At 71.6% G+C, this 113,391-nt stretch carries 107 protein-coding genes, 1 tRNA gene and 1 pseudogene (2 of these 109 cut by a window edge); 68 read left to right on the top strand and 41 right to left on the bottom strand.

Translation table 11 applies throughout. From position 1 onward, the window contains the following. A protein-coding gene (locus OHA89_RS28760; RefSeq protein WP_266610590.1) for a TetR/AcrR family transcriptional regulator crosses the window boundary here: on the bottom strand, window positions 1-630 show its 5' portion. It extends 15 nt beyond the left edge of the window; 630 of the gene's 645 nt are visible here — the first part of the coding sequence; its start codon is at window positions 628-630; its stop codon lies beyond the left edge, outside the window. A gap of 77 nt (window positions 631-707) precedes the next feature. On the opposite strand from OHA89_RS28760, the gene OHA89_RS28765 reads away from it, so the two are divergent. The 3 genes from OHA89_RS28765 to OHA89_RS28775 all read left to right on the top strand — a co-directional run bounded on the left by OHA89_RS28765 (window position 708) and on the right by OHA89_RS28775 (window position 2,924). Then, the gene (locus OHA89_RS28765; protein ID WP_266610592.1) at window positions 708-1,859 is read left to right on the top strand and encodes an acyl-CoA dehydrogenase family protein; all 1,152 of its coding nucleotides are present in this window, start codon (window positions 708-710) and stop codon (window positions 1,857-1,859) included. 59 nt (window positions 1,860-1,918) lie between these two features. After that, a complete protein-coding gene (locus tag OHA89_RS28770; protein ID WP_266610594.1) occupies window positions 1,919-2,206 on the top strand; it encodes a YiaA/YiaB family inner membrane protein in 288 nt (95 codons plus the stop codon). Between the two features lie 88 nt (window positions 2,207-2,294). Continuing rightward, window positions 2,295-2,924: a TetR/AcrR family transcriptional regulator gene (locus OHA89_RS28775; RefSeq protein ID WP_257556992.1), complete on the top strand. Its 630-nt coding sequence runs from the start codon at window positions 2,295-2,297 to the stop codon at window positions 2,922-2,924. A gap of 52 nt (window positions 2,925-2,976) precedes the next feature. On the opposite strand, the gene OHA89_RS28780 is transcribed toward OHA89_RS28775, so the two are convergent. Further along, window positions 2,977-3,438, bottom strand: coding sequence for a MaoC family dehydratase (locus OHA89_RS28780; RefSeq protein ID WP_266610597.1), 462 nt, complete (start codon window positions 3,436-3,438; stop codon window positions 2,977-2,979). 109 nt (window positions 3,439-3,547) lie between these two features. On the opposite strand from OHA89_RS28780, the gene soxR reads away from it, so the two are divergent. After that, window positions 3,548-3,991, top strand: coding sequence for a redox-sensitive transcriptional activator SoxR (gene soxR, locus OHA89_RS28785; protein WP_215141432.1), 444 nt, complete (start codon window positions 3,548-3,550; stop codon window positions 3,989-3,991). On the opposite strand, the gene OHA89_RS28790 is transcribed toward soxR, so the two are convergent. The 4 genes from OHA89_RS28790 to OHA89_RS28805 all read right to left on the bottom strand — a co-directional run bounded on the left by OHA89_RS28790 (window position 3,972) and on the right by OHA89_RS28805 (window position 8,118). Further along, the gene (locus OHA89_RS28790; RefSeq protein WP_406367425.1) at window positions 3,972-4,745 is read right to left on the bottom strand and encodes a 3-keto-5-aminohexanoate cleavage protein; all 774 of its coding nucleotides are present in this window, start codon (window positions 4,743-4,745) and stop codon (window positions 3,972-3,974) included. The genes soxR and OHA89_RS28790 overlap by 20 nt on opposite strands. Then, window positions 4,742-5,323 (bottom strand): hypothetical protein, encoded by a 582-nt coding sequence (locus OHA89_RS28795; protein ID WP_266610599.1) that lies wholly within the window; start codon window positions 5,321-5,323, stop codon window positions 4,742-4,744. Before OHA89_RS28795 ends, OHA89_RS28790 begins: the two co-directional genes overlap by 4 nt. A 95-nt stretch (window positions 5,324-5,418) precedes the next feature. Beyond that, window positions 5,419-6,759, bottom strand: a complete 1,341-nt coding sequence (locus OHA89_RS28800) for a serine-threonine protein kinase (RefSeq protein ID WP_406367426.1) — start codon at window positions 6,757-6,759, stop codon at window positions 5,419-5,421. A gap of 93 nt (window positions 6,760-6,852) precedes the next feature. After that, entirely contained in the window at window positions 6,853-8,118 is a 1,266-nt protein-coding gene (locus tag OHA89_RS28805) for an exo-beta-N-acetylmuramidase NamZ domain-containing protein (RefSeq protein ID WP_406367427.1), read from the bottom strand. Window positions 8,119-8,205: 87 nt separating this feature from the next. Between OHA89_RS28805 and OHA89_RS28810 the strand changes: the two genes are divergently transcribed. From OHA89_RS28810 to OHA89_RS28820, 3 genes are read left to right on the top strand one after another with little or no spacing between them, the layout of a single operon-like run. Beyond that, window positions 8,206-8,979, top strand: a complete 774-nt coding sequence (locus OHA89_RS28810) for an SDR family oxidoreductase (protein WP_266610603.1) — start codon at window positions 8,206-8,208, stop codon at window positions 8,977-8,979. Then, window positions 8,964-10,712, top strand: a complete 1,749-nt coding sequence (locus tag OHA89_RS28815; protein WP_266610604.1) for a class I adenylate-forming enzyme family protein — start codon at window positions 8,964-8,966, stop codon at window positions 10,710-10,712. Before OHA89_RS28810 ends, OHA89_RS28815 begins: the two co-directional genes overlap by 16 nt. Before the next feature lie 49 nt (window positions 10,713-10,761). Next, window positions 10,762-11,367 carry a TetR/AcrR family transcriptional regulator gene (locus OHA89_RS28820; RefSeq protein WP_257556999.1) on the top strand — a complete coding sequence of 202 codons (606 nt, stop codon included), beginning with the start codon at window positions 10,762-10,764 and terminating at the stop codon, window positions 11,365-11,367. Between the two features lie 92 nt (window positions 11,368-11,459). On the opposite strand, the gene OHA89_RS28825 is transcribed toward OHA89_RS28820, so the two are convergent. The 7 genes from OHA89_RS28825 to OHA89_RS28855 form a co-directional block, all read right to left on the bottom strand. Further along, complete coding sequence (locus tag OHA89_RS28825) at window positions 11,460-12,674, bottom strand: acyl-CoA dehydrogenase family protein (protein ID WP_266610605.1); 1,215 nt, start codon at window positions 12,672-12,674, stop codon at window positions 11,460-11,462. A gap of 12 nt (window positions 12,675-12,686) precedes the next feature. Continuing rightward, window positions 12,687-13,745, bottom strand: a complete 1,059-nt coding sequence (locus tag OHA89_RS28830; protein WP_257557003.1) for a phosphotransferase family protein — start codon at window positions 13,743-13,745, stop codon at window positions 12,687-12,689. A gap of 152 nt (window positions 13,746-13,897) precedes the next feature. After that, on the bottom strand, window positions 13,898-14,809 hold the full coding sequence (locus OHA89_RS28835) for an MBL fold metallo-hydrolase (RefSeq protein ID WP_406367428.1): 912 nt from the start codon (window positions 14,807-14,809) through the stop codon (window positions 13,898-13,900). Window positions 14,810-14,914: 105 nt separating this feature from the next. Beyond that, entirely contained in the window at window positions 14,915-15,211 is a 297-nt protein-coding gene (locus OHA89_RS28840; RefSeq protein ID WP_266610609.1) for a hypothetical protein, read from the bottom strand. Window positions 15,212-15,313: 102 nt separating this feature from the next. Then, window positions 15,314-15,637 (bottom strand): DUF202 domain-containing protein, encoded by a 324-nt coding sequence (locus OHA89_RS28845; protein WP_406367429.1) that lies wholly within the window; start codon window positions 15,635-15,637, stop codon window positions 15,314-15,316. Beyond that, window positions 15,634-16,032, bottom strand: coding sequence for a YidH family protein (locus OHA89_RS28850; RefSeq protein ID WP_215141408.1), 399 nt, complete (start codon window positions 16,030-16,032; stop codon window positions 15,634-15,636). Before OHA89_RS28850 ends, OHA89_RS28845 begins: the two co-directional genes overlap by 4 nt. Beyond that, complete coding sequence (locus tag OHA89_RS28855; protein WP_406367430.1) at window positions 16,029-16,562, bottom strand: NUDIX hydrolase; 534 nt, start codon at window positions 16,560-16,562, stop codon at window positions 16,029-16,031. Before OHA89_RS28855 ends, OHA89_RS28850 begins: the two co-directional genes overlap by 4 nt. Window positions 16,563-16,638: 76 nt before the next feature. Here OHA89_RS28855 and OHA89_RS28860 point away from each other — a divergent pair, with 76 nt between their 5' ends. Then, entirely contained in the window at window positions 16,639-18,294 is a 1,656-nt protein-coding gene (locus OHA89_RS28860) for an FAD-binding dehydrogenase (protein WP_406367431.1), read from the top strand. Window positions 18,295-18,375: 81 nt separating this feature from the next. Here OHA89_RS28860 and OHA89_RS28865 read toward each other — a convergent pair whose 3' ends face one another. Next, window positions 18,376-18,801 carry an ASCH domain-containing protein gene (locus OHA89_RS28865; RefSeq protein ID WP_266610614.1) on the bottom strand — a complete coding sequence of 142 codons (426 nt, stop codon included), beginning with the start codon at window positions 18,799-18,801 and terminating at the stop codon, window positions 18,376-18,378. Between the two features lie 305 nt (window positions 18,802-19,106). Here OHA89_RS28865 and OHA89_RS28870 point away from each other — a divergent pair, with 305 nt between their 5' ends. From OHA89_RS28870 to OHA89_RS28880, 3 genes are all read left to right on the top strand, one after another. Then, window positions 19,107-20,054: a hypothetical protein gene (locus OHA89_RS28870; protein WP_257557008.1), complete on the top strand. Its 948-nt coding sequence runs from the start codon at window positions 19,107-19,109 to the stop codon at window positions 20,052-20,054. Between the two features lie 63 nt (window positions 20,055-20,117). Continuing rightward, on the top strand, window positions 20,118-21,662 hold the full coding sequence (locus tag OHA89_RS28875; protein WP_266610615.1) for an APC family permease: 1,545 nt from the start codon (window positions 20,118-20,120) through the stop codon (window positions 21,660-21,662). Between the two features lie 212 nt (window positions 21,663-21,874). Then, window positions 21,875-23,314 (top strand): amino acid permease, encoded by a 1,440-nt coding sequence (locus tag OHA89_RS28880; RefSeq protein ID WP_266945592.1) that lies wholly within the window; start codon window positions 21,875-21,877, stop codon window positions 23,312-23,314. Between the two features lie 111 nt (window positions 23,315-23,425). On the opposite strand, the gene OHA89_RS28885 is transcribed toward OHA89_RS28880, so the two are convergent. Beyond that, window positions 23,426-23,510: transfer RNA gene (locus tag OHA89_RS28885), tRNA-Leu, on the bottom strand. A 168-nt stretch (window positions 23,511-23,678) separates the two neighbouring features. Here OHA89_RS28885 and OHA89_RS28890 point away from each other — a divergent pair. From OHA89_RS28890 to OHA89_RS28900, 3 genes are all read left to right on the top strand, one after another. Next, the gene (locus OHA89_RS28890) at window positions 23,679-25,004 is read left to right on the top strand and encodes a M20/M25/M40 family metallo-hydrolase (RefSeq protein WP_215141395.1); all 1,326 of its coding nucleotides are present in this window, start codon (window positions 23,679-23,681) and stop codon (window positions 25,002-25,004) included. 130 nt (window positions 25,005-25,134) lie between these two features. Continuing rightward, complete coding sequence (locus tag OHA89_RS28895) at window positions 25,135-25,368, top strand: chaplin (protein ID WP_215141393.1); 234 nt, start codon at window positions 25,135-25,137, stop codon at window positions 25,366-25,368. Window positions 25,369-25,502: 134 nt separating this feature from the next. After that, entirely contained in the window at window positions 25,503-26,234 is a 732-nt protein-coding gene (locus OHA89_RS28900) for a chaplin family protein (protein WP_406367433.1), read from the top strand. A gap of 39 nt (window positions 26,235-26,273) precedes the next feature. On the opposite strand, the gene OHA89_RS28905 is transcribed toward OHA89_RS28900, so the two are convergent. Continuing rightward, window positions 26,274-26,462: a DUF5703 family protein gene (locus OHA89_RS28905; RefSeq protein ID WP_073774709.1), complete on the bottom strand. Its 189-nt coding sequence runs from the start codon at window positions 26,460-26,462 to the stop codon at window positions 26,274-26,276. Window positions 26,463-26,509: 47 nt separating this feature from the next. Here OHA89_RS28905 and OHA89_RS28910 point away from each other — a divergent pair, with 47 nt between their 5' ends. Further along, a complete protein-coding gene (locus tag OHA89_RS28910) occupies window positions 26,510-27,190 on the top strand; it encodes a hypothetical protein (protein ID WP_406367434.1) in 681 nt (226 codons plus the stop codon). Window positions 27,191-27,260: 70 nt separating this feature from the next. Here the strand turns inward: OHA89_RS28910 and OHA89_RS28915 are convergent, their stop codons facing one another. Both OHA89_RS28915 and OHA89_RS28920 read right to left on the bottom strand, forming a co-directional pair. Then, entirely contained in the window at window positions 27,261-29,393 is a 2,133-nt protein-coding gene (locus OHA89_RS28915; RefSeq protein ID WP_406368625.1) for an ATP-binding domain-containing protein, read from the bottom strand. Beyond that, on the bottom strand, window positions 29,378-30,361 hold the full coding sequence (locus OHA89_RS28920; protein WP_257557014.1) for an aldo/keto reductase: 984 nt from the start codon (window positions 30,359-30,361) through the stop codon (window positions 29,378-29,380). Before OHA89_RS28920 ends, OHA89_RS28915 begins: the two co-directional genes overlap by 16 nt. A 101-nt stretch (window positions 30,362-30,462) precedes the next feature. Here OHA89_RS28920 and OHA89_RS28925 point away from each other — a divergent pair, with 101 nt between their 5' ends. Both OHA89_RS28925 and OHA89_RS28930 read left to right on the top strand, forming a co-directional pair. Next, window positions 30,463-31,512 (top strand): LLM class F420-dependent oxidoreductase, encoded by a 1,050-nt coding sequence (locus OHA89_RS28925; RefSeq protein WP_215141379.1) that lies wholly within the window; start codon window positions 30,463-30,465, stop codon window positions 31,510-31,512. A 237-nt stretch (window positions 31,513-31,749) separates the two neighbouring features. Next, a complete protein-coding gene (locus OHA89_RS28930) occupies window positions 31,750-32,538 on the top strand; it encodes a ferritin-like domain-containing protein (RefSeq protein WP_266610625.1) in 789 nt (262 codons plus the stop codon). Window positions 32,539-32,569: 31 nt separating this feature from the next. Here the strand turns inward: OHA89_RS28930 and OHA89_RS28935 are convergent, their stop codons facing one another. Continuing rightward, on the bottom strand, window positions 32,570-33,562 hold the full coding sequence (locus tag OHA89_RS28935) for a magnesium and cobalt transport protein CorA (protein ID WP_266610627.1): 993 nt from the start codon (window positions 33,560-33,562) through the stop codon (window positions 32,570-32,572). Between the two features lie 216 nt (window positions 33,563-33,778). Here OHA89_RS28935 and OHA89_RS28940 point away from each other — a divergent pair, with 216 nt between their 5' ends. The 4 genes from OHA89_RS28940 to mshC all read left to right on the top strand — a co-directional run bounded on the left by OHA89_RS28940 (window position 33,779) and on the right by mshC (window position 37,296). Then, entirely contained in the window at window positions 33,779-34,483 is a 705-nt protein-coding gene (locus tag OHA89_RS28940) for a histidine phosphatase family protein (RefSeq protein WP_215141374.1), read from the top strand. Between the two features lie 67 nt (window positions 34,484-34,550). After that, window positions 34,551-35,141, top strand: coding sequence for a DUF3090 domain-containing protein (locus OHA89_RS28945; RefSeq protein ID WP_150256714.1), 591 nt, complete (start codon window positions 34,551-34,553; stop codon window positions 35,139-35,141). Beyond that, on the top strand, window positions 35,105-35,956 hold the full coding sequence (locus OHA89_RS28950; protein ID WP_406368627.1) for an SCO1664 family protein: 852 nt from the start codon (window positions 35,105-35,107) through the stop codon (window positions 35,954-35,956). Before OHA89_RS28945 ends, OHA89_RS28950 begins: the two co-directional genes overlap by 37 nt. Before the next feature lie 110 nt (window positions 35,957-36,066). Continuing rightward, on the top strand, window positions 36,067-37,296 hold the full coding sequence (gene mshC / locus OHA89_RS28955; protein WP_406367435.1) for a cysteine--1-D-myo-inosityl 2-amino-2-deoxy-alpha-D-glucopyranoside ligase: 1,230 nt from the start codon (window positions 36,067-36,069) through the stop codon (window positions 37,294-37,296). A 103-nt stretch (window positions 37,297-37,399) separates the two neighbouring features. Here the strand turns inward: mshC and OHA89_RS28960 are convergent, their stop codons facing one another. The 5 genes from OHA89_RS28960 to OHA89_RS28980 form a co-directional block, all read right to left on the bottom strand. Then, the gene (locus OHA89_RS28960) at window positions 37,400-38,386 is read right to left on the bottom strand and encodes a PAC2 family protein (RefSeq protein ID WP_266610632.1); all 987 of its coding nucleotides are present in this window, start codon (window positions 38,384-38,386) and stop codon (window positions 37,400-37,402) included. A 127-nt stretch (window positions 38,387-38,513) separates the two neighbouring features. Continuing rightward, window positions 38,514-40,121: a glycerol-3-phosphate dehydrogenase/oxidase gene (locus OHA89_RS28965; protein ID WP_215141358.1), complete on the bottom strand. Its 1,608-nt coding sequence runs from the start codon at window positions 40,119-40,121 to the stop codon at window positions 38,514-38,516. Window positions 40,122-40,162: 41 nt separating this feature from the next. Next, window positions 40,163-41,689, bottom strand: a complete 1,527-nt coding sequence (gene glpK / locus OHA89_RS28970; RefSeq protein ID WP_215141356.1) for a glycerol kinase GlpK — start codon at window positions 41,687-41,689, stop codon at window positions 40,163-40,165. Between the two features lie 77 nt (window positions 41,690-41,766). Then, window positions 41,767-42,549 (bottom strand): MIP/aquaporin family protein, encoded by a 783-nt coding sequence (locus OHA89_RS28975; protein WP_266610634.1) that lies wholly within the window; start codon window positions 42,547-42,549, stop codon window positions 41,767-41,769. Between the two features lie 323 nt (window positions 42,550-42,872). After that, a complete protein-coding gene (locus OHA89_RS28980) occupies window positions 42,873-43,640 on the bottom strand; it encodes an IclR family transcriptional regulator (RefSeq protein WP_215141353.1) in 768 nt (255 codons plus the stop codon). Between the two features lie 278 nt (window positions 43,641-43,918). Here OHA89_RS28980 and metH point away from each other — a divergent pair, with 278 nt between their 5' ends. From metH to OHA89_RS29000, 4 genes are all read left to right on the top strand, one after another. Further along, window positions 43,919-47,431: a methionine synthase gene (gene metH, locus OHA89_RS28985; protein WP_406367437.1), complete on the top strand. Its 3,513-nt coding sequence runs from the start codon at window positions 43,919-43,921 to the stop codon at window positions 47,429-47,431. 112 nt (window positions 47,432-47,543) lie between these two features. After that, on the top strand, window positions 47,544-48,245 hold the full coding sequence (locus OHA89_RS28990) for an HAD family phosphatase (protein WP_266610638.1): 702 nt from the start codon (window positions 47,544-47,546) through the stop codon (window positions 48,243-48,245). A gap of 507 nt (window positions 48,246-48,752) precedes the next feature. Beyond that, window positions 48,753-50,357 (top strand): ABC transporter substrate-binding protein, encoded by a 1,605-nt coding sequence (locus OHA89_RS28995; RefSeq protein ID WP_266610640.1) that lies wholly within the window; start codon window positions 48,753-48,755, stop codon window positions 50,355-50,357. A 71-nt stretch (window positions 50,358-50,428) separates the two neighbouring features. Next, on the top strand, window positions 50,429-52,012 hold the full coding sequence (locus OHA89_RS29000; RefSeq protein WP_266610642.1) for an ABC transporter substrate-binding protein: 1,584 nt from the start codon (window positions 50,429-50,431) through the stop codon (window positions 52,010-52,012). A 73-nt stretch (window positions 52,013-52,085) separates the two neighbouring features. Here the strand turns inward: OHA89_RS29000 and OHA89_RS29005 are convergent, their stop codons facing one another. Together OHA89_RS29005 and OHA89_RS29010 are read right to left on the bottom strand one after the other, a co-directional pair. Continuing rightward, window positions 52,086-52,757 (bottom strand): response regulator transcription factor, encoded by a 672-nt coding sequence (locus OHA89_RS29005; protein ID WP_215140774.1) that lies wholly within the window; start codon window positions 52,755-52,757, stop codon window positions 52,086-52,088. A gap of 64 nt (window positions 52,758-52,821) precedes the next feature. Further along, window positions 52,822-53,709 carry a RecB family exonuclease gene (locus OHA89_RS29010; protein WP_215140811.1) on the bottom strand — a complete coding sequence of 296 codons (888 nt, stop codon included), beginning with the start codon at window positions 53,707-53,709 and terminating at the stop codon, window positions 52,822-52,824. Window positions 53,710-53,939: 230 nt separating this feature from the next. On the opposite strand from OHA89_RS29010, the gene OHA89_RS29015 reads away from it, so the two are divergent. The 3 genes from OHA89_RS29015 (at window position 53,940) to OHA89_RS29025 (ending at window position 56,783) form a co-directional block, all read left to right on the top strand. Next, window positions 53,940-55,073 carry a site-2 protease family protein gene (locus OHA89_RS29015; RefSeq protein ID WP_215140812.1) on the top strand — a complete coding sequence of 378 codons (1,134 nt, stop codon included), beginning with the start codon at window positions 53,940-53,942 and terminating at the stop codon, window positions 55,071-55,073. 18 nt (window positions 55,074-55,091) lie between these two features. Then, the gene (locus OHA89_RS29020) at window positions 55,092-55,988 is read left to right on the top strand and encodes a tRNA (adenine-N1)-methyltransferase (protein WP_215140775.1); all 897 of its coding nucleotides are present in this window, start codon (window positions 55,092-55,094) and stop codon (window positions 55,986-55,988) included. 183 nt (window positions 55,989-56,171) lie between these two features. After that, window positions 56,172-56,783 (top strand): hypothetical protein, encoded by a 612-nt coding sequence (locus tag OHA89_RS29025; RefSeq protein WP_406367438.1) that lies wholly within the window; start codon window positions 56,172-56,174, stop codon window positions 56,781-56,783. Window positions 56,784-56,787: 4 nt separating this feature from the next. Here OHA89_RS29025 and OHA89_RS29030 read toward each other — a convergent pair whose 3' ends face one another. Beyond that, window positions 56,788-57,108 carry a ferredoxin gene (locus tag OHA89_RS29030; protein ID WP_215140776.1) on the bottom strand — a complete coding sequence of 107 codons (321 nt, stop codon included), beginning with the start codon at window positions 57,106-57,108 and terminating at the stop codon, window positions 56,788-56,790. A gap of 264 nt (window positions 57,109-57,372) precedes the next feature. Here OHA89_RS29030 and arc point away from each other — a divergent pair, with 264 nt between their 5' ends. The 6 genes from arc to prcA all read left to right on the top strand — a co-directional run bounded on the left by arc (window position 57,373) and on the right by prcA (window position 63,523). Next, window positions 57,373-59,139 (top strand): proteasome ATPase, encoded by a 1,767-nt coding sequence (gene arc, locus OHA89_RS29035; protein WP_215140777.1) that lies wholly within the window; start codon window positions 57,373-57,375, stop codon window positions 59,137-59,139. A gap of 252 nt (window positions 59,140-59,391) precedes the next feature. After that, the gene (gene dop / locus OHA89_RS29040) at window positions 59,392-60,903 is read left to right on the top strand and encodes a depupylase/deamidase Dop (RefSeq protein WP_215140778.1); all 1,512 of its coding nucleotides are present in this window, start codon (window positions 59,392-59,394) and stop codon (window positions 60,901-60,903) included. 175 nt (window positions 60,904-61,078) lie between these two features. Continuing rightward, a complete protein-coding gene (locus tag OHA89_RS29045) occupies window positions 61,079-61,291 on the top strand; it encodes a ubiquitin-like protein Pup (RefSeq protein WP_030233608.1) in 213 nt (70 codons plus the stop codon). Between the two features lie 396 nt (window positions 61,292-61,687). After that, window positions 61,688-61,921, top strand: coding sequence for an endonuclease VII domain-containing protein (locus OHA89_RS29050; RefSeq protein ID WP_385065877.1), 234 nt, complete (start codon window positions 61,688-61,690; stop codon window positions 61,919-61,921). Next, a complete protein-coding gene (gene prcB, locus OHA89_RS29055) occupies window positions 61,873-62,712 on the top strand; it encodes a proteasome subunit beta (RefSeq protein ID WP_257557042.1) in 840 nt (279 codons plus the stop codon). The genes OHA89_RS29050 and prcB overlap by 49 nt, the downstream gene beginning before the upstream one ends. A 46-nt stretch (window positions 62,713-62,758) precedes the next feature. Further along, window positions 62,759-63,523 (top strand): proteasome subunit alpha, encoded by a 765-nt coding sequence (gene prcA, locus OHA89_RS29060; RefSeq protein ID WP_215140780.1) that lies wholly within the window; start codon window positions 62,759-62,761, stop codon window positions 63,521-63,523. 59 nt (window positions 63,524-63,582) lie between these two features. On the opposite strand, the gene OHA89_RS29065 is transcribed toward prcA, so the two are convergent. Then, on the bottom strand, window positions 63,583-64,581 hold the full coding sequence (locus OHA89_RS29065) for a LacI family DNA-binding transcriptional regulator (protein ID WP_406367442.1): 999 nt from the start codon (window positions 64,579-64,581) through the stop codon (window positions 63,583-63,585). Between the two features lie 145 nt (window positions 64,582-64,726). On the opposite strand from OHA89_RS29065, the gene OHA89_RS29070 reads away from it, so the two are divergent. The 12 genes from OHA89_RS29070 to OHA89_RS29125 all read left to right on the top strand — a co-directional run bounded on the left by OHA89_RS29070 (window position 64,727) and on the right by OHA89_RS29125 (window position 76,743). Further along, window positions 64,727-65,983, top strand: a complete 1,257-nt coding sequence (locus OHA89_RS29070) for an MFS transporter (RefSeq protein ID WP_266610651.1) — start codon at window positions 64,727-64,729, stop codon at window positions 65,981-65,983. Between the two features lie 116 nt (window positions 65,984-66,099). Further along, window positions 66,100-67,461 (top strand): Pup--protein ligase, encoded by a 1,362-nt coding sequence (gene pafA, locus OHA89_RS29075; RefSeq protein WP_073920416.1) that lies wholly within the window; start codon window positions 66,100-66,102, stop codon window positions 67,459-67,461. A gap of 118 nt (window positions 67,462-67,579) precedes the next feature. After that, window positions 67,580-68,521, top strand: coding sequence for an FKBP-type peptidyl-prolyl cis-trans isomerase (locus tag OHA89_RS29080; RefSeq protein ID WP_266610654.1), 942 nt, complete (start codon window positions 67,580-67,582; stop codon window positions 68,519-68,521). A 28-nt stretch (window positions 68,522-68,549) separates the two neighbouring features. Beyond that, window positions 68,550-68,945, top strand: a complete 396-nt coding sequence (locus OHA89_RS29085) for an FKBP-type peptidyl-prolyl cis-trans isomerase (RefSeq protein WP_266610656.1) — start codon at window positions 68,550-68,552, stop codon at window positions 68,943-68,945. Between the two features lie 121 nt (window positions 68,946-69,066). Further along, window positions 69,067-70,029: a YafY family protein gene (locus tag OHA89_RS29090; protein ID WP_215140785.1), complete on the top strand. Its 963-nt coding sequence runs from the start codon at window positions 69,067-69,069 to the stop codon at window positions 70,027-70,029. A gap of 44 nt (window positions 70,030-70,073) precedes the next feature. Further along, the gene (locus OHA89_RS29095; RefSeq protein ID WP_215140786.1) at window positions 70,074-71,042 is read left to right on the top strand and encodes a YafY family protein; all 969 of its coding nucleotides are present in this window, start codon (window positions 70,074-70,076) and stop codon (window positions 71,040-71,042) included. A gap of 15 nt (window positions 71,043-71,057) precedes the next feature. Further along, a complete protein-coding gene (locus tag OHA89_RS29100; protein WP_215140787.1) occupies window positions 71,058-71,330 on the top strand; it encodes a CpXC domain-containing protein in 273 nt (90 codons plus the stop codon). A gap of 26 nt (window positions 71,331-71,356) precedes the next feature. Beyond that, on the top strand, window positions 71,357-71,557 hold the full coding sequence (locus OHA89_RS29105) for a hypothetical protein (RefSeq protein WP_215140788.1): 201 nt from the start codon (window positions 71,357-71,359) through the stop codon (window positions 71,555-71,557). Between the two features lie 183 nt (window positions 71,558-71,740). Further along, window positions 71,741-72,034 (top strand): Sec-independent protein translocase subunit TatA, encoded by a 294-nt coding sequence (gene tatA / locus OHA89_RS29110; RefSeq protein ID WP_257557060.1) that lies wholly within the window; start codon window positions 71,741-71,743, stop codon window positions 72,032-72,034. A gap of 47 nt (window positions 72,035-72,081) precedes the next feature. Further along, window positions 72,082-73,047, top strand: coding sequence for a twin-arginine translocase subunit TatC (gene tatC / locus OHA89_RS29115; RefSeq protein WP_257557061.1), 966 nt, complete (start codon window positions 72,082-72,084; stop codon window positions 73,045-73,047). 111 nt (window positions 73,048-73,158) lie between these two features. Continuing rightward, window positions 73,159-75,999, top strand: coding sequence for an RNA helicase (locus OHA89_RS29120; RefSeq protein ID WP_266610660.1), 2,841 nt, complete (start codon window positions 73,159-73,161; stop codon window positions 75,997-75,999). A gap of 90 nt (window positions 76,000-76,089) precedes the next feature. After that, on the top strand, window positions 76,090-76,743 hold the full coding sequence (locus tag OHA89_RS29125; RefSeq protein WP_266610662.1) for a TetR/AcrR family transcriptional regulator: 654 nt from the start codon (window positions 76,090-76,092) through the stop codon (window positions 76,741-76,743). 3 nt (window positions 76,744-76,746) lie between these two features. On the opposite strand, the gene OHA89_RS29130 is transcribed toward OHA89_RS29125, so the two are convergent. From OHA89_RS29130 to OHA89_RS29145, 4 genes are all read right to left on the bottom strand, one after another. Further along, window positions 76,747-77,712: an RluA family pseudouridine synthase gene (locus OHA89_RS29130; RefSeq protein ID WP_266610663.1), complete on the bottom strand. Its 966-nt coding sequence runs from the start codon at window positions 77,710-77,712 to the stop codon at window positions 76,747-76,749. A gap of 24 nt (window positions 77,713-77,736) precedes the next feature. Continuing rightward, on the bottom strand, window positions 77,737-79,272 hold the full coding sequence (locus tag OHA89_RS29135) for a serine hydrolase (protein WP_406367445.1): 1,536 nt from the start codon (window positions 79,270-79,272) through the stop codon (window positions 77,737-77,739). 119 nt (window positions 79,273-79,391) lie between these two features. Beyond that, entirely contained in the window at window positions 79,392-80,231 is an 840-nt protein-coding gene (locus OHA89_RS29140) for a siderophore-interacting protein (protein ID WP_406367446.1), read from the bottom strand. 52 nt (window positions 80,232-80,283) lie between these two features. Further along, window positions 80,284-81,189, bottom strand: a complete 906-nt coding sequence (locus OHA89_RS29145; protein ID WP_266612489.1) for a 5'-3' exonuclease — start codon at window positions 81,187-81,189, stop codon at window positions 80,284-80,286. 238 nt (window positions 81,190-81,427) lie between these two features. On the opposite strand from OHA89_RS29145, the gene OHA89_RS29150 reads away from it, so the two are divergent. Then, on the top strand, window positions 81,428-82,024 hold the full coding sequence (locus OHA89_RS29150; protein WP_257559505.1) for a helix-turn-helix domain-containing protein: 597 nt from the start codon (window positions 81,428-81,430) through the stop codon (window positions 82,022-82,024). A gap of 5 nt (window positions 82,025-82,029) precedes the next feature. Then, a complete protein-coding gene (locus OHA89_RS29155) occupies window positions 82,030-82,749 on the top strand; it encodes a helical backbone metal receptor (protein WP_406367447.1) in 720 nt (239 codons plus the stop codon). Here the strand turns inward: OHA89_RS29155 and OHA89_RS29160 are convergent. Next, complete coding sequence (locus OHA89_RS29160) at window positions 82,746-83,873, bottom strand: TDT family transporter (RefSeq protein ID WP_266610668.1); 1,128 nt, start codon at window positions 83,871-83,873, stop codon at window positions 82,746-82,748. The two genes, OHA89_RS29155 and OHA89_RS29160, sit on opposite strands and share 4 nt — an antisense overlap. A 70-nt stretch (window positions 83,874-83,943) precedes the next feature. Between OHA89_RS29160 and OHA89_RS29165 the strand changes: the two genes are divergently transcribed. Next, a complete protein-coding gene (locus tag OHA89_RS29165) occupies window positions 83,944-84,867 on the top strand; it encodes a LysR family transcriptional regulator (protein ID WP_266610670.1) in 924 nt (307 codons plus the stop codon). Window positions 84,868-84,982: 115 nt separating this feature from the next. On the opposite strand, the gene OHA89_RS29170 is transcribed toward OHA89_RS29165, so the two are convergent. From OHA89_RS29170 to OHA89_RS29180, 3 genes are all read right to left on the bottom strand, one after another. Then, on the bottom strand, window positions 84,983-85,690 hold the full coding sequence (locus OHA89_RS29170) for a gamma-glutamyl-gamma-aminobutyrate hydrolase family protein (RefSeq protein ID WP_215140799.1): 708 nt from the start codon (window positions 85,688-85,690) through the stop codon (window positions 84,983-84,985). 89 nt (window positions 85,691-85,779) lie between these two features. Beyond that, window positions 85,780-87,258, bottom strand: a complete 1,479-nt coding sequence (gene eat / locus OHA89_RS29175) for an ethanolamine permease (RefSeq protein ID WP_257557073.1) — start codon at window positions 87,256-87,258, stop codon at window positions 85,780-85,782. 118 nt (window positions 87,259-87,376) lie between these two features. After that, a complete protein-coding gene (locus tag OHA89_RS29180; RefSeq protein WP_215140800.1) occupies window positions 87,377-88,123 on the bottom strand; it encodes a FadR/GntR family transcriptional regulator in 747 nt (248 codons plus the stop codon). Window positions 88,124-88,200: 77 nt separating this feature from the next. Here OHA89_RS29180 and OHA89_RS29185 point away from each other — a divergent pair, with 77 nt between their 5' ends. The 4 genes from OHA89_RS29185 to OHA89_RS29200 all read left to right on the top strand — a co-directional run bounded on the left by OHA89_RS29185 (window position 88,201) and on the right by OHA89_RS29200 (window position 93,238). Then, window positions 88,201-89,577, top strand: coding sequence for a glutamine synthetase family protein (locus OHA89_RS29185; protein ID WP_215140801.1), 1,377 nt, complete (start codon window positions 88,201-88,203; stop codon window positions 89,575-89,577). A 105-nt stretch (window positions 89,578-89,682) separates the two neighbouring features. Then, window positions 89,683-91,029, top strand: coding sequence for an aldehyde dehydrogenase (locus tag OHA89_RS29190; RefSeq protein ID WP_374199226.1), 1,347 nt, complete (start codon window positions 89,683-89,685; stop codon window positions 91,027-91,029). A 5-nt stretch (window positions 91,030-91,034) separates the two neighbouring features. Further along, on the top strand, window positions 91,035-91,829 hold the full coding sequence (locus OHA89_RS29195) for a 3-oxoacyl-ACP reductase (RefSeq protein WP_406367450.1): 795 nt from the start codon (window positions 91,035-91,037) through the stop codon (window positions 91,827-91,829). 98 nt (window positions 91,830-91,927) lie between these two features. Then, window positions 91,928-93,238, top strand: a complete 1,311-nt coding sequence (locus OHA89_RS29200; protein WP_406367451.1) for a haloacid dehalogenase-like hydrolase — start codon at window positions 91,928-91,930, stop codon at window positions 93,236-93,238. A gap of 5 nt (window positions 93,239-93,243) precedes the next feature. Here the strand turns inward: OHA89_RS29200 and OHA89_RS29205 are convergent, their stop codons facing one another. Further along, window positions 93,244-94,446, bottom strand: a complete 1,203-nt coding sequence (locus OHA89_RS29205; RefSeq protein WP_266947101.1) for an amino acid deaminase/aldolase — start codon at window positions 94,444-94,446, stop codon at window positions 93,244-93,246. A gap of 151 nt (window positions 94,447-94,597) precedes the next feature. Here OHA89_RS29205 and OHA89_RS29210 point away from each other — a divergent pair, with 151 nt between their 5' ends. The 3 genes from OHA89_RS29210 to OHA89_RS29220 are packed head-to-tail and all read left to right on the top strand — an operon-like array spanning window position 94,598 to window position 97,346. Further along, entirely contained in the window at window positions 94,598-95,410 is an 813-nt protein-coding gene (locus tag OHA89_RS29210) for a hypothetical protein (protein WP_266610678.1), read from the top strand. Next, window positions 95,407-96,594, top strand: a complete 1,188-nt coding sequence (gene mycP, locus OHA89_RS29215) for a type VII secretion-associated serine protease mycosin (protein WP_406367454.1) — start codon at window positions 95,407-95,409, stop codon at window positions 96,592-96,594. The genes OHA89_RS29210 and mycP overlap by 4 nt, the downstream gene beginning before the upstream one ends. Before the next feature lie 11 nt (window positions 96,595-96,605). After that, window positions 96,606-97,346, top strand: a complete 741-nt coding sequence (locus OHA89_RS29220) for an SseB family protein (RefSeq protein WP_257557076.1) — start codon at window positions 96,606-96,608, stop codon at window positions 97,344-97,346. 66 nt (window positions 97,347-97,412) lie between these two features. On the opposite strand, the gene OHA89_RS29225 is transcribed toward OHA89_RS29220, so the two are convergent. Continuing rightward, window positions 97,413-97,799 (bottom strand): DUF1844 domain-containing protein, encoded by a 387-nt coding sequence (locus tag OHA89_RS29225; protein WP_215140808.1) that lies wholly within the window; start codon window positions 97,797-97,799, stop codon window positions 97,413-97,415. 354 nt (window positions 97,800-98,153) lie between these two features. On the opposite strand from OHA89_RS29225, the gene infC reads away from it, so the two are divergent. The 10 genes from infC to OHA89_RS29275 all read left to right on the top strand — a co-directional run bounded on the left by infC (window position 98,154) and on the right by OHA89_RS29275 (window position 109,125). Beyond that, the gene (infC, locus tag OHA89_RS29230; protein ID WP_257557079.1) at window positions 98,154-98,882 is read left to right on the top strand and encodes a translation initiation factor IF-3; all 729 of its coding nucleotides are present in this window, start codon (window positions 98,154-98,156) and stop codon (window positions 98,880-98,882) included. Window positions 98,883-98,986: 104 nt separating this feature from the next. After that, window positions 98,987-99,181, top strand: a complete 195-nt coding sequence (rpmI, locus tag OHA89_RS29235; protein ID WP_030387121.1) for a 50S ribosomal protein L35 — start codon at window positions 98,987-98,989, stop codon at window positions 99,179-99,181. A 101-nt stretch (window positions 99,182-99,282) separates the two neighbouring features. After that, on the top strand, window positions 99,283-99,669 hold the full coding sequence (rplT, locus tag OHA89_RS29240) for a 50S ribosomal protein L20 (RefSeq protein ID WP_007263143.1): 387 nt from the start codon (window positions 99,283-99,285) through the stop codon (window positions 99,667-99,669). 112 nt (window positions 99,670-99,781) lie between these two features. Further along, window positions 99,782-100,642 carry a TrmH family RNA methyltransferase gene (locus OHA89_RS29245; protein ID WP_406367457.1) on the top strand — a complete coding sequence of 287 codons (861 nt, stop codon included), beginning with the start codon at window positions 99,782-99,784 and terminating at the stop codon, window positions 100,640-100,642. Between the two features lie 56 nt (window positions 100,643-100,698). Next, the gene (locus tag OHA89_RS29250; protein WP_406367459.1) at window positions 100,699-101,952 is read left to right on the top strand and encodes an ATP-binding protein; all 1,254 of its coding nucleotides are present in this window, start codon (window positions 100,699-100,701) and stop codon (window positions 101,950-101,952) included. Between the two features lie 150 nt (window positions 101,953-102,102). Beyond that, entirely contained in the window at window positions 102,103-103,230 is a 1,128-nt protein-coding gene (pheS, locus tag OHA89_RS29255) for a phenylalanine--tRNA ligase subunit alpha (RefSeq protein WP_215149641.1), read from the top strand. Next, complete coding sequence (gene pheT, locus OHA89_RS29260) at window positions 103,230-105,758, top strand: phenylalanine--tRNA ligase subunit beta (RefSeq protein ID WP_266610686.1); 2,529 nt, start codon at window positions 103,230-103,232, stop codon at window positions 105,756-105,758. The genes pheS and pheT overlap by 1 nt, the downstream gene beginning before the upstream one ends. Window positions 105,759-105,897: 139 nt before the next feature. Continuing rightward, window positions 105,898-106,887: a PP2C family protein-serine/threonine phosphatase gene (locus tag OHA89_RS29265; RefSeq protein ID WP_266610688.1), complete on the top strand. Its 990-nt coding sequence runs from the start codon at window positions 105,898-105,900 to the stop codon at window positions 106,885-106,887. 307 nt (window positions 106,888-107,194) lie between these two features. Continuing rightward, window positions 107,195-108,535, top strand: a complete 1,341-nt coding sequence (locus OHA89_RS29270; protein WP_266610690.1) for a transcriptional regulator — start codon at window positions 107,195-107,197, stop codon at window positions 108,533-108,535. Between the two features lie 62 nt (window positions 108,536-108,597). Next, a complete protein-coding gene (locus tag OHA89_RS29275; protein WP_406367462.1) occupies window positions 108,598-109,125 on the top strand; it encodes an NUDIX hydrolase in 528 nt (175 codons plus the stop codon). Between the two features lie 3 nt (window positions 109,126-109,128). Here OHA89_RS29275 and OHA89_RS29280 read toward each other — a convergent pair whose 3' ends face one another. Next, entirely contained in the window at window positions 109,129-110,031 is a 903-nt protein-coding gene (locus OHA89_RS29280; RefSeq protein ID WP_215149646.1) for a 3-hydroxybutyryl-CoA dehydrogenase, read from the bottom strand. A gap of 153 nt (window positions 110,032-110,184) precedes the next feature. On the opposite strand from OHA89_RS29280, the gene OHA89_RS29285 reads away from it, so the two are divergent. Beyond that, window positions 110,185-111,429, top strand: a complete 1,245-nt coding sequence (locus OHA89_RS29285) for a glycoside hydrolase family 10 protein (RefSeq protein ID WP_266610695.1) — start codon at window positions 110,185-110,187, stop codon at window positions 111,427-111,429. 1 nt (window position 111,430) lies between these two features. Here OHA89_RS29285 and OHA89_RS29290 read toward each other — a convergent pair whose 3' ends face one another. Then, entirely contained in the window at window positions 111,431-111,628 is a 198-nt protein-coding gene (locus OHA89_RS29290; RefSeq protein ID WP_215149648.1) for a DUF1918 domain-containing protein, read from the bottom strand. Window positions 111,629-111,685: 57 nt separating this feature from the next. Then, entirely contained in the window at window positions 111,686-112,603 is a 918-nt protein-coding gene (locus tag OHA89_RS29295; protein ID WP_266610698.1) for a DMT family transporter, read from the bottom strand. Here OHA89_RS29295 and OHA89_RS29300 point away from each other — a divergent pair. Further along, window positions 112,602-113,391, top strand: a pseudogene (locus OHA89_RS29300) (PLP-dependent aminotransferase family protein); it runs 654 nt beyond the window's last position. The gene OHA89_RS29295 and the pseudogene OHA89_RS29300 sit on opposite strands and share 2 nt — an antisense overlap.

The following is a 113,391-nucleotide window of genomic DNA, read 5'->3' on the forward strand; positions in this document are numbered from 1 at the left end:
CAGCGCCTCGTACTGGAGGGCCAGCCCGTCCAGCAGCGCCGCCAGGCCCGTTTCGAAGGCGCCCTCGTCCACCTCGTGCTGGCGCTCGGCCAGCAGATGGGCCTGGCCCAGGTGGGGGTAGTCCGCCGGGTCGTATGCCGTCTCGTCGTCCACGAAACCCCGGGCGAAGGAGGCCACCGCCGAGCCCAGGATGAAGTACCGCATCAGCGCGCCGATCCGGGTCGCCTGCGCCGGGGGCCAGCCCGCCTCCGTCATCGCGCCGAAGACCGCGTCCGCCAGCCGGAGCCCCGCCGGGCGGCGGCCCGGGCCGCGTGCCAGCACCGGGACGATGTTCGGATGGTCGGCCAGGGCGTCCCGGTACGAGTGGGCCCAGGCGTGCAGGGCACCCCGCCAGTCCAGGCGGCCGGCCTCGAACATCGACAAGTCGACCCGCGCGCTCACCGAGTCCGCCACCGCGTCCAGGATCTCGTCCTTCGTGCGGAAGTGGTTGTACAGGGACGGCCCGCTGACCCCGAGCGCGGCCGCCAGCCGGCGCGTCGAGACGGCCTCCAGCCCCTCCGCGTCCACCAGCGCACCCGCCGCCTCGACGATGCGGGCTCTGCTGAGGAGGGGCTTGCGCGGTCTGGCCATGCGCCACATAGTAGGGCCTGCCCGCCATAAACTACCGGTGCTAGTTAACGGCCGGACGAGACGCCCGGAGGTGCCCGGTGAACCTGGAGCTGAGCGAGGAGCAGAGCGCCGTACGCCGGCTCGCCCGCGAGTTCACCGAGCGCGAGGTGGTCCCGTACGCCGCCGAATGGGACCGCGCCGAGAGCGTGGACCGGGCCATCGTGAAGAAGCTCGGCGCGCTCGGCTTCCTCGGCCTGACCGTCCCCGAGGAGTACGGCGGCTCCGGCGGCGACCACCTCGCCTACGTCCTGGTCACCGAGGAACTCGGCCGCGGCGACTCCGCCGTGCGCGGCATCGTCTCCGTCTCCCTCGGCCTGGTCGCCAAGACCATCGCGGCCTGGGGCACCGAGGAGCAGAAGCACGCCTGGCTGCCCCGCCTCTGCTCCGGTGACGCGCTCGGCTGCTTCGGCCTGACCGAGCCCGGCACCGGCTCCGACGCCGGCAGCCTCACCACCCGCGCCGTGCGCGAGGGGGACTCGTACGTCCTCAGCGGCAGCAAGATGTTCATCACCAACGGAACCTGGGCCGACGTCGTGCTGCTGTTCGCCCGCACCGGCGACGAGCCCGGCCATCGCGGGGTCTCCGCCTTCCTCGTCCCCGCCGACGCCCCCGGCCTCACCCGCCGCGAGATCCACGGCAAGCTCGGCCTGCGCGGCCAGGCCACCGCCGAGCTCGCCCTCGACGGGGTCCGCGTGCCCGCCTCCGCGATGCTCGGCCCCGAGGGCAAGGGCTTCTCGGTCGCCATGTCGGCCCTCGCCAAGGGCCGGATGTCGGTCGCCGCGGGCTGCGTCGGCATCGCCCAGGCGGCCCTGGACGCGGCCGTCTCGTACGCCGCCCAGCGCGAGCAGTTCGGCAAGCCGATCGCCCACCACCAGCTGGTCCAGGAGCTGATCGCCGACATCTCGGTCGACGTCGACGCCGCCCGCCTGCTGACCTGGCGGGTCGCGGACCTCATCGACCGCGGGCAGCCCTTCGCCACCGAGTCCTCCACCGCGAAGCTCTTCGCCTCCGAGGCCGCCGTCCGCGCCGCGAGCAACGCCCTCCAGGTGCACGGTGGTTACGGCTACATCGACGAGTACCCGGCCGGGAAACTGCTCCGCGACGCCCGCGTGATGACCCTCTACGAGGGCACCAGCCAGATCCAGAAGCTGCTCATAGGCCGTGCCCGCACGGGGGTTTCCGCCTTCTGAGTACGTACGTGAGTACGCGCGCCCATGTGTCCGCCGCGGCCCCGCCCGATGCTCGACCCATGAACGAGACACCGGTCAAGCAGCAGAACACGGGCGCGTACTACGGCCAGGCCGTCGCCTCCTTCGGCATTGCCATCAGCGCCGTGGCCCTCGGGATCTACAACCTGCAGGTCGACGGCTGGGTCCGCGCCTTCCTCGGCATCGCGGTCCTCTACCTGACCACCTCGGCCTTCACCCTCGCGAAGGTGATCCGCGACCGGCAGGAGGCCACGAGGATCGTGAGCCGGGTGGACCAGGCGCGGATGGAGAAGATCATGGCGGAGTACGACCCCTTCACGCCGAAGTAGACCGGCCGCACGCCCGCGTGCTCGCTAAGCGCTTGCTCACCCTCCGGTAAGGTGTTCATTTCCACACGGCGAAGAGGGTGAGTGAGCGATGGACAGCGCGGCGGAGACGGCCGACGGCTACCAGCCGTGGTCCGAGGTCACCCCGGACGCCGCGCGGCGGCTGCTCGTCGCCGCCGTCGACGCCTTCGCGGAGCGCGGGTACCACGCGACCACCACACGTGACATCGCGGGCCGCGCCGGGATGAGCCCGGCCGCCCTCTACATCCACTACAAGACCAAGGAAGAGCTGCTCCACCGGATTAGCCGGATCGGCCACGACAAGGCCCTGGAGATCCTCACCACCGCGGCCGACGGCTCCGGCCGCGCCGCCGAACGGCTCGACGCCGCCGTACGGTCCTTCGTTCGGTGGCACGCGGCACACCACACCACCGCGCGGGTGGTCCAGTACGAGCTCGATGCTCTCGCTCCGGAGCACCGCTCCGAAATCGTGGCACTGCGCCGGCAGAGCGACGCCGCCGTACGCCGCATCCTCGCCGACGGGGTCGAGGCGGGCGAGTTCGACGTCCCCGACGTGCCCGGCACCACCCTCGCCGTGCTGTCGCTCTGCATCGACGTGGCCCGCTGGTTCAGTGTGTCCGGGCACCGCACGCCCGACGAGGTCGGCGCGCTCTACGCCGACCTCGTGCTCCGCATGGTGGGCGCGCGGCCCCAGAAGTAAGCCGCGAGCGGGTCAAGGGCAGGCCGCGGACGGGGCAGAAGCAGTAGACGGGTCAGAAGTAGTAGCGGGACACCGACTCCGCCACGCACACCGGCTTGTCGCCGCCCTCGCGCTCCACCGTGACGGTCGCCGCGACCTGTACGCCGCCCCCCGTCTCCGTGACCTCCGTGATTACGGCGGTGGCGCGGAGCCGCGACCCGACCGGCACCGGCGCCGGGAAACGCACCTTGTTGGTCCCGTAGTTGATGCCCATCTTCATGCCTTCGACCCGCATGATCTGCGGCACCAGACTCGGCAGCAGGGACAGGGTCAGATAGCCGTGCGCGATCGTGGAGCCGAAGGGTCCGCCCGCCGCCCGCACCGGGTCCACATGGATCCACTGGTGGTCGCCGGTGGCGTCCGCGAAGAGGTCGATCCGCTTCTGGTCCACCTCCAGCCACCCGCTGGGCCCGAGCGGCTCGCCCGTTCCGGCGTGCAGCTCCTCGGCGGACGTGAAGATCCTCGGCTCGGCCATGCCCTGCTCCTGCCTCTCACTCACGGGTTGCGCCGGGGCGAATAAGCGCTTGCTCAGCATGCTGGGAGCGTATGTGTATGTCAACGGACCTCCGACTACCCTCGACCGGGTGCCGCAGATTCCCGAGAAAATCCACGAACTCACCGTCGGCCAGCTGTCCGCCCGCAGCGGCGCCGCCGTCTCAGCGCTCCACTTCTACGAGGCCAAGGGCCTGATCAGCAGCCGCCGCACCTCCGGCAACCAGCGCCGCTACACCCGCGACGCACTGCGCCGGGTGGCCTTCGTACGAGCCGCCCAGCGCGTGGGCATCCCGCTCGCCAGCATCCGCGACGCACTCGCCCAACTCCCCGAGGGGCGCACCCCCAACCGCGAGGACTGGGCCCGCCTCTCCGAGGCCTGGCGCGCCGAGCTCGACCAGCGGATCAGTCAACTCGGGCGGCTGCGCGACCATCTGACCGACTGCATCGGCTGCGGCTGCCTCTCCCTGGAGAACTGCGCCCTGTCCAACCCGGACGACGTCTTCGGCGAACGGCTCACCGGCTCGCGGCTGTAACCGGCGAGTACCGCGCGAGCTGCTCCCGGGCGGCCGCCACCAGTTCGGCATTCGACCCAGCCCGCCGCCCGTCCGGCAGGTGCAGCACATCGCCCACGCCGGTCCGCGCGCCCGTACCGCACCGCGCGGCCAGCCGCAGCACCGGCCAGGCGGCGGCCTCCCGCCCGTACAGCAGCACCGCCACCGGCGGCAGTCCGCGCAGCCCGGCCACCAGCGCCGGATCGGCCGCGGCGAGCTCCGCCGCGAGCCGCACCCGCCCGGGCGTCCGCACCGGCCAGGCCAGGAACCGCGCCATCGGCTCCGGCCCGGCCGGTCCGCCCAGCGGCACCACCGCGTCCACCGCGACCCCCCGGGCCAGCAGGGCCTCCGCCAACTCCTCGGCCCCCGGCTCCCCGAAGCTCACCTCCGCCCGGTCCGGCAGCACGGTCCAGGACCGGACCCGCTCCAGCCGCCCCGCCGGATCGGGCCCGGCCCCCACACCCGCCGACACCGGCACCGACAGCGGTACGGAGACCCCCGTGCCCCGCAGCGCTTCCAGTACCGGCCCGACCACCCGCGGCGACAGGCTCTGGCGACCGCACGGCGTCCGCGGACTCACCAGTACCTCCCCGGCCCCCGCGGCGACCGAGGCCAGCGCCGCCTCCGCCAGGTCCTGGGGCGACATCGGCACGGCCGCCCCGTCGGCAGCGCTCCGGGCACCGTTCAGCGACACCGCCGGCGCGGGCCCCGCGAACGCGCGCGGCGCGGCCCTCACGCCGCCCCCGCCGCCGGGGTGTCCGCCAGGGCCGGTCTCGGCACCACGATCCCGCAGCCCGCGCACACCGGGCCGTCCCAGGCCCACGCCCCCTCCCAGGCACCGACCGCGGGCACGGCCGGCCACCGCAGCTCCTCCTCCCCGCAGACCGGGCACGCCTTCCCCGGCGCCGACTCCAGCGCTCTCACCAGCCGCCGCAGCACCTCGCCCAGCGCCCCCTCCGGCCGCACCCCCGGATCCGCGCACCGCACGACCGCGTCCCCGCTCCCGCCCCACGTCCACTCCGGCCGGCGCAGCCCGTGGTGCTTCTCCCGCCGGCGCCGCTCCGCGAACTGGCGCTCGTACTCCAGCCAGACCGCCCGCGCGTCCTCGAGCTCCTCCAGCGCGGCGACCAGCCGCAGCGGGTCGGCCCCCCGGTCCTCGGGGGCGATCCCGTGCCGGTCGCACAGGTGCCACCACGTGGCCCGGTGCCCGTACGGAGCGAACCGCTCCAGGCAGCGGCGCAGCGAATGGCGTCGCAGGGCCCGGTCGTTGCGTGCGTCGCGCACCTGGTAGGCCAGACTCCGGAATCCCGCCATCGCACCTTCACCTCCGCCGATGTGCCCAACATGCCCGGCCGGGGCCGGGCGCATGCGGGGGCGGTCGAGGCGTGCGGGTGGCACATGGCCGGAACTCAGCGCCCCATGCGCCCCGCGGAAACCACCAGCCGGGCCAGCTCCTCGTGGCAGATGTCGCTGTGCGCCCCCGAGGGAGCGCCGCCGCGCCGCACCACCGAGCCCGCGTCCACGCTGACGCAGCCCGTCGCGGGCACCCCCTGGTGCAGGGCCGTGTCGAGGGTCAGCCGGGGCGCGCCCGGTACGGCCTGCACCCCGTCGTGCCCGATGGCGCCCCAGCGTTCGTCGAAGCCCAGCAGCCCGGCCGAATCGCCCGCCATCCGGGAGGCCAGCGGATAGAACACCCGCAAAGAGGTGTCGTGCGGGGAATGGCAGGCCACCACCGGTCCGTCGACCTTTCGCTGGAGGCCGCCCAGGGCGCCGCCGCGGCTCTTGTCGTGCGGGAGCCGGTCCGAGAACGAGTAGTGGGAGAAGGCCCCCTGAAGCAGGGTCAGGGACGCCACGTGCCGGGCGCCGTCCGGGACGGCACGCAGCGAGAACGACACCAGCCGCGCCCCGAAGCTGTGCCCGATGAGATGGATCCGCAGGCCCGGCCGCTGCCGCGCGAGCTCCGCCAGCACCGGGCCGAGGCCGCGCTCGCCGACCACACCCGCCCGCTTCTTCATCTTGTAGTACGTAGCCTGCCGCAGCAGTTCCTTCGCGCCGTTCCACAGGGGGCGCAGCCCGGCGCCGAGCGCGAGCCCCTGCTCACCGGAGCCGGAGCCGGAGCCCCCGGGTGGCGCGCCCGCCTCGACCAGCGCCTGGGCCAGCGCCCTGCAGACCTCCAGGACGTCCTCCGCGAACACTGCGGGCACGGGCTCCACCGCAGGCGTCGGGGCGACGACCGTGGACACCGCGTCCGCCGCGTCAGCCGCGTCCACACCGGCGAGCTCCCGTACGAGGGCCCCGAACTCGATGAAGGCGGCCTCCGACTCCGGCCGCTCCTCCAGCAGTTCGGCCACCCGGTCCAGCTCAGCCTGCCGCCCGGGCCAGAACTCACCGAGCGCCTGCCGGGTCCCGGGGTCCAGCGCCACCCCGAAGCCGGGCTCCGCGAGCGCACCCGGCCCCTCGAAGTCCGGTATCGGCTCGTCGGAGAAGCGGATCGAGGGCCATACGACGCCCACGTACCCCAGCCGTACCCCCGGCCCCACCAGCCCCGGGAAGGGGGCGAAGAAGCGGTCGTAGAGCCGGGTCGCCGTGGACCGGTCGCTGTTCCAGCCGTGCGCGAAGACCAGCAGGTCCGTGGCCTCGATCCGGGCCACCGCCGCCTGCGTGCCCCGGTCCACGTCGCCCTCGGAGTCGAAGGTCAGCTCCGCGTACGGCCCGGCCCCGACCCCGATCCCGGCCCCGCTGTCCGCCATGACACGTCCCCCTCCACGCCTCCACGCCGTGCGTCCGGTGGATCCAGCATCCTGCGGGTAGGCCCACCCGGCCAGACCCCGGACGCCACCGGCTCACGCGTAGAGCAGGTACTCCGCGCGCACCGCCTCGAACCGGGCCAGCCCCGCCGCCCAGTCACCGGCGATCTCCTCCACCCCGGCCCCCGCGTCCACCAGCTTCCGCACCCGGTCCGATCCCGTCAGCCTGTCGATCCACTGGTCCGTGCGCCAGCCGAAGCCGCTCCACGACCGCCGGGCCGTGACCAGCAGCCCGATCCCGGCCCGTACCGGATCGAAGGTCTCCCGGTCGTGCACGATCAGCCGGACCCCGCCGCACACCTTCCCCACGTGCTTGGAGAAGGACGGCGTGAAGTACGCCTCCCGGAACCACACCCCGGGCAGGTCCAGCGCGTTCGCCGCCTCCGCCCACCGCCGGTCCAGGCCCTCCGCGCCCAGCACCTCGAAGGGGGTGGTCGTCCCGCGCCCCTCGGACAGGTTCGTCCCCTCGAACAGACAGGTGCCGGCGTACGCGAGGGCCGTGTCCGGGGTCGGCATGTTCGGGCTGGGCGGCACCCAGGGCAGCCCGGTCTCGCCGAAGAACGACCCCCGCCGCCATCCGGTCATCGCCACCGTCCGCAGCCTGACCGATTTTTCAGGCTGCCGGGACAGGAACTCGCCGTTGAAGAGCAGGGCCAGCTCGGCCGCCGTCATCCCGTGCGCGAGGGCGATCGGCTCCCGGCCCACGAAGCTCGCGTACGGCCGCTCCAGCACCGGCCCCGCGGCCCGCCGGCCGCCCACCGGGTTGGGCCGGTCCAGCACCACCACCGCCTTGCCGGCGAGGGCGGCCGCGCGCATGCAGTCGTAGAGGGTCCAGATGTAGGTGTAGAAGCGTGCCCCGACGTCCTGGATGTCGAAGACGACGGTGTCGATCCCGGCCGCCGTGAACACGTCCGCGAGCTGCTGCCCGCTCTTGCCGTACGTGTCGTACACGGGAAGCCCGGTCGCCGGATCCCGGGAGGCGCCCTCGGAGCCGCCCGCCTGGGCCGTCCCGCGGAACCCGTGCTCCGGACCGAACACCGCGACCAGGTCCACCCGGTCGTCCGCGTGCAGTACGTCGACCAGGTGGCGGGCGTCGGCGGCGATCCCGGTGGGGTTGGTGACCACCCCGACCTTCTGCCCGCCGAGTTCGGCGTACCCGTCCGCGGCGAGGCGCTCGAAACCGGTCCGCACCCGCTCCGCCCGTGCAGCGGCCGCAGCGCCCACGGGCCCGGCAGCTGCCACGGCCCCTGCCGCCCCCATGGCCCCCGCCAGTCCCAGTACCCCGCGTCGCGACAGAGTCATCCGGCCACGCTAGGGCGCAGCCCCCTTCCGTCCTGACATACCGACTGGTTAGTCTGCTCGCGATCCGCATCCGTCCGTCCCCGAAAGGTGCTCCCCGTGAACGCGTACCAGGACCAGCGAGTCGTCGTCACCGGCGCGGGCGGCGGCATCGGCGCCGCCCTCGCCCACCGCTTCGCCGCCGAGGGCGCCACGGTTGTCGTCAACGACCTCGACGCGGCCAAGGCCGCCGCGGTGGCGGGCGCGATCGGCGCCCGCGCGATCCCCGTCGCCGGAGACGCGTCGGCGATCGTGGCCGAGGCCCGGGAGGCCCTCGGCGGCGGGATCGACGTCTACTGCGCCAACGCCGGACTGGCCTCCGGCGGCGACGCGTTCGCCGACGAGGCCGTCTGGGAGGCGGCCTGGAACACCAATGTCATGGCCCACGTCCGCGCGGCCCGGCTGCTCCTGCCGGACTGGCTGGAGCGGGGGAGCGGCCGCTTCGTGTCCACCGTCTCCGCCGCCGGACTGCTGACCATGATCGGGGCGGCGCCGTACAGTGTCACCAAGCACGGGGCGCTCGCCTTCGCCGAATGGCTCTCGCTGACCTACCGCCACCGCGGTGTCCAGGTCCACGCCATCTGTCCGCAGGGGGTGCGCACCGACATGCTGACGGCCGCGGGCTCGGCGGGTGAGCTCGTCCTCGCGCCGACCGCGATCGAGCCGGAAGCGGTCGCTGACGCACTGTTCGACGGCATGGAGAAGGGCCGGTTCTTGATCCTCCCGCACCCCGAGGTCGCGGACTTCTACGCCGCCCGCGCCACCGACCCGGACCGCTGGCTCAGCGGCATGAACCACCTTCAGCGGAAATGGGAGACCCGGTGAGCTCCCCGTACGCCGCCAGGCCGTGGCTCGGGCTGCTCAGCCCGGCCCAGCGGGCGCCCGTCACCCCGGCCCCGACCGTGCTGCACGCCTTCCGCGAGGCCGTGGCCCGGGCCCCCGAGCGGACCGCGCTCGCCTACTTCGACGGCCGCACCGGCTACGCCGAGGCCGACGCGCTCTCCGACTCGGTCGCCGGCCACCTCGCGGCGCGGGGCATCGGCCGCGGGGACCGGGTCGCCGTCATGCTGCAGAACACCCCGCACTTCGTGCTGGCCGTCCTCGCCGCCTGGAAGGCCGGGGCCGTCGTCGTCCCGCTCAACCCCATGTACAAGGCCGGCGAGGTAGGGCACATCCTGCGCGACTCCGGGGCCGCCGCGCTGGTCTGCGACGGCCGCGCGTGGGCGGCGTACCTGCGCGAGGCCGCGCGCGGTACGGACGTGCGCGTCGCCCTGACCGCCCGCGACCGGGATTTCCAGACGCGCGACGACGCGCGGCTCTTCGCCCCGGCGGCCGTACCGCATCCGCGCCGAGCCCCGGAGTCCGCGCCGCACCCCGCCCCGGACCCCGCCCCGGACCCCGCGCCGGACCCCGCGGCCGGGCCGGCGGCTCCGCAGGCCGCCGACCTCACGACCGTGGCCCGCCAGGGCCACCCCGCGCCGGACGACCCGCACCTCACCGCCGCCGACACCGCCCTCATCAGCTACACCTCCGGCACCAGCGGCACCCCCAAGGGCGCCATGAACCCGCACGGCGCGCTCACGTACAACGCCGTCCGCCAGGTCACCGCCCACCCCCTCCCCGAGGGCGCCGCCTACTTCGCCCTCGCGCCCCTCTTCCACATCACCGGCATGGTCTGCGAGCTCGCGGCCTGCTTCGTCAACGCCGGCACCCTCGTCCTCGCCCACCGCTTCGACGCCGCGGTCGTGCTCGACGCCTTCCTGGAGCACCGCCCCGCCTACACCGTGGGCCCGGCCACCGCCTTCATGGCCCTGGCCGCCCACCCGGACGTCACCCGGGACCACTTCGCCTCGTTCCAGGTGATCTCCTCCGGCGGAGCCCCGCTGCCGCCCGCGCTCGTCGAGCGGCTGCGCGGCGCCTTCGGCTTCTACCTGCGCAACGGCTACGGCCTCACCGAGTGCACCGCCCCCTGCGCCTCCGTCCCCCCGCACCTCGAAGCCCCCGTCGACCCGGCCTCCGGCACCCTGTCCGTAGGACTCCCGGGCGCCGAGACCGTCGTACGGATCCTCGACGAGCAGGGCGCCGAGGTCCCCTTCGGCGAGACCGGCGAGATAGCCGTCCGCGGCCCCCAGGTCGTGCCCGGCTACTGGGGTCTGCCCGCCGATACCGCCAAGGCCTTTCCGGACGGCGAACTGCGCACCGGGGACGTCGGTTTCATGGACGCGGACGGCTGGCTCTACGTCGTCGACCGCAAGAAGGACATGATCAACGCCTCCGGTTTCAAGGTCTGGCCGCGCGAGGTCGAGGACGTGCTCTACACCCACCCGGCGGTCCGCGAGGCGGCCGTGGTCGGCGTCCCCGACCCCTACCGCGGGGAGAGCGTGAAGGCGTACGTCAGCCTCCGCCCCGGCGCCCATGTGGAGCCGGCCGAGCTGTCCGCCTACTGCGCCGAACGCATCGCCGCCTACAAGTACCCCCGCCAGGTGGAGATCCTGCCTGTCCTGCCGAAGACGACCAGTGGCAAGATCCTGCGACGGGAACTGCGCGATCGCGGCTGAAAACAGTCGGATGGTCGTACAGCTGGAATGGGAAGGGAAGGTCGGCGCCATGGCTGCCAGAACCACGGAACCCGAAGGCACGCACGAGGCCCCGGTACCGCAGCGGCTGCTGGCCGTCGCCACCCGGCTGTTCGCCGAGCGCGGCTATGACCGCACGTCGGTGCAGGAGATCGTAGAGGCGGCCGGGGTCACCAAGGGTGCGCTCTACCACTACTTCGGGTCCAAGGACGACCTGCTGCACGAGGTGTACGCGCGGATGCTGCGCCGTCAGCAGCAGCGGCTCGACGCGGTGGCCGGATCCGACGCACCGGTCGAGGACCGGCTGCGGGCGGCCGCCGCCGACGTGGTGGTCACCACCATCGAGAACCTCGACGACGCGATGATCTTCTTCCGGTCGATGCACCAGCTCAGCCCGGAGAAGTTCAAGCAGGTACGGGCGGAGCGCCGGCGCTACCACGAGCGCTTCCGGGCGCTGGTCGAGGAGGGCCAGCGCACCGGAGTGTTCTCCAGCGCCACCCCCGCCGACCTGGTGGTGGACTACCACTTCGGGTCCGTGCACCACCTGTCGACCTGGTACCGCGCGGACGGGCCGCTCACCCCGCAGCAGGTCGCCGATCACCTCGCCGACCTGCTGCTGCGCGCGCTGCGCCCCTAGTCAGCGGCCGGGTCCGCACGGTCCTCGGCTTCAGCCGGCGGGAGGACCGTGCGGGCCCGGGTCTACCCGGGTCTGCTCGGGCACCGCGGCCGTCAGAGGTACTGCTTCAGCTCGCGCCGCGCCAGCGACCGCTGGTGCACCTCGTCCGGCCCGTCGGCCAGCCGCAGCGTCCGTGCCGCGGCCCACAGCTCGGCCAGCGGGAAGTCCTGGCTCACCCCGCCGGCGCCGTGCAGCTGCACCGCGTCGTCCAGGATCCGCACCACCGCACGCGGGGTCGCGATCTTGATCGCCTGGATCTCGGTGTGCGCCCCCCGGTTCCCGGCCGTGTCCATCAGCCAGGCCGTCTTCAGTACCAGCAGCCGCAACTGCTCCACCGTCACCCGGGCGTCCGCGATCCAGTTCTGTACGACGCCCTGCGCGGCCAGCGGCTTTCCGAAGGCGGTACGGTCCACGGCGCGCCGGCACATCAGCTCGATGGCCCGCTCCGCCATGCCGATCAGCCGCATGCAGTGGTGGATGCGGCCAGGCCCGAGCCGCGCCTGGGCGATGGCGAAGCCGGTGCCCTCCTCGCCGATCAGGTTCGCCGCCGGGACCCGCGCCCCGTCGAAGACCACCTCGGCGTGCCCGCCGTGGTCGTGGTCCTCGTACCCGTACACGGTCATGGCCCGGCGGACCTCGACCCCCGGGGTGTCGCGCGGCACCAGGATCATCGACTGCTGACGGCGCTGATCGGCGCCCTCCGGGTCGGTCTTGCCCATGACGATGAAGATCTTGCAGTCCGGGTTCATCGCCCCGGAGATGAACCACTTGCGCCCGGTGATCACGTACTCGTCACCCGCGCGCTCGATCCGCGTCTCGATGTTGGTGGCGTCCGAGGACGCCACCTCCGGCTCGGTCATCGCGAAGGCGGAACGGATCTCCCCGGCCAGCAGGGGCTCCAGCCACTGCTTCTTGTGCTCCTCGCCGCCGAACTGCGCGAGCAGCTCCATGTTCCCGGTGTCCGGGGCCGCGCAGTTGGTCGCCATCGGTGCCAGGTGCGGGCTGCGGCCGGTGATCTCGGCGAGCGGGGCGTACTGGAGGTTGGTCAGCCCGGCGCCGTACTCGGCATCGGGAAGGAAGAGGTTCCACAGGCCCTGGCGGCGTGCCTCGGCCTTCAGTTCACCGAAGACGGCCGGGGTGTCCCAGGGCGAGGCCAGCCGCGCACGCTGCTCGGCGGCGACGGCCTCCGCCGGGTAGACGTACTCCTCCATGAACGCGAGCAGCCGCTCGCGGAGTTCCTCGGTCCGGGCGTCGAATGCGAAGTCCATGGGATACGTGCCTCAGCCTTCGTGGCGGTTCTGGAATTTGCGGGGTGCCTGGAGGGTGGTCAGACCGTGCTCGATGAAGACCGGGACCAGCTCGCCGATCCGGTCGAAGCCCGCGCCGACGGTCTGCCCGAGCGTGTAGCGGTAGTGGATGCCTTCGAGGATCACCGCGAGCTTGAACCAGGCGAACGCCGTGTACCAGGCGATCGCACCGGTGTCCCGCCCGGACCGGGCCGCGTACCGTTCGACCAGCTCGGCGGGCGTCGGATGCCCCGGAGCCCCGCTGGTGGTGCTGACTGGAGATTCAGTCAGGCCCAGGTCGGAGCTGTACATCACCAGCAGCCCGAGATCGGTCAGCGGATCGCCCAGCGTGGACATCTCCCAGTCCAGTACGGCCCGGATCGTGTCGTCCGGACCGCCGATCAGTACGTTGTCCAGCCGGAAGTCCCCGTGGACCACGGTCGGCGCGGGGGAGTCGGGCAGCGCCCGGCCCAGCGCGCCGTGCAGTTCGTCGATCCCGGCGAGCTCCCGGCCCCGGGAGGCCGCGAGCTGCTTGCCCCAGCGGCGCAGCTGCCGGTCCAGGAAGCCCTCGGGGCGGCCGAAGTCGCCCAGGCCGACGGCCTGCGGGTCCACCGCATGCAGGTCGACCAGCGTGTCCACCAGAGCGAGCACCGCCCGCCGGGTGCGCTCGGGACCGATCGCGGCGAGCTCGCCCGCCGTGCGGTACGGCACCCCCTCCACGTACTCCATCACGTAGAACGGCGCCCCCAGCACGGACTCGTCCTCGCACAGCAGCACCGGCTCGGGCACCGGTACGGCCGTCCCGTGCAGAGCCGCGATCACCCGGTGCTCGCGCCGCATGTCGTGCGCCGTGGCCAGGACGTGGCCGAGCGGGGGGCGGCGCACCACCCAGCGGGCGGAGCCGTCGGTGACCGCGTACGTGAGGTTCGACCGGCCCCCTTCGATCAGCCGGCCGCTCAGCGCCCCGGCCACGAGCCCGGGCCGCGCGGTGTCGAGATGGCCGCGCAGCCGTTCCAGATCGAGGCCTCGCGGATCGTCCGGGGCTGGGGTCATGGGTGGCACCTCCGTACGCAGTTGACGGTGACTGTTGTCCGCAGGCCATCATGCCGACCAGTCGGTATGTAGTCCAGGGTGCGGGCCGAAAGAACTCCTCCCGGGACTCCTCCCGGGATTCTTCCGGCCGCGCCCCGCCGCGCGGGTCCGTATCAGGCGTGGCAGAGGATCGGCGTCCCGCCGTTCATCACGGTCATGTCCTTCAGCACCGCCAGGATGTCCAGCGGAACGCCCTCCGGTTCCCCGGCCAGTTCCGCGTACGCCCGGTGCAGGTTCGCCACCAGCCGTTCGCTCTCCCGCCAGGCCGCGAACTCCCCGAGATCGGCCCGGCGGGCCGTCTCCAGCGGGGTCAGCCCCTCCGCGTGCCCCTCCCGGGCCAGTTCGGCCACGTACCGCAGGTAGCGCCCGGTGGCCTCGTAGGCCGACGCGTCGGTCAGCGGCCCGTGGCCCGGTACGACGGTCTCCGCGTCCAGGGAGCGCAGCAGGTCCAGCGCCCGCAGCGAGCCGGCGAGGGAGCCCATCGCGAGGAACGGGGTGCCCTCGGCGAAGACCAGGTCACCGGTGAACACGACCCGCTGCCGGGGCAGCCACACGATCGAGTCGCCGGTGGTGTGCGCGACGCCCGGGTGGATGACCCGCACCTCCGTCTCGCCGACGTGCAGGGTCATCCGGTCGCTGTAGGTGAGGTCGGGCGCGGTGATGTCTATCGCGCCGAAGTCCGTCGCGGGCCAGATCATCTCCAGCTGGTGCCCGGCGGCGAGCTGTTCGGTCCGCGCGTTGTCGTGCCCGAGGACCAGCGCCTCGGGCGCGAACACGCCGTTGCCGTAGGTGTGGTCGCCGTGGTGGTGGGTGTTCACCACGGTGCGGGGGAGCGGCACCCCGGCCGCCGCGACCGCCTCGCGCAGGGCCAGGGCCCGCCGCTCGGTGGCGGCCGTGTCGATGAGCAGGGTCCGGCCGCCGTCGCTGACGAAGCCGGCGTTGTTGAGGCACCAGCCGCCGTCCGGCTGGACGTAGGCGTACACCCCTGGTGCGGGCTGGACGAGGTACGGCTTGTCGACGGTCATCGGCGCTCTCCCCGGGTCGCTTTGACGGGCGGTCAGCATCCTGCCAGCCGTCGTGGCGCCGGGGGAGGGCGGGAGGGCGGATTTCGCCCCTGCCTGACTTTTCAGTCAGTGGTCGTCGTAGTGCCCGTCGTGCGCGGCGTGCCGGTGTCCGTCGTGCACGTAGTCGATGTGGTCCCCGTGCCGGACCGTCTCGTGCCCGCAGTCCGGGCCGTGCGCGTGGGTGTGGCCGTCGTGGGTGGTGTGTCCTTCGCTCTCGCACTCGTCCCAGTGCCCGGAGTGCTCCCGGTGCAGATGGCCGTCGTGCGCGTAGTCGACGTGGTCGCCGTGCGAGACCGCCTGGTGCCCGCAGTCGGGGCCGTGGGCGTGCGCGTGCGTGGGGTGTTCCAGGTGCTGGGTCGTCATGGGGCCGAGGCTAGTGCGGATCGTCCGGGATCGCCCGTTCTGTCCGGGTGGTGTCCGAGTGGCGTCCGGGTGGCGGACAAGAGGGATCATCCGACCGGCAGTTCAGATGATCACGGCCATCGCGAACGCCGCGAACGCCACCGTGCAGGCCACCACCGCCAGCGCCGCGCGCGGCGCGAGCCCCGGCGGCCGACCGGCCGCCAGCGCCCGGATCCGCCGGTGCGCCACCCACAGGAACGCCAGCCAGACCAGCGCGATCACCGCCGCCCCGGCCACCTCCAGCGGCCTTCCCGACCCGCGCAGGGCCTGCCTCAGCGCCAGCACCGAGACCACCGAGGAGGCCAGCGTCGTACGCCGCCACGCGAGCCGGGTCCGTTCGGGCTGCAGCCCGGCGTCGCGCACCTCACCCTCCCGGGAAGAGCTCACTGCCCCGAGGTCCAGCCCAGCGCCACGACCACGATCATCGCCACCGCGACCAGCCCGACCCCCAAGCTCAGCACCACCGGGAACCGCGACAGCGGCAGATCCTCGCCCCGCCGCATCGCCCGCTCGCACCGCACCCAGTGGTTCACGGCCCGCAGCGCACAGGCCGCCCCCACCGCGAGCAGCGCCAAGGCCATCCCGACCCGCACCCCCCACCGCAGGTCCGGCAGGAACTGGTCGACGGCGAAACCGCCGCCCACCAGGGCCAGCGCGGTCCGGATCCACGCCAGGAAGGTCCGCTCGTTGGCCAGCGAGAAGCGGTAGTCGGGGGTCTCGCCCTCGTCCTGGAGGCCTTGCGGCGCGAACCAGAGGCGTACGTCTTTGACGAAGTCGATCACAGGGGCAATCTACGGCGGAACTCCCGCAGCCGCCGGTACGCCTCCAGCCCGTCCGGCACCCAGGCCCACTCCCCGGCGGCGACGCGCCGGTCCAGCTCCTCCGGCGAGAGGTAGGTGTGCCAGTCCACCTCCGACTCCTGCGGAGCCACCGGCAGCTCGCACCGCACCTCGTGCACGTACGACCACCAGGCCCCGCCCGGGCCCTCGTACAGGAACTTGAACAGCGGCGCCGGCTGCGGCAGCCCGGTGACCCCGAGTTCCTCCTCGGCCTCCCGCAGCGCGGCCCGCGCGTAGCTCTCCCCGGCGCCCAGCACCCCGCCCACGAACATGTCGTAGTGCGAGGGGAACACCAGCTTCGACGCCGTGCGCCGGTGCACGAAGATCCGCCCCCGCGCGTCCGTGGCCTGCACGAACACACAGCGGTGGATCAGCCCCCGCGCGTACACCTCGCCCCGCGGGGCCTGCCCGGTGACCCGGTCGTCCCGGTCCACCACGTCCAGCACTTCATCAGCGGCACTCACACGGTTCATCCAACCACCGCTGTTGACTGGTTACCGCTCCGTAGCCAAGGATCTGCCCCACCACCGACGGAGGACGGGTATACGCATGACGTACGACGCAGACGTGATCGTGATCGGGGCCGGGCTGGCCGGGCTCGCGGCCACCGCCGAACTCGTCGACGCGGGCCGCAAGGTCATCCTGCTCGACCAGGAGCCCGAACAGTCCATCGGCGGCCAGGCCCACTGGTCCTTCGGCGGGCTGTTCCTCGTGGACTCGCCCGAGCAGCGTCGGATGCGGATCAAGGACAGTCACGAGCTCGCCCTCCAGGACTGGCTGGGCACCGCCGGGTTCGACCGCGCGGAGGACGGCTGGCCGCGCCGCTGGGCGGAGGCCTACGTGGACTTCGCCGCGGGCGAGAAGCGCCCCTGGCTGCACGCGCAGGGCGTCCGCTTCTTCCCGGTGGTCGGCTGGGCGGAGCGCGGCGGCTACGACGCGGAGGGCCACGGCAACTCCGTCCCCCGCTTCCACATCACCTGGGGCACCGGCCCCGGCCTGGTCGAACCCTTCGAGCGCCGGGTCCGGGCCGGCGTGGCCCGCGGCCTGGTCCAGCTGAGGTTCCGGCACCGGGTGACCGGGCTCTCCCGCACCGCGGGCGCGGTCGACACAGTGACGGGCGAGATCCTGGAGCCCTCCGGCGCCGTACGGGGCAGCGCGAGCAGCCGCGAGACCACCGGGTCCTTCTCCCTCCGGGCCCAGGCCGTGATCGTGACCAGCGGCGGCATCGGCGGCAACCACGACCTCGTACGCGAGCAGTGGCCCGCCCGGCTCGGCACCCCGCCCGAGCGGATGCTGTCCGGGGTCCCCGCGCACGTGGACGGCCTGATGCTCGGGATCGCCGAGGAAGCGGGCGCCAGCCACATCAACAAGGACCGGATGTGGCACTACACCGAGGGCATCGCGAACTGGGACCCGGTCTGGTCCAAGCACGGCATCCGCATCCTGCCCGGCCCCTCCTCGCTGTGGCTGGACGCGACGGGCCGGCGGCTGCCCGTACCGCTCTTCCCGGGCTTCGACACCCTCGGCACGCTCGACCACATCATGAAGACCGGCCACGACCACACCTGGTTCGTCCTCAACCAGCGCATCATCGGCAAGGAGTTCGCCCTCTCCGGCTCCGAACAGAACCCGGACCTCACCGGCAAGTCGGTCCGCGACGTCATCAACCGCGCGCGCCAGGCCGTACCCGCACCGGTCAAGGCCTTCATGGACAACGGCGTGGACTTCGTCGTCGAGCGCGACCTGTCCGCCCTGGTGCGCGGGATGAACGCCGTCACCAAGGAGGACCTGATCGACGAGGCCGAACTGCGCCGCGTGATCACCTCCCGGGACCGGGAGATCGCCAACCCGTTCAGCAAGGACCTCCAGGTGACGGCCATTCACGGGGCCCGCAAGTACCTCGGCGACAAGCTGATCCGCACCGCCGCGCCGCACCGGATCCTGGATCCCGGGGCCGGACCGCTGATCGCCGTACGGCTGTCGATCCTGACCCGCAAATCCCTGGGCGGCCTGGAGACCGACCTCTCCTCGCGCGTCCTGGCGGCCGACGGCGAGCCGCTGCCCGGCGTCTACGCGGCGGGCGAGGCGGCCGGCTTCGGCGGCGGCGGGGTCCACGGCTACCGGGCCCTGGAGGGCACCTTCCTGGGCGGCTGCATCTTCTCGGGCCGGGCGGCGGGCCGTGCGGCGGCGAAGGCGGTCGGCTGACCCGGCCCAGGCCCGGCCGCAGCCCTGGCCCCCAGCCCCTGCCCCGGCCGCAGGCCCCGGCCCCAGGCCCCCCGAAGGGCCTCAGCCCAGCCGCTCGACGATCCGGAACCGCTCCGCCACCACCGGAGTGTCGTCGTCCACCGTGAACCCCGGATCGCCGAGCTGCTCGCGCTGCTCGGCTCCGTGCCAGAACCTCTCGTGGGAGGAGCGCCATTCGGCCACGGACGCATATCCCTCGCCCTCGGCCAGCGCGTGTCCCAGGTCCACCTCGCCGAGCCGTAGCACCTGTACGCCCGTCACCTCAAGGACGGCCACCGGACACTCGGCGGAATCCAGCAGCGCCGTCCGCCGACCCGCCACGGGCAGTGGTTCGCCCTCCGCCCGGTATGCCGCGAGCAGTGCCGTCGTCGCGGTCTTCGCCCCGCTCAGTACGGCCGCGACCAGCCTGTCGCGCAGCGGTCCGGGGAAGCCCAGCAGGTACGGAGGAAGATCGTCGCAGGTCGTCATGGCCCGAGCCTAGGCGACCGGGACGAAGTCCGCCCCGAACCGGAACAACCACCCCAACTCACACCATCGTCACAGCAGTTGAAACCCGCCACGCAGTGGACTGGACCTTGACTCGGAGCTGTGCGTACCGCTTTGCTGTCAGTGATCACCGGTTCGCTCACCGGCACGATCCGCACACCACCCGGCCGCACCAGCCACGTGCATCATGCACGTTTTCCGGCCACCGCTCACCCCGCACGGCACGACCACCCCGCACCACCAACCAACACCCCTCGTCCGCCCGCGTCCTGGAGGGAAACCCGCGGATGTCCCCGCCTCCGCCGCCCCTCGGCCGCGCCCGCAAGCGGGACGCCCAGCTCTTCGATCCGGCCCTCTGTGACGCCGAACTCGTCGACGTGCGCTCCCAGTTCACCCAGGGCCGCTGGTCCAAGGCCCGGTCCCTCCTCGTCGGCACCGGCGACGACTGGGACCGCCGCGGCCACCGCGTCGTCGTCCTCGCCGAGACCCCGGCGGCCACCGCCTGGGCCCGCGAATGGCTGCTCGCCGAACCCGAGAGCGCCGACGCCGCCACCCTCCTCGCCTGCGCCGCCGTCTTCACCGCCCTGCGCCGCAAGGGCACCCCGGCCGCGGCCGAGGAAGCCTGCCGCCGGGCCGCCGCACTGCACCCCGCCGACCCCACCCCCTGGCTCGGCCTGCTCCTCCTCTCCCGGGCCTTCGGCACCGAGGAGGAGTTCAGCCGCCACTTCGACCAGGTCCGGGCCCGGCACCGCGAGCACCACCACGCCCACCACCTGATGGTCGCCAGACTGGCCGAGCGCACCCCCGCCTCCGGCCACGACCCGCTCCACGAGGTCTACGACTTCGCCGCCTGGGCCGCCGAGGAGTCCCCGGCCGACTCCCCCCTCGCCGTGCTCCCCGTGATCGCGCACGCCGAGCGCTACCGGGTGCTCGCCGCCACGCACGGGCACACCTTCAGCAACGCCGCCCAGCACTGGTCCGGCCGCCGCGCCCGCCAGGTCCTGCGCTCCGCCTTCGACTGGTGGCTGGAGTGGGAGCGCGAGGACCACCCCCGCAACCGCGTCGACCTCAACTTCCTCGCCCACGCCAAGCTCTGCGAGGGCCGCCCCGCCGAGGCCGCCGCCCTGTTCCACCGGATCGGCAGCCACGCCACCCCCGCCCCGTGGTCCTACCCGGACCTCGACCCGCACAAGGCCTTCCTCGCCGCCCGCAGCGCCGCGCTCGGCACCGCCTGACACCCCGGACACAAATCCCGGGACAACCCCCACCCCCAGTGCCTACGAAAGGACGGACCCGCAATGCCGACGGGCAGATCCACCACGCTCCAGGACCCGGCCGAGATCCGCACGTACAAGGGCCAGGACCGGGCCCTGCGCGCCGACCGCCTCGGCACCGCCGGCCTGCTGCTCTCCGTACTCGCCGCCAGCGCGCCCCTGATGGTGGTCGCGGGCGTGATGCCCACCACCTTCGGCGTCATGGGCATCGTCGGCCAGCCGCTGCTCTTCGTCATCCTCGGCATCGTCCTCGCGCTCTTCAGCATCGGCTACGCCGAGATGAGCCGGCACGTCCACAACGCCGGCGCCTTCTACGCCTACATCGCCCGCGGCCTCGGCCCCACCGCCGGCGCCGGTGCCTCGCTCGTCGCGCTCGTCGCCTACAGCGCCATGCAGGTCGGCGTCTACGGCATCCTCGGCTTCGAGATATCCGGCCTCTTCGCCACCTACCTCGAGATCGAACTCGCCTGGTGGATCCCGGCCCTGCTCGCCGTCGCCGCAACCGGCGCCCTCGGCTGGCTCAAGATCGACCTCAACGCCAAGGTCCTCGGCGTGCTCCTCCTCATCGAGTGCGCCCTCGTCGTCGTCTTCGACGTCGCCGCCCTCGGCAAGCCCGGCGCGGAGGGCCTCTCGCTGCACGCCTTCAACCCGGAGACCCTCAGCGGACCCGGCCTCGGCACCGCGCTCTGCTTCTGCATCGCAGCCTTCGTCGGCTTCGAGCAGTCCCCGGTGTACGCCGAGGAGACCAGCAAGCCGCACATCGTCGTCTCCCGGGTGATGTTCCTCGCCGTCGGCTTCGTCGCCCTCTTCTTCGCGCTGAGCGCCTGGGCCCTGACCGTGGCCACGGGCCCCGCCGAGGTCGTCAAGACCTCCGCCGAAGCCGGCCCCGGGCTGCTCTTCCAGCTCACCGAGGCCCGCCTCGGCACCACCTTCACCGACCTCCTGCACGTCCTCTTCGTGACCGGCATGTTCGCGGCCATGCTCAGCTTCCACAACGTGGTCGCCCGCTACGCCTTCGCCATGGGCCGCGAGGGCCTGCTCCCGGCAGCCTTCGGCCGGACCAACGCCGGCACCGGCGCCCCCGCCACCGGCTCCCTCCTCCAGACCGGCATCGCCGCCCTCGTCGTGATCGCCTTCGCCCTCACCGACGACATGCCCGCCGGCGACCCCACCGCCCCCGTGCTCCACCTGTTCACGTGGATGGGCAGCGTCGGCGCCCTCGGCGTGACCCTCCTCATGGCCGCCGCCTCCTTCGCCGTCATCGCCTTCTTCGTCCGCCGCGGCACCGCCGGCGCCCAGGTCTGGCGGCTCGTCGCGGCCGGCGCCGCCGGACTCGCGCTGCTCGCCATCGCCGTCTACACCGTCAAGGACTTCGGCGTCCTGGTCGGCGCCGCGGAGGGCTCCGTGCTCAGCTGGGTCCTGCCGGGCATCATCGGCGCCGCCGTCGTGACCGGCCTGCTCTACGGGGAGTTCCTGCGCCGCAGCCGCCCCGAGGTCCACGCCCGCATCGGCCTGGGCAACGAGGCCTTCCGCCTCGACCAGGCGGCAGAGGCCACCACGGCCGACTGACCTCGCTTTCGAGGCCCTACGAAGCCCCCGACGACCCTTTCCAAGGTCGTCGGGGGCTTCGGTGCTCAGGGGGCCGATTTTGGCGGGTCGCGGAGCCTCATGGTCTATTGGGGCGACAAAAACACCGGATCGCGGCACGGGGGACACCACCCAGCTCCCCCGCGCCGGGGTCCGGACCTGCCTGTCCGACCCCCACGAAGGCGAAGTCATACATGAGTGACCGCACCTTGACCGAGGCTCCCGCCCCGGCGTCTTCCCGCCATGTCGACGCCGGTGACGAGGGCTACAGCAAGGACCTCAAGTCCCGCCACATCAACATGATCGCGATCGGCGGGGCGATAGGCACCGGCCTGTTCCTCGGCGCCGGCGGCCGCCTCGCCGGAGCCGGCCCCTCCCTGGCGATCGCCTACGCGGTGTGCGGCGTCTTCGCCTTCTTCGTCGTCCGGGCCCTCGGCGAGCTCGTGCTCTACCGCCCCTCCTCCGGCGCCTTCGTCTCGTACGCGCGCGAGTTCATGGGGGAGAAGGGCGCCTACACGGCGGGCTGGCTCTACTTCCTCAACTGGTCCACGACCACTGTGGCCGACATCACCGCCGCCGCGACCTACGCCCACTTCTGGTCGCTGTTCACCGACGTCCCCCAGTGGGTCCTCGCCTTCATCGCCCTGGCCGTCGTCCTCACCGCGAACCTGATCTCGGTGAAGTACTTCGGCGAGATGGAGTTCTGGTTCTCCCTGGTCAAGGTCGCCGCCCTGGTGGTCTTCCTGATCGTCGGCATCTGGCTCGTGGCCACCAGCCACGAGATCGGCGGCCACACCCCGGGCCTGTCCACCATCACCGACAACGGCGGCATCTTCCCGTCCGGCGTCCTCCCGATGCTCCTGGTGATCCAGGGCGTGGTCTTCGCGTACGCCTCCGTCGAGCTCTGCGGCGTCGCCGCGGGCGAGACCGAGAACCCCGAGAAGATCATGCCGAAGGCGATCAACTCGATCATGTGGCGCGTGGGCCTCTTCTACGTCGGCTCCGTGGTCCTGCTCGCCCTGCTGCTCCCGTACACGGCGTACTCCTCCGACCAGAGCCCCTTCGTCACCGTCTTCGACAAGCTCGGCGTCCCGGGCGCCGCGGGCATCATGAACCTGGTCGTGCTGACGGCGGCCCTCTCCAGCCTGAACTCCGGCCTCTACTCCACCGGCCGCATCCTGCGCTCGATGTCCCTCTCCGGCTCGGCCCCGAAGTTCACCGGCGTCATGAACAAGGGCAAGGTCCCCTACGGCGGGGTCCTGTTCACCGCCGCCTTCGGCGTCGCGGGCGTCGGCCTGAACTACTTCATGGCGGAGGAGGCCTTCGAGATCGTCCTGAACTTCGCCTCGCTCGGCATCCTCGGCACCTGGGCGATGGTCATGCTGTGCTCGCTCCACTTCTGGCGCCGCGCGAAGCAGGGCCGCGTCGAACGCCCCGCCTACCGCTTGCCCTGGGCCCCGTACACCCAGCTCGTGACCCTGGCCTTCCTCCTCACGGTCCTGGTCCTGATGTGGTGCGACGGCGGCGTGGGCCGTACCACGGTCATGTTCGTCCCGGCCATCGGCGCCGCCCTGGTCGGCGGCTGGTTCCTGGTCCGCCGCCGCGTGGCGGAACTCGCCGCCGCCCGCGACTGACCGTCCCGGCCGCTCACGGGGCCCCCGCGCTCGGGGGCCCCGTGAGCGGTTCCGGCCTTCGCACGCCCGGGACAACGAAAAGGACCCCGCCGAAGCGGGGTCCTTCTTTTGTGTCCGAGGGGGGACTTGAACCCCCACGCCCGATAAAGGGCACTAGCACCTCAAGCTAGCGCGTCTGCCATTCCGCCACCCGGACAAGGTGTCTGTCTCGCGTCCCTCGCGGGCCGTTCCGACGTGGAAAACATTACCAAACATTCCGGGGTCCTCGATCACACCCCCCTGCGGCCGGGGATCGCCCTTGGGCGGAGCGGTCCAGAGCGGGAGGATGGAGGCAGTTCGGTACCGATCAGTGGGAGGAAGCAGCGTGAGCGACTCGAGCGCGGGCAGGACCGTCTCCGGCGAGGACGAGGTCGTCGACCTCTGCCGGGACCTCATCCGGATCGACACCAGCAACTATGGGGACCACTCGGGCCCCGGGGAACGCAAGGCGGCCGAGTGGGTGGCCGAGAAGCTCGCCGAGGTCGGGCTCGAGCCGCAGATCTTCGAGTCGCACAAGGGACGTGCCTCGACCGTGGCGCGGATCGAGGGTGAGGACCCCTCGCGGCCCGCCCTGCTGATCCACGGGCACACCGACGTGGTTCCGGCCAACGCCGCCGACTGGACGTACGACCCCTTCGCGGGTGAGATCGCCGACGGCTGCGTGTGGGGCCGCGGCGCCGTCGACATGAAGGACATGGACGCGATGACGCTGGCCGTCGTACGCGACCGGATGCGCAGCGGCCGCAAGCCCCCGCGCGACATCGTGCTGGCCTTCCTCGCGGACGAGGAGGCCGGCGGCACCTACGGGGCACGGCACCTCGTAGACAAGCACCCGGGTCTCTTCGAAGGCGTCACCGAGGCCATCGGCGAGGTCGGCGGCTTCTCCTTCACCGTGAACGAGAACCTGCGGCTCTACCTGGTGGAGACCGCCCAGAAGGGCATGCACTGGATGCGGCTCACGGTGGACGGCACTGCGGGCCACGGCTCCATGACCAACAACGACAACGCCATCACGGAGCTGTGCGAGGCCGTGGGGCGGCTCGGTCGCCACCAGTGGCCGGTGCGCGTGACCAAGACCGTACGCCACTTCCTGGACGAGCTCTCGGACGCGCTCGGCACCCCGCTGGACCCGGACAACATGGACGAGACCCTCGCCAAGCTCGGCGGCATCGCCAAGATGGTCGGCGCGACGCTGCGCAACTCCGCCGCCCCGACGATGCTCGGCGCCGGCTACAAGGTCAACGTCATTCCCGGCCAGGCGACGGCCCACGTCGACGGCCGCTTCCTGCCGGGCTACGAGGACGAGTTCTTCGCCGACCTCGACCGCATCCTCGGCCCCCGCGTCAAGCGGGAGGACGTGCACGGGGACAAGGCGCTGGAGACGGACTTCGACGGCCGCCTGGTCGACGCGATGCAGGGCGCCCTGAAGGCCGAGGACCCGATCGCGCGGGCCGTCCCGTACATGCTCTCGGGCGGCACGGACGCCAAGTCCTTCGACGACCTCGGCATCCGCTGCTTCGGCTTCGCGCCGCTGCAGCTGCCGCCGGAGCTGGACTTCGCCGGGATGTTCCACGGCGTGGACGAGCGGGTGCCGGTCGACGGGCTGAAGTTCGGCGTGCGCGTTCTCGACCGATTCATCGACAACGCCTGAGATTCGCAGAGGTGTGCGCAAACCACTGAGAAGAGTGAATGCACTCATACGCTCGTAGCCCTGGTGATCCCTCCTCGTTACAGGTGGTGCGGTCCGCGGCTGGGACCGCATATGCCTACTAGGAGGAACAATGATCAAGAAGGTTGTCGCCGCTGCGGCTGCCACTGGTGGCCTGGTTCTCGCGGGTGCGGGTCTGGCTCACGCCGACGCCGGTGCCCAGGGTGCGGCCATCGGCTCCCCCGGTGTCCTGTCCGGCAACGTGGTCCAGGTGCCCGTTCACATCCCCGTGAACGTTTGCGGTAACACCGTGAACATCATCGGCCTGCTGAACCCGGCCTTCGGCAACACCTGCGTCAACGCCTGACGCGTCTGACGTCTTAGGCCCCGGAGCGCATCCCAGCGCTCCGGGGCCGCTGGGCTTTCCGGCCCGATCGATCATCTTCGGCGCAACCGGCAGGGGAGCCGGAGCACCGACGCTCTCACCAGGGGACGAACACAATGCGACGACCGGTACAGGTCACCAGGAAGACCCTGATCACCATGGCGGCCGCGGGGGGTGTCCTCGCGATGGGCGGGGGTTACGCACACGCGGACTCCGCAGCCTCCGGCGAGGCCGCGAATTCCCCGGGCGTGCTGTCCGGGAACAACGTCCAGGCTCCCGTGGACGCACCGGTGAACGTCTGCGGCAACACCATCGACGTCATCGGCCTGCTGAACCCGGCCTTCGGGAACCGCTGTTCCAACGGTCCGGACCACGGCGGCAAGCCGGGGAAGCCCGACCAGCCGGGGAAGCCCGACCACCCCGGCACCGGTCACCCCGGCACCCCGGGCCACCCGGGCACTCCGGGTCACCCGGGTACTCCGGGCCACCCCGGCACCCCGGGCCACCCCGGCAACCCGGGAGGCGGCGACGACGAACCGTGCGACGACCACCCGGATCACCCGGGCAACCCGAGCACCCCCGGCGGACAGCACCCGGGCACGCCCGGTGGCCACACGCCGGGCAAGCCCGGTACGCCGCCGACGGACATCAGCCCGGCCTCGGGCTCCGTCACGCCGGCCAACCCGGTCACGCACCCCGCTCAGGAGACCGGCGTGCCCGGCCCGTCGGAGTCGGCCGGCCTCGCCGCCACCGGCTCCGGTGACGTCCTCACCACCGGGCTCCCGCTCGCCGGCGGCCTGCTGCTGGGCGGCGCCGTGCTCTACCGGCGAGCCCGCAACGCCGCCTGACGGCTGTTCACGACGCGGGCTCCGCACACGGGGCCCGCGTCACCAGGTCGCGCGGACCTGGCGGATGATCCGGCGGCGCAGTCGCACGCGGCGGCTGCCGTCCCGGTGCAGGCTCAGTCTGTCGAGTTCCCAGTTCCCGTACTCGGCATGATCGGTCAGCAGGCGGGTCGCCTCCTTGCGGGGAACGCCGCGGGGCACGTACACGTCGACAAATTCGTATTCCGGCATCGCATCTATTGTGCGGGCAGAGCCCTGCTACGGATAGCGTCTGCTCTATGTCTGATGCCGCTCTGCCCACTGTTGCCGAGGTACGCGCCGCCGCCGAGGCGGTAAAGGAAGCGCTCGACCGGCACCTCGCCGCGGTCGAGCGCCGGACCGGGGACGAGGACCCCGATGTCTACGCCGCGTTCAACGAACTCGCCGCCGCGGCCGAGGAGTACGACGAACTCCTCTACGACCGTTACGACGAGGTCACCCCCTTCGAGATCCCCGCACCCGAGGACGGGGTCCCGTACACCGGTCCCGCCGAGCCCGCCGCCTTCAGCGTGCTCATCCGCCGCGACTACGCCGTGGTCGAGCCGCCGAGGCTGATCGCCCAGGCCGAACGGGTCGCCGCGCACGACCGGGAGGCCGAACTCGACCACGACGGCGGCACGGCGGGCGCGCTGGGCGTGCTCTTCGGGGAGTACGAGCCCGACGAGATCGCCTCCCGCTACAAGGAGTTCGGGCTGGAGGAGGGCGATTCCACGCTGTGGATCGCGGCCTCGGAGGAGGCGGCGGAGCCGGGGGAGTGGCTCAACTCGCCCTTCGGGCACACCGATCCGGAGGACGTCATGCACCGGTTCGACGTCAGCTCCGTCTTCGACGAGGAGACCGACGAGTTCGGCGAGGACGAGGACGAGGTCGAGGGCGCAGACGAGGGCGAGACCGCGCGGCCGGGGCTGACCCCGGCCTGAGCGCGACCTGAGCGGCCAGGGAAGCGGCTCCCGCGGGGCGGGGGCCGCTTCCCTTTGCCGCTGCCGTCGGCTACTCCGGCTGCTCGCCCGCCGCCAGGGCGGTCAGCAGACCCGTCAGCCGGGTCGTACGCGGCTTCGGCAGTACCTCCGCCACCGCGCGCGGCAGCGCCTGGTCCACGCCGTGCACCACGGACAGATGCCGCTCGGCCCGCCCGAACGCCGTGTACACCCAGTCCCGGGAGAGGGCCTGCGCCGCGTCGCCCGGCAGGACGACGACCACCGCCGGCCAGCGCGCCCCCACCGCCTGGTGCGCGGTCACCGCCCAGCCGTGCCGCACCTGCGACTCCACCAGCTCCTTCGGTACGACGACCGGCGCGCCCGCGCGGTCCAGGTGCAGCCCCTCCGCGTCGGCCGACACCACCCGGGCCGGCAGGGCCCGCCCGGGAGAGGGCACGTGGACCACCCGGTCGCCGGGGTCGAAGCCGCCGAACCGGCCGGGGCCGGGGTTCAGCCGCTCCTTCAGGGCGGCGTTCAGCGCCCGGGTGCCCGCCGAGCCGCTGTGGCCCGGGGTGATCACCTGCACGCTGTCCGCCGGGACCCCGAAGGCCCGCGGCACCGACTCGGCCACCAGCTGCACGGCCCGGTGCACGGCCTCCCCGGCGTCGCGCACCGGAACGATGACGACCTCCTTGCCGGGGGCGTCGACCTGGTTCAGCTCCCCGACACCGACCCCCGAGACCAGCTCGCCGAGGGGACCCGGGTCCGGGACGCGGGAGACCACCTGAGGGCAGGTACGGGCCGCCAGCAGATCGGCGAACACCCGCCCGGCCCCGGCGGACCCGAGCACCGAGGGGTCCCCGGAGAGCACCAGGCGGGCCCCGTCGGGGACGGACTCCACCAGCGCGGCCGCGGTTTCCACATCCAGCTGCGGCGCGTCCAGGACCACCAGCACGTCCAGCGCGAACTGCCCGTCGGCGTCCCGGCCCGGCCCCTCCGCCCCGGCCAGCAGCCCGGCGACGGTGACTCCCCCGGGCGAGGCGACGTGCGCGGCCAGGCAGGTCCGCAGGCCGAACTCCCGGGCGGCGGCCAGCAGGGCGAGCGGTTCGGCGCGGGCGGCCTCGCCGCCGGTGTGGGTGACCAGACCGTGGCCCGCGACGGCGCGGATCAGCTCGGCTCCGGGGCCGGTGGCGGCCTTCTCCCAGTCCGCCGGGGCGTCGAAGGTGCTGGCGATCCGGGCCAGGCCGTCGGCCAGGCTCTCCTCGGCCATCGCCGAGCCCTCCAGGCCCACCAGTACGCGCACGGGCTGTTCTTCGTCCTCCGCGACCGGCGGGCCCAGGGGCTCGTGGAAGACCAGCACCGAGCCCTCGCCGATGGCCGTCTCGAGGGCCTCGTCGGGATCCGGCACGCCGTACTGGGCCAGCGCCGACCGGAGGACCGGGGCCTCCAGCGCGGTGTGTCCCTTGAGCCCCGCCTGGACCAGCAGCCAGCCGACCAGGGCGGTGGTGCGGCGCTCGTCGCCGGGACCGGCCTCAGCGCCCAGCAGGGCCCGGGCGAAGCCGTCCGCCTGGGTCGGGCGGACGGAGGGGACCGACAGCAGCAGCCAGGGGTTCTCGGCGAGCCGCTCGGCGGCGCCCTCACCGAGCGCCGCCGCGGCCGGGGCGGCCAGCGCCTCGGGGGCGCCGCCACGGGCCAGGACGTCCCGTACGCCGTGGACGCTGTCCGCGGAAGGGGCGGCGGCCGGAGCCTCCGCCGTCCTGCGGGCCGGCGGCGGGGGAGCGGGGGCCGCCTTGCGCGGCGCGGCCGGGGTCTCGTCGAAGTACACGGACGGGGGCTTCGCCCCGCCCTCCACGGCCCGTACGGCGGCCAGCAGGTCGGCGGCCTTCCCGCTGAGCTTCGCCCCGGCCTCGACGGGTGCCTCCCGCTCGGCCTTGCGCCGGGCGATCCGCTCCCGCTCGATCTTCTGCGCGGCCAGCTCGGCCTGGGCCTCGCTCAGCCCGGGGGCGGCCGCCGCCTCGCCCGAGCCGGTGCCGGCGTCCGTGCCGGCGTCCGTGCCGGTGTCCGTGCCCGCCTCGGCGTCCGTGTCGGGTTCGGTCTCGGTCTCGATGCCGGGTTCGGTGTCTGTGTCGGCGGCAGGCTGCGGCTCGGCCGGTTCCTCCGCGGCAGCGGGGTCGGGTTGGCGGTCCGTACTCACAGCGTGCTCCAGTCCTGATCGGGGTAGCGGTGCACGGGCGCCGAAACATCGTCCAGCGCCCGGCAGATCTCCTCGGGAAGACTAAGGGCCTCCACTGACAGAGCCGCCGCGAGCTGCGCCGACGTCCGCGCGCCGACGATCGGCGCGACCACCCCGGGCCGGTCCCGGATCCACGCCAGGGCCACCTGGAGCGGGGTCACCGCCAGTCCCTGAGCCGCCGTCACCACCGCGTCCACGATCCGGCCGGCGGCCTCGTCCAGGTACGGGTCCACCAGGGCGGCCAGGGACTCCGACGCACCGCGCGAGTCCGCCGGGGTACCGGCCTGGTACTTGGCCGTCAGGACCCCGCGCCCCAGCGGCGAGGAGGGGAGGAGGCCGACGCCCAGGTCCAGGGCCGCCGGCAGCACCTCGCGCTCGACGCCCCGCTGGAGCAGCGAGTACTCCATCTGGGTCGAGGCCAGCCGGGTCCTCACTCCAGGGGCCGCGAGCTGCCAGGTCGCCGCCTTCGCCAACTGCCAGCCGCAGAAGCCCGCCACCCCGGCGTACCGGGCGCGGCCGCTGCTCACGGCCAGGTCCAGCGCCTGCAGGGTCTCCTCCAGCGGGGTCACCGGGTCGAAGGCGTGCAGCTGCCAGAGATCGACGTAATCGGTGCCCAGCCGGTCCAACGAGGCGTCGAGCGCGGCCAGCAGGTGCCCGCGCGAGCCGTCGAACCGCCGGTCCGGATCGGGCACGCTGCCCGCCTTCGTCGCGATCACCAGGTCCCGGCGCGGGACGAGCCCGGCCAACAGCCGTCCGATGAGGTACTCCGCCTCCCCGCCGCCGTACACGTCGGCCGTGTCGACGAGCGTGCCGCCCGCCTCCCAGAACGTCTTCACCTGCTCGGCGGCGGCTTCCTCGCCTGTGTCGCGGCCCCAGGTGAGGGTGCCGAGGCCGATCCGGGAAACGCGCAGTCCGGTGCGGCCGAGATGCCTCTGCTCCATGACCGCTGAGACTACTGGGGCACTGACGGAAGGACTCCGGGCGCGCTAGAGTCCCCGCACACGCACGTTACTGATCGGTAAATTCGGTAAGGGGACGACACATGCGGCTCGGCATCAATCTCGGCTACTGGGGTGCGGGCATGGACGCCGACAACCTCGCCGTCGCACAGGAGGCAGACCGCCTCGGCTACGACGTCTGCTGGGCCGCCGAGGCCTACGGCTCCGATGCCCCGACCGTCCTCGCCTGGGTCGCCGCCCAGACCGAGCGGATCGACGTCGGTTCGGCGATCCTCCAGATCCCGGCCCGCCAGCCCGCCATGACGGCCATGACCGCGGCCACCCTGGACTCCCTCACCAAGGGCCGCTTCCGGCTCGGCCTCGGCGTCTCCGGACCGCAGGTCTCCGAGGGCTGGTACGGCGTCAAGTTCGACAAGCCGCTCGCGCGGACCCGGGAGTACGTGGAGATCGTCCGCAAGGCGATGAGCCGCGAGCGGCTCTCGTACGAGGGCGAGCACTGGACCCTGCCGCTCCCCGGCGGCCCGGGCAAGCCGCTCAAGCTGACCGTGCACCCCGAGCGCGAGCACATCCCGCTCTACATCGCCGCGATCGGCCCCAAGAACCTGGAGCAGACCGGCGAGATCGCCGACGGCGCGCTGCTGATCTTCCCGGCCGCCGAGCACCTGGAGGCCACCGCGCTCACCCACATCCGGGCGGGCCGCGAGAAGGCCGGGCTGACCATGGACGGCTTCGATGTCTGCCCCACCGTGCCGCTGGCCCTCGGCGAGGACGTGAAGGCGCTCGCCGACATGTTCCGCCCGTACACCGCCCTGTACGTGGGCGGCATGGGCAGCCGGAAGCAGAACTTCTACAACCAGCTGGCCCAGCGCATGGGGTACGAGAAGGAAGCCGCCGAGATCCAGGAGAAGTACCTGGGCGGCGACAAGACCGGCGCGGCCGAGGCCGTCCCGCACTCCCTGATCGACTCGACCACGCTGCTCGGCCCGGTCGAGCGGATCGCGGACGGGATGCGGGCCTACGCGGAGGCCGGCGTCACCACCCTCACGCTGGCCCCGGCCGGTTTCACCCTGGACGAGCGGCTCGCCGCCCTGCGGGCCGGCACCGAGGCCATGGAGCTGGCAGGTCTCGCCTGAGTCCCGTCCGGTCGTAGCCGCCCGAAGCCCGCGGAGCGGTTGCGAGGGCGGCGTCTGAAGGAGTCTGCGGCCGTGGTGGGGGCTCGGGGGGTCTTCCCCGCCACGGCCGACACAGCCAACAACGCGCGGGGCGCCCGCCGGGTTACGCGCAACCGCCCAACCCCCGGTTTCGTTCATTCGGGCGAGTAGCGCGGTCCTTCGGTTGCCGCCCCCGGCGACCGGCGTTTGACTCGGTGCATGCTCTCTGCCCGCAGCCTGTTCCAGGAGATCGTCGACAACGACGACTCCTTCCAGCTGTTCTGCTCCATCGCCGCCAGCGGGGAGACCCAGGGCGGCTGGGAGAACGCCCGCATCGCGGCCCTGGTGCCGGACGGGATGCGCGATCTGGCACCCAAGATCACCCGGCACGGCGCCGACGAGGACAAGCACGGGCGGATCTTCAACGCCCTGCTCCGCAAGCGCGGCCTGCCGTCCGTCCCGGTACCTCCCGAGACGGACTACACGATGCTGCTGGAGCGGCGCGGCATCGGCCTCGCGCACGACAAGCTGCGCCGCCAGGAGCCCCTGACCGAGCGGGACGTCGTCGTCTACCTCGCGCACAGCCGGGTCACCGAACAGCGGGCCGCCGACCAGATGGACATGCTGGTCAGGTACTTCGGAGACCATCCCGAGGTCGGCAAGGCCATCCGCATGATCAGCCACGACGAGGACAACCACCTCGCCTACTGCCACGAGGAGTTGCTGCGCCTGGCCCGCGAAGGCCACGGCCGCACCATCCAGCGGGTGCTCCGCGAGAGCGCGCTCGCCGAGATCGGCATCTACCGGGACGTGAGCCTCGCCGTCATGGGCCACATGGGGCGGCTGCTGCACTGGCCCAAGCCGAAGGCGGCCGCGCTCGCCGCCGGGATCCGCGGTATGTACGCGTACGAGCGGTTCAGCGGCTGGCACCGGATGGTGAGCCTGCGCATGCCCGAGCGGCGCGACGCCCTGGGCGGCGTACCGGTCAGCACGCCCGAGTTCGCGTAGCCCGGGCCGGGGCCCGCCGGGCCCGGAGGGCCTACAGCCAGCCCCGGCGTTTGAACATCCGGTGCAGGCCGAGGCACGCGCCCACCATGACCAGCACCACCCCCGGATACCCCAGGCCCCATTTCAGCTCGGGCATGTGGTCGAAGTTCATGCCGTAGATCCCCGCCACCATCGTGGGGACGGCCGCCATCGCCGCCCAGGCCGAGATCTTGCGCATGTCGTCGTTCTGCCGGACGCCCATCTGCGCCAGGTGCGCGGCGAGGGCGTCCGACAGCAGCCGGTCCAGGCCCTCGACGTACTCGTTCGCCTTGGTCAGGTGGTCGGCCACGTCGCGGAAGAACGGCTGGGAGTGCTCGTGGACGAAGGGCACCTTCCCGAAGGCGAGCCGGTCCATCGGCTGGAGCAGCGGGCTCGTCGCCCGGCGGAACTCCAGCACCTGCCGTTTGAACCCGTAGATCCGGGAGGCGGTGTTCTTGGTGTCCGAGGCGTTCGGGGCGAAGACCTCGGCCTCCAGTTCCTCCAGGTCCGACTGGAGCTCGGCCGCCACGTCGATGTAGTGGTCCACCACCGCGTCGGAGACCGCGTACAGCACGGCCGTGGGGCCGTGCCGCAGGACGTTCGGCTCGTGCTCCAGCCGGCGCCGTACGGCGGCCAGCGCGGCCCCCTCGCCGTGCCGGACGGTGACCACGAACGAGTCGCCGATGAACACCATCAGCTCGCCCGCCGTCACCGAGTCGGTGACCTCGTCGTAGACCACCGGCTTGAGGACGACGAACAGCGAGTCGTCGTAGACCTCCAGCTTCGGGCGCTGGTGCGCGGTCAGGGCGTCTTCCACGGCCAGCGGGTGCAGGGCGAACTCGGTCCGGACGTGCTCGAATTCCTCCTCCGACGGCTCGTGCATGCCGACCCAGAGGAAGGCGTCTCCCGTGGCCCGCGCCTCGTCGAGGGCGTCCGAGAAGTCCGCGGGTCCCTCGGTGCGGCGGCCGTTCCGGTAAATCGCGCAGTCCACAATCACGCAGGGCATTCTCCCCTGCCCTCGCCCCGCCCGCACGTTCCCGGCACCGCTCAGGTCCTGCCCGGCCGATCAAGCCGGGCTCGCGTGCCCTGGTACGCACGCTCGCCGCGTTGTCGTCGGTCACCGACGCTCCGCGTCGATTCCCTCCTCCGCCTTGCGATCGCACGCACCAGGCCCCGCTCACTTTTCCGGCCTGATCGGCCGGGCAGGACCTAGGCTGGCGCCATGGCCACGCTGATCCTCGTACGACACGGGCGGTCCACCGCCAACACAGCTGGGCTGCTCGCCGGATGGACTCCGGGAGTGGCCCTCGACGAGCGCGGCGCCGAGCAGGCCGCCGCACTGCCCGGGAGGCTGGCGGGCGTGCCGCTCGCAGCCGTCGTCACCAGCCCGCTGCAACGCTGCCGGGAGACCCTCGCCCCGCTGCTGGCCGCCCGGCCGGAGCTGGAGCCGCACACCGACGAGCGGATCGGCGAGTGCCACTACGGCGACTGGTCGGGCCGCAAACTCTCCGAACTCGCCGACGAACCCCTGATGAAGATCGTCCAGCAGCACCCGTCGGCGGCCGCCTTCCCCGGCGGCGAGTCCATGCGCGCCATGCAGGCGCGCGCCGTGGACGCCGTACGGGACTGGAACGCGCGGGTCGAGGAGGAGCACGGCGCCGACGCCGTGTTCCTGATGTGCTCCCACGGCGACGTCATCAAGTCCCTCGTCGCGGACGCCCTCGGCATGCACCTGGACCTCTTCCAGCGCATCCACGTCGACCCCTGTTCGGTGACCGCCGTCCGCTACACGCCCACCCGGCCGTTCGTGTTCCGGCTCGGTGACACCGGGGACCTCGGCTCGCTCGTTCCGCGCGCGGCCACACCCGACAAAGCAGTGGAAGACGGCGGGAACGCCGTCGTGGGAGGCGGTGCGGGCGCGGCGTGATCGAACGGCGCAGTAGGGTGGACTGGCCCTGTAAATGAGCGCTGCCGCCGAGACTTGGAGACTGGACGTGCCCCGTCAGGTGTTCCTCTACGACCCGCCGGACCGCTTCGTGGCCGGTACGGTCGGTCTGCCGGGGCGCCGTACGTTCTTCCTGCAGGCCTCATCCGGCCCCCGCGTCACCAGCGTCTCCCTGGAGAAGACCCAGGTCGCGGCGCTGGCCGAGCGGATGGACGAGCTGCTGGACGAGGTCGTACGGCGCACCGGGGGCAATGCCCCCGTCCCGGCGGTGGCCCCCGCCGAGGCCGCCGACACCGCGCCGCTGGACGTCCCGGTCGACGAGGAGTTCCGCGTCGGCACCATGGCCCTGGCCTGGGACGGCGAGGAACAGCGCATGATCGTCGAGGCGCAGGCCCTGGTCGAACTCGACGCCGACTCGGACGAGGATCTCGCCGAGGCGGAGGAACGGCTGCTCCAGGACGAGGAGAACGGCCCGCCCATGCTGCGGGTCCGCCTCACCGGCGCCCAGGCCCGGGCCTTCGCCAAGCGGGCCCTGGACGTGGTCAACGCGGGCCGGCCGCCGTGCCCGCTGTGCAGTCTCCCGCTGGACCCGGAGGGGCACGTCTGCCCCCGCCAGAACGGCTACCGGCGCCAGGTGTGACCGTGATGGGGGAGCGGGAGAAGTTCGAGGAACTGCTCACCAAGGGTGAGCTGACCGTCGTCGGCCGGATCCGCGAGGCGTCCAACGCGGTCCTGCTGTGCAGTGTCACGTACGAAGGCGTGAGCGCCGACTGCGTGTACAAGCCGGTCAAGGGCGAGCGCCCGCTGTGGGACTTCCCCGACGGGAACCTCGCCCAGCGCGAGGTCGCCACCTACCTGGTCTCCGAGGCCACCGGCTGGGGCCTGGTGCCCACCACCGTGCTGCGCGACGGACCGTACGGCGAGGGCATGGTCCAGCGGTGGATCGAGACCCCTGAGGGCGAGACCCCCGGCGCCGAGCTCCTCGCGCTCGTCGAGGGCGAGGAGGCGGGGAACGGCTGGAAGCCCGTCGCCCTCGCCGACGTGGGCGACGGCCGCACGGCCCTGCTCGTGCACGCCGACGACCCGCGGCTGCGCCGCCTCGCCGTCCTCGACGCCGTGATCAACAACGGCGACCGCAAGGGCGGCCACCTGCTGCCCGCGCCCGACGGACACCTCTACGGGATCGACCACGGCGTGACCTTCCACGCGGAGGACAAACTGCGCACCCTCCTGTGGGGGTGGGCCGGGGAGCCGCTGACGGACGAGGCGCGCGAGGTACTGGCCTCGCTGGCCGCCGAGCTGGCGGAAGGAGCCCCGCTCGCCACCCGGCTGGCCGAACTGATCACGGCGGTCGAGCTGGCCGCCGTACGCGACCGGGTGGCGCAGCTGCTGCGCACCGGGACGCATCCGCAGCCGTCCGGGCAGTGGCCGTCGATCCCGTGGCCACCGGTCTGAACCGGCCAATCCCGACACGCACAATTTCGGCCAGACCGCAAGAGTGCCGATCAAGACAACAGTGCAGGTCCGGTTCGTTTCAGGAACATCAGTCCGGTTAGGCTCGAGACATGCATGCCTGGCCCGCTTCTGAGGTCCCCGCCCTTCCTGGCAAGGGCCGCGACCTCGAGATCCACGACACCGCGACCCAGGGGACGATCACCCTCGCCCCCGGTCCCGTCGCCCGCATCTACGTCTGCGGCATCACTCCGTACGACGCGACCCACATCGGTCACGCGGCGACCTACAACGCGTTCGACCTCGTGCAGCGCGTGTGGCTCGACACCAAGCGGCAGATTCACTACGTCCAGAACGTCACCGACGTGGACGACCCGCTCCTGGAGCGGGCGCTGCGCGACGGTCACGACTGGACCGAGCTCGCCGAGCGCGAGACCGCCCTCTTCCGCGAGGACATGACCGCCCTGCGCATGCTGCCGCCGAAGCACTACATCGGCGCCGTCGAGGCCATACCCGGCATCGTGCCGCTGGTCGAGCGGCTGCGGGACGCGGGCGCGGCGTACGAGCTGGACGGCGACGTCTACTTCTCGGTCGAGTCCGACCCGCACTTCGGGCAGGTCTCGAACCTCGACGCCGAGGCGATGAGGCTGCTCTCGGCGGAGCGGGGCGGCGACCCGGACCGGCCGGGGAAGAAGAACCCGCTGGACCCGATGCTGTGGATGGCCGCGCGTCCGGGCGAGCCGAGCTGGGACGGCGGCTCGCTGGGCCGCGGCCGGCCGGGCTGGCACATCGAGTGCGTGGCGATCGCCCTGGACCACCTGGGCATGGGCTTCGACATCCAGGGCGGCGGCTCCGACCTGGCCTTCCCGCACCACGAGATGGGCGCCTCGCACGCGCAGGCCCTGACCGGCGAGTTCCCGATGGCCAAGGCGTACGTACACGCCGGCATGGTCGCCCTGAACGGCGAGAAGATGTCGAAGTCGAAGGGCAACCTCGTCTTCGTGTCCGCGCTGCGGCGGGCCGGGGTCGACCCGGCGGCGATCCGCCTGGCGCTGCTGTCGCACCACTACCGGGCCGACTGGGAGTGGACGGACGAGGTCCTCGCCGAGGCGGTGGCCCGGCTGGAACGCTGGCGCGCGGCGGTGTCCCGGCCGGACGGCGTCCCGGCGGACGCCCTGGTCGAGGAGGTCCGCGAGGCCCTCTCCCGCGACCTGGACGCGCCTGCCGCACTGGCCGCCGTGGACCGCTGGGTCGAGCTCCAGCTCGCCTCCGACGAGGACGACGAGTCGGCCCCGGGCCTGGTCTCCAGGACGGTGGACGCCCTCCTGGGCGTGGCCCTGTAACCTGCGGCGCCGGTGAAACGCCGACGGGGCTGGAATTGCGCTCAGTGCAATTCCAGCCCCGCCGGCGTTTGAGGCGCGGGGTGTGGGGCGGAGCCCCACGAGGCTAGACCTCCGGCGGGGTGTCCCCGTCCGGCGGGGGCGCGGCCGGGGGCTGCGGGTCCTCCCCGGAGACGTCCGGCTTGCGCTTCGGGGGGCGCGGGAGGCCGCTGGACGGGTCCCGCAGGTACGAGGCGTCGCCCGGCTCCGCCGCCGGGTCACGGCGGCGCAGGTACCGCTCGAACTCCCGGGCGATGGCGTCTCCCGACGCCTCCGGCAGGTCGGCCGTGTCCCGCGCTTCCTCCAGCGTCTGGACGTACTCCGCCACCTCGCTGTCCTCCGCGGCCAGTTGGTCCACGCCCAGCTGCCACGCCCGGGCGTCCTCCGGGAGTTCGCCCAGCGGGATCCGGATGTCGATCAGGTCCTCCAGCCGGTTCAGGAGCGCCAGCGTGGCCTTGGGATTCGGCGGCTGGGACACGTAGTGGGGCACCGCCGCCCACAGCGAGACCGCCGGGACACCAGCGTGCGTACAGGCCTCCTGGAGGATGCCCACGATGCCGGTCGGGCCCTCGTACTTCGTCTCCTCCAGGTCCATCGTCCGCGCCAGGTCCGCGTCCGAGGTGACCCCGCTCACCGGAACCGGCCGCGTGTGCGGCGTGTCCCCGAGCAGCGCCCCCAGGATGACCACCATCTCCACGCCCAGTTCGTGCGCGAAGCCGAGGATCTCGTTGCAGAACGACCGCCACCGCATGGACGGTTCGATCCCGCGCACCAGCACCAGGTCCCGCGGTTTGGCGCCGCCGATCCGGACCACGGACAGCCGCGTCGTCGGCCAGGTGATCTTCCGTACCCCGTTGTCCAGCCACACCGTCGGCCGGTTGACCTGGAAGTCGTAGTAGTCCTCGGCGTCGAGCGCCGCGAACACCTCGCCCTTCCACTCCCGGTCCAGGTGTGCGACCGCACCGGAGGCCGCGTCACCCGCGTCGTTCCAGCCCTCGAACGCGGCCACCATGACCGGGTCGATCAGCTCGGGCATGCCCTCAAGCTCGATCACCCAGGTCTCCTTCCGAAGTTCCCTTGCGTACGTGGGTCAGCCTAAGCCTTGAGGGGACGTCGGCCACAGCCCACGACAGAGGGGCGGTTCCCCTCGGAACCGCCCCTCTTCCCCACCTGCGTGACAGCTATGCCTGGTGGCCCAGCATCTCCGCGACCCTGGCCCGAACGGCCTCGTCGTCCAGACCGCGGACCGTCACCGTCGTGCGCCGGCGCAGTACGTCGTCGACCGTCTGCGCCCACTCGTTGTCACGGGCGTAGGCGACCTGCGCCCAGATCTCCGGACCGTCCGGGTGGATGCGCTCGGCGAGCGCCGGGTCCTCGTTCGCGAGCCGCGCGATGTCGAAGGCCAGCGAACCGTAGTGCGAGGCCAGGTGGCGCGCGGTCAGCGGGTCCATGCGCGTGCCGGGCTCGCGGTCCACCAGCAGCCGGTGCGCGACCGCGTTCGGGTTGGCGACACCGGGCAGCGCGATCCGGCGTACGAGGGACTTCACCGGCTCCATGTCCTCGGTCAGCGGGGAGCCCGGGAGCTTGGCCAGCTTGTCCATGACCACGCGGCCGATGTGCCGGTACGTCGTCCACTTGCCGCCGGCCACCGACAGCATGCCGCCCGCGCCCTCGGAGACGACCGTCTCGCGCTTGGCCTTCTCCACGCCGCCGGGGCCGCCGGGCAGCACCCGCAGGCCCGCGAAGGCGTACGTCATCAGCGAGCGGTCCAGGTCCGCGTCCTTCACCGAGAAGGCCGCCTCGTCCAGGATCTGCTGGATGTCGGCCTCGGTGGCGCGCACGTCCGCCGGGTCGCCCTCGTACACCTCGTCGGTGGTGCCGAGCAGCAGCTGGTCCTCCCACGGGAGAGCGAAGGTGATGCGGTACTTGTCGATCGGGGTGGCCATGGCGGCCTTCCACGGCGACTTGCGCTTCATCACGATGTGCGCGCCCTTGGACAGGCGGATGGACGGCATCGAGTGCTTGTCTTCCATGCGCCGCAGGTGGTCCACCCACGGGCCGGTGGCGTTGAGCACGACGCGCGCGTCCACCCCGAACTCGGTGCCGTCCAGACGGTCCTTGAGCTCGGCGCCGGAGACCCGGCCGCGCGTCATGCGCAGCCCGGTGACCTCGGCGTGGTTGAGGACGACCGCGCCGGACTCGACGGCCGCGCGGACCGTCATGACGGCGACGCGGGAGTCGTTCATCTGGTGGTCGTAGTAGACCGCGACGGCCTTGAGGTTGTCCGTCTTCAGGCCCGGGTTGTCGGCGGCGGCGCGGGCCGGCGAGATGACCTTGCCGATGCCGTCGCCGAAGGCCGAGAGCGCCGAGTACGCGAACACGCCCGCGCCCAGCTTCGCCGCGCCGACCGGCCCGCCCTTGTAGACGGGCAGGTAGAAGGTGAGCGGGTTGACCAGGTGCGGGGCCACGTCCTTGGCCAGCACCCGGCGCTCGTGGTGGTTCTCGGCTACCAGCTTGACCGCGCCGGTCTGCAGGTAGCGCAGGCCGCCGTGGACGAGCTTGGAGGAGGCGGAGGAGGTGGCGCCGGCGAAGTCGCCGGCGTCCACCATGGCGACCCGCAGACCCGACTGCGCGGCGTGCCAGGCCACCGAGGTGCCCAGGATTCCACCGCCGATGACCAGCAGGTCGTACGTGGCCTTGGCCAGCTGCTCACGGGTCTCGGCGCGGCTCGGGTTCGAGCCGGCGGTCGGGTGCGTGCCCAGTGCGGTCACGCTCTGCGGGATGCTCATATCTCTCTTAGCTCCTCGTCGATTGACTCAGCTGAGTGCGGTCAGCTGGCGTCTTCGTCGTCGACCCAGCCCATGGACCGCTCCACGGCCTTGAGCCAGCTCTTGTACTCGCGGTCCCGCTGCTCGGCGGGCATCCGCGGGGTCCACTCCGCCGCGCGGCGCCAGTTGGCGCGCAGGGCGTCGGTGTCGGGCCAGAAGCCGACGGCCAGGCCGGCGGCGTAGGCGGCGCCGAGGCAGGTGGTCTCGGCGACCATCGGGCGCACCACGGGGGCGTCCAGGAAGTCCGAGAGCGTCTGCATCAGCAGGTTGTTGGAGGTCATGCCGCCGTCGACCTTCAGGGCCGCGAGCTCGACGCCCGAGTCCTTGGTCATGGCGTCGGTGATCTCACGGGTCTGCCAGGCGGTGGCCTCCAGGACGGCGCGGGCGATGTGCGCCTTGGTGACGTACCGGGTCAGGCCGGCGATCACACCGCGGGCGTCGGAGCGCCAGTACGGGGCGAACAGACCGGAGAAGGCCGGCACGAAGTAGGCGCCGCCGTTGTCCTCGACGGAGGAGGCCAGGGTCTCGATCTCGGCCGCGGACTTGATCAGGCCCATCTGGTCGCGCATCCACTGGACGAGCGAGCCGGTGACGGCGATGGAGCCCTCCAGCGCGTAGACCGGCTGCTGGTCGCCGATCTGGTAGCCGACCGTGGTCAGCAGGCCGCTGTAGGAGTTGATGATCTTGTCGCCGGTGTTCATCAGCATGAACGTTCCGGTGCCGTACGTGGACTTGGCCTCGCCCTCGGCGAAGCAGGTCTGGCCGAACAGCGCGGCCTGCTGGTCACCGAGCGCCGAGGCGACCGGGACACCGGCGAGGACGCCGTCCTTGACGTGGCCGTAGACCTCGGCGGAGGACTTGATCTCCGGGAGGACGTTGAGCGGGACGCCCATGGACTCGGCGATCTTCTCGTCCCAGGCCAGGGTGTGCAGGTTCATCAGCATGGTGCGCGAGGCGTTGGTGACGTCGGTGACGTGCACGCCGCCCTGGGCGCCGCCCGTGAGGTTCCAGATGACCCACGAGTCCATGGTGCCGAACAGGATGTCGCCGGCCTCGGCGCGCTCCCGCAGGCCCTCGACGTTGTCCAGCAGCCAGCGGACCTTCGGACCGGCGAAGTAGCTCGCCAGCGGCAGGCCGGTCTCGCGGCGGAAGCGGTCCTGGCCGACGTTGCGGCCGAGCTCCTTGCACAGGGTGTCCGTGCGGGTGTCCTGCCAGACCAGCGCGTTGTGCACCGGCTCGCCGGTGTTCTTGTCCCACAGGAGGGTGGTCTCGCGCTGGTTGGTGATGCCGACGGCCTTGACGTCGGCGGCGGTGATCTCGGCCTTGGCGATGGCCCCGGCGACGACCTCCTGGACGTTGGTCCAGATCTCGGTGGCGTCGTGCTCGACCCAGCCCGGCTTCGGGAAGATCTGCTCGTGCTCCTTCTGGTCGACGGCGACGATGCGGCCGTCGCGGTCGAAGACGATGCAGCGGGAGGAGGTGGTGCCCTGGTCGATCGCGGCGATGAAGGGGCCGGTGCTGCTGGTCATGTGGCTGCTCCTGGCAGGTCTGTGGGTAGGCGGAATCAGGATGCGGTGCGGATCTTACGAGCGCGGGCCGATGCTGATCAGGCGAACGCGATGTTGTACAGACCGCCGGCTATGACGGCACCGACGAGCGGGCCGACGACCGGGATCCAGGAGTACCCCCAGTCCGAGCCGCCCTTGTTGGGCAGCGGGAGCAGGGCGTGCACGATGCGCGGACCGAGGTCGCGGACCGGGTTGATGGCGTAGCCGGTAGGACCGCCCAGCGAGAGGCCGATGCCGACGACCACGAACGAGGTGATCAGGACGCCGATGACACCGAGGCCCTTGCCGCCGTCCTGCAGGCCCTGGGTGAGGATCGCCAGGACCAGGACGAACGTACCGATGATCTCGGTGGCGAGGTTCTGGACGACGTTGCGGATCTCGGGGCCGGTGGAGAAGATCCCGAGCACGGGGCCCGCCTGGTCGTGCGGGTGCGGGTCCTCCGGGCCGAGCTTGGCGTCACGGATGTTCTCCGGGTCCGCCAGGTGCACCCGGAACTGGCCGTAGTAGGTGATCCACATCAGGACCGCGCCGAGCATCGCGCCGAGCAGCTGGCCGGCGAAGTAGACCGGTACGTCGCTCCAGTCGCTGTTCTTGACGGCGAGGCCGACGGTGACGGCCGGGTTGAGGTGCGCGCCGGAGAGCGGGGCGGCCACGTAGGCGGCGATCAGTACGGCGAAACCCCAGCCGAAGGTGATCGCGAGCCAGCCCGCGTTGCGGGCCTTGGAGCTCTTGAGCGTCAGCGCGGCGCAGACGCCACCGCCGAGCAGAGTGAGCAGGGCGGTACCGATGGTCTCGCCGATGAAGATGTCGGAGCTGGACACCCGCGACTCCTTACGTACGTCCAGGGGTGGGCGGACACCGGGTCCCTCCGGTGGTCCACGCACTCGGTGAGTGCTGCACCGGTCCTTGGCCTCGTCACACCCTAACGCGTATTGCCGGTAGGTGTTCGACAATGCCGACCGATGAACGGCAGTTTTCCGCCTAGGTGAAGAACGCGTCAAGGGTCGACCAGGTCAAAGAACCGGATCGTTACCACTCCGGACGATCGCCCAAATCAAGCCAATGAACGATCAGAAAATGACAAAATCCACCCAATTGGCACACGAGGTGGCCACTGGGTGGATCGGATGGGGTCAGGTCAAGCTCAGAACCGGCCCGCCCCGAGATCGCGTGAAACCGACCTTGCGCAGTCCCGTACGGAGGCCACCAGTGCCGCCCGGGGCTCCCCGGACTCCCCGCAGACCCGCTCCACGGCACCCGCGACCGCCACCGCGCCGACCGGCATCCGGCGCCGGTCGTGGATGGGCGCGGCCACCGAGGCGATGCCGTCCCAGGTCTCCTCGACATCGGCGGCCCAGCCGCGCGCCCGGGTCAGCTCCAGGACCTCCTCGAACCCCCGGCCGTCGGTGACCGTACGGGGCGTGAACGCCTCCCGCTCGACCTCCACGGCCTGCGTGTGCGCGACCGGATCGTAGGCCGACAGCACCTTGCCCAGGGCCGTGGAGTGCAGCGGCTGCATGGCCCCCACCTCCAGCACCTGACGGCTGTCGTCGGGCCGGAACACGTGGTGCATGATCAGCACCCCGCTCTTGTGCAGCACGCCCACGTACACGCTCTCGCCGCTCGCCCGGGCCAGGTCGTCCGTCCAGACCAGGGCGCGGGCCCGCAGCTCGTGCACGTCGAGGTAGCTGTTGCCCAGGCGCAGCAGCTCCGCGCCCAGCTGGTAGCGGCCGGAGGCCGGGTCCTGCTCCACGAAGCCCTCGGCCTGCAGCGTGCGCAGGATCCCGTGCGCCGTGCCCTTGGCCAGGCCCAGGGAGGACGCCACATCCGATAGGCCCAGCCGGCGTTCCCCGCCCGCCAGGAGCCGCAGCATCGCAGCGGCTCGTTCGAGCGACTGGATGTTCCGTGCCATCGCGCAGCCTCCTGCTGACGTAGTTCGACAATGCTGAACACTATCGGTCGATGTCGACCTTGTGCATGGTTGGGCAGTCCGGAGCCTCGTTCGAGTCGACCCAGCCGAGCGACACGCCCGAGCCGACACACCCGAGCGGACGTCCCGCGCAAAGGATGCAGTCCGCCACGTGGGACACCCTCACCGGGTCAGGTGCCGCGCGGTTACCCTGGCCGCGTGCACCCTTGACACAGAGGGGGTGTAAAGCCGACAGCCGTCGCATCCCAGGGAGCTCAACCATGGCCTCGTTGCCGAACCCGCCCGCTGACACCCAGACCCGGGCCGATGCCCTCCGAGAGGCGCTCGCCACCCGTGTGGTCGTCGCCGACGGAGCCATGGGGACGATGCTCCAGGCGCAGGACCCCTCGATGGAGGACTTCCAGCAGCTGGAGGGCTGCAATGAGGTCCTCAACGTCACCCGTCCGGACATCGTGCGCACCGTCCACGAGGCGTACTTCTCCGTGGGCGTGGACTGCGTCGAGACGAACACCTTCGGTGCGAACTACGCGGCGCTGGCCGAGTACGACATCGCGGAGCGCAACTTCGAGCTGTCGGAGTCGGGCGCCCGGATCGCCCGCGAGGTCGCCGACGAGTTCACCGCCTCCACCGGGCAGCAGCGCTGGGTCCTGGGCTCCATCGGTCCCGGCACCAAGCTGCCCACCCTCGGCCACATCACGTACGACAAGATCCGCGACGCCTACCAGGTCAACGCGGAGGGCCTGCTGACCGGCGGCGCCGACGCGCTGCTGGTGGAGACCACGCAGGACCTGCTCCAGACCAAGTCCTCGATCATCGGTGCCCGGCGGGCGATGGAGGCGCTGGGCGTCACCGTCCCGCTGATCTGTTCGGTGACGGTGGAGACGACCGGCACGATGCTGCTGGGTTCGGAGATCGGTGCGGCGCTGACGGCGCTGGAGCCGCTGGGCATCGACATGATCGGCCTGAACTGCGCCACCGGCCCCGCCGAGATGAGCGAGCACCTGCGCTACCTGGCGCGCAACGCCCGCATCCCGCTCTCCTGCATGCCCAACGCCGGCTTGCCCGTCCTGACCAAGGACGGCGCGCACTACCCGCTGAGCGCCCCCGAGCTCGCCGACGCCCAGGAGACCTTCGTCCGCGAGTACGGTCTCTCGCTGGTCGGCGGCTGCTGCGGTACGACTCCGGAGCACCTGCGGCAGGTCGTGGAGCGCGTTCGCGGCACCGCGATCACTCAGCGGACCCCCCAGCCCGAGCCCGGCGCGGCCTCGCTGTACCAGACGGTGCCGTTCCGGCAGGACACCTCGTACATGGCGATCGGTGAGCGGACGAACGCGAACGGGTCGAAGAAGTTCCGTGAGGCGATGCTGGATGCCCGCTGGGACGACTGTGTGGAGATGGCGCGGGACCAGATCCGCGAGGGCGCGCACATGCTGGACCTGTGTGTGGACTACGTGGGCCGTGATGGTGTCGCGGACATGGAGGAGCTGGCGGGGCGTTTCGCGACGGCCTCGACGCTGCCGATCGTGCTGGACTCCACCGAGGTTCCGGTGATCCAGGCGGGTCTGGAGAAGCTGGGCGGGCGCGCGGTCATCAACTCGGTGAACTACGAGGATGGTGACGGTCCGGAGTCGCGTTTCGCGAAGGTGACGGGGCTGGCGCGGGAGCACGGGGCGGCGCTGATCGCGCTGACCATCGACGAGGAGGGCCAGGCCCGTACCGTCGAGCACAAGGTCGCCATCGCCGAACGCCTCATCGGCGACCTGACGGGGAACTGGGGGATCCATGAGTCGGACATCCTCATCGACACCCTGACGTTCACGATCTGCACCGGTCAGGAGGAGTCCCGGGGCGACGGCATCGCCACGATCGAGGCGATCCGTGAGCTCAAGCGCCGCCACCCCGACGTCCAGACCACGCTGGGTCTGTCGAACATTTCCTTCGGTCTGAATCCGGCTGCCCGTGTGCTGCTGAACTCGGTGTTCCTTGACGAGTGTGTCAAGGCGGGTCTGGATTCGGCGATCGTGCACGCGTCGAAGATCCTGCCGATCGCCCGGTTCGACGAGGAGCAGGTCACCACCGCGCTGGACCTGATCTACGACCGGCGGGCCGAGGGCTATGACCCGCTGCAGAAGCTGATGGCGCTGTTCGAGGGTGTGAACACCAAGTCGATGAAGGCCGGCCGCGCTGAGGAACTCCTCGCGCTGCCGCTGGACGAGCGGCTGCAGCGGCGGATCATCGACGGTGAGAAGAACGGTCTGGAGGCCGACCTCGCCGAGGCGCTCCAGACCCGTCCCGCGCTCGACATCGTCAACGACACGCTGCTGGAGGGCATGAAGGTCGTCGGTGAGCTGTTCGGCTCCGGCCAGATGCAGCTGCCGTTCGTGCTGCAGTCGGCCGAGGTCATGAAGACGGCGGTCGCCTATCTCGAGCCGCACATGGAGAAGACCGACGACGAGGGCAAGGGCACCATCGTGCTCGCGACGGTGCGCGGTGACGTCCATGACATCGGCAAGAACCTGGTCGACATCATTTTGACCAACAACGGCTACAACGTCGTGAACATCGGCATCAAGCAGCCGGTCTCGGCGATCCTGGAGGCCGCGCAGGAGCACCGGGCCGATGTGATCGGCATGTCCGGTCTGCTGGTGAAGTCGACCGTGATCATGAAGGAGAACCTGCAGGAGCTCAACCAGCGCAAGCTGGCCGCCGACTACCCGGTCATCCTCGGCGGCGCCGCCCTGACCCGCGCCTACGTCGAACAGGACCTCCACGAAATCTACGAAGGCGAAGTCCGCTACGCCCGCGACGCCTTCGAAGGCCTGCGCCTGATGGACGCCCTCATCGCCGTCAAGCGCGGAGTCCCCGGAGCCTCCCTGCCCGAGCTCAAGCAGCGCCGCGTCGCCAAGAGGGACACGCCCGCCCTCCAGGTGGACGAGCCGGAGGAGCCCGGCGGCCGCTCGGACGTCTCCGTCGACAACCCCGTCCCCACCCCGCCGTTCTGGGGCACCCGCGTGGTCAAGGGCATCCCGCTCAAGGACTACGCCTCCTGGCTCGACGAGGGAGCCCTCTTCAAGGGCCAGTGGGGCCTCAAGCAGGCCCGCGCGGGCGGACCCACGTACGAGGAGCTCGTCGAGACCGAGGGACGCCCGCGCCTGCGCGGCCTCCTCGACAAGCTGCACACCGAGAACCTCCTCGAGGCCGCGGTCGTCTACGGCTACTTCCCCTGCGTGTCCAAGGGCGAGGACCTGATCATCCTCGACGAGCAGGGCAACGAGCGGACCCGGTTCACCTTCCCGCGCCAGCGCCGCGGCCGCCGCCTGTGCCTCGCGGACTTCTTCCGCCCCGAGGAGTCCGGCGAGACCGACGTCGTCGGCCTCCAGGTCGTCACCGTGGGGTCGAAGATCGGCGAGGCCACCGCCAAGCTGTTCGAGTCCGACTCCTACCGCGAGTACCTGGAGCTGCACGGCCTGTCCGTCCAGCTGGCCGAGGCCATGGCCGAGTACTGGCACGCCCGCGTCCGCGCCGAGCTCGGATTCGGCGGGGAGGACCCGGCCGCGGTCGAGGACATGTTCGACCTCAAGTACCGCGGTGCCCGCTTCTCCCTCGGCTACGGCGCCTGCCCCGACCTGGAGGACCGCGCGAAGATCGCCGACCTCCTCGAGCCGGAGCGGATCGGCGTCCACCTGTCCGAGGAGTTCCAGCTCCACCCCGAGCAGTCCACCGACGCGATCGTCATCCACCACCCCGAAGCGAAGTATTTCAACGCACGCTGAGGCGGACCGGCGTACACTGGTCGGTCCCATACAGGCCGGTCACCTGTTCCCGAGGGGATGTTCCCGCGGGTGGAGGTGACCGGCCTTCTCGTCCCCTGAAAGAGGCGTGCGCATGACCAGCACCGTTCCCGTCCCCGTGGTCCGTACGGCCGACGGGCACGCCCTTCAGGCGGTGCTGCTGGACATGGACGGCACCCTCGTTGACACCGAGGGATTCTGGTGGGAGATCGAGGCGCAGATCTTCCAGGAGCTCGGACACCGGCTCGAGGAATCCTGGAGGGACGTGGTCGTCGGCGGCCCCATGAGCCGCAGCGGCGCGTTCCTGATCGAGGCCACCGGCGCGTCCATCGGCCTCGCCGAGCTCAGCGTGCTCCTCAACGAGCGCTTCGAGGCCCGTATCGCCGACCAGGTTCCGCTGATGCCCGGCGCCGAGCGGCTCCTGAGCGAGCTGGCCCGGCACAACGTGCCCACCGCCCTCGTCTCCGCCTCGCACCGGCGCGTCATCGACCAGGTGCTGCTCACCCTCGGCCGGGACCGCTTCACGATGACGGTCGCCGGGGACGAGGTGGCCCGTACCAAGCCGCACCCCGACCCGTACCTGCTCGCCGCCAGCACCCTCGGCGCCCACCCCTCCCGGTGCGCCGTCATCGAGGACACCGCCACCGGCGTGGCCGCCGCCGAGGCCGCCGGCTGCCGGGTCGTGGCCGTCCCCTCGGTCGGCCACATCGAGGCCGCCCCGGGCCGGACGATCGTGCGCTCGCTGGAGGAAGTCGACCTGCCCTTCCTGCGGTCCCTCATCAGCCCGCTGAACTGAGCGCGCCGCACCACGCACGGATACGCCTCGTACACGCTCTGTACCGAACAGAACGCCGTAGGACCGAGGTCCCACCAGAGGATTTTCCGTGCCCCGCCCCGGAGGCTGAAATTCCATCCCTTCCGGGGCAGTTGTCCCGGGTGACCTTAGTCACCCGTCAAGCCCCCGAGACACCTGTCCGGGGGCTTCTTCGGCTTCCCTTGTGTCCGGATTGATCAGCTCCTGACCGAATCTGCGTGGACCTCCACATAGACAGCCAGTCCGCTCCCATCACCGTGCGATTACGCCCCAAGTCCGGCCAGTTCCAGCCATCCCGTCCCGGGCCACTAGTGTCGAGCTCGGCACTGCGCCGCACCTCAGCCGTCCCGGACACACACCCCTGTGCCGGGACGCAGTGGACCGATCGTCATACCACCGGCCCGATCGTTCCGCCCTGAACGGGCGACCGTCGCGAAGTGCCCTTTACGCCGCTTTGACCAAGTGCCGGGTACAGGGAGTTCTTCCAGCATGAACCGCAAGACCATGGTGCTGACGGCCGCGGCCGGACTGCTCACGCCCACGCTCGCCGCATGCGGCAGCGCCAGTGGCGGAGGAGCGGGATCCGGGGCGATCGTCGTCGGGACCACCGACCGGTTCGAGGCCGCCGAGTTCGCCCCCGCCCCGTTCGACCCGGCGTACGCCTACGACGCCGGCGCCTGGAACGTCCTGCGCCAGACCGTCCAGACCCTGATGCACACCCCGCGCGGCGGCGGCCAGCCCGTCCCCGAAGCGGCCTCCGACTGCCGCTTCACCGACACCGGCAACGAGAGCTACCGCTGCACCCTGCGCCCCGGTCTGAAGTTCGCGAGCGGCGACCCGCTCACCGCCAAGGACGTCAAGTTCTCCATCGACCGGGTCCGCGCCATCAAGGACGAGAACGGCCCCTCCTCGCTGCTCTCCACGCTCGACAGCGTCGAGGCCAAGGGCGCCGACACCGTCGTCTTCCACCTGAAGACCCCGGACGCGACCTTCCCGTACAAGCTCTCCACCCCCGCCACCGGCATCGTCAGCGAGAAGAGCTACGACGCCAAGAAGCTCCGCGAGGGCTTCGAGGTCGACGGCTCCGGCCCGTACACGATGAAGGCCGAGGTCAAGGACAACCACCTCGTCCGGGCCGTCTTCAGCAAGAACCCGAATTACAAGGGCGACCTCAAGCTCCAGAACGACAAGGTCGAACTGCGGACCTTCGAAGACTCCGGCGCCATGGGCAAGGCACTCACCGACGGCAAGATCCACATGGTCTCCCGCACCCTGTCGCCCGCCCAGATCGCCGACTTCGCGGGCAAGCCCCCCAAGGGCGTCAAGCTCGTCCAGATGCCCGGCCTGGAGATCCGCTACATCGGCTTCAACACCGAGGCCCCGGTCGTCAAGGACAAGGCCGTACGCCAGGCCCTCGCCGCTGCCGTCGACCGCAACGCCCTCATCTCCAAGGTCTACGGCAAGTCCGCGCAGCCGCTCTACTCGCTGGTCCCCACCAACGTGACGGGCCACGTCAACTCCTTCTTCAGCAAGTACGGCGAGGCCAACACCACCAAGGCCGCCGCCCTGCTGAAGGACGCCGGGATCAAGACCCCGGTCAAGCTGACGCTCCACTACACCAACGACCACTACGGCGACGGAACGGCCGCCGAGTTCGAGGCCCTCAAGGCCCAGCTGAACTCCACCCAGCTGTTCGACATCACCGTCCAGGGCAGCGACTGGGCCGACTTCCGGCCCGCGCAGAAGAAGGGCGACCACGCCGCCTACGGGCTCGGCTGGTTCCCCGACTACCCGGACGCCGACAACTTCCTCGCCCCGTTCCTGGAGCAGGACAACTTCCTGGGCACGCCGTACGCCAACAGCGCGGTGCGCACCAGGCTCCTCCCCGAATCCCGGCGCGCCGTCGACCGCAACGTCGCCGGCCCCGCGATCGCGGAGATACAGGACATCGTCGCCGAGGACGTACCCGTCCTGCCCCTGTGGCAGGGCAAGCAGTACGTCGCCGCACGCGACGGGATCACCGGAGTGGAGTGGTCGGTCAACGCCATCTCCGACCTCCAGCTGTGGGAGCTCGGCCGGGGTGTCAGCGGCTGAGCACGGCAACAACCGGCAGCGGGTGTCGCGAGCCGGCGGAACGAAACAGTTCGACTGTGAAGGACGAATCCGTGAATCGACGTAACCAGTGGCTGGCGGCCCCGCTCGGGGCGGCCACCGCCGCCGCGCTGCTCAGCGGTTGCGGCTCGACCGATGGCTCCAATGCCGGCAGCGGCAAGGGCGTGGTCATGGGCATATCCGACAAGGTGAAGTCCACCGACCCCGCGTCGGGCTACGACCCGGGCTCCTGGCTGCTCTTCAACAACGTCTTCCAGTCGCTGCTGAGCTTCCCCAAGGGCGGCATCACCCCCGAGCCCGACGCCGCCCAGAGCTGCGGCTTCGAGGGCGGCGACAGCAAGCTGTACAAGTGCGTCCTGCGGCCCGGCCTGAAGTTCAGCAACGGCCACAGCCTCACCTCGAAGGACGTCAAGTTCTCCTTCGAGCGCACGCTGAAGATCAACGACGAGAACGGCCCGGCCGTGATGCTCTCGTCGATCGCCGGCATCGACGCCCCCGACGACAAGACCGTCGTCTTCCGCCTCAAGACGTCCGACGCCACCTTCCCGAGCAAGATCGCCTCGGGCGCGGGCTCCATCGTCGACCACAGCGAGTACCCGGCCGACAAGCTGCGCACGGACAACAAGGCGATCGGCTCCGGCGTCTACAAGCTTGAGTCGTTCAGCGAGAAGAGCGCCAGCTTCTCGGTCAACGAGTCCTACACCGGCAAGGCCAAGGCCAAGAACACCGGCGTCACGCTGAAGTTCTTCAACGGCGACCAGGCCGGCCTCAAGACCGTCCTGGAGAGCGGGGACGTGGACTTCGCCTTCCGCGGCCTGGCCGCCAAGGACATCGCCGCCCTCGCCTCGACCAAGACCGGCGACAACAAGGTCGACGTCGTCCAGGGCACCGGCGCCGAGGTCGAGCACATGGTCTTCAACGTCAACGACCCCGTCGTCGGCAAGCTGCCCGTCCGCAAGGCCATCGCCTACCTCGTGGACCGCGAGGCGCTCGTCAAGGACGTGTACGCGGGCACCGCCGCCCCGCTGTACTCCATCGTCCCGGCCGGCATCGCCGGACACACCACCCCCTTCTTCGACCGCTACGGCGGCAGCCCGCAGGTCGAGAAGGCCAAGGCCGTCCTCAAGGCCGCCGGCATCAGCGGCAAGATCAAGCTGACCCTGTGGTCCACCCCGTCCCGCTACGGGCCCTCCACCGACCAGCAGTTCGAGGTCATCGCCAAGCAGCTCAACGAGAGCGGCCTCTTCGAGGCCGACATGAAGTCCGTCGAGTTCGAGCAGTACGAGAAGGACATCGCGGACGGCAAGTACGGCGTCTACGTGAAGGGCTGGGTCCCGGACTACCCGGACGCCGACAACTTCACCCAGCCGTTCTTCGGTCCCGGCAACGTCCTGGGCAACAACTACGACAACAAGGAGATCAGCGGGACGATCATCCCGTCGACCTCCGCGAAGTCCGACCGCACCGCGGCCAACATCGACTACAACCGGCTCCAGGAGATCGTCGCCGAGGAGATCCCGATCCTCCCGCTCTGGCAGGGCAAGCAGTACGCCGTCACCCGCCAGAACGTGACCGGCCTCCAGTGGTCCCTCGACGCCTCGACCGTCTTCCGCTTCTGGGAGATCAGCAAGGGCTGACCCGCCCTCAGGCAACGCACAACGGGCCGGCAACCGCACCACGCGGTTGCCGGCCCGTTCCGTTCGGACTCCGTTACTGCGCCCCCGGGCGGACCAGACCGCTCTCGTACGCGTACACCGCCGCCTGGACCCGGTCGCGCAGACCCAGCTTCGTCAACACGTGCCCCACATGCGTCTTGACCGTCGTCTCGCTCACGAACAGGTCCGCCGCGATCTCCGCGTTCGACAGACCCCGGGCCACCAGCTTCAGCACCTCCACCTCGCGCTCGGTCAGCGTCCCCAGCGTGTCCGGGACGCTCTCCTCACCCGACGGCAGATGCCCCGCGTACTTGTCCAGCAGCCGGCGCGTGATGCTCGGCGCCAGCATCGCCTCGCCCGCCGCCACCACCCGGATCGCCTGCACCAGCTCATTGGCCGGCGCATCCTTCAGCAGGAAGCCGCTCGCCCCCGCCCGCAGCGCCTCCACCACGTACTCGTCCAGGTCGAACGTGGTCAGTACGAGCACCTTCGCCGGACCGTCCCGGCCCGGACCGGTGATCTGCCGGGTCGCCTCCACCCCGTCCATCCGCGGCATCCGGATGTCCATCAGCACCACGTCGGGCTGCAGCGCACGCACCTGGTCCAGCGCCTGCAGACCGTCCCCGGCCTCACCGACCACCGCCAGGTCCCCTTCCGCCTCCAGAATCATCCGGAAACCGGTGCGCAGCAGTGGCTGGTCGTCGACCAGCAGGACGCGGATCGCCACGGGGTCTACCTCTATTCGTCGGACGGCTTCGGCGGACGCCGCCCATTCTGCCCTGAGGGGACGATCAGGAATCCGCCGGGCGGACCTCCGCCCCGGGGCGCGGAACGATCGTCAACGGATAGGCCGGGGGAGTCCCCCCGAACTCGGGACACACCGCCTGATGATCACACCAGCCGCACAGCTTCGTCGGCCGCGGCCGCCACTCACCGCTCTCCGTCGCCTCCCGGATCGCCTCCCACAACGCGAGCAGCTTGCGCTCCACCCGCTCCAGATCCGCCACCACCGGGTCGTACGTCAGCACGTCCCCACTGCCCAGATACACCAGCTGAAGCCGCCGCGGCACCACCTGCTTCAGCCGCCACACCACCAGCGCGTAGAACTTCATCTGGAACAGCGCACCCTCCGCGTACTCCGGCCGCGGCGCCTTGCCCGTCTTGTAGTCGACGATCCGCACCTCACCCGTCGGCGCGACGTCCACCCGGTCGATGATCCCGCGCAACCGCAGCCCCGACTCGAGCTCCGTCTCCACGAAGAACTCCCGCTCCACCGGCTCCAGCCGCGTCGGGTCCTCCAACGTGAACCACCGCTCCACCAGCGCCTCGGCCTCCGTCAGCCACCGCGCCAGCTCCGCCCCCTCGTCACCCTCCGGGAACAGCTCCGTCAGCTCCGGCTTCGCCTCCAGCAGCCGGTCCCACTGCCCCGGGATCAAGGCCTTCGCCCGCGGCGCCGTCCGCTCCTGCGCCGGATGATCGAAAAGTCGCTCCAGCACGGCATGCACCAGCGTCCCGCGGGTAGCCGCCGCACTGGGCTTCTCCGGCAGCTTGTCGATCACCCGGAACCGGTACAGCAACGGGCACTGCATGAAGTCGCTCGCCCGTGAAGGGGAGAGAGAAGCGGGCCGTGCGGCGCTCGGCGCTGCGTCGGCCGGACCGTTACCGGAGCTCGTCGTCATGCACAAAACCCTACGACCCACCACGGACAGCACGCGCATACCATCGACGCACAGGCCCCTCGCACTGCATGATCGAGGCATCACACCGCGCCACAGAACGACGCGAGCAACCCGCAAACACCCTCCCCGGACACCCTCCGGGGCCCCCGGAACGAAGGACAGACGTGGCAGACACCGACGAAACCGGCGAGCGCGGAGGCCGGCGCTCCGGACCGGGCGGCGGACTCCTCATGGGCCGCCCCTTCGGCGTGCCCGTCTACGTCTCACCCAGCTGGTTCCTCGTCGCCGCCCTCATCACCTGGGTCTTCGGCGACCAGCTCGACCGCATCCTGCCCGACCTCGGCCCCGTCCGCTACCTCGTCTCCCTCTTCTTCGCCGTCGCCTTCTACGCCTCCGTCCTCGTCCACGAACTCGCGCACACCGTCGCCGCCCTGCGCTTCAAACTCCCCGTGCGCCGCATCCAGCTCCAGTTCTTCGGCGGAGTCTCCGAGATCGAGAAGGAATCCGAGACCCCCGGCCGCGAATTCGTCCTCGCCTTCGTCGGCCCCCTGCTCTCCCTCGTCCTCGCCGGAGCCTTCTACCTCGGCATGAAGGCCGTCGACCCCGCCACCGTCCCCGGCGTCCTCCTCGCCGGCCTGATGATCTCCAACCTGCTCGTCGCGGCCTTCAACCTGCTGCCCGGCCTCCCCCTCGACGGCGGCCGCATGCTCCGCGCAGTCATCTGGGGCATCACCGGCAAACCCATGACCGGCACCATCGCCGCCGCCTGGATCGGCCGCGGCCTCGCCGTCGCCGTCCTCCTCGGCCTGCCGCTCCTCACCCACACCGGGATCGTCGGCAACCGCACCACCGAGATCGGCGGCATGGACACCGTCATGGACGCCCTGCTCGCCGCCATCCTCGCCGCCATCATCTGGACCGGAGCCGGCAACAGCCTGCGCATGGCCCGCCTGCGCGAACACCTCCCCGAACTCAGGGCCCGCTCCCTCACCCGCCGCGCCATCCCCGTCGAGAACGCCACCCCCCTCTCCGAGGCCCTGCGCCGCGCCAACGAAGCCGGCGCCCGCGCCCTCGTCGTCGTCGACGGCCACGGAGACCCCATGGCCATCGTCCGGGAGAGCGCCATCGCCTCCGTCCCCGAACACCGCCGCCCCTGGATCGCCGTCAGCACCCTCGCCCAGGACCTCACCGACGGCATGAAGGTTTCAGCGGACCTCACCGGCGAAGAACTCCTCGAACACCTCCGCGCCACCCCCGCCACCGAGTACCTCGTCCTCGAACCCGGCGGCGAGATCTACGGCGTGCTCTCCACCCTCGACGTCGAGAAGGCCTTCGTGAAGGCCATGGCGCGGCCCCAGTCCTGAAGCCAATACACTGGTCACATGTCCGAACCGACCGGTGCCGCCCGCCGACGCGGGCCCTTCGAGGTCGGGGACCAGGTTCAGCTCACCGACCCCAAGGGCCGCCACTACACGTTCACGCTCGAAGCCGGGAAGAATTTCCACACCCACAAGGGTTCCTTCCCGCACGACGAGCTGATCGGTGCTCCCGAAGGCAGTGTTGTCCGCACCACGGGCAACGTCGCCTACCTCGCGCTGCGTCCCCTGCTCCCCGACTATGTCCTGTCCATGCCCCGCGGCGCCGCCGTGGTCTACCCCAAGGACGCGGGCCAGATCCTGGCCTTCGCCGACATCTTCCCCGGCGCCCGCGTCGTGGAAGCAGGTGTGGGCTCCGGCTCCCTGAGCAGCTTCCTGCTGCGCGCCATCGGCGACCAGGGCATGCTCCACAGCTACGAGCGCCGCGCGGACTTCGCCGAGATCGCCACCGCCAACGTCGAGCGCTACTTCGGCGGCCCGCACCCCGCGTGGCAGCTGACCGTGGGCGACCTCCAGGACAACCTGTCCGACACCGACGTCGACCGTGTCGTCCTCGACATGCTCGCCCCCTGGGAGTGCCTGGACGCCGTCTCCAAGGCGCTGGTCCCCGGCGGCATCCTCTGCTGCTACGTCGCCACGACCACCCAGCTCTCCCGGACCGTCGAATCCATCCGCGAGATCGGCTGCTTCGCCGAACCGCAGCCCTGGGAATCGATGATCCGCAACTGGCACGTCGAAGGCCTTGCCGTCCGCCCGGACCACCGGATGATCGGCCACACCGGCTTCCTCGTCACCGCCCGCCGCCTCGCGGACGGCGTCGAGCCCCCGATGCGCCGCCGCCGCCCCTCCAAGGGCGCCTACGGCGAGGACTACGACGGCCCCGGCAGCGACCGCTCCGCGTAGCGGCTCCACCGAAGCCGGCCCAACACGAAGGCACTGTGGCTCAGTTCCCCCCACCATCCGGGAACTGAGCCACAGTGCCTTTTCGTTGTCTGGGTACCGGCACCGGACCCGGCCGTTCCACCTCCGTGTGAGGTGTGGCACGATGCTGGCTCCCCGTCACCCTTCGCACAGGAGACACCCCGCGTGCTGCACAGCCCCGCCGAGCTGGAGCCCACCCTGGAAACCCTGGCGCACAGTCACGCCCGGCCCGTCCACTGGCTCGCCACGGCCACCGCCATGGCCGCCGTCATAGCCACCGCGGGACTCGTCCAGCCGGCCACCGGCACCCCCGCCGCCTCCGCGGACCCCGCGGCGAACGGCCCGCAGGCCACCGCCCCCGACGCCGCGGCGGTCACGTACCCCCTCGACTGCAAGGGCAACCCGCAGGCCGTCACCGCCACCGCCGAGGGCGACCTCGACGGCGACGGCCGCCCCGAGACCGTCGCCGCCGTCCGCTGCCAGGCGGGCTCGGGCACCCCGCCCCACGCGATCTACGTACTCACCCAGACTGCGCCCGACAAAGACGCGACCGAGGGCTCCAGCCCCCGCGTCGTGGCCACCCTCCTCGACACCCCGCAGCGGCAGACCGCCACCGATCTCACCGTGCGCGACGGAATCGTCACCGCCACGCTCCTCGGCTACTCCTCACCCGACGTCCCGCGCTACAGCCCGGACGTGAAGAAGCTCGCCAAGTGGCGCTGGAGCGACGGAAAATTCCGCCAGGAGCTGACGGACTCGACCGCCAGGAGTGTTTGAAGCGTCACTCGGCGTCGGGGCCGAACACTTCCACCCTGTCCGAAACGCGCCTTACGTGGATGCAGTCGCCCGGACATTCCTTCGCCGAGTCCACCACGTCCTGGAGCAGCGTCAGCGGAACCGGAGTGGTCGCCCCCGCCGCCTGCAGCAGCTCGTCCTCAGGGCTCTTCACGTACGCCAGACCATCGATGTCCAGCTCGAACACCTCCGGCGCGTACTGCGCGCAGATACCGTCCCCGGTGCAGAGGTCCTGGTCGATCCAGACCTCCAGCGGCTCCCCGGACTCGCCGGCGCCGCCCTTCGGAGCCTCCTGCTGCACGGTCATATCTCCTGCCGTTCCCTGCGCTGAGTGATCCACCCCGGTCACTACTCGCAGCAAGTCGCGCGAGCTCTGACGGGTGTTGAACAGTTCGACCTTACAACCGGCCGCTTTCAGATGTTCATGGGTGGGTATTTCCTTGGCGTGAGGGAGTACGCAAGGGTGAAGATCGGACACACCTCTACCGTCTTTGTGATCTAGGGGTTTCAATCACCACCAGCCCAGGTAGGGTCAGGAAGCGTCCAGCTCCCCTTGGAGGAGGTGAGGACCGTGGCAGCCCACGACGACGACATCAACCGCGGCATCCGGCCCGGGCGAGGGTCTGAGGACCCCGCCGGCCAGGTTGCCTATCTCGAGCAGGAAATCGCCGTCCTGCGACGTAAGCTCGCCGACTCTCCGCGACACACGAGGATTCTCGAAGAGCGGATCATCGAGCTCCAGACAAATCTGGCCGGCGTCTCCGCGCAAAACGAACGACTCGCGAACACCCTCCGTGAGGCCCGCGACCAGATCGTGGCCCTCAAGGAAGAAGTCGACCGGCTCGCACAGCCGCCGGCCGGTTTCGGTGTCTTCCTGCAGGCGAACGAGGACGGCACCGTCGACATCTTCACCGGAGGCCGAAAGCTCCGTGTGAACGTCAGCCCCAGCGTCGAACCGGAAGACCTCCGGCGCGGCCAGGAAGTCATGCTCAACGAGGCCCTCAACGTGGTCGAGGCCATGGAATTCGAGCGGGCCGGGGACATCGTCACCCTCAAGGAGATCCTCGAGGACGGCGAGCGCGCCCTGGTCGTCGGGCACACCGACGAGGAGAGGGTGGTGAGGCTCGCCGAGCCGCTCCTGGACATCATCATCCGCCCCGGCGACGCCCTGCTGCTCGAACCCCGCTCCGGCTACGTCTACGAGGTCGTCCCCAAGAGCGAGGTCGAAGACCTCGTCCTCGAAGAGGTCCCCGACATCGACTACGACAAGATCGGCGGCCTGGGCGACCAGATCGAGCTGATCCGCGACGCGGTCGAGCTCCCGTACCTCTACCCCGACCTGTTCAAGGAACACGAACTGCGCCCGCCGAAGGGCATCCTGCTCTACGGCCCGCCCGGCTGCGGCAAGACGCTCATCGCCAAGGCCGTCGCCAACTCCCTTGCCAAGAAGGTCGCCGAGGTGACCGGACAGGCCCAGGGGAAGTCGTACTTCCTGAACATCAAGGGCCCCGAGCTCCTCAACAAGTACGTCGGCGAGACCGAGCGGCACATCCGCCTCGTCTTCCAGCGTGCCCGCGAGAAGGCGAGCGAGGGCACCCCCGTCATCGTCTTCTTCGACGAGATGGAATCCCTCTTCCGCACCCGCGGATCCGGCGTCAGCTCGGACGTGGAGAACACCATCGTCCCGCAGCTCCTCGCCGAGATCGACGGCGTGGAAGGCCTGGAGAACGTCATCGTCATCGGCGCCTCCAACCGCGAGGACATGATCGACCCGGCCATCCTGCGCCCCGGACGCCTCGACGTGAAGATCAAGATCGAGCGCCCGGACGCCGAAGCCGCGAAGGACATCTTCGCGAAGTACCTCAAGGCCTCGCTGCCCCTGCACACGGACGACCTGTCCGAACACCAGGAATCGCGGCCCGGCACCGTCCACAGCATGATCCAGACCGTCGTCGAGCAGATGTACGCCGAAACCGAGGAGAACCGCTTCCTCGAGGTCACGTACGCCAACGGCGACAAGGAAGTCCTCTACTTCAAGGACTTCAACTCGGGCGCGATGATCCAGAACATCGTGGACCGTGCGAAGAAGATGGCCATCAAGGCCTTCCTCGAGCACAACCAGAAGGGCCTCCGGGTCTCCCACCTCCTCCAGGCTTGCGTGGACGAGTTCAAGGAGAACGAGGACCTGCCCAACACCACCAACCCGGACGACTGGGCCCGCATCTCCGGAAAGAAGGGCGAGCGGATCGTATTCATCCGCACCCTCGTCACCGGAAAGCAGGGCGCCGACACCGGACGCTCCATCGACACGGTGGCAAACACCGGTCAGTACCTCTGACCAAGCGGAGCGGCTGCGGATGCCCTCCCAGGGCATCCGCAGCCGACTGCTTTACCGACTGCTTTTCAGCCGGTGACGAGGCGAATTCAATGACGGAAATGATCTCCCCACGAGCGCGGAGTGGTTCTAGGCTCATCCGTACCGCAGGACGCGCAGTGCGGGGACGGGCACCGCACAGGCACACGCAACGGAGCACCAGCGGTACTTGAGCGCCGCTCCCGAAGGGGAGCGCCGCCGGGCAAGGAGGGCCGCATGACCGTACGGCGAGTAATGGGGATCGAGACGGAGTACGGGATCTCCGTCCCGGGGCACCCGAACGCCAATGCCATGCTCACCTCGTCCCAGATCGTCAACGCCTACGCGGCGGCGATGCACCGGGCGCGCCGCGCCCGCTGGGACTTCGAGGAGGAGAATCCGCTGCGGGACGCCCGCGGCTTCGACCTCGCCCGCGAGGCCGCCGACAACAGCCAGCTGACCGACGAGGACATCGGCCTCGCCAACGTCATCCTCACGAACGGCGCACGCCTCTACGTCGACCACGCACACCCCGAGTACAGCTCGCCGGAGATCACCAATCCGCTCGACGCCGTGCTCTGGGACAAGGCCGGCGAACGGATCATGGCCGAAGCCGCCGTCCGGGCCGCCCAGCTCCCCGGAGCCCAGCCGATCCACCTCTACAAGAACAACACCGACAACAAGGGCGCCTCCTACGGCACCCACGAGAACTACCTGATGAAGCGGGAAACCCCCTTCTCGGAGATCGTGCGCCACCTGACCCCCTTCTTCGTCTCCCGCCAGGTCGTCACCGGCGCGGGACGCGTGGGCATCGGGCAGGACGGCCGCGAACACGGCTTCCAGATCAGCCAGCGGGCCGACTACTTCGAGGTCGAGGTCGGCCTGGAGACCACCCTGAAGCGGCCCATCATCAACACCCGGGACGAACCGCACTCGGACGCCGAGAAGTACCGCCGCCTGCACGTGATCATCGGCGACGCGAACCTGTCCGAGATCTCCACGTACCTCAAGCTCGGCACGACCTCGCTGGTCCTCGGGATGATCGAGGACGGGTTCATCAACGTCGACCTCGCCATCGACCAGCCGGTACGCACCCTGCACCAGGTCTCCCACGACCCCGACCTGAAGCACCTGATCACGCTGCGCAGCGGCCGCACGCTGACCGCCGTACAACTCCAGATGGAGTACTTCGAGCTGGCCAGGAAGTACGTGGAGGAGCGCTCCGGGTCCGACGTGGACGACCAGACGGCGGACGTGCTGGCCCGCTGGGAGGACGTGCTGGGCCGGCTGGAGACCGACCCGATGAGCCTGTCGGGGGAGCTCGACTGGATCGCGAAACGAGAAATCCTGGAGGGCTACCGGCGCCGGGACGGGTTGGGCTGGGACGCGGCGCGGCTGCACCTGGTGGACCTCCAGTACTCGGACGTACGGCCGGAGAAGGGCCTGTACAACCGCCTGGTGGCCCGCGGCAAGATGCAGCGGCTGGTGGACGAGCAGGACGTCGAGCGGGCCCGGAGCAAGCCGCCGGAGGACACCCGGGCGTACTTCCGCGGCCGGTGCCTGGAGCAGTACGCGGACGACGTGGCCGCGGCCTCCTGGGACTCGGTGATCTTCGACCTCCCGGGGCACGACTCGCTCCAGCGGGTCCCGACGCTGGAGCCACTGCGCGGCACGCGGGCGCACGTGAAGGAGCTCCTGGACAGGTGCCGCACGGCGGAGGATCTGGTGCGGGTGCTTTCGGGGCGGTGAGAGGGGCCTGAAAGGCCTCCGGTCCGGGAATCATGAAGAGAACCGGACGTTGTGAAAGTACGGGGACGAATGTCAGACCCTCCTTGTAGGGTCGGACGTAGGGTCTGATCTTGAGGGATCCCGAATCCCGGGGTCCCTCGACGTGAGCGTGCGAACCGAGCGGGGTGAGGTAGACATGGCGACCAAGGACACCGGCGGCGGACAGCAGAAGGCGACGCGCTCGACCGAGGAGGTCGAGGAGGCGGCGGTCGAGGAATCGACCGACCTCAAGGAGCGCCAGGAAAAGCTCTCCGACGACGTCGACTCCGTACTGGACGAAATCGATGATGTGCTCGAGGAGAACGCCGAGGACTTCGTGCGCTCCTTCGTTCAGAAGGGTGGCGAGTGATTTCGCCTTTGAATCAAAGGTGAACGCTCGCGGGGAGGGTGAGTGCCGGGGGTGGGGAAGCGGTGTCCGCGGTGCGGCTTACTCAAGCCACTTGAGGATTTCGCTGCCAACAAGGCGATGCGTGACGGCCTGCAGTGCTACTGCAGGCCGTGCGCAGCCGAATATCACCAGCAGCGCCAGAAGGCCAAGGGGAAGAACGTCCGTCCCCGTGTCGAAGCCCCTGTGGGGCATAAGTACTGCCGCCGGTGTGGGGAGATCAAGCCTCACTCGGAATGGGACAGGAACAAGACGGCTTCGGATGGGCTGTCGACACGTTGCAAGGCGTGCCGAGCGGTCGAAGGCCGGGCGGCTCATCTCAAGCGTGCGTACGGCATGACGGAGGCCGAGCGGGACGAAATGATCGCAGCGCAGGACGGTCTCTGTTGTATCTGCCAAAAGGCTCCGGCCGTGCATGTGGATCACTGTCACCAGACGGGTAAGGTCCGAGGCGTACTGTGCTTCAACTGCAACTCGGCCATCGGCAAGTTGGGAGACGATCCCGACACTCTGCGTCGGGCCATCTCATACCTGGAGGGACACGCGTGGAAGCCAACAATCGTGGCACAGGGCGTCTACCGGCAGCCTTCCTGACGCCGGGGTCGTCGTCCTTCATGGACTTCCTGGGCGCCCACTCGCCCGAGATGCTGCCCGGCAACCGCAGGCTGCCGGATGGCGTCATCGAGGCGCCGCACGGGACGACCATCGTGGCCGCCACCTTCCCCGGCGGGGTCGTGCTCGCCGGTGACCGGCGGGCGACCATGGGGAACATGATCGCGCAGCGGGACATCGAGAAGGTGTTCCCGGCCGACGAGTACTCCGCGGTGGGCATCGCCGGTACGGCCGGCCTGGCCGTGGAGATGGTCAAGCTGTTCCAGCTGGAGCTGGAGCACTTCGAGAAGGTGGAGGGGACGACCCTTTCGCTCGAGGGCAAGGCGAACCGGCTCTCGACCATGATCCGGAGCAATCTGGGCATGGCCATGCAGGGACTGGCCGTCGTACCGCTCTTCGCCGGGTACGACGAGGCCAAGGAGAAGGGCCGGATCTTCTCCTACGACGTGACCGGCGGCCGCTCGGAGGAGCACGGCTTCGCCGCCACCGGATCGGGCTCGATCTTCGCCCGCGGTTCGATGAAGAAGCTCTTCCGCCCGGATCTGACGGAGGAGCAGGCCACCACGCTGGTCGTGCAGGCGCTGTACGACGCCGCCGACGACGACTCGGCGACCGGTGGGCCGGACCTGTACCGCCACATCTATCCGATCGTCACCGTCATCACAGACGAGGGATTCCGCAGGCTGACGGACGACGAGTCCCAGGAACTCGCCCGTGCGGTCACCAACCGTCGTCTCGAGCAGCCCGACGGCCCGCGCGCCGCCCTGCTCTGACCATCCGTCTCCCTGTAGGAGCCCAGAAGAAAGGGACGGACAGCCGGTGTCGACTCCGTTCTATGTGTCACCCCAGCAGGCCATGGCCGACCGGGCGGAATACGCCCGGAAGGGCATCGCCCGCGGTCGCAGCCTTGTCGTGCTGCAGTATGCCGACGGCATCGTGTTCGTCGGCGAGAACCCGTCCCGTGCGCTGCACAAGTTCAGCGAGATCTACGACCGGATCGGCTTCGCGGCCGCCGGCAAGTACAACGAGTACGAGAACCTGCGGATCGGCGGTGTGCGCTACGCGGATCTGCGCGGTTACACCTACGACCGTGACGATGTGACGGCCCGTGGGCTGGCGAACGTGTACGCGCAGACGCTCGGCACGATCTTCTCGAGTGCCGGGGAGAAGCCGTACGAGGTGGAGCTGGTCGTCGCCGAGGTCGGTGCGACGGCCGCCGGGGACCAGATCTACCGGCTTCCGCATGACGGGTCGATCGTGGACGAGCACGGTTCGGTCGCGGTCGGCGGCAACGCCGAGCAGATCAGCACGTTCATGGATCAGCGGCACCGGGACGGGATGACCCTGTCGGAGGCGCTGAAGCTGGCGGTGCAGGCGCTGTCCAGCCAGGCCAACGGCGCGGACAAGACGATTCCGGCGGAGCGGCTGGAGGTCGCGGTGCTGGACCGGACGCGGGCGCAGCAGCGCAAGTTCAAGCGGATCCGGGGCCGGCAGCTGTCGCGGCTGCTGGAGGCGGACGTCACGGCGGCGGTTCAGGCCGATGCCGTGTCGAACGACGAGGCTCCGGAGGACGAGGCGGAGTAGTACCTCGTGGAGTGAAAGCCCCGGTTCGCCCTTTGCGGCGGGCCGGGGCTTCGTCGTGTTCAGCGGGCGGGGGCGGGCCCGGAGGAGTCGCGGACGACCAGCTCGACGGGGAGGTCGGGGGCGGTCCAGGGGGCGCCGTCGAGGACGGCGAGGAGGGCGGTCATGCCCTGTTCGCCGACGCGTTCGGCGGGGAGGTGGACCGTGGTGAGTTCGGGTTCGACGGCGGTGGCGAGGGCGAGGTCGTCGAAGCCGGTGACGGAGAGGTCGGCGGGGACGTGCAGGCCGTGGCGGCGGGCGGCCTTGCAGGCGCCCGCGGCGAGGATGTCGTCGTCGCAGATGACGGCGGTGGGCCGGTCGCCGGGGGCCGCGAGGGCCGCCTCCATGGCCGTACGGGCGCCGTCCACGCTGAGGGGGGCCCGTACGGTGCGCAGCTCGGCGTGGGGGCTCAGGTGGGCGCTGAGGGCTTCGGCGCGGATGTCGAAGGTCCAGGAGTCGACGGCGGAGGCGAGGTGGAGGAAGCGCCGGTGGCCGAGGGTGAGGAGGTGTTCGGTGACCTGGCGCATGCCGTCGGCCATGGCGAGGTTGACGTGGGCGGCGGCGGTTCCGGCGGTGGGGTCGCTGTCGAGCATGACGAGGGGGAGGCCGTCGCCGCCGAGGGCGTCGAGGGCGTCGGCGGCCATGGAGGAGGCGATGACGCCGTCCAGGGCGGCGCGGGCGGAGGCGAAGGGGTCGCGGGCGGGGCCGGTGCCGTCGGGGGAGGGGTAGAGGACGACGCCGAAGCCGTGTTCGGCGGCGATGCGGGCGGCGCCGGTGTAGACGCGGGCGAAGAATTCGTTGGTGAGGGCGGGGACGACGAGCAGGGCGGTGCGGGTGGTGCCGAGGCGGAGGTTGCGGGCGGCGAGGTTGGGGCGGTAGCCGAGGTGGGCGGCGGTTTCGCGGACGTGGGTGGCGGTGCGTGCGGAGACGCGGCCGCGCCATTTGTCGCCGAGTACGAGGGAGACGGTGGCCTGGGAGACCCCGGCGGCGGTGGCCACGTCCCGGCTGGTGGGTCTCGTCACAGGGGGCTCCTGAACTGCGAGGTCGGCGAGGTCGGTGGGGTGGTCTCGGGTCCGTTGGGTGGACCCGTCAACTGTCGTCATGGTACGTATGACGGGTCACGTTATACGTATTACCCCGGCTGGTTCCGGGCAGAAGGGGGCGTTCATGGCCGCGGGATACGCGGAGCTGCTCAGGACCCGGCATGCCGCGAGGCTGCTGGTGGGCACGCTCATAGGGCGGCTGCCCAACGCCACGGCGCCGATCGCGATCGTGCTGTTCACCCGGGCCGAGGGCGGCAGCTACAGCCTGGCGGGGGCGCTGGCCGCCGTGTACGGGGTGGCGAACGCGGTGGGCCAGCCGCTGCTCGGGCGGGCCGTGGACGTGTACGGGCAGCCGCGTGTGCAGCTGCCGGCCGCGGTGCTCTCCGCGCTGGGCATGGTGTGGCTGGCCGCGGCGGGTACCGGGGCGGCCGCGTATGCGGCGGTGGTGGTCGCGGGGCTGTTCACGCCGCCGCTGGAGGGCGGGCTGCGGGCGCTGTGGCCGGGCGTGCTGGGCGGCAAGGAGGAGCGGGTGCATGCCGCGTACGCGATGGACGCGGTGGCCCAGGAGGTCATGTTCACGGTCGGCCCGCTGCTGGTGACGCTGTTCGTGGCGCTGTGGTCGCCGGCCGGGGCGCTGCTGGCGCTGAACGCGATCGGGGTGCTGGGTGCGCTGTCGGTCGTGGTGAGCGAGCCCTCCCGCGGGTGGCGTTCGGAGCCGCGTGAGGCGCACTGGCTGGGGGCTCTGCGGTCCCGGGGTCTGCTGGCGCTGCTCGGGGCGTTCTTCTTCGTGGGGACGGCGCTGGGTTCGATCACGGTGGCGGGTGTGGCGTATGCGGACGATCACGGGAACCAGGCGGTGTACGGCTGGCTGATGGCGGCGCTGGGGCTGGGTGCGCTGATCGGTGGGGTGTTCTACGGGGCCCGTGAGTGGGCGGGTGCGCCGGAGCGGCGGCTGCGGATGCTGGTGGCGCTGCTGGCGCTGTGCTACCTGCCGCTGATGCTGACGCCCGGGCCGGTGGCGATGACGCTGCTGGCGGCGCTGGCGGGTGTGTTCCTGGCGCCCGCGCTGGCGTGTGCGTTCATCGTGGTGGACCGGCACGCACCGGCGGGGACGGTGACGGAGGCGTTCTCGTGGCTGGTGACGTTCTTCGGGGTGGGTGCGGCGATCGGCACGGCGGCGGCGGGTCCGGCGGTGGAGCTGGGCGGTACCGCGGCGGGCTTCGGTGTGGCGAGCGTGGCGGGCGGCGCGGCGCTGCTGGTGCTGATGGTCACTCAGCGGGTGCTGGCAACTGTGGGGCGGAGTCGCGCGGTGGCCGGCTCGGCTGACGGGTCGTCCGGGGACGCTCGCGAGGTGCCGTCGGGGGCCCGGGCGGAAGGCTGATCCGGGGTCGCGACGGCGGGTCATACGCGGGCGCGTCGGAGCGGCCATCGGAAACTGATCGAAATGGCGCTCTCGAACCCGGTTTCAGAAGAGGGCAGAAGGCGTAATGTTCAGTCATGGACCGCCGCATTTTCGGGCTGGAGAACGAGTACGGCGTCACGTGCACGTTCAGGGGACAGCGCCGACTGTCTCCTGACGAAGTGGCGCGCTACCTCTTCCGCCGTGTTGTGTCATGGGGCCGCAGCAGCAATGTCTTCCTGCGGAACGGCGCCCGTCTGTACCTCGACGTGGGTTCGCATCCGGAATATGCAACTCCCGAATGTGACAACGTGACCGAGTTGGTCACGCACGACAAGGCCGGCGAGCGCATTCTCGAAGGCCTGCTCGTCGACGCCGAACGCCGCCTGCACGAGGAGGGAATCGCGGGCGACGTCTATCTCTTCAAGAACAACACCGACTCGGCGGGCAACTCGTACGGCTGCCACGAGAACTACCTGGTGGCCCGGCACGGGGAATTCTCCCGCCTGGCGGACATTCTCATTCCCTTCCTCGTCACGCGGCAGCTGATCTGCGGTGCGGGCAAGGTGCTCCAGACGCCCAGGGGCGCGGTCTACTGCGTGAGCCAGCGGGCCGAGCACATCTGGGAGGGCGTCAGCTCCGCGACGACCCGTTCCCGGCCGATCATCAACACCCGGGACGAGCCGCACGCGGATGCCGAGCGCTACCGCCGGCTGCACGTGATCGTGGGCGACTCGAACATGTCCGAGACGACCATGCTGCTCAAGGTCGGGGCCACGGACCTGGTGCTGCGCATGATCGAGGCGGGCACGGTGATGCGGGACCTGACCCTGGAGAACCCGATCCGGGCGATCCGCGAGGTCAGCCACGACATCACGGGTCAGCGCAAGGTGCGCCTCGCGAGCGGCCGGGAGGCCTCGGCGCTGGAGATCCAGCGGGAGTACTACGACAAGGCGGTGGACTTCGCCGAGCGGCGGGGCATCCGTACCGGCGTGGTGGACCAGGTGCTGGAGCTGTGGGGCCGCACGCTCGACGCGATCGAGGCGGAGGACCTGGACCGGATCGGGACCGAGATCGACTGGGTCATGAAGTACCAGCTGATCGAGCGGTACCGGGCGAAGCACAACATGACCATGTCGAATCCGCGGGTGGCTCAGATAGACCTCGCCTACCACGACATCCACCGCCGGCGCGGGCTGTACTACCTGCTGGAGCGCAAGGGGCAGGCGGCGCGGATCTGCAACGACCTCAAGATCTTCGAGGGCAAGTCGGTGCCTCCGCAGACGACGAGGGCGCGGCTGCGCGGTGACTTCATCCGGCGGGCGCAGGAGCAGCGGCGGGACTTCACGGTGGACTGGGTGCACCTGAAGCTGAACGACCAGGCTCAGCGGACGGTGCTGTGCAAGGACCCGTTCCGGTCGGTGGACGACCGGGTGGAGAAGCTGATCGCCGGCATGTGAGTGCGTGGTGTGACATAGCACTGATCTGGGGCAGGGCCTCGTACGGATCTCGTACGGGGCCCTTCTCACGGCTTAGAGTGGCGGGCGACCGCCTTGCCGTCTGAGATCTGAGGAACACGTGCGCCGACTTGCCGGCCTGCTTGTCGTACCCCTTCTGCTGCTGTCGACAGCGGCGTGTGGCGACGACAGCGGCTCCGACTCCGCCCAGATGAAGAACGGGGTGCCCTCGATCACCAAGGGCGCCAAGTTCGGGGAGACGCCCACCCTGTCGAAGGGCAAGGGGGAACCGCCCAAGGAACTGAAGGTGGAGACCGTCAGCGAGGGCGACGGCCCGGCGCTGAAGAAGGGCGACATCGCCCAGGTCAACTACCTCGGCCAGGTGTGGGACGGCAAGGATCCGTTCGACGCCAGCTTCGGCAAGGGCAAGCCGTTCGACGTGACCATCGGCGCGGGCATGGTCATCAAGGGCTGGGACCAGGGCCTGGAGGGCCAGAAGGTCGGCAGCCGTGTCGAGCTGGTCATCCCGCCGGCCCTCGGTTACGGCGAGCAGGGCTCGGGCGAGAAGATCAAGCCGAACGCCACGCTGGTCTTCGTCGTGGACATCGTCAAGGGCACCTCCGTTCCGGCCTCGGCCACGGGCAAGGAGGTCGCCCAGGAGAACAAGGACCTGCCCAAGGTCGGCACGAACACGGACGGCAAGGAAGTCTCCGTGACCGTCCCGAAGGACACCGCCGAGCCGGCCAAGCTGGTCTCGAACTACGTCCTCGAGGGCGACGGTGCCGTGGTGAAGGACACCGACAACGTAGTGGTCAAGTTCAACGGCAAGACGTGGAAGGACGACAAGACCTTCGAGAGCACGTACGCCACCGACACGACGGTCACCTGGCCGATGGAGCAGCTGTCCGTCAAGGGCCTGAAGGACGGTCTCCTCGGCAAGAAGGTCGGCAGCCGGATCCTGCTGGTCATCCCGCCGGACCTGGCCTTTGGTGACAAGGAGCAGGGGACCATCCCGGCCAAGTCGACGCTGGTCTTCAGCCTCGACATCCTCGCCGTGATGTAAGACTGTTCCGGTTGACCGTTTCGTACGTATGAGGAGCAGTTCCGTGAGCGACAAGCTCGAGAAGCCCGAGATCGACTTCCCCGACGGCCCGGTCCCGACCGACCTGGTCAAGGAGGACCTCTGGCTGGGCGACGGCGCCGAGGCCAAGGCCGGTGACTTCGTCAAGGTCCACTACGTGGGCGTGGCCTTCTCCACCGGCGAGGAGTTCGACGCCTCCTGGAACCGCGGCAACCCGCTGGACTTCCAGCTCGGTGCCGGCCAGGTCATCTCCGGCTGGGACCAGGGCATCCAGGGCATGAAGGTCGGCGGCCGTCGCAAGCTGACGATCCCCGCGCACCTCGCCTACGGTGACCGCGGCGCGGGCGGCGGCGTGATCGCCCCGGGCGAGACGCTGATCTTCGTCTGCGACCTGATCGCCGTCTGATCACCCGGACGTGCAAGCAGTGGGCCCCCGCCGTGAGGCGGGGGCCCTCGCTTTTGTCCGGGGCCGCCGGGGCGGTACGGTCAGCGGTCACGAGTGTGTCGAGGACGGGGGAACGGCGTCGATGGCGATTGCCAAGGCCGAGCGGCTGATGAATCTGGCGCTGTGTCTGCTGGGGACCCGACGGCCGCTCAGCAAGCGCGAGTTGCGCGGTTCCATCGAGGCCTACCTGGAAGCCGGCAACGACGAGTCCTTCAACCGCATGTTCGAGCGGGACAAGGACGACCTGCGTGAACTCGGCCTGGTCATCGAGACGGTGGAGAACCTGGAGGGCGAAACCGGCTATCTGGCCCGCCGGGACAGCAACCGGCTGCCGCCCGTCTCCCTGGACGCCGAGGAGGCCGCGGCCCTGGGCCTGGCCGCCAAGGTCTGGCAGCAGGCCCGCCTCGCGGGCGCGGCCAGCGGCGCCCTGCAGAAGCTGCGCGCCGGCGGAATGCCGGAGGCGGGGGACCCGTACGAGGGCCAGCACAGTGCCATCGAGCCGCGCATCCCGGTCCACGAGGCGGCCTTCGAGCCGCTGATGCTGGCCTGCCGGGACCGCAGGCCGGTGGTCTTCGACTACCGCAAGTCCACCGCCGCCCGGCCCGAGACCCGGCAGGTGGAGCCCTGGGCGCTGGAGTGCTGGCGCGGCCACTGGTACCTGGCCGGCTTCGACCGGGACCGCGGGGCGGAGCGGGTGTTCCGGCTCTCGCGGATCACCGGCAAGGTGCGCTCCCGTGCGGCCAAGTACACCGCCGAGGTGCCGGACGTGGTGACCGTGCGGGAGACCGTGGCGAGCTGGGCCGGGGAGAGCGCGGACCGCTCCGCGCTGATCCGGCTGCGCGCCGGGGCGGGCTACCCGCTGCGGGCCAAGGCCACCGCCGTGCGCGAGGGCGGGGGCGGGGACGGCTGGGACGAGCTGGAGATCCCCTACGGGCACGGGCTCGATGCCTGGCTCGTGGAGTTCGGCCCGGACGTGGTGGTCGTGGAACCCGCCGATCTGCGGGCGGACGTGGTGGACCGGCTGCGTGCCGTCGCCCAGGGCTGACCCGGAACACCTGTAGCTACGCCCTGAGGGGGAGACGTACCAGCATGGCTGCCAACGCCATCGACCAGACCCGCCGGATGCTGTCCCTGGTGACGTATCTGCGCGAGCGCCCGGGCGCGCACGTCGCCGACGTCGCGCGCGCCTTCGGGATCACCGAGGACGAGCTGATCTCGGACCTCGACGTGCTGCCCATGTGCGGGACCAGCTTCCGCGGCGGGGACCTGCTCGACATCGACACCGACGGCGAGCGGATCTGGTGGCGCAATCCCGACGCCTCGGGGGAGTCCACCGCCGAGCCGCTGCGGCTGGCCGCCGACGAGGCGACCGCGCTGCTGGTCGCCGCCCGCGCGGTGGCGACCCTGCCGGGGCTGCGCGAGGGTGACCGCGACGCGCTGCTGCGGGCCACCGCCAAGCTGGAGGCCGCGGCGGGCGAGGCCGCCGGGGCCAGTTCCCGGCTGTCGGTGACCTTCGAGTCGGAGGGCGGGGTCTTCGCGGACGTGGACCGGGCCATCGCGGAGCGGCGCCGGCTGTGGCTGCGGTACTACTCGCCGGCGCGGGACGAGCTCACCGAGCGCAAGGTCGACCCGATCCGGCTGTTCGCGGTCGGGCACACGTACATGGAGGGGTGGTGCCACCTCTCCGAGGCCCGGCGCACCTTCCGTCTGGACCGGGTCGCGGAGATCCGGCTGCTGGACGAGCGGGCCGAGCCGCCCGCCATCGAGCCGCGCGACCTGTCCGAGGGGCTGGTCCAGCCGGCCGCCGAGGATCCGGAGGTGGTGGTCGAGGTGGGGCCCGGCGGGCGCTGGGTCGCCGAGTACTACCCGCACGACAGCGCCGAGGAACTGGCCGGGGGCGGCTTGCGGATCACGCTGCGCAGCCCGGATCCGGCCTCGCTGCGCAGGCTCGCGCTGCGGCTGGGCCGCGAGGGGCGGATCGTCGCCCCCGTGGAACTGGCGGACAGCGCGCGCAGCGCCGCCCGGGAGGCACTCGCGGGGTACGGGGAACAGGTCTGAGGGGAGCAGCGGTCGATGTCGCCCACGTCTGGTACGTCAGTTTCATCCGCTTCGTCATCTTCGTCGGCTTCATGGGGGGATGTCTCGTTCAAGGCGGCCTGTCCCGACTGTGGTGCCCGCTTCGAACTGGACGCGGGCGCCCTGCGGCTGGTCATCGGCGGCAGCCGGCGGACCACCTTCTACTCCTTCACCTGTCCGCAGTGCGGCGCGTCCGTACGCAAGCCCGCGGGTGAACGCATCGTGGAACTGCTGACCGGCGGAGGCGTGAGCACCCTGCGGAGCCTGTGAGCCGCGCGGTGGCCTAGGCTCCTCCCATGCTGTGGCCGATGTTCGCAATTGCCCTGGGCTTCCTCGGGATCGCCGTCCTCGCCGTGCCGGCCGTACGCGTCTTCGTGGAGGTCCGCAGGCTGTCCGGGCAGGTCGCGGTGGCCAGCCGCCGGATCGCGGAGGCTTCGGAGGATCTCGAGCGGGCGGCGGCCGATCTTGCCCGGGCGGGCCGAGGCATGCGGCCTTAAAGCGAGACGAACGGGTGCGAACGGGGCATGAACAAGCGTCCCGCGCGCAAGCGGGGATACCCCGGGGGATTGCCGGGCGTTAACCCCCGGGGGTTACGATCCTTGCCTGAGCGGTTACCGGATCTGTGTCCGAGCCGTCCAGAGCCACCACAACCAGCCGTTTCGGTGAGAAGGAAGACACACATGATCGGCAATCTGAAGCCCCTTGAGATCCTTCTGATCATCGCTGTCATCGTGCTGCTGTTCGGCGCCAAGAAGCTCCCCGAGATGGCCCGTTCCCTCGGCAAGTCGGCCCGCATCCTCAAGAGCGAGGCCAAGGCCATGAAGAAGGACGGCGAGGCGGAGGACGCGGCCACCGCGGCCCCGGCCGCCGACCAGGCGCAGCAGCCCGTCGCCCCGCGCACCATCCAGGCCGCGCCCGGTGACGTCACCAGCTCCCGGCCCGTCAGCGAGCCGAACCGCACCACCCAGGGCTGACCCAAGCCGGACACGCCAGTCATCTGCAACGAGACAAGGGACGTGGGTTGCTCAAGTCTGCCCGCAAGCAGGAGAAGCAAGAACGACAGGCAAAGGACGCCGAAGGGCGGATGCCTCTCGTCGAGCACCTGCGTGAGCTGAGAAACCGGCTGCTGAAGTCGGTCCTGGCGATCATCGTGATCACCGCCGTGGCCGCCTTCTTCTACAGGGACATCATCAACTTCCTGTTGAAGCCGATGCTGGACTCCGTCGGCTGTAAGAACGGTGTGGTGACCCAGCGCAACGGCCACCCCTGCGCCGACATGACCGTGAACGGCCTCATCTCGGCGTTCTCGATCGCCCTGAAGGTCTCGCTGATGGCCGGTGTGGTGCTGTCCGCGCCGGTGTGGCTGTACCAGCTGTGGGCGTTCGCCGCCCCCGGCCTGCACAACCACGAGAAGAAGTACGCGCGCAGTTTCGTCGCCGTGGGCGCGCCGCTGTTCGCGGCGGGCGCGGTGCTCGCGTACAAGATCCTTCCGCAGACCGCGACGATCCTGCTGGAATTCACCCCCGATCACGCGCGCAACCTGCTGCCGGTCGACGACTACCTCGATCTCGTGGCACGCATGGTCATCGTCTTCGGCCTGGCCTTCGAGCTGCCGCTGCTGCTGATCCTGCTGAACTTCACCGGCGTGCTGACGGCGAAGCGGCTGGCGAGCTGGTGGCGCGCCATGGTCCTGGGCATCACGGTCTTCGCCGCCTTCGCGACGCCCACCGGTGACCCGCTCACCATGCTGTCGCTGGCCGCCCCGATCGTGACCCTCTACTTCGTCGCGCTCGGCGTCTGCCTGCTCAACGACCGCAGGCGCAGGCGCAACGACCCCGACGCGGGCCTCGACGACGACGAAGCCGCCGAGCTGGACCTCACCCCGGCGCCGATCGGGGATATGGAAGCGGTCCCCGCTCCCGCCGCGCTGCCCGGCCAGGCCGACGGCGGACGCCAGCGGATCAACGGTTACGACGACGCGACCTGACAGGCACTGCCCCGGCTGCCTCTGACCGCCTGGTGCCTTCCGGGGCCCTGCGGCTGCTCACTTAAATGATCGCGACTGTTGTCAGAGGTGGCGGGTAGGCTCGATCTCAAGATGACCGAAGAACTCTCACCCGCCGAGCGGTACGCCGCTTTCCGGATCCGCGCCGCCGAAGAGGCCACCGCGCTGGCACCCTTCCGCGAGATGTACGAATTCGACCTGGATCCGTACCAGGTCGAGGCCTGTAAGGCGCTGGAGGCGGGCAAGGGCGTCCTGGTGGCCGCTCCGACCGGCTCGGGCAAGACGATCGTCGGCGAGTTCGCCGTGCACCTGGCCCTCCAGCAGGGCCGCAAGTGCTTCTACACGACGCCCATCAAGGCCCTGTCGAACCAGAAGTACGCCGACCTGGTCAAGCGCTACGGCGCCGACAAGGTGGGCCTGCTGACCGGCGACAACAGCGTCAATTCCGAGGCGCCGGTGGTCGTGATGACCACCGAGGTGCTCCGCAACATGCTGTATGCGGGCTCGCAGTCGCTGCGCGGCCTCGGCTATGTCGTGATGGACGAGGTGCACTACCTCTCCGACCGGTTCCGCGGAGCCGTCTGGGAGGAAGTGATCATCCACCTCCCCGAGTCGGTGACCCTGGTGTCGCTGTCGGCGACCGTGTCCAACGCCGAGGAGTTCGGCGACTGGCTGGACACCGTGCGCGGCGACACCGAGGTGATCGTCTCCGAGGAGCGGCCCGTACCGCTGTGGCAGCACGTCATGGCCGGCCGCCGGATCTTCGACCTCTTCGAGGAGGAGTCCGACCACGGCGGCCGCGGCTCCGCCCGCCGGGAGGTCAATCCCGATCTGCTGCGCATGGCGCGCGAGGAGAACAGCCGCACCTACAGTCCCAAGGACCGGCGGCGCGGGAAGATGGTCCGCGAGGCGGACCGCGAGCGCGAGCGGCGCTCCCGCGGCCGGATCTGGACCCCGTCCCGGCCCGAGGTCATCGCCCGCCTCGACGGCGACGGGCTGCTGCCCGCCATCAACTTCATCTTCAGCCGGGCCGGCTGCGAGGCCGCCGTCCAGCAGTGTCTGTACGCGGGCCTGCGGCTCAACGACGACTCGGCGCGGCTCAGGGTCCGCGAGATCGTCGAGGCGCGGACCGCCTCCATCCCCACCGAGGACCTGCACGTCCTGGGCTACTACGAGTGGCTCGAAGGCCTGGAGCGGGGCATCGCCGCGCACCACGCGGGCATGCTGCCCACCTTCAAGGAGGTCGTGGAGGAGCTGTTCGTACGGGGCCTGGTCAAGGCCGTCTTCGCCACCGAGACCCTGGCGCTGGGCATCAACATGCCCGCGCGCACGGTCATCCTGGAGAAGCTGGTCAAGTGGAACGGCGAGCAGCACGCCGACATCACCCCCGGCGAGTACACGCAGCTGACCGGCCGGGCCGGGCGGCGCGGGATCGACGTCGAGGGCCATGCGGTGGTGCTGTGGCAGCGGGCCATGGACCCGGCGGCGCTCGCCGGGCTCGCGGGTACCCGTACCTATCCGCTGCGCTCCAGCTTCAAGCCCTCCTACAACATGGCCGTGAACCTGGTCAGCCAGTTCGGGCGGCACCGCTCGCGCGAGCTGCTGGAGACCTCCTTCGCGCAGTTCCAGGCCGACCGCTCGGTCGTCGGGATCTCCCGGCAGGTGCAGCGCAACGAGGAGGGCCTGGAGGGCTACCGGGAGGGCATGACCTGCCACCTGGGCGACTTCGAGGAGTACGCGCAGCTGCGCCGGGACCTCAAGGACCGCGAGACGGACCTGGCCAAGCAGGGCGCGGCCCAGCGGCGGGTGCAGGCGGCCAGTTCGCTCGAGAAGCTCAAGCCGGGCGACATCATCCACGTGCCGACCGGCAAGTTCGCCGGGCTCGCGCTGGTCCTGGACCCGGGCGTGCCGGCCGGGCGGGTCAACGGGCACCGGGGGTACGAGTACGCGGAGGGCCCGCGTCCGCTGGTGCTCACCGCGGAGCGGCAGGTCAAGCGGCTCGCCGCGATCGACTTCCCGGTCCCGGTGGAAGCCCTCGACCGGATGCGGATCCCCAAGACCTTCAACGCGCGCTCGCCGCAGTCCCGCCGGGACCTGGCGTCCCAGCTGCGGACCAAGGCCGGGCACATCACGCCGGAGCGGCGCTCCCGCGGCAGGGCCGCGGCCGCCGACGACCGTGAGATCGCCCGGCTGCGCAGTGAGCTGCGGGCGCACCCCTGCCACGGCTGCGACGAGCGCGAGGACCACGCCCGCTGGGCGGAGCGCTACCACCGGCTCAAGCGGGACACGCAGCAGCTGGAGCGGCGGATCGAGGGGCGGACGAACACCATCGCCCGCACCTTCGACCGGATCCACGCGCTCCTCACCGAGCTGGACTACCTGCGCGAGGACGAGGTCACCGTGCACGGCAAGCGGCTCGCCCGGCTGTACGGAGAGCTGGACCTGCTGGCCTCCGAGTGCCTGCGCGCGGGCATCTGGGAGGGTCTGAGCCCGGCCGAACTGGCCGCCTGCGTCTCGGCGCTGGTCTTCGAGGCCAGGCAGTCCGACGACGCGGTCGCGCCGAAGGTGCCGGGCGGCGCGGCGAAGGCCGCGCTGGGCGAGATGGTCCACATCTGGGGCCGGCTCGACGCCCTGGAGGAGGAGCACCGCATCAACCAGGCGGAGGGCGTGGGCCAGCGAGAGCCGGACCTCGGCTTCGCGTGGGCGGCGTACCAGTGGGCCTCCGACAAGAGCCTGGACGAGGTGCTGCGCGAGGCGGAGATGCCGGCCGGCGACTTCGTGCGCTGGTGCAAGCAGGTCATCGACGTGCTGGGGCAGATCGCGGCAGCGGCCCCGTCGGCCTCGGGTGACAGCGGGAGCACGGTGGCCCGAAATGCCCGCAAGGCCGTCGACGCCCTGTTGCGGGGTGTAGTGGCCTACAGCTCGGTCGGCTAGGCGCTTTTGGGGCTTCCTCCGAAAGCGGGGATGGCGTGATCTGATCTCTTGCCATGATCGAATCGACGTGCTGTGTGCGACGATCGGCGTATGAGTGCGGGAGCAGACGAAGGGCCGAGACGGGTCGGTCGGCCACGCGCCGACCGGCTGAGACCGCACAGCGGCCGGCCGCCGCGCGAGGAAATCCTCTGCGCGGCGGCCGAGTTGTTCACCGCCCGGGGGTACGCGGCGACCACCACGCGGACGGTCGCCGAACGGGCCGGAATGCGCCAGGCCACGATGTACCACTACTTCGGCGGCAAGGAGGAACTCCTCGCCGAGCTGCTGGAGTCCACGGTCGCACCCTCGCTGGTGCTGGCCCGGCAGCTGCTCGCCGATTCCGGGCGGCCCGCGGCGCGGCGGCTGTGGGAGCTGTGCCGCTCCGACGTACTGCTGCTGTGCGGGGGCCCGTACAACTTGGGGGCGCTGTACCTGCTGCCCGAGGTGGGCGGCGCGCGCTTCGCACAGTTCCGCCGGATGCGCGGTGAACTGAGGGACGCCTACCGGGTGTTGCTCGACGGGACGGTCGCGGGCGCCGAACTGGCCGGGGACAGGCCCGCTCTGGCGCTGCGCAACGACCTCGTCTTCGGCCTGATCGAGGGCGTCATGCTGATCCACCGAGCCGATCCGGGGCGGCCGGTGACCGTCTTCGCGGAGGCCACCGCCGACGCGGCGCTGCGCATCGCCGGGGTCGGCGTCGCCTAGGACTCAGCCGCCGGTGCCCGCTTCCCAGGCGGCGCGGTCGTGCCAGGCCCGGAGGGTGCGGCCGCTCTCGAAGCGGTGCGAGATGCCGGTGACCGGGTCTGTGAACTCCAGTACCCGGGCCAGGAGTTGCAGCGGCCGCCGGTAGTCGTCCGGAGCGGGGTCGGTGACCTGCGGGTACACCGGGTCGCCGAGGATGGGCAGACCGAGGCTGTTCATGTGCACCCGCAGCTGGTGGGTGCGGCCCGTGTGCGGGGTCAGCCGGTAGCGCCCCAACCCGCCCCGGGTGTCGGTGAGTTCCACCAGGGTCTCCGCGTTGGGCTCGCCGCCGGGGACCTCGGTCGCCGCGATGACCCCGCGGGTCTTCTCGATGCGGCTGCGGACGGTGCGCGGGAAGGCGAGCGCCGGATCGTGGGAGGCGAGGGCCTCGTACTCCTTGTGCACGCGGCGCTGCTGGAAGAGGAGCTGGTACGCCCCGCGGTCCTCGGGCCGGATGCTGAACATCACGACTCCCGCGGTCAGCCGGTCCAGCCGGTGCGCCGGGCTGAGGGCGGGCAGGTCCAGCTCCGCGCGGAGCCGGGCGAGGGCGGTCTGGGTGACGTGGCTGCCGCGCGGGGTGGTCGCGAGGAAGTGCGGCTTGTCCACGACCAGGAGGTGCGGGTCGCGGTACACGACGCGGACCGCGAAGGGCACGGGCGCCTCCGCCGGGAGGTCCCGGTGGAACCACAGGTAGGCGCCCGGCTCGTACGGGTCCCGCGCCTGCAGGACGCGCCCGCCGGGGCCGAGCACCCGGCCGGAGTCCAGCAGGCGGGCGACGGCCTCGGCGCCGGGTCCGCCCGCGTAGTGCGCGGCGAGGTAGTCACCGAGATCCGGCCACGCGCCGTCGGGATCGGGCGGCAGCCGCAGCCGGACCGGGTCGATGCCGGCGCGCTGGGGGAGGGGAGAAGGGGGTGGCTGGGCTCTGCGTCTCATCGGGGACAGGCTATGCGGACACCCCTACTGCTCGGTGAAGGTGCCCAGGTGGTTGGCGTCGAGGGACTCGACGCGGAGCGTGCCGTCGGCGAAGGTCACACCGGTGCGGCCGACCGCCATCTCGCCGGTGGTCTCGAAGCTGAAGGTGTCGCCGTCGTAGTGGGCGAGCGGGAAGCGCAGGGGCTTGGGGCCGAGGGCGAGGGTGAGCGCGCCCTTGTCGTCGGCGGTCACGGTCGCCTTGCCGTAGTAGGGGTTGTCGTAGGTACCGGTGTAGGCGGCGCTGTCCTTGGCGGCCTTGGCGGAGGCGGGCGGGTGGGCGTAGTCGGTGGGGGATCGGGCGTTGTCGGCCTCCTTCGCGTAGACGGACGCGAGCAGGGGCAGCCAGTCGGTCGTGGCCTTGCCGTGCTGGGCGACGTCGAAGAAATCGAGGGCGACGGCGTCGGCCAGGCCGACGGGGGCGCCGTTGGTGAGGACGACGATGCCGAGCTTCTCCAGGGGGAGCATCGTGACGTTGGCGTTGGTACCGAGTTCGAAGGCGCCGGAGTGGCTCAGGCGCAGCCGGCCGGAGTCGTCGTAGGACACGTTCCAGCCGAGGCCGTAGAAGCCGGCGCGGCCGGTGGGGGAGGTGGGCGGCTGCGAGACGATCTCGGGAACGTGCGTGCGGGCGAGGGTGTCGGCGGGGATGATCCGCTTGCCGTCGAGGGTGCCGTCGGCCAGCTGGAGCCGCAGCCAGCGGGACATGTCGCGGGCGGTGGAACTGACGCCGCCGGCGGGGGCTTGGGCGTCCGGGTCGCGGACGTAGCGGGGGCTCCAGGTGCCGTCCGGGTTCTTCACGTGGGTGGAGGCGTGGTCGGGGGCGTTGACGTAGGCGGAGAACTCGGTGCTGGTGCGGGTCATGCCGGCGGGCTTGAAGAGGGTGTCGGCGCTCAGCTTCTGCCAGCTGGTGCCCTTGGCGCGGGCGATGGCCTCGGCGGCGGCGGTGAAGCCGAAGTTGGTGTACGCGTAGCTCGCGCGGAAGGGGGTGAGGGGCTCCAGGCGCAGGTGGTCGAGGATGTACGACTGGTCGTAGCCGAGGTCTTCGAGGAGGTCGCCGGCGTGGTCGGGGAGGCCGCTGCGGTGGGAGAACAGGTCGGCGGTCGAGACGTGTTCGGTGACCCAGGGGTCCTTCAGGGAGAACCCGGGGAGCGAGGTGTGGCGGTCCCACTCGTCGGGGCCGGTGAGGGCGCCGGCCACGACGGTGGAGGAGACGGGCTTGGAGAGCGAGGCGATCTGGAAGACGGTGTCGGGGCCCACCTTGGCGGTGTCGCCGGTTCTGCGGAGCCCGAAGCCCCTGAGGTGGACGACCTTGTCATCGTGGACGACGGCCACGGAGACGCCGGGGACGCCGGTGCGGCGCATCATGTCCTGGACGGTCCGGTCGAGGCCGGCGACAGCCTTGTCGACGGCGTCGTCGCTGATCGAGGGCTGTGGCTCGGGCGGGGGGCTGGGTGCGGCGTTCGCCGCCGCGGTGGCCAGCAGGACCGCAGCCCCGGCGGCGACGGCTGCGCGGAGGGTACGCATGGGGTCATTGTCCCGCCGGACGGGTGAACCCGCGCGGCGCCGTTGCTGGGGCTCCGCCCGAGACCCCGCGCCTCAAACGCCGGCGGGGCTGGATTTTGGCTCGGCGCCGTTCAAAATGCCTAGGCGGCCGTCGCGTGGTCCTGTTCGGCTTCGACCGCCGCGTTCCAGTCGCGCTTGATCGCGCGCCAGCCCTCGTCCGTCTCGCCCAGGCGCCAGTAGCCCGAGATCGACAGGCGTTCGCGGGCGATGCCGCGCTCCAGGCGGAGGTGGCGGCGCAGCTCCTTCACGAAGCCCGCCTCGCCGTGGACGAAGGCGTGGACGTCCGTGGAGGGGAACTCCAGCGCGGTGACCGCCTCCACCAGGGCCTCGCCGATCGGGCGGTCGCCGCGGTGCAGCCAGACCGGGGCGATCCCGTCCGGGGTGGCGACCTTCTGCTCGCCCGCCGGGCCCTCGACCTCCACGAAGGCGATGACCCGGGCACCCGCGGGCATCCGTTCCATCGCCGCCGCGATCGCCGGCAGCGCGCTCTCGTCACCGACCAGCAGGTGCCAGCCGGCCGTCGGGTCCGGGGCGTAGGCGCCGCCCGGGCCGAGGAACCGTACGACCTCACCCGGCAGGACCCGCGCGGCCCACGGGCCGGCCAGGCCCTCGTCGCCGTGGACGACGAAGTCGAGCGTCAGCTCGCGGTGGGCCGCGTCCCAGTTCCGTACGGTGTACGCGCGCTGGCGCGGCCACTGCGCCCGGGGGAAGTCGCCGCGGATCCGCTCCAGGTCCCACGGTTCGGGGTACGAGACCCCCTGCGGGGGGAAGAGGATCTTGATGTAGTGGTCGGTGAACTCGCCCGCGCTGAATCCGGCCAGCTCGTCACCACCCAGCACGATGCGCACCATGTGCGGTGTCAGCCGCTCGGTGCGTACGACGACGGCGGTGCCGACGGTGCGGGCGCGTCCTTCTGCCACGGTGTCTCCCCTGACTCCCCTGAACCAACTTAGGATTACCTAAGTTAGCACCTCACGGGTGCAGGGCGCTGCTGAGGCGCGATACGGCTCCACCCAGACCCCACCTGTGGGCGAGGGCGTCGACGAGTTCCGGCTGTGCCGGAGTGGCCGGAAGGGCCGGATCGAACGGCGGGAGCGGTACGTCGGCGGCCACCTGGACCACCTTCGGGGCCACGGCCAGGTAGGGACGGGACTCGTCCAGGCGCTTGCGCTGCGTGGGCGTCAGCTTCGACTTCGGATCGCCGATCGCCGCGATGATCCCGGCGAGCGAGCCGTAGGCGTCCAGGAGCTTCGCCGCCGTCTTCTCGCCGATGCCGGGGACGCCCGGCAGGCCGTCGCTCGGGTCCCCGCGCAGCAGCGCCAGGTCCGCGTAGCCGGGGCCGTCCACCCCGTACTTCTCGCGCAGCCAGGCCTCGTCCGTCACCTGGAGGGTGCCCACGCCCTTGAGGGGGTAGAGCACCCGGCGCTGCCGGGCGTCGTCCACCAGCTGGTACAGGTCCCGGTCGCCGGTGACGATGTCCACCGGGCCCGTCGCGCGGGCGGTGAGGGTGCCGATCACGTCGTCCGCCTCGTAACCGGCCACGCCCACACGGGCGATGCCGAAGGCGTCCAGCGCCGCCTCGATGATCGGGACCTGCGGGGCGAGCGTGTCGGGGGTTTCCTCCACGTCCGGGCCGGTCTCGGTCTCCACCGCGACCCGGTGGGCCTTGTACGAGGGGATCAGCTCCACCCGCCAGTGCGGCCGCCAGTCGGCGTCCATGCAGGCCACCAGGTCGTCCGGGCGGTGGTCCTGGACCAGCCGGCCGATGAAGTCGAGCAGCCCGCGCACGGCGTTGACCGGGGTTCCGTCGGGGGCCTTCACGGAGTCCGGCACGCCGAAGTAGGCCCGGTAGTAGAGGGAGGCGGTGTCCAGGAGCATCAGGCGTCGTGTCGTCACGCAGACGATGATGCCGCAACGCCGCCGACGGCCCGCCCGGGTGACCACGGACGGTGAGCGGACCGGTACGGGAACGCCCGTGCACGCGAAACGCGGGGCGGTTGCTGCGTAAGGTGCTTACAGCACACCGATGTGCGACGGACAAGGGGAGGGCAGCCCCGAAATGAACGACAGGGACGGCACGGACGGCCTGGACGACAAGAGCCCCAAGGGCATGGCCATGGACAAGGAAAAGGACAAGGACAAGGACGGCAAGGAACCGCTCCGGGTGGGCGTGGCCGTGCGCAAGCGGCGCCGCGCGCTCCATCTGACCCTTGCCGCCGTGTCGGCGCGCAGCGGGCTGTCGGTCCCCTTCCTGAGCCAGATAGAGAACGAGCGGGCCCGGCCCAGCATGCGGTCCCTGGAGCGGGTCGCCGACGCGCTGGAGACCACGGCCGTCGAGCTGCTCGCCGCGTCCGACACCGCGCGCACGGTGGACCTCGTACGGGCCGGGGACGAATCCGGGCTCACGCCGGTGCCGGGCGTACGGCCCCTCGTCCGCGGGCACCACCAGCTGCACGCCATGGAGTTCACCGGGGACCAGGACGCCGGGCGCGAGTACCAGCACCGCAACGACGAGCTGATGTACGTGGTCGCCGGCGCCTGCCAGGTGGAGGCGGAGGGGCGGGCGTACCGGCTGGAGAGCGGCGACGCGCTGTTCCTGTCGGGAGGCGTACGGCACCGCTGGCGGGCCGTCACCGAGGACACGCGGATCCTGGTGGTGGCGGTGGGCGAACACATCCACGCGACGTCCGAGCCGCCGTCGCCCGGGCGCTGAGCGGCGTGCGGCGGGTCGTTTCGCTGGTGCCGTCCCTGACCGAGGCGGTGGCCGTGAGCGCGCCCGGCCTGCTGGTCGGGGTCACGGACTGGTGCACGCACCCCGGGGACCTCGGGGGCGCGGTGCGGATCGGGGGGACGAAGAACCCCGACGTACGGCGGGTGGCGGAGCTGCGCCCGGACCTGGTGATCGCCAACGAGGAGGAGAACCGGCCCGCCGACCTGGCGGCGCTGCGGGCGGCCGGGGTGGAGGTGCTGGTCACCGAGGTACGGGACCTCCCGCAGGCCCTGCGGGAACTGGACCGGCTGCTGGTGGGGGTGCTGGGGCTGGCGAGGCCGGGGTGGCTGGCGGACGCCGAGGCCGCGTGGGCCCGGGTGGAGCCGGCCGCCGAGCTGAGGGCCTTCGTCCCCGTGTGGCGGCGGCCGTGGATGGTGCTGGGCCGGGACACCTTCGCGGGCGACCTCCTCGCCCGGCTGGGGGTGCGCAACGTCTACGCCGGGCACCCGGAGCGCTATCCGAGGATCCCGGCGGAGGAGCTCGCGGCCGCGGGCTGCGATCTGGTGGTGCTCCCGGACGAGCCGTACCGCTTCACCGCGCAGGACGGGCCGGAGGCCTTCCCGGGCCTGCCCGCCGCGCTGGTCAGCGGCCGCCACCTCACCTGGTACGGCCCCTCGCTCGCCGAGGCCCCGGCGGTACTGGCCGGGGCCCTGCGGGGCGTTCTCTAGCGGGGAGCGGCCAGGAGGCGGCCGGTGAAGAGGCCGTGCAGGGTGTGGGTGGCGGCGAGGAGCCAGGCGGTCAGCAGGGCGAGGAAGAGGGCCGCGGCGAGCCAGGCGAAGGCGGTCAGGCCGGTGTGGCGGGCCAGGCCGGCGGCGCCGGTGACGCAGGTGCCGACGGGGAAGGTCAGGGCCCACCAGGTCATCGCGAAGCCCATGCCGTTTCGGGCGGCCCGTACCAGCATGGCCGAGGCCAGGGCCAGCCACAGCAGGGCGAAGCCCATCACGGGGACCCCGTAGACGACCGCGAAGGCGCCGAGCGCGCCGGCGTAGGGGGCGCCGATCGACTGGGGGGCCATGTCGGCGAGCTGGTTCACGGCGGTGGTGGACTGGCCGAGGGGGCCGAGGACCAGGAAGAGCGTGGGGGTCAGGACCAGGGGGAGGGGGCCGCCCACGATCAGCCGGCCGAAGACCAGGGGGAGCATCAGCAGGGTGGCGAGCAGGCTGATGCCGAACATGGCGTAGCAGGCGAGCAGCAGGGCCTCGCGGGGCTGGCCGGCGGACAGGTGGGGTATCAGCAGGGGGCCGAGCGCGGCGGAGACCATGGGGGCGACCAGGGGGAGCAGCCAGACGGGGGTGGCCTGCTTCGCCTCGACCTTGTGGCGGACCACCATCAGGTAGGGCACCACCACTGCCATGACCAGGCCGATCGCGGTGCCGGCGGTGAACAGCACGGCGTCCGCGGCCACGGCGGCGCCGGTCCCGATCAGGTCCTTGCCGACGATGAGGGTGCCGCCGCCGACGGCCAGCAGGGCCATCGCGAGGCAGCCGTAGAAGGGGGCGACGGCGGGGTCGAGGAGATGGGCGCGGGCCTGGTCGCGGTGGCGCAGCCAGTGGCCGGCGCGGGCGGTGAGCAGTACGGCGAGGGCGGCGGCGGACAGCGCCCAGACGAGCTGACAGGCCACGCGCTGGCCGGGGAGCTGGTACGGGAGGGTGGCGCCGGCGTTGGCGACGATCGCCGTGCCCATGACGGAGGCGTACCAGTTGGGTCCGAGCTGCCGCAGGGCCTTGTGGGCCCGGGGGGCGGTCTCGGGGGTGGTGCCGGTGGTGCGGGGTCGCACGAGGGTGGTGGCCATGGATCCAGCGTGCCGCCGGGGCGGACCGGTAGGCAGAGGTCATGTTCCTATGAGGCCATAAACTGATGTTATGGGTAATGAGGAGTGGGTTCCGCTGGCACACCGGGTGCCGGACCTGGGGGCGCTGGAGCTGCTGCTCGCGGTCGCGCGCGTCGGCAGCCTGAGCGGCGCGGCCCGGCGGCTGGGGATCACCCAGCCGGCGGCGAGCAGCCGGATCCGGGCGATGGAGGCGAGGCTCGGGGTGGCCCTGGTGGACCGCTCGCCGCGGGGGTCGACGCTGACGGCGGAAGGCGCGCTGGTCACGGACTGGGCCCGGCGGGTGGTCGAGGCGGCGGAGGCCTTCGACGCGGGTGCGCAGGCGTTGCGGGGGCGGCGGGACTCGCGGCTGCGGGTGGCCGCCAGCATGACGATCGCGGAGTACCTGCTGCCGGGGTGGCTGATCGCACTGCGCGGGCAGCGGCCGGACACGGCGGTGTCGCTGCACGCCGGGAACTCGGCGGTGGTCGCGGAGCGGGTCCTCGCGCACGAGGCGGACCTCGGCTTCGTGGAGGGGCTGAGGGTCCCAGAGGGGCTGGACTCGGCGGTGATCGCGCAGGACCGGCTGGTGGTGGCGGTGGCGCCGGGCCACGCGTGGGCACGGCGCTCGAAGGGGGTGGAGGTGGCGGAGCTGGCGGCCGCGCCGCTGATCCTGCGGGAGCGGGGGTCGGGGACGCGGCAGGTGCTGGACGCGGCCCTGGCGGGGTGCGGGGGGCTGGCCGCCCCGCTGCTGGAGCTGGCCTCCACCACCGCGGTGAAGGCGGCGGCGTTGAGCGGGGCGGGGCCGTGTGTCCTGTCGGAGCTGGCGGTGGGGGACGAGCTGGCGGCCCGTCGGCTGGTGGAGGTGCCGGTGGCGGGCGCCGCCCTTGGGCGGGCCCTGCGGGCCGTCTGGCCGGCCGGTGCCCGGCCGGCGGGCCCGGCCCGTGACCTGCTGTCGCTGACCCGGGGGCCGTCCTAGCCGGGGCTTGCCGGGGTGCGGCGCCGTTGCGGGGGCTCTGCCCCCGGACCCCCGCGCCTCAATCGCCGGCGGGGACTGAACTTGCCGCTGCGAGGCAACCTCAGCCCCGTAGCGGTCAGGCCACCGGCACCGCTGTGCGGGCCACTGCCGCCTCGATCAGGGAGGCCATCACCCGGGTGTCCTTGTCGCGTTCCGGGTGCCACTGGACGCCCAGGACCCACCGGGCCGGGTCGGGGAGTTCGATGGCCTCCACCGTGCCGTCGAGCGCGTGGGCCGAGACGACCAGGCCGCGGCCAAGGCGGTCGACGGCCTGGTGGTGGTAGGTGGGGACCTCCGCCTGCTCCGGGACCAGGGCCGCGTACCGGGTGCCCGGGACCGGGCGGACCGGGTGCCAGGAGGTGTCGCCCGGGGTGTCGAAGTGGCCGTCGATGTGCTGGATCAGCGTGCCGCCGAGCGCCACGTTCAGCGCCTGCATGCCCCGGCAGATGCCGAGCACGGGTACGTCCTCCTCCAACGCGGCTGCGATCAGGGCGAGTTCCCAGTGATCGCGGACCGTCGCGGGGGCGCCCGTACGGGAGTCACGGGCGGCGCCGTAGTGGACCGGGTCCACGTCGGGGCCGCCCGCGACGACCAGGCCGTCCAGCCGGCTCAGCACCTCCGCCGCCGCCCCGGGTTCGTCCGGCGGCAGCAGCACGGCCGCGCCGCCCGCCGCCTGGACGAGTTCGTAGTACCCGGTCGGTACGAGGGACGTCGGGAGGTCCCACACCCCGTAACGGGTGGATTCCTCCACATAGGTGGTGATGCCGATGAGCGGCCGTGGCACGGGCTTTACCTCCGGAAGGCGATGCGGGCAGGGATCAGTCGCATGTCGGTCGTGGGTCGGTCGTGGGTCGGTCCCAGGTCAGGTGCGGGTCAGTCGCGGGTCAGTTCCGCCTCGGCTTGCGCCAGCGCCGCGAACTCCTCCTCGGGGGCCGAGGCCACGAGGTGGTGCCGACTGTAGAGCGCGAAGTAGGCGAGCGCGACGGCGTACACGGCCAGCGCGATGAAAGCCGCGTCCTTGTCCACCAGGAAGGTGGCGACCAGGGCCGAGAGGGCGAGTGCGAAGGCCACCGAGGAGGTCAGGACGCCGCCGGGGGTGCGGTACGGCCGCTCCAGGCCGGGCTCCCGGCGGCGCAGCACGATGTGCGAGAGGGCCATCAGGGCGTAGGAGATGGTCGCGCCGAACACGGCGATGTTCAGCATCCGCGCACCGTTCCCGGTGGCGGCGGCCAGCGCGAAGCCGATCGCGCCCGGGATCACCAGACCCAGGTACGGGGCCTTGCGCTTCGAGGTGAGCGAGAGCAGGCGGGGCAGGTAGCCGGCCCGGGAGAGGGCGAAGAGCTGGCGCGAGCCCGCGTAGATGAGCGAGAAGAAGGAGGCCACCAGTCCGGCGAGCCCCGCGTAGTTGACGAAGCGGCTCAGCGCGGTCGGACCGCCGTCCCCCTCCAGGGCCACGACCAGCGGGTTGCCCGCCGACTTGACGGCGTCGGCGCCCTGGGCGCCGGTCGCCGCGAAGAAGGTGATCAGTGCCAGCAGGGCGAGGATGCCCATGGAGATGGCGAGGGCCTTCGGCATGGAGCGGACCGGGTCCTTGGCTTCCTCGGCGGCCAGCGGAACGCCTTCCACACCCAGGAAGAACCACATGCCGAAGGGGAACGCGGCCCAGATGCCCAGGACGCCCAGCGGCAGCCAGGAGTTCGAGCCGAAGGCGCTCGCGTCGACCGGGATGTCGTTCAGGCCGTCGGCGCTGAACTCGGTGAAGGCGCCGACGGCGAAGATCAGCAGCGCGGCGACGGCGACGGCGGTCACGACGAGGCTGAACCGCAGCGCCTCGCCGACGCCCCAGAGATGGACTCCGATGAAGACGACGAAGCAGCCGAGGTAGACGGGCCAGCTGGAGGTGAGGCCGAAGAGGCCGAGGGATTCCACGTAGTCGCCGATGAAGATCACGATGGCGGCCGGGGCCAGGATGTACTCGATGAGGATGGCGGTGCCGGTGAGGAAGCCGCCCCAGGGGCCCAGCGCGCGGCGGGCGAATCCGTAGCCGCCGCCCGCCGTCGGCAGGATGGCGGAGAGCTCCGCCAGGGAGAAGACCAGGCAGGCGTACATCGCGCCCATCAGGACCGTGGCGATGGCGAGGCCGCCGAAGCCGCCCTTCTCGAGGCCGAAGTTCCAGCCGGAGAAGTCCCCGGAGACCACGTAGGCGACGCCGAGGCCGGTCAGGAGCAGCCAGCCGGCGCTGCCGCGGCGCAGCGTGCGCCGCTCAAGGTAGTCGTCGTGGCTGTCGCCGCCCTCGGGGGACGTGGTGGGTGCGGGCACGGCTGTCAGCCGTGCCTCGATGTCGTCGGCCATCGTGCGCTCCTGCCTCGGGGCAATGGTTGTGGGGCGTACCTTTGTCGTAGAGCGGTGGAGAGCGCAAGACCTCTGCGTTAAACAGAAGTTACGAAAACCTCCGGGCGGGCCGGACGGGTCATGCCAGGAAGCCCCGCAGCAGGGCCGCCGTGCCGCAGCAGTGCTCGCGCATCGTCTCGCGCGCACCGGCCGGATCCCGTTCCAGTACGGACTCCACCAGCGCGGTGTGCTGCTGCTGCGAGTGCTCCAGGTTGCGCACCAGCAGCGGGATGCAGTCCAGCAGATCGTTGACCGTGGCCCGGACGGCGGCGTACTGGGCCGTCAGAGAGGCGGACCCGGCCAGTTCGCAGAGGGTCAGGTGGAAGAGCGTGTCCTGGCGCCGGTAGTCGGCGAGCGGGGCGTCGTGGGTGGCGGTCAGCGCGCCGAGCAGCCGTTCGGCGCCCTCCTCGGTCAGCCCCTGCGAGGCGCAGAGGCCGGCCGCCCCCACCTCCAGGACCTCGCGGAACCGCAGGACGTCCTCGATGTCCACGCCCGCGACGCGCCGGCGCAGCTCCTCCTCGACGCCGCCCGCCGGGGTGTACGTGCGGGGCAGCACGAACGTTCCTCCGTACCGGCCGCGTCGCGCCTCCACCAGCCCCTGGTCCTGCAGGACCTTCAGCACCTCGCGCAGCGTGACCCGGCTGATCCCCATCCGCTCGGCCAGCTCGCGCTCGGGAGGAAGCCGTTCGCCGCCCGGCACCAGACCCAGCCGGACCACCTGGAGGATCTGCTCCAGCGCCTCCTCGAAACCGTTGCCCGCCCGTACCTGCCGCAGCACGGGATTCAGCCGCGCGATCGCGCCACCCTCGCTCGCCGTATCGGTCATCTCGGCTCCTCCCCTTCCCAAGCAATGGTTCTATTCAATACCTTAGGCCTCCTCGGCTCACCGAAGGAGAGATTCCCGTGGTAGACCGCAAGCCGCCGCTCGCGACCGAGGAGCTCCGCTCCCTGATCGCCAGCGGTGAGATCGACACAGTCGTCCTGGCCTTCCCCGACATGCAGGGGCGCCTTCAGGGCAAGCGGTTCGCCGCACAGTTCTTCCTGGACGAGGTCCTCGCGCACGGCACCGAGGGCTGCAACTACCTCCTCGCCGTCGACACCGACATGAACACCGTCGACGGATACGAGATGTCCTCCTGGGACCGGGGCTACGGCGACTTCGCCATGCACCCCGACCTCTCCACCCTGCGCCGCATCCCCTGGAACCCCGGCAGTGCCTTCCTCCTCGCCGACCTGGCCTGGAACGACGGCACGCCCGTCGTCGCCGGGCCCCGGCAGATCCTGCGCCGCCAGCTCGAGCGCCTCGCCGAGCACGGATACACCGCGATGGTCGGCACCGAGCTGGAGTTCATGGTCTTCCAGGACACCTACGAGCAGGCCTGGAACGCCAACTACCGCGGCCTGACCCCCGCCAACCAGTACAACATCGACTACTCCGTCCTCGGGACCGGACGCATCGAACCGCTGCTGCGCCGCATCCGCAACGAGATGCAGGCCGCGGGCCTGATCGTCGAGTCCGCGAAGGGGGAGTGCAACCTCGGCCAGCACGAGATCGCCTTCCGCTACGACGAGGCGCTGACCACCTGCGACCAGCACGCCGTCTACAAGACCGGCGCGAAGGAGATCGCCGCCCAGGAGGGCGTCTCGCTCACCTTCATGGCCAAGTACGACGAGCGCGAGGGCAACTCCTGTCACATCCACCTCTCACTGGCCGACGCCGACGGACGCAACGCGATGGCCGCCGCCGACGGGGACGACCAGGAACTCGGTATGTCACCGGTGATGCGGCACTTCCTGGCCGGTCAGCTGGCCGCGCTGCGCGACTTCTCCCTTCTCTACGCCCCGAACATCAACTCGTACAAGCGTTTCCGGCCGGGATCCTTCGCGCCGACCGCCGTCGCCTGGGGCGTGGACAACCGGACCTGCGCACTCCGAGTGGTCGGCCACGGCCGCTCCATGCGTTTCGAGAACCGGCTGCCCGGCGGTGACGTCAACCCGTACCTCGCCGTCGCCGGCCTGGTCGCGGCCGGGATCTACGGCATCGAGAACCGCCTCGAACTGCCCGAGGTGTGCACGGGGAACGCGTACACCGCCGACTACGCGCACGTCCCGGCGACCTTGCGCGAGGCCGCCGAGCTCTGGGAGAACAGCGAGATCGCCAAGGCCGCCTTCGGCCCCGAAGTGGTCGCCCACTACCGGAACATGGCCCGTGTGGAACTCGACGCGTACGACTCCGCGGTGACCGACTGGGAGCTGCGCCGCTCCTTCGAACGCCTGTAATCGCACCGACCGCACCGACCGCACCGACCGCACCGACCGCACCGACCGCACCGAACGTCTGAGAGGCACCACGTGTCCGATGCGCTGGCCCCACTCACTTTGAGAGTGCTGAATCCGGCCACCGAGGAAACCGTCGCCATCGTCCCGGCCGCCACACGGGACGACGTCGACGCCGCCGTCGCCCGTGCCGCCGCGGCCCAGCGCGGCTGGGCGGCGGCCGCCCCCGCCGACCGGGCCCGGCTCCTGCGCCGCTTCGCCGCCGTGGTCGACGGCCACGTCGAGGAACTGGCCCAGCTGGAGGTCCGCGAAGCCGGTCACACCATCGGCAACGCCCGCTGGGAAGCCGGCAACGTACGCGACCTGCTCGACTTCGCCGCCGGGGGAGTGGAACGGCTCTCCGGCCGCCAGATCCCCGTCGCCGGCGGCATCGACGTCACCTTCCTCGAACCCCTCGGCGTCATCGGCGTGATCGCCCCGTGGAACTTCCCCATGCCGATCGCCGCCTGGGGCCTGGCCCCGGCCCTCGCCGCAGGCAACGCCGTCATCCTCAAACCCGCCGAGACCACGCCGCTCACCGCGCTGCGCCTCGCCGAACTCGCCCTCGAAGCCGGGATCCCCGAGCACCTCTTCCAGGTGCTGCCCGGCCACGGAGCGGTCGCGGGCGACGCACTCGTCGAGCACCCGGGCGTGGCGAAGATCGTCTTCACCGGCTCCACCGGCGTCGGCAAGCAGATCATGGCCAAGTGCGCCGACCGGGTGAAGCGCGTCACCCTCGAACTCGGCGGCAAGAGCCCCAACATCGTCTTCGCGGACGCCGACCTGGAAGCCGCGGCGGCCGCGGCCCCGATGGCCTTCCTCGACAACACCGGCCAGGACTGCTGCGCCCGTACCCGGATCCTCGTACAGCGCTCCGTCTACGACCGCTTCCTGGAGCTCGTCGCCCCCGGCATCGAATCCGTGGCCGTCGGCGACCCCCTCGACGAGAAGACCCAGATGGGCCCGCTCATCTCGCGCACCCAGCTGGAGCGCGTACGGTCCTACGTCACCGCGGACCTCACCGCGATCCGCGGCAAGGCCCCCGAGGGCCCCGGCTTCTGGTACCCGCCGACCCTCGTCACGGACGTCGCCCCCACCGCGCCCGTCGCCGCCGAGGAGGTCTTCGGCCCGGTCGCCGTCGTCCTGCCCTTCGAGGACGAGGAGGACGCGGTACGCCTGGCCAACGCGACCGAGTACGGCCTCTCCGGCTCCCTCTGGACCCGCGACATCGGCCGCGCGCTGCGCGTCTCGCGCGCCGTCGCCGCCGGCAACCTGTCCGTCAACTCCCACAGCAGCGTCCGCTACTGGACCCCCTTCGGCGGCTACAAGCAGTCCGGCCTCGGCCGCGAGCTCGGACCCGACGCCCTCACCGCTTTCACCGAGACCAAGAACGTCTTCATCAGCACGGAGGCCTGAACCGCATGTCGAACGAGAAGAACGAAGAGATCGTCTGCCGCCGTCTGGTCGGCCGTACCGCCGTCATCACCGGAGCCGGCAGCGGCATCGGTCTCGCCACGGCCCGCCGCCTGGCCTCCGAGGGCGCCAACATCGTCTGCGGCGACATCGACGAGACGGCCGGCAAGGCCGCGGCCGAGGAGGTCGGCGGCACCTTCGTGAAGGTCGACGTCACCAGCCCCGAGGAGGTCGAGGCACTCTTCAAGACGGCCTTCGACACCTACGGCTCCGTCGACATCGCCTTCAACAACGCGGGCATCTCGCCGCCGGACGACGACTCCATCCTCACCACCGGCCTGGAGGCCTGGAAGCGCGTCCAGGACGTCAACCTCACCTCCGTCTACCTGTGCTGCAAGGCCGCGCTCCCCTACATGCAGCGCCAGGGCCGCGGCTCCATCATCAACACCGCCTCCTTCGTGGCCATCATGGGCGCCGCCACCTCGCAGATCTCCTACACCGCCTCCAAGGGCGGCGTCCTGGCCATGTCCCGCGAGCTCGGCGTGCAGTTCGCCCGCGAGGGCATCCGCGTCAACGCCCTGTGCCCGGGGCCGGTCAACACCCCGCTCCTCCAGGAGCTGTTCGCGAAGGACCCGGAGCGCGCCGCCCGCCGGATCGTGCACATCCCGCTGGGCCGGTTCGCCGAGCCCACCGAGATCGCCGCGGCCGTCGCCTTCCTCGCCAGCGACGACTCCTCCTTCATCAACGCGACCGACTTCCTGGTCGACGGCGGTATCTCCGGCGCGTACGTGACCCCGCTGTAGCCCGTCCGGTCAGCCGACCCGGTCGACCCCAGCCGACCAACAGCCGGGCGCCGCGAGGTGCCCGGCTGTTTCCTTTCCCGATTACCCCGAGGAGCAGCATGCAGAGCAGATGGGCGGCCCCCCTCGCCCTCATGGCGGTGACCGGTTCCGGTCTCCTCCTGGCACCGCCGGCCCAGGCGGGCCAGGCAGCCCAGGCGGGCGAGGCCGGGTGTTCCCGAGTGACGGTCGGCGCCGGCTGGTACGGGGACAACCAGGCCCGCCTCCAGCAGCTCGTCGACCAGTACGGCCGCTGCAACCCCCACCGGCCCGGCGGCGCCCGTACCAAGCCCGTCGCCGTCTTCGACTGGGACAACACCGTCGTCAAGAACGACGTCGGCGACGCCACGATGTTCTGGCTGCTGCGCAACGGCAGGATCCGCCAGCCCGCCCGCGGGGACTGGACCACCACCAGCCGCTTCCTCACCCCGGCCGCGGCCACGGCGCTGGCCCAGGCCTGCGGCCCGCTCGCCCGCCCCGGCACACCCCTGCCCACGGGCACCCTTGAGGGCGCGGGCTGCGCCGACGAGCTCAACAGCGTCTACGGCACGGCCGCCACCCGGACCGGCGCGGCCGCCTTCGCCGGCTGGGACCGCCGCACGAACGAGCCCTCGTACGCCTGGCTCCCGCAGCTGATGCAGGGCTGGACCGCCCGCGAGATCCGCGGCTTCGCCGCCGCCGCGCGCACCGAGAACCTCGCCGCGCCCATCGGCAGCGCGCAGCAGGTCGGCAGCGGCACCGCCACCGGCTGGGTCCGCTACTACGACGAGCAGAAGGACCTGATCAAGGGCCTGCGGAAGGCCGGCTTCGATGTCTGGATCAGCTCGGCCTCGCCGCAGCCGGTCGTCGAGGTGTGGGCCAAGGGCGTCGGCATCGACGCGGACCACGTGATCGGCATCCGCAACACCACCGCGCGGGACGGGAGGCTCACCGCCCACCTGCAGGGCTGCGGGTCCGTCGAGGACGGCGCCGACACGATGATCACGTACATCGACGGCAAGCGCTGCTGGATCAACAAGGAGATATTCGGCGTGCGCGGCGCGGCCGCCGAGAAGGTCCAGCCGGCCGCCCGCCGCCAGGTGTTCGCCGCGGGCGACTCCGACACCGACATCTCGTTCCTGCGCGACGCGACCGCCCTGCGGCTCGTCGTCAACCGCAACAAGAACGAGCTGATGTGCCGGGCCTACGACAACAGCGACGGCCGCTGGATCGTCAACCCCATGTTCATCGAGCCGAAGCAGCAGAAGGCCACCCCGTACCCGTGCTCCACGACGGGCTACGTCGGCCACGACGGCACCAAGGGCCCGGTCCTCCGGGGTGACGCGAGCGTCATCCCGGACCAGACGGACTCCGTCTTCCAGAAGGGGTCTTAAGGGGCCTAGAGGAAGGTGCGGCCCTCGCCCCGGTAGGTCGGGGCGGTGGCCGTCACCCGGTCGCCCTCCACCAGGTGCAGGGTGTCGAACCGCTCGCACAGCTCGCCCGCCTTCGCGTGGCGGAACCAGACCCGGTCGCCGATCAGCAGATCGTCGGCCGGGCTGCCGAGCAGCGGGGTCTGTACCTCGCCGGCTCCCTCCTGCGGGTCGTAGCGCAGCCCCTGGGGCAGGTACGGGACCGGGAGCCGGTCCGCGCCGGGCGCACCCGAGGCGGGATACCCGCCGCCGAGCACGGTCACCACACCCACCCCGGGCCTGCGCACCACCGGCTGGGCGAACAGGGCCGCCGGCCGCCCGCTGAACGAGGTGTAGTTGTCGAACAGCCGCGGCACGTAGAGCCCCGACCCGGCGGCGATCTCCGTCACCGCCTCCTCGGCGGCCGTCTCCGACACGCTGCCCGTCCCGCCGCCGTTGACGAACTCCAGGTCCGGCACCACCGCCCGCACGGCCCGCACCACCTCGGCTCGCCGTGCCGCCAGCTCCTTGCGGGCCGCGCTCTGCATGAGCCGGATCGCCCGCGACCGCACCGGCCGCCCGGCCAGTGCGTCCCCGACCCCGGCGACGTGGCCCTCGTACGCCATCAGCCCGACCACCCGGAACCCGGGCCGGGCACTGACGTCACGGGCCAGCGCGGCCAGCTGCCCGGGATCGCGCAGCGGCGACCGGCGCGCCCCGACCCGCACCCGCCCGCCGAACAGGTGCAGCGCGGTGTCCAGTTCCAGGCAGACCCGGACCTCCTGCGTGCCGCCGTCCCGCGACCGGTCGATGAGCTCCAGCTGCGCCACGTCGTCCACCATGACGGTGACGGCGGCGGCCAGCTTGGGATCGCCCGCCAGCTCGGCGAATCCGCCGCGGTCGGCGGACGGATAGGCGAGCAGCACGTCCTCGAACCCCGACCGGGCCAGCCACAGCGACTCGGCGAGGGTGTACGACATGATCCCGGCGAACCCGGGCCGGGCCAGGACCCGTTCGAGGAGCGCGCGGCACCGGACGGACTTGCTGGCCACCCGGACGGGCTTCCCGCCGGCCCGGCGCACGAGGTCGTCGGCGTTGGCGTCGAACGCGTCGAGGTCCACGATGGCCAGCGGCGCGTCCAGGTGCGCGGTCGCCCGGTCGTACCGGGCGCGATCGGCGGCGGGGGAGTTCATGGCGGGAGCTTGCCAGACGCGTCTACCGATGGGTAGGGGGTCGCAGCGCCCCGCTCGGGCCCGGGCCCCTGCCCCCTCGGGCCCCCTTCCGGCCCGGAGGACCGTAGAGTACGGGCAGGCAGCCGTACGGAACGGGGGGCGGAGCCGCCGGATGACCACGACGACACCGCGGACCGCGGTCCTGGGCGAGCCCGACCCGCCCCCGGAGCCGGCCCGGACCCCGCCGCCCCTCCCCGCGCAGCCGCGCCGCCGCCCGGGACGGGTCCTCGCCGCCGGGCTGTGCACCCTTCTCGGCATCGGGCTCATCGGCGGTGCCGGAGCCGGCGCCTGGCTCGAACACCGCGCCGCGCACCGCCCGTTGCCCGCCGACGCCGCCTACCGCAAGGCCGGGTCGCTGTGGCGCTCCGCCCCCGTGGACACCCTCTTCCCGCCGGTGCTCGCGGGCCCCTCGGCCGGCCCCGGCGGCTCGAACCGGATCTGGACCCGGATAGCGCTCGCACCGGACGCCGACTGCCCGGCCGCCCTCGCCGCCGACTGGCAGAACCTGCTGGCCGCCACCGGCTGCACCCGCGTGCTGCGCGCCACCTACACCGACGCCACCCGCAGCTTCCTGATCACCGTCGGGATGGTCTTCACCCCGGCCGACGCCCCCGCGATGACCGCCCTCACCGGCCGGCTCACCGCCCCGCTCGCGTACGGATTCGCCGACTCCCAGCGCGCCGCCTGGACCGCGTCCGTCATCGACAAGGCCCCCGCGGTCGTCTACGCCGTCTCCGCCTTCGCCGACGGCCGCCCGCTGGACGCGCCCCGCCCCGCGGAGGACGCGATGAAGAAGGACGCCACCGGAGCCGTCGCCCAGGCGGGCCTCGGCCACGAGGCCAAGGCCGTCGCCGACCGCATCGGCAACGGCCTCGCCGTCCTGGCCGCCCCGCCCGTCACTCCCGCCCCGGAGACCTCCCGGTGAAGCCCCGTCGGGCGCTCGTGCGAGGCGCCGCCGCCCTCGCCGCCGCCGCCGTCCTGACGGCCGTCACCGCGGCCCCCGCCGCCGCCGACACCATCCGCGACCGCCAGTGGGGACTGCTGGCCCTGCGCGCCGAAGAGGCCTGGGGCACCACCCGCGGCGACGGCGTGACCGTCGCCGTCCTGGACACCGGCGTGGACGACTCCCACCCCGACCTCGCCGGACGGGTCCTCGAGGGCCACGACCTCATCGGCATGGGCGCGGGCCGCGGCGACCGCGCATGGGCCCGTCACGGCACCGCCATGGCGAGCATCATCGCCGGGCACGGCCACGGCTCCGGCCAGGGGGTCCTCGGCATCGCCCCGCAGGCCAAGATCCTGCCCATCCGGGTGATCCTGGAGGAGGGCGACCCGGGCCGCGCCCAGGCCCGCGACAGCAAGGGCGGCGCCCTCGCCGACGGAATCCGCTGGGCCGCCGACCACGGCGCCGACGTGATCAACCTTTCCCTCGGCGACGACAGCGACTCCGCCCACCACGAGGCGGGGGAGGACGAGGCCGTCCAGTACGCCCTCACCAAGGGCGTGGTCGTCGTCGCCTCCGCGGGCAACGGCGGCGAGAGCGGCGACCGCGTCTCCTACCCGGCCGCCTACCCCGGGGTCATCGCCGTCACGGCCGTCGACCGGCGCGGCAACAAGGCCAAGTTCTCCACCCGCAACTGGTACGCCACCGTCAGCGCCCCCGGCGTCGACGTGGTCATCGCCGATCCCGACCGCTCGTACTACGAGGGGTGGGGCACCAGCGCCGCGGCGGCCTTCGTCTCCGGCGCCGCGGCCCTCGTCAAGGCCGCCCACCCGGACCTCTCCCCGGCCCAGATCAAGAAGCTGCTGGAGGACACCGCCTCCGACAGCCCGGCCGGCGGCCGCGACGACGCCCGAGGCCACGGGATGGTGGACCCCGCCGCCGCCCTCCAGGTCGCGGAGGCCATGCAGCCGGAGGCGCCGGTCCCCGCGCCCGCCGCGGCCGGACAGCAGTACTTCGGCCCCGGCCCCGACCCGGCCCGCCCGCCCGAGCGCGAGGCACGCCTCGGCGCCCCGGAGGCCGCGGCCGCCGGCGCCGTGCTGCTCGTGCTGGCCGCCGTACTGGCCCGGCGCCCGCGGCGGGTGACCCGGCACAGTAGGGTCGGGTAACTGTGGCGAACATGGCGAACAAGAACATTCCCGACCCGGGCTTCTCCGACGACGACGGCTCGGCCGACCCCCGGCTGAGCGCGGCCCTGGCCGCCTGGGCCGAGGACCGCTCGCACGAGCCGGAGGTGCTGGCGGCCCTGAAGGACGCCCGCCTGCTGGTCCCGGTCGTCGCCGTCCTCGGCGAGGTGGAGACCGACCCGGAGACCGGCCTCAAGCGCGAGAAGACCAGCGACATGGCCGTCCCGACCCTGCGCGCGGGCGACCGCCGGGCGCTGCCCGCCTTCACCTCGATCGCCTCGCTCGCGCTCTGGGACCCGGCGGCCCGGCCGGTGGCGGTCCCGCTGCACCAGGCGCTGGCGGCCGCCGCGCACGAGAAGGCCGACACCGTGGTCCTGGACCTGGCCGGCCCGGTCACCTACCAGCTGACCGGCTCCGCGCTGCTCGCGCTGGCCGAGGGCCGTACGCACGCGGGCCCGCTGGCCGATCCTGCCGTACGGGAGGCCGTACGGGCCGCCGTGGCGGCGGAGGAGGGCGTACTGCGCGCCTACCTCGGCCCCGGCGGCGCGGACTCCGACGGCACCCTCGCGATCGTGCCGGCCGAGGCCGGCCAGGCGCAGCAGGCGGCCCGCCGGGTCGCCGAGGCCCTGGCGGCGGACGAGACCCTGCGGGCCCGGCTGGTGCGCGGCCTGGACCTGGCGCTGCTGCCGCCGGACGCCCCGGCCCCGCCCGGCGAGGCGCTGTTCAGCCGCTGAACGACGAAGGGGCGGGGTTTCCGGGAACGATCCCGGAAACCCCGCCCCTCGGCGTACGGCGCCGACTCAGCCGAAGACGGGACCCGTGAACTTCTCGCCCGGCCCCTGGCCCGGCTCGTCCGGGACGATCGAGGCCTCCCGGAAGGCGAGCTGGAGCGACTTCAGGCCGTCCCGCAGCGGGGCTGCGTGGAAGGAGCTGATCTCGGTGGCGCTCGCGGTGACCAGGCCGGCCAGGGCCGTGATCAGCTTGCGGGCCTCGTCGAGGTCCTTGTGCTCGGAGTCGGGCTTGTCCAGGCCCAGGTTGACCGCCGCGGCGCTCAGCAGGTGCACGGCCACCGTGGTGATCACCTCGACGGCGGGGACGTCCGCGATGTCGCGGGTCATGGCGTCGTAGTCGGGTGATTCGGGTGCGGTGCCGGCAGCGGTGTCGGCGGGGAGGGTCGCGTCAGTCATGCTTCCCACGATAAGCCGGGCGCCGGACGCCCCCGACCGGAGCACCGGGTGAGCGGCTCTGGCGCGGAATGCTATATTGGGCTACGACCGGCCGGAGACTTATGTCCCCGGCCCACAAGTGGAGGCTCCGATCTCCCACCTGACCACCCTCCGGGGCGGCGGGTCACCGGTCAGGCGGCATCCATCGTTCCGTACGGACGATGGAAAGCTGCCCGAGTATGCGCCCCGCGGCTCGCACGCGTCGGTGCTCCGGTTGTTTTGGAGCCCCTGCCTGTGCCCGGCGGGGCTTTTTTCATTCTCCCGCTGCGGTCGGTCTGACGGAAATACACGTCAGCGGCTGTCTGCCAGGCAGCCGTGTGGTGCTACCGAGGAGGATCCATCAGCACCGAGCCCCGCATCAACGACCGGATTCGCGTTCCCGAGGTACGACTCGTCGGTCCCAGCGGCGAGCAGGTCGGCATCGTGCCGCTTGCCAAGGCGCTTGAGCTCGCGCAGGAGTACGACCTCGACCTGGTCGAGGTCGCGGCGTCCGCACGCCCGCCGGTCTGCAAGCTCATGGACTACGGCAAGTTCAAGTACGAGTCGGCCATGAAGGCCCGTGAGGCGCGCAAGAACCAGGCGCACACGGTCATCAAGGAAATGAAGCTCCGGCCGAAGATCGACCCGCACGACTATGACACCAAGAAGGGTCACGTCGTTCGGTTCCTCAAGCAGGGCGACAAGGTCAAGATCACGATCATGTTCCGTGGTCGCGAGCAGTCCAGGCCGGAACTCGGCTACCGACTGCTGCAGCGTCTCGCTTCGGACGTCGAGGACCTCGGGTTCATCGAGTCGAACCCGAAGCAGGACGGCCGAAACATGATCATGGTTCTCGGTCCGCACAAGAAGAAGACCGAGGCGATGGCCGAAGCCCGCGAGGCGCAGGCCGCCCGCAAGGCCGAGCGCCAGGGTGTTGCCCTCGCCGACGACGAGGCTCCTTCCGAGGAGACCGTCGAGGTGGAGGCCACTGAGGTCACCGAGGTCGAGGTCACCGAGGCTGCCGCCGAAGAGGCGCCCGCCCAGGAGCCGAACACCGAGGCCTGATTCCGAGGCAGCCCGTCTCGGATCACCGACACAACATGACGCTCCCGTGAGCCGGTCCATCACCGGACCGGTGGGAGCGCCACCGACGAGGAGATAACGGCGCTATGCCGAAGAACAAGACGCACAGCGGTTCCAAGAAGCGCTTCAAGATCACCGGCTCCGGCAAGGTGCTCCGTGAGCGCGCCGGCAAGCGCCACCTGCTCGAGCACAAGTCGTCCCGTGTCACCCGCCGCCTGACCGGCACCGCGGAGATGGCCCCCGGCGACGCCGCGAAGATCAAGAAGCTTCTCGGCAAGTGACGTCCTCCGCTCCCCTGGCGGGAGCGGGACGTCAAGACCGGGACCCCATCGAATTCGGGCCGTGTGAAGACAACCACGGCCCCGCTACAAGGAGTTAAAAAGTGGCACGCGTCAAGCGGGCAGTAAACGCCCACAAGAAGCGCCGGGCAATCCTCGAGGCGGCCTCCGGCTACCGCGGTCAGCGTTCGCGCCTGTACCGCAAGGCCAAGGAGCAGGTCACCCACTCGCTGGTCTACAACTTCAACGACCGCAAGAAGCGCAAGGGCGACTTCCGTCAGCTGTGGATCCAGCGCATCAACGCTGCTGCCCGCCAGAACGGCATGACGTACAACCGCCTCATCCAGGGTCTGAAGGCCGCCAACATCGAGGTGGACCGCAAGATCCTCGCCGAGCTGGCCGTCAACGACGCCAACGCGTTCGCCGCGCTGGTCGAGGTCGCGCAGAAGGCCCTCCCGGCCGACGTCAACGCCCCCAAGGCCGCTGCCTAAGGGCTAGCCGGCCGCTTCACGCGGTCGGCCCCCACGGACCCGCAGGCGACTCGCCTGCGGGTCCGTGTGCTTTCCCCCAGCCCCGGAACCCCGAGAAAGAACCGCAGACACCATGGGTCACCCCGACGAGCTGATCTCCCCCCGATCCCCGCGGGTGGCCGCCGCCAGGCGACTGGCCCGGCGCAACTTCCGCACCAAGGAGCGCCGGTTCATCGCCGAAGGCCCGCAGGCGGTCCGTGAGGCCGTCGAGCACCGCGGGGCCGAGGGGACGTCGACCCTGATCGAGCTGTTCGCCACCGTCGAGGCCGCCGAGCGCTACGCCGAGATCATCCACGCCGCGCTGGACGCCGGCGCCCGGGTGCACTACGCCTCCGACGAGGTGCTCGCCGAGGTCTCGCAGACCGTCACCCCGCAGGGCCTCGTCGGCGTCTGCCACTTCCTCGACTCGCCCTTCGAGGACATCCTGGAGGCCCGGCCCAAGCTGGTCGCCGTCCTCGCGCACGTCCGCGACCCCGGCAACGCCGGCACGGTGCTGCGCTGCGCGGACGCCGCCGGAGCCGATGCCGTCGTCCTGACCGACGCCTCGGTGGACCTGTACAACCCCAAGTCCGTACGGGCCTCCGTGGGCTCCCTCTTCCACCTCCCGGTCGCGGTCGGCGTCCCGGTGGAGCAGGCCGTCGCCGGGCTGCGCGCGGCGGGCGTACGGATCCTGGCGGCCGACGGGGCCGGCGAGGACGACCTCGACGCCGAGCTGGACGCGGGCACCATGGGCGGGCCCTCGGCCTGGGTGTTCGGCAACGAGGCCTGGGGTCTGCCCGAGGAGACCCGGGCCCTCGCGGACGCCGTCGTACGGGTCCCGATCCACGGCAAGGCGGAGAGCCTGAACCTCGCGACGGCCGCCGCCGTGTGCCTCTACGCCTCCGCGCGTGCACAGCGGGCGCCCGGAGGGTGCCGCTCCGTGACCCCCAGCTAGTAATGTGGCGGCCCGGGGGGCCCACTGCGCTACTCGGAGATGTGGGGTACGGGGACATGACCGTCGGTACGAACAGCTCACCGGTGGCCGCCGGAGCCAGGGCCGCGGCCGAGGAGCGGCCCGGCCCGGCCGGCGGCACGCCGGTGGCCGAAGCCCCGCAGGCCCCCGCGAGCCGCCGCCCCGACGGGCTGTGCGGCGTGCCGCCACAGGCGGCCGGCCCGGGCCTCGCGGCCCGTCGGGCGGGCCAGGCCGAGGCCGCCCTCGGGACCGGCTTCGGGATCGATCCGGACGACCTGCCCGACGGGCTCGTCGTCGCCGACGACACCGGGCGGGTGATCTGCTTCAACTCCGCCGCCGCACGGATCACCGCACTGGCGCCGGACCAGGCGCTCGGCAACCGCATCGACCGCGCGCTGCCCCTCGAGGACCTCGAAGGCCGCCGCTGGTGGGCGCTGACCGACCCGTACGGGGGCCTCGCCACCCGCCGCGGGCAGCCCGAGCGGAACCTGCTGCTCCCCGGCGGCCGCGAGGTGCTGGTCTCCGCCCGCTACGTCCGTACCCACCCCACCGGCCCGCTGCGCAGCCTCGTCGTCACCCTGCGCGGCACCGAGGCCCGCCGCCGCACCGAGCGCAGCCACGCCGAGCTGATCGCCACCGTCGCCCACGAGCTGCGCTCCCCGCTGACCTCCGTCAAGGGGTTCACCGCGACCCTGCTCGCCAAGTGGGAGCGGTTCACCGACGACCAGAAGCGGCTGATGCTGGAGACCGTCGACGCCGACGCCAACCGCGTCACCCGCCTCATCGCCGAGCTCCTCGACATCTCCCGCATCGACTCCGGCCGGCTGGAGGTCCGCCGCCAGCCGGTCGACATCGCCACCGCCGTCGGCCGCCACGTCCAGGCACTCACCGCGAACGGCCAGGCCCCCGAGCGGTTCCTCGTACGGGTCAGCCGCCCCCTCCCCGATCTGTGGGCCGATCCGGACAAGATCGACCAGATCCTCGGCAACCTCCTCGAAAATGCGGTGCGCCACGGAGAGGGAACGGTCACCATCGACGTATCGCCGCATGAGAAGGGAACCGCCGTCACCGTGACCGACGAAGGCCCCGGGATCCCCGAGGAGTCGATGAAGCGTGTCTTCACCCGCTTCTGGCGGGGGAGCAAGCGCGGCGGCACCGGCCTGGGCCTGTACATCGTCAAGGGCATCGTGGAGGCCCACGGCGGCACCATCACGGTCGGCCGCGGCCCCGGCGGCGGCGCCGAGTTCCGATTTATCCTGCCCGTGAGCGCCCCGGCCTACCTCACGCAGTAGCACCGCGGAGCGTCTCGCCAGGCGGCCCACGGGCTCCTTAACCCCCAGCGACCTTTAGACTCGTCCTTTGGCACCTTTGTGTCTCTGTGTCGATCGGTCTGATCGTGCCGTACGGGGACCACCAGCCAGCCATCGGAAGTACGGGAAGAGATGTCGGCACCGAACAAGTCGTACGACCCTGTCGAGGTCGAGGCACTGAAACCGGAAGAGATCGAGCGCATGCGGGACGAGGCGCTCGCCGCCTTCGCGTCCGCCGGCGACCTCGACGCGCTGCGTGAGGCGAAGACCGCGCACATGGGCGACCGCTCGCCCCTGGCGCTCGCCAACCGCGAGATCGGCGCGCTGCCCCCGCAGGCCAAGGCCACCGCGGGCAAGCTCGTGGGCCAGGCCCGCGGCGCCGTGAACAAGGCCTTCGGGGCCCGCACGGTCGCGCTCGAAGCCGAGCGGGACGAGCGGGTGCTGGTCGAGGAGGCGGTGGACGTCACGCTGCCCTACGACCGCGTGCCCGCCGGCGCCCGGCACCCCCTGACCACGCTGATGGACCGCATCGCGGACATCTTCGTGGCCATGGGGTACGAGGTCGCCGAGGGGCCCGAGGTCGAGGCGGAGTGGTTCAACTTCGACGCCCTCAACTTCACGCCCGACCACCCGGCGCGCCAGATGCAGGACACCTTCTTCGTCCAGGGGCCCGAGGGCACCGAGGGCGACGAGTCCGGCGTCGTGCTGCGCACCCACACCTCCCCGGTGCAGGCGCGCTCGCTGCTGGAGCGCAAGCCCCCCGTCTACATCGTCTGCCCGGGCCGGGTGTACCGCACCGACGAGCTCGACGCGACGCACACCCCGGTCTTCCACCAGGTCGAGCTGCTGGCCGTGGACGAGGGCCTGACCATGGCCGACCTCAAGGGCACCATGGACCACATGGTCCAGGAGCTGTTCGGCGAGGGCACCACCACGCGCCTGCGTCCGCACTTCTTCCCGTTCACCGAGCCGTCCGCCGAGATGGACATGCAGTGCTACGTGTGCCGCGGCGAGTCGGTGGGCAACCCCGACCGCCCGTGCCGTACCTGCTCCAGCGAGGGCTGGATCGAGCTCGGCGGCTGCGGCATGGTCAACCCCAAGGTGCTCATCGCCTGCGGCGTGGACCCCGAGAAGTACAGCGGGTTCGCCTTCGGGTTCGGCATCGAGCGGATGCTGATGTTCCGCCACAACGTAGAAGACATGCGAGACATGGTCGAGGGTGACGTCCGTTTCACCCGGCCGTTCGGGAGTGAGATCTGATGCGCGTCCCGCTTTCCTGGCTGCGGGAGTACGTCGACCTCCCCGCAGGTGAGACCGGTCGCGACGTGGCGGCCAAGCTCGTCGACGCCGGCCTCGAGGTCGAGACCGTCGAGCAGCTCGGCGGCGGCCTCAAGGGCCCCCTCGTCGTCGGCAAGGTGCTGACCATCGAGGAGCTCGAGGGCTTCCGCAAGCCGATCCGCTTCTGCACGGTCGACGTCGGCCAGGCCAACGGCACCGGCGAACCGCAGGAGATCGTCTGCGGCGCCCGGAACTTCTCCGTCGGTGACAAGGTCGTCGTGGTCCTGCCCGGCGCGGTGCTGCCCGGCGACTTCGCGATCGCCGCGCGCAAGACGTACGGCCGCACCTCGCACGGCATGATCTGCTCCGGCGACGAGCTGGGCATGGGCGACGACGGCACGCACGGCATCATCGTGCTGCCGCCCGAGCACGAGGTCGGCACCGACGCGATCGAGCTGCTCCAGCTCGTCGACGAGGTCCTCGACATCGACATCACCCCGGACCGCGGCTACTGCATGTCGATGCGCGGCGTCGCCCGCGAGGCGGCGACCGCGTACGGCCTGCCGCTGCGCGACCCGGCGCTGCTCGACGTCCCGGTGCCGAACTCGTACGGCTACCCGGTCAAGGTCGACGACCCGGCCGGCTGCGACCGCTTCACCGCCCGTACGGTGACCGGCCTCGACCCCGAGGCGCGCTCCCCGATCTGGCTGACCCGCCGCCTGCAGAAGGCGGGCATGCGCCCGATCTCGCTCGCCGTCGACATCACCAACTACGTGATGCTCGAGCTCGGCCAGCCGCTGCACGCCTACGACCGCTCCAGCATCGACGGCACCATCGGTGTCCGCCGCGCCGAGCAGGGCGAGAAGTTCACCACCCTCGACGGGGTCAAGCGCACGCTCGACGCCGAAGACCTGGTGATCACCGACAACAGCGGGCCGATCGGCCTCGCCGGTGTCATGGGCGGCGCCAACACCGAGATCGCCGACTCCGTGACCGACCCCGAGACGGGCCAGGTCACGGGGACCACGGACGTGGTCATCGAGGCCGCGCACTTCGACTCCGTGTCGATCTCGCGCACCGCCCGCCGCCTGAAGCTCTCCTCCGAGGCCTCCAAGCGCTTCGAGCGGGGCGTCGACCCGCTGGCCGCCGCCGCGGCCGCGCAGCGGACCGTCGACCTGCTCGTGCTCCTCGCGGGCGGCACCGCCGAGGCCGGCGTCACCGAGTTCCTCGCCCCGGGCGCCCCGCGCACCATCGCGATGGGCGCGGACCACCCGGACCGGGTCGCGGGCATGGACTACGGCCGCGAGACCGTCGTACGCCGCCTCCAGGAGATCGGCTGCGACGTCTACGGCCAGGACGAGCTCGTCGTGACCGTCCCCTCGTGGCGGCCCGACCTCGCCGAGCCCAACGACCTCGCCGAAGAGGTCATCCGGCTCGAGGGCTACGGGAACCTCCCGTCGACCCTTCCCCAGGTGCCCTCCGGCCGCGGTCTCACCCCCCGGCAGCAGCTGCACCGCCGGGTCGGCCGCGCGCTGGCCGGCGCCGGCTACGTGGAGGCGCTGAGCTACCCGTTCCTCGGCGAGCCGGTCTTCGACCAGCTCCAGCTCCCCGCGCACGACGCCGCCCGCCAGGTCGTCAAGCTGGTCAACCCGATCTCCGACGAGGAGCCGGCGCTGCGCACCACGCTGCTGCCGGGTCTGCTCGGCGCGCTGCGCCGCAACGACAGCCGGGGCAGCCACGACCTCGCGCTCTTCGAGACCGGTTCGGTCTTCCTGGCCGGCCCGCGGCCCGGTGTGGCCGTACGGCTGCCCGTCGACCGCCGTCCCACGGACGAGGAGATCGGCACCCTGAACGCGGCCCTGCCCGCGCAGCCGCGGTACGCCGCGGTCGTGCTGGCCGGTGGACGCGAGCAGGCCGGCTGGTGGGGCAAGGGCCGCCCGGCCGACTGGGCGGACGCCGTCCAGGCCGCGCGCTCGCTGGCCGTCGAGGCCGGCGCGGAGCTCGTCGTCCGCCAGGGCCGGTACGGCCCCTGGCACCCGGGCCGCTGCGCCGAGCTGGTCGTCACCCTCGACGGGGTCGAGCAGGTCATCGGCCACGCCGGTGAGCTGCACCCGCGCGTGGTCAAGGCGATGGGCCTGCCGGCCCGCACCAGCGCGATGGAGCTCGACCTGGACCGCCTCGCGGCGGCCGGCGGCGAGGCCCTCCAGGCGCCCCGGATCTCCTCCTTCCCGGTGGCGACCCAGGACGTCGCGCTGATCGTGGACGCGTCGGTTCCGGCGTCGGACGTGGAGGCCGCGCTGCGCAAGGGCGCGGGCGAACTCCTCGAGTCGCTCCGGCTGTTCGACGTGTTCACCGGTGAGCAGGTAGGCGAGGGCAAGAAGTCCCTGGCGTACGCGCTGCGCTTCCGCGCGGCCGACCGCACGCTGACCGCCGAGGAGTCCACGGCCGCGCGCGACGCGGCGGTGGCGCTCGCGGGCGAGCGGACCGGGGCGGTGCTCCGGGGCGCGTAGCCGCCCGCCTGCAAGGCCTGTTGAGGGGCGCATCCGGACCACCGGGTGTGCCCCTCACTCGTTCGGGTGAGAACGCGGGCGACCCGTGTCCGGGCCTGCGGGTGATCGGCACAATCATTGCGGCCGAGGGGAGGCCGTGATGATCGGGGAGATGCCCCAGGTGCGCCGGGTGTGCGTCTTCGCGTGGGGCGGCGCCGCGGTGTCCTGGGAGTTGTCCACCCCGGGGCGGCTGGTACCGAGCCTGGCCACGTGCGCGGCGTTCCTGCTGCTGGCGACGGGCTGCGCCCTGCACATCCGGCGCGGGCTGGTCGCGGAGCTGAGGCGTTCGCAGGAGATCGCGGGGGCCGCGCAGCGGGCACTGCTGCGGCCGCTGCCGAGACGGATGGACGGGCTGACCCTGGCCGCCGCGCAGCTGTCGGCGAGCCGGGGCGCGACGGTGGGCGGCGACCTGTACGAGGCCGTGCCGACGGTGCACGGCGTCCGGGTGGTCATCGGGGACGTACGGGGGCACGGGCTGCCGGCGCTGGGGGCGGCCGCGGCGGTCCTGGGGGCCTTCCGCGAAGCGGCGTACGACGAGGTGTCGCTGGGCGGCGTAATGGTGCGGATGGAGCGGGCGCTGGGCCGCCACGTCCGTGACCGGGCCCGGGCCGAGCACCCGTCGGCCTGCCCGGCCGAGCCGGAGTCCCCGTCGGCCGAGGAGTTCGTGACGGTCCTGCTCCTCCAGATCGCCCCGGACGGCACCCTCCTGGCCCTGAACTGCGGCCACCCCTGGCCGTACCTGCTGCGCAGCTGGGGCTTCGCGCCGGGCCCCGCGCATCGGCTCACCGACGTGCGGGCGCTGGACGGCGAGACCATGCCGCCGCTCGGGGTCCTGCCGCTGCCGCGCGATCCGCAACCGCACGCCTGCGGTGAACTGCGGCCCGGGGAGACGCTGTTCCTGCACACCGACGGTGCCGGGGAGGCCCGGAATGCCGCCGGCGCGTTCTTCCCCCTGCAGAGCGTCCTCGCAGAGGCACCGCTCACGCCCGCGCGGCTGGTCGCGGGCGTGCACGCGGCCCTGCTCCGGCACACCGGCGGGCGGCTCGCCGACGACGTCGCCCTGCTGGTGCTCCGCGACGACCGGAGCTGACCGGATCCGGCCGAATGGCCGGTCCCGCCGGGCCCGGCGACCAACCGGGCACCGGCGGGAACCGGCACGCCGCCCGTCTGCCGTGGAGTGTCGGGCAGACAGCAGAACGGGCGGCGCGGTGACGGGTCGTCGCACTGTACGAGGGGGAGCCGACGACCCGGGCTGCCTCTTGGCGAGGCCCTTAAGTGAAGCGCCCCGCGGACCCCCGGCGGCAGAGTGCGTATCGCATTTATGCGCGTACTTCGTTCACACCCCGTGTGAACGAAGTACCCACTAGCCTGAGACCGACGAGCCCCGGGAGCGGCCCATGCAGCCCAATGTCCTGCTCGACGCCCTCCTCGCCGAGGCGGGCATGTCCCACGCCGGACTCGCCGCGTACGTGAACCAGGCGGGCCGCACCCGCGGACTCGCCCTGCGCTACGAACACACCGCCGTCGCCCGGTGGTTGAAGGGCCAGAGGCCCCGCGGGCAGGTCCCCGACCTGATCTGCGAGGTGCTCGGCGGCCGGCTGAAGCGGCCCGTCGGGCTGGACGACGTCGGTTTCGGAGTGCCGGGGCTGCCCGCCTCCCCGCACGCCTCCCCGCTCAGCGGATTCGTGGACCGCGCCGCCGCTCTGTGGCGTGCCGACGGGCAGGCCCGGCCCCAACTGCTCACCGCGCAGGCCGTCAACGGAACCCCCGCCGTCATGCCGGTCTGGGAGTGGGAGAACCCGCCCGAGGACGCCGACGTATCCCGCGAGGGCCCGGACCGGATCGGGCCCGAGCACATCGAGATCCTGCGGGCCGCCCGCGCGCACTACGAGCTGATGTACCGCCGGGCGGGCGGGGTGGCCACCCGGGACCGGATCGTGCGCTTCCTCGGCAGCGAGACGGCGCCCATGCTGCGCGGCAGTTACCCCGACGCCCTCGGCCGGCGGCTGCACCGGGCCACCGGGTCCCTCGTGGCGGTGGCGGGGATCTGCGCGTACGACTCGGACGCCCACGGGCTCGCCCAGCGCTACTTCCACCAGGCCCTGCGGCTGGCCAAGGCGAGCGGCGACCGCGGGCTCGGGGCGTACGTGATCGCGCTGATCGTCAACCAGTCCCTGCACCTGCGGGAGTACCGCCAGGCGGTGGCCTTCGCCGAGGCCGCGCTGCGCGCCGCCGGCCGGCACACCACCCCGGCGCTGGCCGCCGACCTGTACGCGATGCAGGCCAAGGCCTACGCCCAACTTGGCGACACCCGGGCCGCATTGAACTGCATCCGGCACGCCGAGGCGGCGGCCGAGCGGATCACTCCGGGCGCCGAACCGGACGAGACCGGCTACGTACAGCCGGGGCTGGTCAACGTCCAGGTCGCCGAGGCGCTGCTCGGTCTGGGGGATCTCGCCGCCGCGCACGAGCAGGCGACCGCGGCCGTCGGCACCCCCGCGCACGACCGGGGCCGGGTGCACCGCCTCGCGATGCTGTGTGAGATCCAGCTGCGGCAGGGAGAGGCGGACCGGGCGGTGGCGGCCGCGGCCGAAATGGCCGAACGGGCCAAGGGGATGGAGTCGCTGCGGCTCCGCGACCGGTTGCGGGCGGTCCGCGAACAGCTGCTGACCAGCGGTTGTTCGGGCGCGGAGGAGACCGCCCAGCTCATCGACGGGGCGCTGCGCGTTCCCCTGTGACGGCTTCAACTGCTGCCATATTGCCACCGATCCGAACGGAAGGCGGCACAACCGTGCAGTGGATGAACCTGAGTGAGCAGACCGTGTACAAGAACCGCTGGTTCGACGTGAATCTCGCCGATGTGGAACTCCCCGACGGCCGGCACCTGGACCACTTCGTGATCCGGCTGCGCCCGGTCGCCGTCGCCACGGCCGTCAACGAGGCCAACGAGGTGCTGCTGCTGTGGCGGCACCGGTTCATCACCGACAGCTGGGGCTGGGAGCTGCCCGCCGGGGTGGTCGAGGACGGGGAGTCCCTCGAGTGCGCGGCGGCGCGGGAGATGGAGGAGGAGTCGGGCTGGCGACCCGGCCCGCTCCGGCACCTGATGACCGTGGAGCCGTCCAACGGGCTGACCGATGCCCGCCACCACCTCTACTGGGCGGACGGGGCGACGTACATCGGCCACCCCGAGGACGGCTTCGAGTCCTCGCGCCGGGAGTGGGTCCCGCTCAAGCTGGTGCCGGACATGATCGCGCGCGGGGAGATTCCGGCCGCCAACATGGCGGCCGGGCTGCTCCTGCTGCACCACCTCAGGCTCGGCCGGCCGTAGGACTCAGCCGTACGGGTAGAAGCCCGAGCCGGTCTTGCGGCCCAGGCGGCCCGCGTCGACCATCCGCTGGAGCAGCGGGGGAGCGGCGTACAGCGGCTCCTTGAACTCGGCGTACATGGAGTCGGCCACCGAGGCCACGGTGTCCAGGCCGATCAGGTCCGCCAGCTTCAGCGGGCCCATCGGGTGGGCGCAGCCCAGCTCCATGCCGTTGTCGATGTCCTCGCGGCTCGCGATCCCGGACTCGAACATCCGGATCGCGGACAGCAGGTACGGGATGAGGAGCGCGTTGACCACGAAGCCGGACCGGTCCTGGGCGCGGATCGCGTGCTTGCCCAGCACGTCCCGCACCAGGGCCTCGGCGCGCTTCACCGTCTCCTCGCCCGTGGTCAGCGCCGGGATCAGCTCGACGAGCTGCTGCACCGGGGCCGGGTTGAAGAAGTGGATGCCGATGACCTGGTCGGGGCGCGAGGTCGCGACGGCCAGCTTGACCAGCGGAATCGAGGAGGTGTTGGAGGCCAGGATCGCGTCCGGGCGGGTGATCACCTGGTCGAGGACCTGGAAGATCTCCGTCTTGACCTGCTCGTTCTCGACGACGGCCTCGATCACCAGGTCGCGGTCGGCGAACTCGCCGAGGTCGGTGGTGAAGGTGAGGCGGGCCAGGGTGGCGTCCCGCTCCTCCTCGCTGATCTTGCCGCGTTCGGCGGCCTTCGTCAGGGAGTTGTGCAGCCGGGTGCGCCCGATCTCCAGGGCCTCGCCCGTGGTCTCGGCGACCTTCACCTCAAGACCGCTGCGGGCACACACCTCGGCGATGCCCGCGCCCATCTGGCCGCAGCCCACTACGCCGACGCGGGTGATGTCGGTCGGGAGGGTAGAGAGGTCCGTCACTTCGTGCCTTTCGCTGCTCATCCATCGCGGGTCCCCCGGGCTGACAGTGGTAACTGCTTTCCGGCGCCCGCCACGCCCCCCGACGTTACCCCCGACCTTGACCCCGGTGGCGGGCCGGGGCGGGCATGCTGGGCGGACGCAACGGGATGTCACGGAACGGAACGGAGTCGTCACATGGCGTACATCGGACGTCGGGGACTGCTGGCGGGGGCCGCGTGGGCGCTGGCGGCGGCCACGGGGGGCCGGGCTGCTTCGGCGCGGGCGGCGGCCTCCCCGCCCTCCCGCCATGCCGCGACCACGGAGTTCCGGGGCATGTGGATCGCCTCGGTGTCGAACGTGGACTGGCCCTCCGAGAGCGGGCTTCCGGCCGCGGAGCAGCGCAAGGAGCTGATCGGCCTCCTCGACACCGCGGTGCGGCGCCGCCTGAACGCGGTGATCCTCCAGGTCAGGCCGGCGGCCGACGCGCTGTGGCCCTCGCGGCTGGAACCCTGGTCGCAGTGGCTGACGGGGGAGCAGGGGGTGGATCCGGGCTGGGACCCGCTGGGTACGGCCGTCACCGAAGCGCACGCCCGCGGCCTGGAACTGCACGCCTGGTTCAACCCGTACCGCGTGGCCAACCACACCGACCCGGACCGGCTGGCCCCCGAGCACCCGGCCCGGCGCAACCCCGACTGGACCGTGGAGTACGGCGGCAAGATCTTCTACAACCCCGGCCTGCCCGAGGTGCGGCTCTTCGTCCAGGAGGCCATGCTCGACGCGGTCTCCCGCTACCCGGTGGACGGGGTGCACTGGGACGACTACTTCTACCCCTACCCGGTGGAGGGAGAGGAGTTCGACGACGACGCGGCCTACGAGGAGTACGGGGCGGACTTCCCCTCCCGGTCCGACTGGCGCCGCCACAACACCGACACCCTGGTCCGCGAGATGTCCGCGCGGCTGCGGGAGGTCCGGCCCGCCGCCCGGTTCGGCGTCAGCCCGTTCGCGGTGTGGCGCAACTCCGACCGGGACCCGCTCGGTTCACCCACGCGGGCGGGCCTGGGAACGTACGACGACCTGTACGCGGACACCCGCAAGTGGGTCAAGGAGGGCTGGATCGACTACATCGTGCCGCAGGCCTACTGGCACATCGGGCACCCGACCGCCGACTACGCGGACGTCGTCCCCTGGTGGGCGCGGACGGTGGCGGGCACGGGCGTGCAGCTGTACGTGGGGGAGGCGCTGTACCGCTGCGAAGCGGACAGCCCCACCCCGGCCTGGCGCGATCCGGGGGAGCTGTCCCGCCACGTCACCTTCGCGAGGAAGTATCCGGAGGTCCGCGGCCACGCCTGGTTCTCGGCGAAGCACGTGGCCGCGGACCCCAACGGAGCGATGGCGCGGGTGGTCGCCGACCACTACGGATCGGCGGCGGCGCCGCGCTGATTCAGTGCTCGGACTCTCCTGGGTGGCGGACCGTGCAGTCGGGTCCGGGGGCCATGAGGGCCTCGTGACCGTCCTGGAAGCGGACCCGGTACGGGGGGGTTCCGTTCTCGCCCAGCACCTGGGTGATCTCGCCCACCTTGTCGTGCTGTCCGACGATCCTGCCGTGCTGCACCAGCTGGTCGCCCTCGGTCGCGCGCATAACTGACCTCCTCGGTGGCGGTCCGATCCGGTGCTAGCAGTTTAGGTCGTTCCGGGGCTATTTGACCCGTTGGGTGACGGCAATGCAGACGAGGACCGCGCAGGCGGCCACCGGGGCGGCGGGGGACAGGTGCTCGCCGAGCAGCGCCACCGACCAGACCAGGGTCAGCAGGGGCTGGGCGAGCTGGAGCTGGCTGGCCCGGGGTGCGCCGATCTCGGCCATGCCGCGGTACCAGACGTACAGGCCGAGGAAGGTGGAACCGGCCGCCGCCCAGATCAGGCCGGCCAGCCCGTGCCCGGTGAGGTGGACCGGCTCGTACGCGAGCCCCAGCGCGGAGCCGGCCAGGGTGAGCGGCAGGCACAGCACCAGAGCCCAGCCGATCACCTGCCAGCCGGGCAGCGTACGGGCGAGCCGGCCGCCCTCGGTGTATCCGGCGGCGCACACCAGCAGGGCGCCGAACAGGTAGGCGTCGCCGGCCGAGAGCGAGCCGCCGCTCTGGGTCGCGGTGAAGGCGAGGACCACGGCGGCCCCGGCCAGGGCGGCGCACCAGAACCGGCGCGAGGGCCGGGCCCCGGTGCGCACCGCGGAGAGCGCGGCCGTCGTCAGCGGGAGCAGCCCGACCACCACGGCGGCGTGCGAGGTCGTGGAGGTGGTCAGCGCGAGAGTGGTGAGCAGCGGGAATCCCACGACCACCCCGGCGGCCACGACGGCCAGCCCCGCCCAGTGCTCACGGGCGGGCAGCGGGACCCGCAGGGCCAGCAGGAAGCCGCCGGCGATGACGGCCGCGAGGACGCTGCGCAGCGCGACGAGCGACCAGGGGCCGAAGCTCTCCAGGCCCCATGCGGTGGCGGGGAAGGTCAGGGAAAACGCGACGACGCCGAGTGAGGCGAGGAGGGTGCCCCGGGTGCGAGTCGGGGTCGCGAAGTCCTCAACCGCTACCGTGGCCGGCAGAGTAGCGCTATTCTGTGCTGTCATGTACGAGCGTAGCAGTGTCGCGGAACTGGCAGAATCCCTGCGGTCCGAACTCAACCGCTACTCGGTGGGTGGAAAGCTCCCGTCGAGTCGGGCTCTGGTCGAGCGCTACCGGGTCAGCCCCGTCACCGTCTCCCGGGCCCTCGCGCAGCTCGCCGCCGAGGGCCTCGTCGTCACCCGGCCCGGCGCCGGGGTCTTCCGCGCCCGGCCGCGTACGTCGGCGCCCGCGCCCGGGGACACCTCCTGGCAGGAGGTCGCCCTCAGTGCCGAGGGCGCCGGTGAGATCGTCCCGCGCTCCGTGGACGCCACCGGGGTACTGAGCTCGCTGACCACCCCGCCCCCCGGGGTGATCGAGCTCAACGGCGGCTACCTGCACCCCTCCCTCCAGCCCGAGCGGGCCATGGCCGCCGCGCTGGCCCGGGCCGGGCGGCGGCCCGGGGCGTGGCGTGGGGCGGCCGCCCGTCGAGGGGCTGCCCGAGCTGCGCGACTGGTTCGCCCGGGAGATCGGCGGACCGGTCGTGGCCGCCGATGTGCTGGTCACCGCGGGCGGGCAGAGCGCGCTGGCCACCGCCCTGCGGGCGCTCGCCCCGCCCGGGGCGCCGATCCTGGTGGAGTCGCCGACCTACCCCGGACTGCTGGCCATCGCCCGCGCCTCCGGCTGCCGGCCCGTGCCGGTGCCGGTGGACGCCGAGGGGGTCCGGCCGGAGCTGCTCGCCGCCGCCTTCGAAGCCACCGGGGCGCGGGTCTTCGTATGCCAGCCGCTGTTCCAGAACCCGACCGGGGCCGTGCTG

It is taken from the genome of Streptomyces sp. NBC_01546, assembly GCF_045208355.1.
In the GTDB taxonomy this organism is placed as follows: Bacteria; Actinomycetota; Actinomycetes; order Streptomycetales; family Streptomycetaceae; genus Streptomyces.

Coding starts and splice junctions, on each gene's coding strand:
- OHA89_RS29265 (WP_266610688.1), top strand. CDS start 105,898: ATGATCGGGGAGATGCCCCAGGTGCGCCGGGTGTGCGTCTTCGCGTGG.
- OHA89_RS28940 (WP_215141374.1), top strand. CDS start 33,779: ATGGCCACGCTGATCCTCGTACGACACGGGCGGTCCACCGCCAACACA.
- OHA89_RS28925 (WP_215141379.1), top strand. CDS start 30,463: ATGCGGCTCGGCATCAATCTCGGCTACTGGGGTGCGGGCATGGACGCC.
- OHA89_RS28805 (WP_406367427.1), bottom strand. CDS start 8,118: ATGACTCTGTCGCGACGCGGGGTACTGGGACTGGCGGGGGCCATGGGG.
- OHA89_RS28935 (WP_266610627.1), bottom strand. CDS start 33,562: ATGCCCTGCGTGATTGTGGACTGCGCGATTTACCGGAACGGCCGCCGC.
- OHA89_RS28820 (WP_257556999.1), top strand. CDS start 10,762: ATGGCTGCCAGAACCACGGAACCCGAAGGCACGCACGAGGCCCCGGTA.
- mshC (WP_406367435.1), top strand. CDS start 36,067: ATGCATGCCTGGCCCGCTTCTGAGGTCCCCGCCCTTCCTGGCAAGGGC.
- pafA (WP_073920416.1), top strand. CDS start 66,100: ATGGACCGCCGCATTTTCGGGCTGGAGAACGAGTACGGCGTCACGTGC.
- metH (WP_406367437.1), top strand. CDS start 43,919: ATGGCCTCGTTGCCGAACCCGCCCGCTGACACCCAGACCCGGGCCGAT.
- OHA89_RS29020 (WP_215140775.1), top strand. CDS start 55,092: ATGTCCGAACCGACCGGTGCCGCCCGCCGACGCGGGCCCTTCGAGGTC.
- OHA89_RS29105 (WP_215140788.1), top strand. CDS start 71,357: ATGCTGTGGCCGATGTTCGCAATTGCCCTGGGCTTCCTCGGGATCGCC.
- OHA89_RS29205 (WP_266947101.1), bottom strand. CDS start 94,446: ATGAACTCCCCCGCCGCCGATCGCGCCCGGTACGACCGGGCGACCGCG.
- OHA89_RS28930 (WP_266610625.1), top strand. CDS start 31,750: ATGCTCTCTGCCCGCAGCCTGTTCCAGGAGATCGTCGACAACGACGAC.
- OHA89_RS28795 (WP_266610599.1), bottom strand. CDS start 5,323: ATGGCGGGATTCCGGAGTCTGGCCTACCAGGTGCGCGACGCACGCAAC.
- OHA89_RS29050 (WP_385065877.1), top strand. CDS start 61,688: ATGATCGCAGCGCAGGACGGTCTCTGTTGTATCTGCCAAAAGGCTCCG.
- OHA89_RS28865 (WP_266610614.1), bottom strand. CDS start 18,801: ATGACGACCTGCGACGATCTTCCTCCGTACCTGCTGGGCTTCCCCGGA.
- OHA89_RS29120 (WP_266610660.1), top strand. CDS start 73,159: ATGACCGAAGAACTCTCACCCGCCGAGCGGTACGCCGCTTTCCGGATC.
- OHA89_RS28880 (WP_266945592.1), top strand. CDS start 21,875: ATGAGTGACCGCACCTTGACCGAGGCTCCCGCCCCGGCGTCTTCCCGC.
- OHA89_RS28855 (WP_406367430.1), bottom strand. CDS start 16,562: ATGAACCGTGTGAGTGCCGCTGATGAAGTGCTGGACGTGGTGGACCGG.
- OHA89_RS29290 (WP_215149648.1), bottom strand. CDS start 111,628: ATGCGCGCGACCGAGGGCGACCAGCTGGTGCAGCACGGCAGGATCGTC.
- OHA89_RS28920 (WP_257557014.1), bottom strand. CDS start 30,361: ATGGAGCAGAGGCATCTCGGCCGCACCGGACTGCGCGTTTCCCGGATC.
- tatA (WP_257557060.1), top strand. CDS start 71,741: ATGATCGGCAATCTGAAGCCCCTTGAGATCCTTCTGATCATCGCTGTC.
- dop (WP_215140778.1), top strand. CDS start 59,392: ATGACCGTACGGCGAGTAATGGGGATCGAGACGGAGTACGGGATCTCC.
- OHA89_RS29090 (WP_215140785.1), top strand. CDS start 69,067: ATGGCGATTGCCAAGGCCGAGCGGCTGATGAATCTGGCGCTGTGTCTG.
- OHA89_RS29275 (WP_406367462.1), top strand. CDS start 108,598: ATGAACCTGAGTGAGCAGACCGTGTACAAGAACCGCTGGTTCGACGTG.
- OHA89_RS28895 (WP_215141393.1), top strand. CDS start 25,135: ATGATCAAGAAGGTTGTCGCCGCTGCGGCTGCCACTGGTGGCCTGGTT.
- OHA89_RS29270 (WP_266610690.1), top strand. CDS start 107,195: ATGCAGCCCAATGTCCTGCTCGACGCCCTCCTCGCCGAGGCGGGCATG.
- OHA89_RS28825 (WP_266610605.1), bottom strand. CDS start 12,674: ATGGACTTCGCATTCGACGCCCGGACCGAGGAACTCCGCGAGCGGCTG.
- OHA89_RS28770 (WP_266610594.1), top strand. CDS start 1,919: ATGAACGAGACACCGGTCAAGCAGCAGAACACGGGCGCGTACTACGGC.
- OHA89_RS29095 (WP_215140786.1), top strand. CDS start 70,074: ATGGCTGCCAACGCCATCGACCAGACCCGCCGGATGCTGTCCCTGGTG.
- OHA89_RS29100 (WP_215140787.1), top strand. CDS start 71,058: ATGTCGCCCACGTCTGGTACGTCAGTTTCATCCGCTTCGTCATCTTCG.
- OHA89_RS29160 (WP_266610668.1), bottom strand. CDS start 83,873: ATGGCCACCACCCTCGTGCGACCCCGCACCACCGGCACCACCCCCGAG.
- OHA89_RS29285 (WP_266610695.1), top strand. CDS start 110,185: ATGGCGTACATCGGACGTCGGGGACTGCTGGCGGGGGCCGCGTGGGCG.
- OHA89_RS28910 (WP_406367434.1), top strand. CDS start 26,510: ATGTCTGATGCCGCTCTGCCCACTGTTGCCGAGGTACGCGCCGCCGCC.
- OHA89_RS28995 (WP_266610640.1), top strand. CDS start 48,753: ATGAACCGCAAGACCATGGTGCTGACGGCCGCGGCCGGACTGCTCACG.
- pheT (WP_266610686.1), top strand. CDS start 103,230: ATGCGCGTCCCGCTTTCCTGGCTGCGGGAGTACGTCGACCTCCCCGCA.
- OHA89_RS28800 (WP_406367426.1), bottom strand. CDS start 6,759: ATGGCGGACAGCGGGGCCGGGATCGGGGTCGGGGCCGGGCCGTACGCG.
- OHA89_RS29045 (WP_030233608.1), top strand. CDS start 61,079: ATGGCGACCAAGGACACCGGCGGCGGACAGCAGAAGGCGACGCGCTCG.
- OHA89_RS28875 (WP_266610615.1), top strand. CDS start 20,118: ATGCCGACGGGCAGATCCACCACGCTCCAGGACCCGGCCGAGATCCGC.
- OHA89_RS28905 (WP_073774709.1), bottom strand. CDS start 26,462: ATGCCGGAATACGAATTTGTCGACGTGTACGTGCCCCGCGGCGTTCCC.
- OHA89_RS28980 (WP_215141353.1), bottom strand. CDS start 43,640: ATGGCACGGAACATCCAGTCGCTCGAACGAGCCGCTGCGATGCTGCGG.
- OHA89_RS28830 (WP_257557003.1), bottom strand. CDS start 13,745: ATGACCCCAGCCCCGGACGATCCGCGAGGCCTCGATCTGGAACGGCTG.
- OHA89_RS29245 (WP_406367457.1), top strand. CDS start 99,782: ATGGGTCACCCCGACGAGCTGATCTCCCCCCGATCCCCGCGGGTGGCC.
- OHA89_RS29195 (WP_406367450.1), top strand. CDS start 91,035: ATGTCGAACGAGAAGAACGAAGAGATCGTCTGCCGCCGTCTGGTCGGC.
- OHA89_RS28965 (WP_215141358.1), bottom strand. CDS start 40,121: ATGAGCATCCCGCAGAGCGTGACCGCACTGGGCACGCACCCGACCGCC.
- pheS (WP_215149641.1), top strand. CDS start 102,103: ATGTCGGCACCGAACAAGTCGTACGACCCTGTCGAGGTCGAGGCACTG.
- glpK (WP_215141356.1), bottom strand. CDS start 41,689: ATGACCAGCAGCACCGGCCCCTTCATCGCCGCGATCGACCAGGGCACC.
- OHA89_RS28870 (WP_257557008.1), top strand. CDS start 19,107: ATGTCCCCGCCTCCGCCGCCCCTCGGCCGCGCCCGCAAGCGGGACGCC.
- rpmI (WP_030387121.1), top strand. CDS start 98,987: ATGCCGAAGAACAAGACGCACAGCGGTTCCAAGAAGCGCTTCAAGATC.
- OHA89_RS28815 (WP_266610604.1), top strand. CDS start 8,964: ATGGGAGACCCGGTGAGCTCCCCGTACGCCGCCAGGCCGTGGCTCGGG.
- OHA89_RS29145 (WP_266612489.1), bottom strand. CDS start 81,189: ATGCTCCTGGACACCGCCTCCCTCTACTACCGGGCCTACTTCGGCGTG.
- OHA89_RS29180 (WP_215140800.1), bottom strand. CDS start 88,123: ATGACCGATACGGCGAGCGAGGGTGGCGCGATCGCGCGGCTGAATCCC.
- OHA89_RS29250 (WP_406367459.1), top strand. CDS start 100,699: ATGACCGTCGGTACGAACAGCTCACCGGTGGCCGCCGGAGCCAGGGCC.
- OHA89_RS29295 (WP_266610698.1), bottom strand. CDS start 112,603: ATGACAGCACAGAATAGCGCTACTCTGCCGGCCACGGTAGCGGTTGAG.
- OHA89_RS29130 (WP_266610663.1), bottom strand. CDS start 77,712: ATGAGACGCAGAGCCCAGCCACCCCCTTCTCCCCTCCCCCAGCGCGCC.
- OHA89_RS29210 (WP_266610678.1), top strand. CDS start 94,598: ATGACCACGACGACACCGCGGACCGCGGTCCTGGGCGAGCCCGACCCG.
- OHA89_RS29150 (WP_257559505.1), top strand. CDS start 81,428: ATGGACAAGGAAAAGGACAAGGACAAGGACGGCAAGGAACCGCTCCGG.
- eat (WP_257557073.1), bottom strand. CDS start 87,258: ATGGCCGACGACATCGAGGCACGGCTGACAGCCGTGCCCGCACCCACC.
- OHA89_RS29030 (WP_215140776.1), bottom strand. CDS start 57,108: ATGACCGTGCAGCAGGAGGCTCCGAAGGGCGGCGCCGGCGAGTCCGGG.
- OHA89_RS29070 (WP_266610651.1), top strand. CDS start 64,727: ATGGCCGCGGGATACGCGGAGCTGCTCAGGACCCGGCATGCCGCGAGG.
- OHA89_RS28775 (WP_257556992.1), top strand. CDS start 2,295: ATGGACAGCGCGGCGGAGACGGCCGACGGCTACCAGCCGTGGTCCGAG.
- OHA89_RS28900 (WP_406367433.1), top strand. CDS start 25,503: ATGCGACGACCGGTACAGGTCACCAGGAAGACCCTGATCACCATGGCG.
- OHA89_RS29225 (WP_215140808.1), bottom strand. CDS start 97,799: ATGACTGACGCGACCCTCCCCGCCGACACCGCTGCCGGCACCGCACCC.
- OHA89_RS28835 (WP_406367428.1), bottom strand. CDS start 14,809: ATGACCGTCGACAAGCCGTACCTCGTCCAGCCCGCACCAGGGGTGTAC.
- OHA89_RS29220 (WP_257557076.1), top strand. CDS start 96,606: ATGGCGAACAAGAACATTCCCGACCCGGGCTTCTCCGACGACGACGGC.
- OHA89_RS28990 (WP_266610638.1), top strand. CDS start 47,544: ATGACCAGCACCGTTCCCGTCCCCGTGGTCCGTACGGCCGACGGGCAC.
- OHA89_RS29085 (WP_266610656.1), top strand. CDS start 68,550: ATGAGGAGCAGTTCCGTGAGCGACAAGCTCGAGAAGCCCGAGATCGAC.
- OHA89_RS29200 (WP_406367451.1), top strand. CDS start 91,928: ATGCAGAGCAGATGGGCGGCCCCCCTCGCCCTCATGGCGGTGACCGGT.
- OHA89_RS28840 (WP_266610609.1), bottom strand. CDS start 15,211: ATGACGACCCAGCACCTGGAACACCCCACGCACGCGCACGCCCACGGC.
- OHA89_RS29010 (WP_215140811.1), bottom strand. CDS start 53,709: ATGACGACGAGCTCCGGTAACGGTCCGGCCGACGCAGCGCCGAGCGCC.
- OHA89_RS29015 (WP_215140812.1), top strand. CDS start 53,940: ATGGGCCGCCCCTTCGGCGTGCCCGTCTACGTCTCACCCAGCTGGTTC.
- OHA89_RS29280 (WP_215149646.1), bottom strand. CDS start 110,031: ATGAGCAGCGAAAGGCACGAAGTGACGGACCTCTCTACCCTCCCGACC.
- OHA89_RS29125 (WP_266610662.1), top strand. CDS start 76,090: ATGAGTGCGGGAGCAGACGAAGGGCCGAGACGGGTCGGTCGGCCACGC.
- OHA89_RS29165 (WP_266610670.1), top strand. CDS start 83,944: ATGGGTAATGAGGAGTGGGTTCCGCTGGCACACCGGGTGCCGGACCTG.
- OHA89_RS28780 (WP_266610597.1), bottom strand. CDS start 3,438: ATGGCCGAGCCGAGGATCTTCACGTCCGCCGAGGAGCTGCACGCCGGA.
- OHA89_RS29135 (WP_406367445.1), bottom strand. CDS start 79,272: ATGCGTACCCTCCGCGCAGCCGTCGCCGCCGGGGCTGCGGTCCTGCTG.
- OHA89_RS28860 (WP_406367431.1), top strand. CDS start 16,639: ATGACGTACGACGCAGACGTGATCGTGATCGGGGCCGGGCTGGCCGGG.